Origin of the sequence: Thermus thermophilus, assembly GCF_019974155.1 — a bacterium.
In the GTDB taxonomy this organism is placed as follows: domain Bacteria; phylum Deinococcota; class Deinococci; order Deinococcales; family Thermaceae; genus Thermus; species Thermus thermophilus_C.
In genome coordinates this window covers 1,893,351-1,998,168 of record NZ_AP025158.1, presented here as the reverse complement: position 1 = coordinate 1,998,168, position 104,818 = coordinate 1,893,351, and the positions used below count along the sequence as shown (strand labels likewise).

114 protein-coding genes, 4 tRNA genes, 1 rRNA gene, 7 pseudogenes and 1 CRISPR repeat array (2 of these 127 only partly in view) are annotated in these 104,818 nt (G+C 68.3%); of the genes and pseudogenes, 69 read left to right on the top strand and 57 right to left on the bottom strand.

Annotated elements, in window-relative coordinates; genetic code table 11:
- Both TthTMY_RS10810 and mgsA read right to left on the bottom strand, forming a co-directional pair.
- Positions 1-418, bottom strand: the 5' portion of a protein-coding gene (locus TthTMY_RS10810) for an NUDIX hydrolase (protein WP_096411250.1). It extends 11 nt beyond the left edge of the window; 418 of the gene's 429 nt are visible here — the first part of the coding sequence; the start codon lies at positions 416-418; its stop codon lies beyond the left edge, outside the window.
- 47 nt (positions 419-465) lie between these two features.
- A complete protein-coding gene (gene mgsA, locus TthTMY_RS10805; RefSeq protein ID WP_096413043.1) occupies positions 466-846 on the bottom strand; it encodes a methylglyoxal synthase in 381 nt (126 codons plus the stop codon).
- 163 nt (positions 847-1,009) lie between these two features.
- Here mgsA and TthTMY_RS10800 point away from each other — a divergent pair, with 163 nt between their 5' ends.
- A complete protein-coding gene (locus TthTMY_RS10800; protein WP_008633725.1) occupies positions 1,010-1,336 on the top strand; it encodes a nucleotide pyrophosphohydrolase in 327 nt (108 codons plus the stop codon).
- Positions 1,337-1,371: 35 nt separating this feature from the next.
- On the opposite strand, the gene TthTMY_RS10795 is transcribed toward TthTMY_RS10800, so the two are convergent.
- Together TthTMY_RS10795 and TthTMY_RS10790 are read right to left on the bottom strand one after the other, a co-directional pair.
- A complete protein-coding gene (locus tag TthTMY_RS10795) occupies positions 1,372-1,692 on the bottom strand; it encodes an FUN14 domain-containing protein (protein WP_038035626.1) in 321 nt (106 codons plus the stop codon).
- A gap of 58 nt (positions 1,693-1,750) precedes the next feature.
- Positions 1,751-2,128 (bottom strand): annotated as a pseudogene (locus TthTMY_RS10790) (HAD family hydrolase); the annotation flags it as partial.
- 92 nt (positions 2,129-2,220) lie between these two features.
- Here TthTMY_RS10790 and TthTMY_RS10785 point away from each other — a divergent pair.
- Positions 2,221-3,321 carry a transposase gene (locus tag TthTMY_RS10785; protein ID WP_041444900.1) on the top strand — a complete coding sequence of 367 codons (1,101 nt, stop codon included), beginning with the start codon at positions 2,221-2,223 and terminating at the stop codon, positions 3,319-3,321.
- On the opposite strand, the pseudogene TthTMY_RS10780 reads toward TthTMY_RS10785, so the two are convergent.
- Positions 3,322-3,504: pseudogene (locus TthTMY_RS10780) on the bottom strand (HD domain-containing protein); the annotation flags it as partial.
- A 16-nt stretch (positions 3,505-3,520) separates the two neighbouring features.
- Here TthTMY_RS10780 and ispF point away from each other — a divergent pair.
- From ispF to TthTMY_RS10760, 4 genes are read left to right on the top strand one after another with little or no spacing between them, the layout of a single operon-like run.
- Positions 3,521-3,979: a 2-C-methyl-D-erythritol 2,4-cyclodiphosphate synthase gene (gene ispF / locus TthTMY_RS10775; protein WP_096411248.1), complete on the top strand. Its 459-nt coding sequence runs from the start codon at positions 3,521-3,523 to the stop codon at positions 3,977-3,979.
- The gene (locus TthTMY_RS10770; protein WP_096411247.1) at positions 3,972-4,571 is read left to right on the top strand and encodes a trimeric intracellular cation channel family protein; all 600 of its coding nucleotides are present in this window, start codon (positions 3,972-3,974) and stop codon (positions 4,569-4,571) included. The genes ispF and TthTMY_RS10770 overlap by 8 nt, the downstream gene beginning before the upstream one ends.
- Positions 4,572-4,580: 9 nt before the next feature.
- On the top strand, positions 4,581-5,054 hold the full coding sequence (gene moaC / locus TthTMY_RS10765; protein WP_096411246.1) for a cyclic pyranopterin monophosphate synthase MoaC: 474 nt from the start codon (positions 4,581-4,583) through the stop codon (positions 5,052-5,054).
- 28 nt (positions 5,055-5,082) lie between these two features.
- Complete coding sequence (locus tag TthTMY_RS10760) at positions 5,083-5,412, top strand: NifB/NifX family molybdenum-iron cluster-binding protein (protein WP_223903274.1); 330 nt, start codon at positions 5,083-5,085, stop codon at positions 5,410-5,412.
- On the opposite strand, the gene TthTMY_RS10755 is transcribed toward TthTMY_RS10760, so the two are convergent.
- Both TthTMY_RS10755 and TthTMY_RS10750 read right to left on the bottom strand, forming a co-directional pair.
- Positions 5,390-6,316 carry a hypothetical protein gene (locus tag TthTMY_RS10755; protein WP_223903273.1) on the bottom strand — a complete coding sequence of 309 codons (927 nt, stop codon included), beginning with the start codon at positions 6,314-6,316 and terminating at the stop codon, positions 5,390-5,392. The two genes, TthTMY_RS10760 and TthTMY_RS10755, sit on opposite strands and share 23 nt — an antisense overlap.
- A 29-nt stretch (positions 6,317-6,345) precedes the next feature.
- On the bottom strand, positions 6,346-6,654 hold the full coding sequence (locus TthTMY_RS10750) for a M48 family metallopeptidase (RefSeq protein ID WP_096413040.1): 309 nt from the start codon (positions 6,652-6,654) through the stop codon (positions 6,346-6,348).
- Between the two features lie 12 nt (positions 6,655-6,666).
- Between TthTMY_RS10750 and TthTMY_RS10745 the strand changes: the two genes are divergently transcribed.
- Positions 6,667-7,218, top strand: a complete 552-nt coding sequence (locus tag TthTMY_RS10745) for a helix-turn-helix domain-containing protein (RefSeq protein WP_096411245.1) — start codon at positions 6,667-6,669, stop codon at positions 7,216-7,218.
- Positions 7,219-7,383: 165 nt separating this feature from the next.
- Positions 7,384-7,455, top strand: a pseudogene (locus TthTMY_RS11975) (hypothetical protein); the annotation flags it as partial.
- A 101-nt stretch (positions 7,456-7,556) separates the two neighbouring features.
- Here the strand turns inward: TthTMY_RS11975 and TthTMY_RS10735 are convergent.
- From TthTMY_RS10735 to TthTMY_RS10715, 5 genes are all read right to left on the bottom strand, one after another.
- Positions 7,557-9,383 carry an ATP-binding protein gene (locus tag TthTMY_RS10735; RefSeq protein WP_223903272.1) on the bottom strand — a complete coding sequence of 609 codons (1,827 nt, stop codon included), beginning with the start codon at positions 9,381-9,383 and terminating at the stop codon, positions 7,557-7,559.
- 38 nt (positions 9,384-9,421) lie between these two features.
- Positions 9,422-10,567: a DNA double-strand break repair nuclease NurA gene (locus TthTMY_RS10730; RefSeq protein WP_041444412.1), complete on the bottom strand. Its 1,146-nt coding sequence runs from the start codon at positions 10,565-10,567 to the stop codon at positions 9,422-9,424.
- Positions 10,557-12,083 carry a Druantia anti-phage system protein DruA gene (locus TthTMY_RS10725; RefSeq protein WP_096411242.1) on the bottom strand — a complete coding sequence of 509 codons (1,527 nt, stop codon included), beginning with the start codon at positions 12,081-12,083 and terminating at the stop codon, positions 10,557-10,559. The genes TthTMY_RS10730 and TthTMY_RS10725 overlap by 11 nt, the downstream gene beginning before the upstream one ends.
- Before the next feature lie 52 nt (positions 12,084-12,135).
- Positions 12,136-13,599, bottom strand: a complete 1,464-nt coding sequence (locus TthTMY_RS10720) for a phosphodiester glycosidase family protein (protein ID WP_096411241.1) — start codon at positions 13,597-13,599, stop codon at positions 12,136-12,138.
- Between the two features lie 235 nt (positions 13,600-13,834).
- Positions 13,835-16,711: an RtcB family protein gene (locus TthTMY_RS10715; RefSeq protein ID WP_096411240.1), complete on the bottom strand. Its 2,877-nt coding sequence runs from the start codon at positions 16,709-16,711 to the stop codon at positions 13,835-13,837.
- A gap of 461 nt (positions 16,712-17,172) precedes the next feature.
- Between TthTMY_RS10715 and TthTMY_RS10710 the strand changes: the two genes are divergently transcribed.
- On the top strand, positions 17,173-17,700 hold the full coding sequence (locus tag TthTMY_RS10710; RefSeq protein WP_157745798.1) for a winged helix-turn-helix domain-containing protein: 528 nt from the start codon (positions 17,173-17,175) through the stop codon (positions 17,698-17,700).
- A gap of 294 nt (positions 17,701-17,994) precedes the next feature.
- A complete protein-coding gene (locus TthTMY_RS10705) occupies positions 17,995-18,150 on the top strand; it encodes a hypothetical protein (RefSeq protein ID WP_223903271.1) in 156 nt (51 codons plus the stop codon).
- Between the two features lie 22 nt (positions 18,151-18,172).
- Positions 18,173-20,281: a CRISPR direct-repeat array (repeat unit 30 nt; unit sequence GTTTCAAACCCTCATAGGTACGGTCAAAAG).
- Positions 20,282-20,468: 187 nt separating this feature from the next.
- Here TthTMY_RS10705 and cas1 read toward each other — a convergent pair.
- Complete coding sequence (gene cas1 / locus TthTMY_RS10700; protein WP_229365141.1) at positions 20,469-20,756, bottom strand: CRISPR-associated endonuclease Cas1; 288 nt, start codon at positions 20,754-20,756, stop codon at positions 20,469-20,471.
- A 96-nt stretch (positions 20,757-20,852) separates the two neighbouring features.
- On the opposite strand from cas1, the gene TthTMY_RS10695 reads away from it, so the two are divergent.
- The gene (locus tag TthTMY_RS10695) at positions 20,853-21,062 is read left to right on the top strand and encodes a type II toxin-antitoxin system HicB family antitoxin (protein WP_096411239.1); all 210 of its coding nucleotides are present in this window, start codon (positions 20,853-20,855) and stop codon (positions 21,060-21,062) included.
- Between the two features lie 76 nt (positions 21,063-21,138).
- Positions 21,139-21,273: a type II toxin-antitoxin system HicA family toxin gene (locus TthTMY_RS10690; protein WP_223903270.1), complete on the top strand. Its 135-nt coding sequence runs from the start codon at positions 21,139-21,141 to the stop codon at positions 21,271-21,273.
- A 139-nt stretch (positions 21,274-21,412) separates the two neighbouring features.
- On the opposite strand, the pseudogene TthTMY_RS10685 reads toward TthTMY_RS10690, so the two are convergent.
- Positions 21,413-22,021: pseudogene (locus TthTMY_RS10685) on the bottom strand (hypothetical protein); the annotation flags it as partial.
- A gap of 112 nt (positions 22,022-22,133) precedes the next feature.
- Positions 22,134-22,208: transfer RNA gene (locus TthTMY_RS10680), tRNA-Thr, on the bottom strand.
- 69 nt (positions 22,209-22,277) lie between these two features.
- Here TthTMY_RS10680 and secG point away from each other — a divergent pair.
- The 9 genes from secG (at position 22,278) to rsfS (ending at position 27,067) form a co-directional block, all read left to right on the top strand.
- Positions 22,278-22,505 (top strand): preprotein translocase subunit SecG, encoded by a 228-nt coding sequence (gene secG, locus TthTMY_RS10675; RefSeq protein WP_223903268.1) that lies wholly within the window; start codon positions 22,278-22,280, stop codon positions 22,503-22,505.
- Positions 22,506-22,541: 36 nt separating this feature from the next.
- Positions 22,542-22,617: transfer RNA gene (locus TthTMY_RS10670), tRNA-Ala, on the top strand.
- Positions 22,618-22,714: 97 nt separating this feature from the next.
- Positions 22,715-23,020: a 50S ribosomal protein L21 gene (gene rplU / locus TthTMY_RS10665; RefSeq protein WP_008633581.1), complete on the top strand. Its 306-nt coding sequence runs from the start codon at positions 22,715-22,717 to the stop codon at positions 23,018-23,020.
- 3 nt (positions 23,021-23,023) lie between these two features.
- On the top strand, positions 23,024-23,281 hold the full coding sequence (rpmA, locus tag TthTMY_RS10660) for a 50S ribosomal protein L27 (protein WP_008633580.1): 258 nt from the start codon (positions 23,024-23,026) through the stop codon (positions 23,279-23,281).
- A gap of 9 nt (positions 23,282-23,290) precedes the next feature.
- Positions 23,291-24,541 (top strand): GTPase ObgE, encoded by a 1,251-nt coding sequence (gene obgE, locus TthTMY_RS10655; RefSeq protein ID WP_096411238.1) that lies wholly within the window; start codon positions 23,291-23,293, stop codon positions 24,539-24,541.
- Positions 24,542-25,102: a nicotinate-nucleotide adenylyltransferase gene (nadD, locus tag TthTMY_RS10650; RefSeq protein ID WP_223903267.1), complete on the top strand. Its 561-nt coding sequence runs from the start codon at positions 24,542-24,544 to the stop codon at positions 25,100-25,102.
- Positions 25,077-25,622 carry a bis(5'-nucleosyl)-tetraphosphatase (symmetrical) YqeK gene (yqeK, locus tag TthTMY_RS10645; RefSeq protein WP_096411237.1) on the top strand — a complete coding sequence of 182 codons (546 nt, stop codon included), beginning with the start codon at positions 25,077-25,079 and terminating at the stop codon, positions 25,620-25,622. The genes nadD and yqeK overlap by 26 nt, the downstream gene beginning before the upstream one ends.
- Entirely contained in the window at positions 25,622-26,719 is a 1,098-nt protein-coding gene (locus TthTMY_RS10640) for an LCP family protein (protein WP_096411236.1), read from the top strand. The genes yqeK and TthTMY_RS10640 overlap by 1 nt, the downstream gene beginning before the upstream one ends.
- 6 nt (positions 26,720-26,725) lie before the next feature.
- Positions 26,726-27,067, top strand: a complete 342-nt coding sequence (gene rsfS / locus TthTMY_RS10635) for a ribosome silencing factor (RefSeq protein ID WP_096411235.1) — start codon at positions 26,726-26,728, stop codon at positions 27,065-27,067.
- A 57-nt stretch (positions 27,068-27,124) separates the two neighbouring features.
- On the opposite strand, the gene TthTMY_RS10630 is transcribed toward rsfS, so the two are convergent.
- A complete protein-coding gene (locus TthTMY_RS10630; RefSeq protein WP_096411234.1) occupies positions 27,125-27,403 on the bottom strand; it encodes a hypothetical protein in 279 nt (92 codons plus the stop codon).
- A 21-nt stretch (positions 27,404-27,424) separates the two neighbouring features.
- Here TthTMY_RS10630 and panC point away from each other — a divergent pair, with 21 nt between their 5' ends.
- From panC to fba, 3 genes are all read left to right on the top strand, one after another.
- Positions 27,425-28,255, top strand: coding sequence for a pantoate--beta-alanine ligase (panC, locus tag TthTMY_RS10625; RefSeq protein WP_223903266.1), 831 nt, complete (start codon positions 27,425-27,427; stop codon positions 28,253-28,255).
- Positions 28,252-29,358, top strand: coding sequence for a type IV pilus twitching motility protein PilT (locus TthTMY_RS10620; RefSeq protein WP_096411233.1), 1,107 nt, complete (start codon positions 28,252-28,254; stop codon positions 29,356-29,358). Before panC ends, TthTMY_RS10620 begins: the two co-directional genes overlap by 4 nt.
- Before the next feature lie 136 nt (positions 29,359-29,494).
- Entirely contained in the window at positions 29,495-30,412 is a 918-nt protein-coding gene (gene fba / locus TthTMY_RS10615; RefSeq protein ID WP_096411232.1) for a class II fructose-1,6-bisphosphate aldolase, read from the top strand.
- A gap of 97 nt (positions 30,413-30,509) precedes the next feature.
- On the opposite strand, the gene TthTMY_RS10610 is transcribed toward fba, so the two are convergent.
- Complete coding sequence (locus TthTMY_RS10610; protein ID WP_172844649.1) at positions 30,510-31,028, bottom strand: Uma2 family endonuclease; 519 nt, start codon at positions 31,026-31,028, stop codon at positions 30,510-30,512.
- A gap of 22 nt (positions 31,029-31,050) precedes the next feature.
- Between TthTMY_RS10610 and TthTMY_RS10605 the strand changes: the two genes are divergently transcribed.
- From TthTMY_RS10605 to TthTMY_RS10540, 14 genes are all read left to right on the top strand, one after another.
- Entirely contained in the window at positions 31,051-32,322 is a 1,272-nt protein-coding gene (locus TthTMY_RS10605; protein ID WP_223903265.1) for a thymidine phosphorylase, read from the top strand.
- Positions 32,323-32,454: 132 nt separating this feature from the next.
- On the top strand, positions 32,455-33,354 hold the full coding sequence (locus TthTMY_RS10600) for a M23 family metallopeptidase (RefSeq protein WP_096411231.1): 900 nt from the start codon (positions 32,455-32,457) through the stop codon (positions 33,352-33,354).
- A gap of 1 nt (position 33,355) precedes the next feature.
- Positions 33,356-33,727, top strand: coding sequence for a bactofilin family protein (locus tag TthTMY_RS10595; RefSeq protein WP_096411230.1), 372 nt, complete (start codon positions 33,356-33,358; stop codon positions 33,725-33,727).
- Entirely contained in the window at positions 33,727-34,584 is an 858-nt protein-coding gene (accD, locus tag TthTMY_RS10590) for an acetyl-CoA carboxylase, carboxyltransferase subunit beta (RefSeq protein ID WP_223903264.1), read from the top strand. The genes TthTMY_RS10595 and accD overlap by 1 nt, the downstream gene beginning before the upstream one ends.
- Positions 34,568-35,518, top strand: a complete 951-nt coding sequence (locus TthTMY_RS10585) for an acetyl-CoA carboxylase carboxyltransferase subunit alpha (protein WP_096411229.1) — start codon at positions 34,568-34,570, stop codon at positions 35,516-35,518. Before accD ends, TthTMY_RS10585 begins: the two co-directional genes overlap by 17 nt.
- A 68-nt stretch (positions 35,519-35,586) precedes the next feature.
- The gene (locus tag TthTMY_RS10580) at positions 35,587-37,209 is read left to right on the top strand and encodes a PEGA domain-containing protein (RefSeq protein ID WP_096411228.1); all 1,623 of its coding nucleotides are present in this window, start codon (positions 35,587-35,589) and stop codon (positions 37,207-37,209) included.
- A 157-nt stretch (positions 37,210-37,366) separates the two neighbouring features.
- On the top strand, positions 37,367-38,005 hold the full coding sequence (locus tag TthTMY_RS10575) for a cytochrome c3 family protein (RefSeq protein WP_223903263.1): 639 nt from the start codon (positions 37,367-37,369) through the stop codon (positions 38,003-38,005).
- A 9-nt stretch (positions 38,006-38,014) separates the two neighbouring features.
- Positions 38,015-40,645, top strand: coding sequence for a 4Fe-4S dicluster domain-containing protein (locus tag TthTMY_RS10570; protein ID WP_223903262.1), 2,631 nt, complete (start codon positions 38,015-38,017; stop codon positions 40,643-40,645).
- Positions 40,638-41,984, top strand: a complete 1,347-nt coding sequence (gene nrfD, locus TthTMY_RS10565; protein WP_096411227.1) for an NrfD/PsrC family molybdoenzyme membrane anchor subunit — start codon at positions 40,638-40,640, stop codon at positions 41,982-41,984. Before TthTMY_RS10570 ends, nrfD begins: the two co-directional genes overlap by 8 nt.
- A 9-nt stretch (positions 41,985-41,993) precedes the next feature.
- Positions 41,994-42,512, top strand: a complete 519-nt coding sequence (locus tag TthTMY_RS10560) for a DUF3341 domain-containing protein (protein ID WP_008633542.1) — start codon at positions 41,994-41,996, stop codon at positions 42,510-42,512.
- A complete protein-coding gene (locus TthTMY_RS10555; protein ID WP_172844648.1) occupies positions 42,505-43,017 on the top strand; it encodes a c-type cytochrome in 513 nt (170 codons plus the stop codon). Before TthTMY_RS10560 ends, TthTMY_RS10555 begins: the two co-directional genes overlap by 8 nt.
- Positions 43,001-43,999, top strand: coding sequence for a hypothetical protein (locus TthTMY_RS10550; protein WP_096411226.1), 999 nt, complete (start codon positions 43,001-43,003; stop codon positions 43,997-43,999). Before TthTMY_RS10555 ends, TthTMY_RS10550 begins: the two co-directional genes overlap by 17 nt.
- Positions 44,000-44,082: 83 nt before the next feature.
- Entirely contained in the window at positions 44,083-45,216 is a 1,134-nt protein-coding gene (locus TthTMY_RS10545; RefSeq protein WP_096411225.1) for an NAD(P)/FAD-dependent oxidoreductase, read from the top strand.
- 9 nt (positions 45,217-45,225) lie between these two features.
- The gene (locus TthTMY_RS10540; RefSeq protein ID WP_172844647.1) at positions 45,226-45,837 is read left to right on the top strand and encodes a DUF1641 domain-containing protein; all 612 of its coding nucleotides are present in this window, start codon (positions 45,226-45,228) and stop codon (positions 45,835-45,837) included.
- 143 nt (positions 45,838-45,980) lie between these two features.
- Here the strand turns inward: TthTMY_RS10540 and TthTMY_RS10535 are convergent.
- From TthTMY_RS10535 to lysJ, 5 genes and pseudogenes are all read right to left on the bottom strand, one after another.
- Positions 45,981-46,637 (bottom strand): annotated as a pseudogene (locus tag TthTMY_RS10535) (GGDEF domain-containing protein); the annotation flags it as partial.
- A 14-nt stretch (positions 46,638-46,651) separates the two neighbouring features.
- Positions 46,652-47,737, bottom strand: coding sequence for a [LysW]-lysine hydrolase (locus TthTMY_RS10530; protein WP_096411224.1), 1,086 nt, complete (start codon positions 47,735-47,737; stop codon positions 46,652-46,654).
- Positions 47,709-47,948 carry a type II toxin-antitoxin system HicA family toxin gene (locus TthTMY_RS10525; RefSeq protein ID WP_096411223.1) on the bottom strand — a complete coding sequence of 80 codons (240 nt, stop codon included), beginning with the start codon at positions 47,946-47,948 and terminating at the stop codon, positions 47,709-47,711. Before TthTMY_RS10525 ends, TthTMY_RS10530 begins: the two co-directional genes overlap by 29 nt.
- Complete coding sequence (locus TthTMY_RS10520; protein WP_008633533.1) at positions 47,945-48,148, bottom strand: type II toxin-antitoxin system HicB family antitoxin; 204 nt, start codon at positions 48,146-48,148, stop codon at positions 47,945-47,947. Before TthTMY_RS10520 ends, TthTMY_RS10525 begins: the two co-directional genes overlap by 4 nt.
- Positions 48,149-48,152: 4 nt before the next feature.
- Positions 48,153-49,340 (bottom strand): [LysW]-aminoadipate semialdehyde transaminase LysJ, encoded by a 1,188-nt coding sequence (gene lysJ / locus TthTMY_RS10515; protein ID WP_096411222.1) that lies wholly within the window; start codon positions 49,338-49,340, stop codon positions 48,153-48,155.
- 151 nt (positions 49,341-49,491) lie between these two features.
- On the opposite strand from lysJ, the gene TthTMY_RS10510 reads away from it, so the two are divergent.
- The 9 genes from TthTMY_RS10510 to plsX all read left to right on the top strand — a co-directional run bounded on the left by TthTMY_RS10510 (position 49,492) and on the right by plsX (position 56,858).
- Positions 49,492-50,202: a hypothetical protein gene (locus TthTMY_RS10510; RefSeq protein ID WP_223903261.1), complete on the top strand. Its 711-nt coding sequence runs from the start codon at positions 49,492-49,494 to the stop codon at positions 50,200-50,202.
- A 220-nt stretch (positions 50,203-50,422) separates the two neighbouring features.
- A complete protein-coding gene (locus TthTMY_RS10505) occupies positions 50,423-51,568 on the top strand; it encodes a glycosyltransferase family 4 protein (protein WP_096411221.1) in 1,146 nt (381 codons plus the stop codon).
- Positions 51,546-52,568: a mannosyltransferase gene (locus tag TthTMY_RS10500; RefSeq protein WP_096411220.1), complete on the top strand. Its 1,023-nt coding sequence runs from the start codon at positions 51,546-51,548 to the stop codon at positions 52,566-52,568. Before TthTMY_RS10505 ends, TthTMY_RS10500 begins: the two co-directional genes overlap by 23 nt.
- Positions 52,565-53,575 carry a glycosyltransferase family 4 protein gene (locus tag TthTMY_RS10495; RefSeq protein ID WP_172844646.1) on the top strand — a complete coding sequence of 337 codons (1,011 nt, stop codon included), beginning with the start codon at positions 52,565-52,567 and terminating at the stop codon, positions 53,573-53,575. The genes TthTMY_RS10500 and TthTMY_RS10495 overlap by 4 nt, the downstream gene beginning before the upstream one ends.
- Positions 53,572-54,585 carry a mannose-1-phosphate guanylyltransferase gene (locus tag TthTMY_RS10490; RefSeq protein ID WP_096411219.1) on the top strand — a complete coding sequence of 338 codons (1,014 nt, stop codon included), beginning with the start codon at positions 53,572-53,574 and terminating at the stop codon, positions 54,583-54,585. Before TthTMY_RS10495 ends, TthTMY_RS10490 begins: the two co-directional genes overlap by 4 nt.
- Positions 54,582-55,061: a 2-amino-4-hydroxy-6-hydroxymethyldihydropteridine diphosphokinase gene (gene folK, locus TthTMY_RS10485; protein WP_223903260.1), complete on the top strand. Its 480-nt coding sequence runs from the start codon at positions 54,582-54,584 to the stop codon at positions 55,059-55,061. Before TthTMY_RS10490 ends, folK begins: the two co-directional genes overlap by 4 nt.
- A gap of 40 nt (positions 55,062-55,101) precedes the next feature.
- Positions 55,102-55,479, top strand: coding sequence for a S1 RNA-binding domain-containing protein (locus TthTMY_RS10480; protein WP_223903259.1), 378 nt, complete (start codon positions 55,102-55,104; stop codon positions 55,477-55,479).
- Between the two features lie 63 nt (positions 55,480-55,542).
- A complete protein-coding gene (gene trxA, locus TthTMY_RS10475) occupies positions 55,543-55,875 on the top strand; it encodes a thioredoxin (RefSeq protein ID WP_096411218.1) in 333 nt (110 codons plus the stop codon).
- A 2-nt stretch (positions 55,876-55,877) separates the two neighbouring features.
- A complete protein-coding gene (gene plsX, locus TthTMY_RS10470) occupies positions 55,878-56,858 on the top strand; it encodes a phosphate acyltransferase PlsX (protein WP_096411217.1) in 981 nt (326 codons plus the stop codon).
- On the opposite strand, the gene TthTMY_RS10465 is transcribed toward plsX, so the two are convergent.
- Together TthTMY_RS10465 and TthTMY_RS10460 are read right to left on the bottom strand one after the other, a co-directional pair.
- Positions 56,847-57,266, bottom strand: a complete 420-nt coding sequence (locus tag TthTMY_RS10465; RefSeq protein ID WP_096411216.1) for an archease — start codon at positions 57,264-57,266, stop codon at positions 56,847-56,849. The genes plsX and TthTMY_RS10465 overlap by 12 nt on opposite strands.
- Positions 57,257-57,922: a PIG-L deacetylase family protein gene (locus tag TthTMY_RS10460; protein ID WP_223903258.1), complete on the bottom strand. Its 666-nt coding sequence runs from the start codon at positions 57,920-57,922 to the stop codon at positions 57,257-57,259. The genes TthTMY_RS10465 and TthTMY_RS10460 overlap by 10 nt, the downstream gene beginning before the upstream one ends.
- Positions 57,923-58,049: 127 nt before the next feature.
- Between TthTMY_RS10460 and TthTMY_RS10455 the strand changes: the two genes are divergently transcribed.
- The 6 genes from TthTMY_RS10455 to TthTMY_RS10430 all read left to right on the top strand — a co-directional run bounded on the left by TthTMY_RS10455 (position 58,050) and on the right by TthTMY_RS10430 (position 63,780).
- Positions 58,050-59,568 (top strand): 16S ribosomal RNA (locus tag TthTMY_RS10455).
- 260 nt (positions 59,569-59,828) lie between these two features.
- Positions 59,829-60,602: an orotidine-5'-phosphate decarboxylase gene (gene pyrF, locus TthTMY_RS10450; RefSeq protein ID WP_096413020.1), complete on the top strand. Its 774-nt coding sequence runs from the start codon at positions 59,829-59,831 to the stop codon at positions 60,600-60,602.
- 5 nt (positions 60,603-60,607) lie between these two features.
- Positions 60,608-61,159, top strand: a complete 552-nt coding sequence (pyrE, locus tag TthTMY_RS10445) for an orotate phosphoribosyltransferase (protein WP_096411215.1) — start codon at positions 60,608-60,610, stop codon at positions 61,157-61,159.
- A 1-nt stretch (position 61,160) separates the two neighbouring features.
- Positions 61,161-62,165 (top strand): hypothetical protein, encoded by a 1,005-nt coding sequence (locus TthTMY_RS10440; RefSeq protein ID WP_223903257.1) that lies wholly within the window; start codon positions 61,161-61,163, stop codon positions 62,163-62,165.
- The gene (locus tag TthTMY_RS10435; protein ID WP_096411214.1) at positions 62,162-63,130 is read left to right on the top strand and encodes an NAD(P)H-dependent glycerol-3-phosphate dehydrogenase; all 969 of its coding nucleotides are present in this window, start codon (positions 62,162-62,164) and stop codon (positions 63,128-63,130) included. The genes TthTMY_RS10440 and TthTMY_RS10435 overlap by 4 nt, the downstream gene beginning before the upstream one ends.
- A gap of 113 nt (positions 63,131-63,243) precedes the next feature.
- Positions 63,244-63,780 carry a Uma2 family endonuclease gene (locus tag TthTMY_RS10430; RefSeq protein ID WP_096411213.1) on the top strand — a complete coding sequence of 179 codons (537 nt, stop codon included), beginning with the start codon at positions 63,244-63,246 and terminating at the stop codon, positions 63,778-63,780.
- Here TthTMY_RS10430 and TthTMY_RS10425 read toward each other — a convergent pair.
- The 9 genes and pseudogenes from TthTMY_RS10425 to TthTMY_RS10385 all read right to left on the bottom strand — a co-directional run bounded on the left by TthTMY_RS10425 (position 63,777) and on the right by TthTMY_RS10385 (position 71,348).
- Positions 63,777-64,487: an alpha/beta fold hydrolase gene (locus TthTMY_RS10425; protein ID WP_096411212.1), complete on the bottom strand. Its 711-nt coding sequence runs from the start codon at positions 64,485-64,487 to the stop codon at positions 63,777-63,779. The two genes, TthTMY_RS10430 and TthTMY_RS10425, sit on opposite strands and share 4 nt — an antisense overlap.
- Positions 64,484-64,690, bottom strand: coding sequence for a hypothetical protein (locus TthTMY_RS10420; protein ID WP_096411211.1), 207 nt, complete (start codon positions 64,688-64,690; stop codon positions 64,484-64,486). Before TthTMY_RS10420 ends, TthTMY_RS10425 begins: the two co-directional genes overlap by 4 nt.
- Positions 64,687-65,103, bottom strand: a complete 417-nt coding sequence (gene sufU / locus TthTMY_RS10415; protein WP_093006710.1) for a Fe-S cluster assembly sulfur transfer protein SufU — start codon at positions 65,101-65,103, stop codon at positions 64,687-64,689. The genes TthTMY_RS10420 and sufU overlap by 4 nt, the downstream gene beginning before the upstream one ends.
- 7 nt (positions 65,104-65,110) lie before the next feature.
- Positions 65,111-66,325, bottom strand: a complete 1,215-nt coding sequence (locus TthTMY_RS10410; protein WP_096411210.1) for an aminotransferase class V-fold PLP-dependent enzyme — start codon at positions 66,323-66,325, stop codon at positions 65,111-65,113.
- A 15-nt stretch (positions 66,326-66,340) separates the two neighbouring features.
- On the bottom strand, positions 66,341-68,395 hold the full coding sequence (locus TthTMY_RS10405; RefSeq protein ID WP_096411209.1) for a heavy metal translocating P-type ATPase: 2,055 nt from the start codon (positions 68,393-68,395) through the stop codon (positions 66,341-66,343).
- 84 nt (positions 68,396-68,479) lie between these two features.
- A pseudogene (locus tag TthTMY_RS10400) lies at positions 68,480-69,873 on the bottom strand (multicopper oxidase family protein).
- Positions 69,874-69,916: 43 nt separating this feature from the next.
- Positions 69,917-70,306 (bottom strand): DUF302 domain-containing protein, encoded by a 390-nt coding sequence (locus tag TthTMY_RS10395; protein ID WP_096411208.1) that lies wholly within the window; start codon positions 70,304-70,306, stop codon positions 69,917-69,919.
- Between the two features lie 155 nt (positions 70,307-70,461).
- Positions 70,462-71,112 carry a PepSY domain-containing protein gene (locus tag TthTMY_RS10390; protein ID WP_096411207.1) on the bottom strand — a complete coding sequence of 217 codons (651 nt, stop codon included), beginning with the start codon at positions 71,110-71,112 and terminating at the stop codon, positions 70,462-70,464.
- Entirely contained in the window at positions 71,109-71,348 is a 240-nt protein-coding gene (locus TthTMY_RS10385) for a hypothetical protein (RefSeq protein ID WP_172844645.1), read from the bottom strand. Before TthTMY_RS10385 ends, TthTMY_RS10390 begins: the two co-directional genes overlap by 4 nt.
- A 77-nt stretch (positions 71,349-71,425) precedes the next feature.
- Here TthTMY_RS10385 and TthTMY_RS10380 point away from each other — a divergent pair, with 77 nt between their 5' ends.
- On the top strand, positions 71,426-72,049 hold the full coding sequence (locus TthTMY_RS10380; RefSeq protein WP_223903256.1) for a class I SAM-dependent methyltransferase: 624 nt from the start codon (positions 71,426-71,428) through the stop codon (positions 72,047-72,049).
- Positions 72,050-72,075: 26 nt separating this feature from the next.
- Here the strand turns inward: TthTMY_RS10380 and TthTMY_RS10375 are convergent, their stop codons facing one another.
- The 13 genes from TthTMY_RS10375 to TthTMY_RS10315 all read right to left on the bottom strand — a co-directional run bounded on the left by TthTMY_RS10375 (position 72,076) and on the right by TthTMY_RS10315 (position 84,514).
- Positions 72,076-72,279: a DUF2283 domain-containing protein gene (locus TthTMY_RS10375; protein WP_096411205.1), complete on the bottom strand. Its 204-nt coding sequence runs from the start codon at positions 72,277-72,279 to the stop codon at positions 72,076-72,078.
- Positions 72,276-72,635: a DUF4258 domain-containing protein gene (locus TthTMY_RS10370; RefSeq protein ID WP_223903255.1), complete on the bottom strand. Its 360-nt coding sequence runs from the start codon at positions 72,633-72,635 to the stop codon at positions 72,276-72,278. The genes TthTMY_RS10375 and TthTMY_RS10370 overlap by 4 nt, the downstream gene beginning before the upstream one ends.
- Entirely contained in the window at positions 72,632-73,384 is a 753-nt protein-coding gene (locus tag TthTMY_RS10365; protein WP_096411204.1) for a WD40/YVTN/BNR-like repeat-containing protein, read from the bottom strand. The genes TthTMY_RS10370 and TthTMY_RS10365 overlap by 4 nt, the downstream gene beginning before the upstream one ends.
- 10 nt (positions 73,385-73,394) lie before the next feature.
- Complete coding sequence (locus tag TthTMY_RS10360) at positions 73,395-73,910, bottom strand: CueP family metal-binding protein (protein ID WP_096413018.1); 516 nt, start codon at positions 73,908-73,910, stop codon at positions 73,395-73,397.
- A gap of 10 nt (positions 73,911-73,920) precedes the next feature.
- A complete protein-coding gene (locus tag TthTMY_RS10355; RefSeq protein ID WP_096411203.1) occupies positions 73,921-75,042 on the bottom strand; it encodes a sensor histidine kinase in 1,122 nt (373 codons plus the stop codon).
- Positions 75,043-75,044: 2 nt separating this feature from the next.
- A complete protein-coding gene (locus tag TthTMY_RS10350) occupies positions 75,045-75,710 on the bottom strand; it encodes a response regulator transcription factor (RefSeq protein WP_096411202.1) in 666 nt (221 codons plus the stop codon).
- Positions 75,707-75,919, bottom strand: a complete 213-nt coding sequence (locus TthTMY_RS10345) for an SHOCT domain-containing protein (protein WP_096411201.1) — start codon at positions 75,917-75,919, stop codon at positions 75,707-75,709. The genes TthTMY_RS10350 and TthTMY_RS10345 overlap by 4 nt, the downstream gene beginning before the upstream one ends.
- 37 nt (positions 75,920-75,956) lie before the next feature.
- Positions 75,957-78,335 carry a heavy metal translocating P-type ATPase gene (locus TthTMY_RS10340; RefSeq protein ID WP_096411200.1) on the bottom strand — a complete coding sequence of 793 codons (2,379 nt, stop codon included), beginning with the start codon at positions 78,333-78,335 and terminating at the stop codon, positions 75,957-75,959.
- A 4-nt stretch (positions 78,336-78,339) separates the two neighbouring features.
- Positions 78,340-78,624, bottom strand: a complete 285-nt coding sequence (csoR, locus tag TthTMY_RS10335) for a metal-sensitive transcriptional regulator CsoR (protein ID WP_096411199.1) — start codon at positions 78,622-78,624, stop codon at positions 78,340-78,342.
- Between the two features lie 2 nt (positions 78,625-78,626).
- Positions 78,627-78,827, bottom strand: a complete 201-nt coding sequence (locus tag TthTMY_RS10330) for a CopZ family metallochaperone (RefSeq protein ID WP_096411198.1) — start codon at positions 78,825-78,827, stop codon at positions 78,627-78,629.
- A gap of 203 nt (positions 78,828-79,030) precedes the next feature.
- Positions 79,031-81,214, bottom strand: a complete 2,184-nt coding sequence (locus TthTMY_RS10325) for a RelA/SpoT family protein (RefSeq protein WP_096411197.1) — start codon at positions 81,212-81,214, stop codon at positions 79,031-79,033.
- A 19-nt stretch (positions 81,215-81,233) separates the two neighbouring features.
- The gene (locus TthTMY_RS10320) at positions 81,234-83,450 is read right to left on the bottom strand and encodes a hypothetical protein (RefSeq protein ID WP_223903254.1); all 2,217 of its coding nucleotides are present in this window, start codon (positions 83,448-83,450) and stop codon (positions 81,234-81,236) included.
- Positions 83,447-84,514 carry a mechanosensitive ion channel family protein gene (locus TthTMY_RS10315; protein WP_096411196.1) on the bottom strand — a complete coding sequence of 356 codons (1,068 nt, stop codon included), beginning with the start codon at positions 84,512-84,514 and terminating at the stop codon, positions 83,447-83,449. Before TthTMY_RS10315 ends, TthTMY_RS10320 begins: the two co-directional genes overlap by 4 nt.
- Before the next feature lie 32 nt (positions 84,515-84,546).
- Between TthTMY_RS10315 and hemQ the strand changes: the two genes are divergently transcribed.
- Complete coding sequence (gene hemQ, locus TthTMY_RS10310) at positions 84,547-85,296, top strand: hydrogen peroxide-dependent heme synthase (RefSeq protein ID WP_096411195.1); 750 nt, start codon at positions 84,547-84,549, stop codon at positions 85,294-85,296.
- On the opposite strand, the gene TthTMY_RS10305 is transcribed toward hemQ, so the two are convergent.
- Positions 85,293-85,682 carry a secondary thiamine-phosphate synthase enzyme YjbQ gene (locus tag TthTMY_RS10305; protein WP_096411194.1) on the bottom strand — a complete coding sequence of 130 codons (390 nt, stop codon included), beginning with the start codon at positions 85,680-85,682 and terminating at the stop codon, positions 85,293-85,295. The two genes, hemQ and TthTMY_RS10305, sit on opposite strands and share 4 nt — an antisense overlap.
- Before the next feature lie 50 nt (positions 85,683-85,732).
- Between TthTMY_RS10305 and TthTMY_RS10300 the strand changes: the two genes are divergently transcribed.
- Positions 85,733-86,122 (top strand): hypothetical protein, encoded by a 390-nt coding sequence (locus TthTMY_RS10300; RefSeq protein WP_223903253.1) that lies wholly within the window; start codon positions 85,733-85,735, stop codon positions 86,120-86,122.
- Here the strand turns inward: TthTMY_RS10300 and TthTMY_RS10295 are convergent.
- The 3 genes from TthTMY_RS10295 to amrS are packed head-to-tail and all read right to left on the bottom strand — an operon-like array spanning position 86,119 to position 88,220.
- Entirely contained in the window at positions 86,119-86,349 is a 231-nt protein-coding gene (locus TthTMY_RS10295; RefSeq protein WP_223903252.1) for a Uma2 family endonuclease, read from the bottom strand. The two genes, TthTMY_RS10300 and TthTMY_RS10295, sit on opposite strands and share 4 nt — an antisense overlap.
- Positions 86,350-86,388: 39 nt before the next feature.
- Positions 86,389-87,180 (bottom strand): AmmeMemoRadiSam system protein B, encoded by a 792-nt coding sequence (gene amrB, locus TthTMY_RS10290; protein WP_172844644.1) that lies wholly within the window; start codon positions 87,178-87,180, stop codon positions 86,389-86,391.
- Entirely contained in the window at positions 87,168-88,220 is a 1,053-nt protein-coding gene (amrS, locus tag TthTMY_RS10285; RefSeq protein WP_096411193.1) for an AmmeMemoRadiSam system radical SAM enzyme, read from the bottom strand. Before amrS ends, amrB begins: the two co-directional genes overlap by 13 nt.
- A 55-nt stretch (positions 88,221-88,275) precedes the next feature.
- Between amrS and TthTMY_RS10280 the strand changes: the two genes are divergently transcribed.
- The 7 genes from TthTMY_RS10280 (at position 88,276) to TthTMY_RS10250 (ending at position 93,612) form a co-directional block, all read left to right on the top strand.
- Entirely contained in the window at positions 88,276-89,121 is an 846-nt protein-coding gene (locus TthTMY_RS10280) for a transposase (protein WP_096410485.1), read from the top strand.
- A 190-nt stretch (positions 89,122-89,311) separates the two neighbouring features.
- Complete coding sequence (locus TthTMY_RS10275; protein WP_223903251.1) at positions 89,312-90,736, top strand: SWIM zinc finger family protein; 1,425 nt, start codon at positions 89,312-89,314, stop codon at positions 90,734-90,736.
- Between the two features lie 7 nt (positions 90,737-90,743).
- Positions 90,744-91,760 (top strand): acyltransferase, encoded by a 1,017-nt coding sequence (locus TthTMY_RS10270; protein ID WP_223903250.1) that lies wholly within the window; start codon positions 90,744-90,746, stop codon positions 91,758-91,760.
- The gene (locus TthTMY_RS10265) at positions 91,760-92,662 is read left to right on the top strand and encodes an alpha/beta hydrolase family protein (protein ID WP_223903249.1); all 903 of its coding nucleotides are present in this window, start codon (positions 91,760-91,762) and stop codon (positions 92,660-92,662) included. The genes TthTMY_RS10270 and TthTMY_RS10265 overlap by 1 nt, the downstream gene beginning before the upstream one ends.
- Positions 92,663-92,707: 45 nt before the next feature.
- Positions 92,708-92,798 (top strand) — tRNA-Ser (locus TthTMY_RS10260).
- 7 nt (positions 92,799-92,805) lie between these two features.
- Positions 92,806-92,898, top strand: a tRNA-Ser gene (locus TthTMY_RS10255).
- 48 nt (positions 92,899-92,946) lie between these two features.
- Positions 92,947-93,612: a DNA/RNA nuclease SfsA gene (locus TthTMY_RS10250; protein ID WP_223903248.1), complete on the top strand. Its 666-nt coding sequence runs from the start codon at positions 92,947-92,949 to the stop codon at positions 93,610-93,612.
- Between the two features lie 61 nt (positions 93,613-93,673).
- On the opposite strand, the gene TthTMY_RS10245 is transcribed toward TthTMY_RS10250, so the two are convergent.
- On the bottom strand, positions 93,674-94,420 hold the full coding sequence (locus TthTMY_RS10245; protein WP_223903247.1) for a ZIP family metal transporter: 747 nt from the start codon (positions 94,418-94,420) through the stop codon (positions 93,674-93,676).
- 21 nt (positions 94,421-94,441) lie between these two features.
- Positions 94,442-95,125, bottom strand: coding sequence for an alpha/beta hydrolase (locus tag TthTMY_RS10240; protein WP_096411191.1), 684 nt, complete (start codon positions 95,123-95,125; stop codon positions 94,442-94,444).
- Positions 95,126-95,181: 56 nt separating this feature from the next.
- Here TthTMY_RS10240 and TthTMY_RS10235 point away from each other — a divergent pair, with 56 nt between their 5' ends.
- The 3 genes from TthTMY_RS10235 to TthTMY_RS10225 all read left to right on the top strand — a co-directional run bounded on the left by TthTMY_RS10235 (position 95,182) and on the right by TthTMY_RS10225 (position 97,819).
- A complete protein-coding gene (locus tag TthTMY_RS10235; protein WP_223903246.1) occupies positions 95,182-95,964 on the top strand; it encodes a DUF4388 domain-containing protein in 783 nt (260 codons plus the stop codon).
- A gap of 3 nt (positions 95,965-95,967) precedes the next feature.
- The gene (locus tag TthTMY_RS10230) at positions 95,968-97,323 is read left to right on the top strand and encodes an alanine/glycine:cation symporter family protein (RefSeq protein WP_223903245.1); all 1,356 of its coding nucleotides are present in this window, start codon (positions 95,968-95,970) and stop codon (positions 97,321-97,323) included.
- A gap of 208 nt (positions 97,324-97,531) precedes the next feature.
- The gene (locus tag TthTMY_RS10225; protein WP_157745796.1) at positions 97,532-97,819 is read left to right on the top strand and encodes a hypothetical protein; all 288 of its coding nucleotides are present in this window, start codon (positions 97,532-97,534) and stop codon (positions 97,817-97,819) included.
- A gap of 80 nt (positions 97,820-97,899) precedes the next feature.
- Here the strand turns inward: TthTMY_RS10225 and TthTMY_RS10220 are convergent, their stop codons facing one another.
- The 5 genes from TthTMY_RS10220 to TthTMY_RS10200 are packed head-to-tail and all read right to left on the bottom strand — an operon-like array spanning position 97,900 to position 100,461.
- Positions 97,900-98,298 carry a hypothetical protein gene (locus tag TthTMY_RS10220; protein ID WP_096411189.1) on the bottom strand — a complete coding sequence of 133 codons (399 nt, stop codon included), beginning with the start codon at positions 98,296-98,298 and terminating at the stop codon, positions 97,900-97,902.
- A 2-nt stretch (positions 98,299-98,300) separates the two neighbouring features.
- The gene (locus TthTMY_RS10215) at positions 98,301-98,585 is read right to left on the bottom strand and encodes a hypothetical protein (protein ID WP_096411188.1); all 285 of its coding nucleotides are present in this window, start codon (positions 98,583-98,585) and stop codon (positions 98,301-98,303) included.
- A gap of 9 nt (positions 98,586-98,594) precedes the next feature.
- A complete protein-coding gene (locus TthTMY_RS10210) occupies positions 98,595-98,870 on the bottom strand; it encodes a hypothetical protein (protein WP_096411187.1) in 276 nt (91 codons plus the stop codon).
- Between the two features lie 2 nt (positions 98,871-98,872).
- A complete protein-coding gene (locus TthTMY_RS10205; RefSeq protein ID WP_096411186.1) occupies positions 98,873-99,349 on the bottom strand; it encodes a YbaK/EbsC family protein in 477 nt (158 codons plus the stop codon).
- Positions 99,346-100,461 (bottom strand): M20 family metallopeptidase, encoded by a 1,116-nt coding sequence (locus TthTMY_RS10200; protein WP_172844643.1) that lies wholly within the window; start codon positions 100,459-100,461, stop codon positions 99,346-99,348. Before TthTMY_RS10200 ends, TthTMY_RS10205 begins: the two co-directional genes overlap by 4 nt.
- Before the next feature lie 103 nt (positions 100,462-100,564).
- Between TthTMY_RS10200 and TthTMY_RS10195 the strand changes: the two are divergent.
- From TthTMY_RS10195 to leuS, 3 genes and pseudogenes are all read left to right on the top strand, one after another.
- Positions 100,565-101,263: pseudogene (locus TthTMY_RS10195) on the top strand (IS4 family transposase); the annotation flags it as partial.
- Between the two features lie 149 nt (positions 101,264-101,412).
- Positions 101,413-103,023: a 30S ribosomal protein S1 gene (locus TthTMY_RS10190; RefSeq protein ID WP_096411184.1), complete on the top strand. Its 1,611-nt coding sequence runs from the start codon at positions 101,413-101,415 to the stop codon at positions 103,021-103,023.
- Positions 103,024-103,194: 171 nt separating this feature from the next.
- Positions 103,195-104,818, top strand: partial view of a leucine--tRNA ligase gene (leuS, locus tag TthTMY_RS10185; protein ID WP_096411183.1) — the 5' portion only. 1,013 nt of this gene lie beyond the right edge of the window; 1,624 of the gene's 2,637 nt are visible here — the first part of the coding sequence; it begins with the start codon at positions 103,195-103,197; its stop codon lies off the right edge, out of view.

The following is a 104,818-nucleotide window of genomic DNA, read 5'->3' as shown; positions in this document are numbered from 1 at the left end:
GCCCCTTGACCGCGAGGTAAAGCCGGCTGCAGAGGGAGCCTTGCCTTGCGGCCGCCTTAAGCTCCTCGGGCTGGCCGAAGCGGAAGGCTGCGTAGTAGGTCTTGCCCGGCTTGGGCTCGGGGAGGCGGGGCCTTCCCAGAAGCCTCCCCTCGTAGACCCAAAGCTCCAGGGTGTAGCCCGGCCGCTCCTCCACGCCGAAGGCCACGGGCCGGGCCTCGGCCACCTCGGCGCCGAGCTTCTCCCGAGCGACCCTTAAGGCGGCCTCCTCCAGGGCCTCCTCCCCCTGGAGGCTCACCGCGGGAAGCCCCCAGGCCCCGGCGAACTCGGGGTCGTCCTGGGGACGGAGGACCAAAACAAGCCCCTCCTCGCCCCAGGCGGCCAGGGCCACGGAGCGCTTCCTGGGCCTCCCGGCGCGCACCTTCTTAGGCTAGCAGGATTGTAGCCGAGGCGCAAATTCCGGCCGCGCTATTGGGGGGGTTCCTTGCGGATCCAGGCGATGAGGGCCTCCGCCGCCGCCAAGTTGGTGGCCAGGGGCACCCCGTGCACGTTGCAGACCCGCATCAGGGCCTGGACGTCCGGTTCGTGGGGCTTGGCGGTCAAGGGGTCCTGGAAGAAGATCACCGCCAACACCCTTCCCTCGGCCACCCGGGCCCCGATCTGCAGGTCCCCGCCCAAGGGACCGGAGAGCACCCGCTCCACGGCAAGGCCCGTGGCCTCCTGGATCCGGGCCCCCGTGGTCCCCGTGGCGAGTAGGGGGTAGCGGGCCAGGACGTCCCTGTGCCGCAGGCAAAAGGCCACCATCTCGTCTTTCTTGGCGTCGTGGGCGATGAGGGCCAGGGCCTTCATGGGCATATTGTAGGCTTAGGGCATGGGGCGCGTGCCTTGGGGTTTTGGGGGCCCGCAGGTTGGCTTCGCCACACGGGGCGCCCAGGTTGGGGCTTTGGGGAGACCCCACCGCAAAAGCCGGGGTGGAGCGCTGAGGTACGGGAACCCGGGGGGGAGGTAGGCCGTGGCCCTCACCTTCCGCGAAGCCCAGGAAGAGGTGGACGCCTGGATCTCCTCCTTCCGGGAGGGCTACTTCCCGCCCCTCCTGATGCTCGCCCGTCTGGCGGAGGAGCTCGGCGAACTCGCCCGGGTCCTGGCTCACCGCCACGGCAAGACGCCGAAGCCGGGGGAGGCGGAGGGGGACCTTGCCGAGGAGCTCGGCGACCTCCTCTTCGTCCTCATCTCCCTGGCCAACCGGGAAGGGGTGGACCTCGAGGCCGCCTTCCGCCGGGTCATGGCCAAGTACCGAGCCCGGGACCGCTCGCGCTGGACCCCCAAGGATGGCGGCTAGGGTCCTCCCCCTGCTCGCCCTGGGGGTGGCTTGGCTCAGCCGGCCCTGAGGCCCAGGACGAGGCCGCCCACGAAGCTCGCGCCGAAGGGGAGGTTGTAGGTGAGGGTGGCGAGGAGCCTGTCCCAAAGGTTTTGGAGGGCGGGCTGTTGCAAAAGGGGCTCCACGTCCCGCTGGATCCGGGTCCAGTCCACCTCCACGTAGCCCGCCTGGGCCAGGAGCTGGAGGGCCACGAAGAGGAGGCCGAGGGCGATGGCCAAAAGCCGCCCCACCTTTTTCAGGGCGTAGCCCACGGCGTAGCCGGCGAGGCCGCCGAAGGTGATCTGGCCCAGGTAGGGGGTAAGGTCGGGTAGCTCCACGGTTCCCACCCTAGCGCGGGGAGGGCGGCGGGGCAAGGGCTCTTTTGCGCCCGGGCCGTTAGGCGCCCTCCAGGCCGAGGAGGCGGGCCTCCCGCTTCATGGCCTCGAGGACGAAGGCCATGTGCTCTTCCAGGGGAACCCCGAGCTCCTCGGCCCCAAGCCGGATCTCCTCCCGGCTCACCCCCTTGGCGAAGGCCTTGTCCTTGAACTTCTTCTTGAGGCTGGGGAGCTCCAGGCCCAGGATGGACCGGTCCGGCCGCACGTACACCGCGGCGGTGATGAGGCCCGTGAGCTCGTCCACGGCGAAGAGGGCTTTGGCCATGAGGGTTCTGCGGGGGGTGCCGGTGTAGCTGGCGTGGCCCAGGATGGCCTCGAGGACCTCCTCGGGGTAGCCCAGGCGCCTAAGCTCCTCCACGGCCCTGTAGGGGTGCTCCTCAGCTCAAAACTTGCACTTATTCACCGCGGGCATGAGTATGCTTGGGGACCACTTGAAGAGGGCTACTGGTTTCCCCTCTTATGAGGGGTGCCATGAGACCAGTAGCCCTATCCCTACTTTGGACCATCCTGGCCCTCATGCCAACCCCCCACCTGCGGGAATCCTTGAAGGCCCTGTTGTTCCTTTTCCTCACCGGTCACGGCAAGGCTAGACCCCAGCACAGCAAGACCAAGTCCCCCTCCGCCCTCTCCCGCTTCCTCAACCGCTACCCCTGGCCCACCCGCGCCCTCATCCGCCTGGCCCGCGAGGAGGCCCAGAAAGCCCTGGACCGGGCCAGGCGGAGAAAGGGCCCCAAGCCCCGCCTCCTGGTGGTCCTGGACCTGGTCACCCTGGAAAAGCGGGGCCACTTCCCCCACCTCCCCCTCTCCTTCTTTCACGGCAAGTGGGGCCTCCACCTCGTGGTCCTTTACCTCGTCTACGGGGACCTCCGCGTCCCCTGGGCCTACCGTCTATGGCGGGGCAAGGGGGAGAAAGGCCTCTCCCTCCTGGCCCTGAGCCTCCTGGCCTCTCTGCCCCTCTGGATGCGCCGGACCTTCCGGATACGGGTGGCCGCGGACGCGGCCTTTGGTACGGCCTGGTTCCTCTTTGGGGTGAGGCGGTTGGGCTTGGAAACGGTGGTGGGGATGCGGCGGGACCGGAGGCTGCGGGGAGGGGGAAGGCTTTTGGACCTCAGGCGGCAGGGGAGCCGGGTCTACCTGTGGGGGCTTTCCTTCCCGGTCTGGGTGGCCTGGTACCGCTACCCCCTGCCCCAAGGGGGCTGGGAGTGGCGGTACGTGGTGGCCACCTTTCCCGCCACGCCCCGGACCATGCTCACCTGGGGAAGGAGGCGGTTCACGGTAGAGCACTTCTTCCGGGCTGCGAAGAGTGAGTTCTCCCTGGGGCAGTTCGGGCAGCGGACGGCCTTGGGGGTGCACCGCTTTCTGGTGCTCTCCCTTCTGGCCTACCTGCTGGCCCACTGGGTGGGGGTGGAGGGGAAGGGGAGCTGGCGGGAGGCCAGGGAGGGGGCAGCTCGGGTTCTCTTGCCCGAGCTGGTGGTGCAGGTCATCCTGCGGGAGCTCCACGCCCTGGGTCTGGGGCCGCCGGGGGGAGGGGGTGAAGGTTTATGCGGGGTATGCGGGAGGTGCAAGTTTTGAGTCAGGGTACTTCTCGTAGTCCATGTCGTGGAGGACGCCGGCGATGGCCCAAAGCTCCTCGTCCTCCCCATAGCGGCGGGCGTAGGCCCGCATGGCCACCTCCACCGCCCGCATGTGCCGTCTCAGGGAGGCGCTTTCCGTCCAGGCCTCCATGAGGGCGAGGGCTTCCTGGAAGCGCGGCATGCCCTAAAGTATACCCATGCGCATCGGCTACGGCGAGGACAGCCACCGCCTGGAGGAGGGGAGGCCGCTTTACCTCTGTGGCCTCCTCATTCCAAGCCCCGTGGGGGCCCTGGCCCACTCCGATGGGGACGCCGCCCTCCACGCCCTCACCGACGCCCTCCTTTCCGCCTACGGCCTTGGGGACATCGGCCTCCTCTTCCCCGACACCGACCCCCGCTGGCGGGGCGAGCGGAGCGAGGTGTTTCTCCGGGAGGCCCTTCGCCTCGTGGAAGCGCGGGGGGCGAGGCTACTTCAGGCAAGCCTCGTCCTCACCCTGGACCGGCCCAAACTGGGCCCCCACCGCAAGGCCTTGGTGGATAGCCTATCCCGCCTCCTAAGCCTCCCCCAGGACCGCATCGGCCTCACCTTCAAGACCTCGGAGGGCCTGGCGCCTTCCCACGTCCAGGCCCGGGCGGTGGTGCTTCTGGATGGTTGAGGTCCTGGTCTGGCTCGGCACCTTGGTCTTCGCCGTGACCGGGGCCCTGAAGGGGGTGGAGAAGGGGTCTGACCTCCTCGGGGTCCTGGTCCTGGCCACGGTGACGGCCGTGGGGGGCGGGTCCATCCGGGACGTCCTGGTGGGGACCCTGCCCCCCACGACCCTCCGGAACGAACCCCTCCTTTGGAGCGTGGCCCTCGCCGGCCTTCTCGTCTTCCGCTTCCACCCCCGGGTCCAGGCCCTCGGGCCCCTCATCTACTACCTGGACACCCTGGGCCTCGGCCTCTTCGCCGCCTTGGGGGCGGAGCGAGGGGTGGAGGCAGGGCTTGGGCCCTTCGGGGTGGCTTTGGCCGGGGCGCTTTCGGGGGTGGGGGGCGGGGTGCTCCGGGACGTGCTTTCCGGGGAGGTGCCCGTGATCCTCTACCGGGCGGGGGACCTCTACGCCTCGGCGGCCCTCCTCGGGGCCTGGGTGGTCTACCTGGCCTACCCCTTGGGCCCGGGCCCGGCCCTCTTCCTCGGGGCCGGGGCCACCGTGGCCCTCCGCCTCTTCGGCCGGAGGCTTGGCCTGAGGCTCCCCACCCCGAGGGGTTAGACTCAGGGCATGGACCTCACCCACTTCCAAGACGGCCGGCCCCGGATGGTGGACGTGACGGAGAAACCCCAAACCTTCCGCACCGCCACCGCCGAGGCCTTCGTGGAGCTCACCGAGGAGGCCCTTTCCGCCCTGGAGAAGGGCGGGGTGGGGAAGGGGGACCCCCTCGTCGTGGCCCAGCTTGCGGGGATCCTCGCCGCCAAGAGGACGGCGGACCTCATCCCCCTCTGCCACCCCCTTCCCCTCACCGGGGTGGAGGTCAGGGTGGAGCTCCTTAAGGAGGAAAAGCGGGTGCGCATTGAGGCCACGGTGAAGACCAAGGCGGAGACGGGGGTGGAGATGGAGGCCATGACCGCCTGCGCCGTCGCCGCCCTCACCGTCTACGACATGCTTAAGGCCGCTTCCAAGGGCCTCGTCGTCTCCCAGGTGCGCCTCCTCCACAAGGCAGGGGGAAAGAGCGGGGAGTGGCGCAGGGCGCAGTAGGCCTACCCCGGGGGTGTACGCTGAGTCCATGCGGGTCGCCATTGCCTTAGCCAAGGACGACGCCACCCGGGTCTACCCCGGCCCCTTCGGCCACGCTCCCCGGTACGCCATCTACGAGGCCGGGCCCTCCGGGGAGCTCGTCCTTCTGGAGATCCGGGAAAACCCCTACGCCAAGGCCCACGGGGAGGAGAAGCACGCCAAGATGCGGGAGCTTCTCCGGGACGTGGACCTCAAGGTGGGGGCCCGCTTCGGCCACAAGGGGTCTTTGGGGGCCTTCCCCCTGGCCGACCGGGTGGAGGTGGGGCCGGTCTCCCTGGAGGAGGCCCTGGCCCGCCTTAAGGGGCGAAGTAGCGCCTGAGGAGCTCCCGGGCCTCTGGAGGCAGGGGGGTCTTCTCCAGGTAGACCTCCACCCCCCGGCGCACCGCCTCCGGGGGCCGGCCTGCGGGCCAAGGGGAGGGAAGGGCGGCCTTTTCCCCTTCCTCCCCCTCGCCCAGGAGGCCCACCTCCGGCCCTTGGGCCTGGGTGGGGGGGAGGGCACCCTCTTTCTCCTCCGGGGCACCCCCCGCGCTGGGCCCCCGCCTCGAGGCCTGGGGCGGAGGCGTTTCCCGGCCTCCTCCGTCCTCCCTAGGGGGGGCTTCCGCAGGCCCGGCCTCTTCCCCCGGGCTTCCGGTCCGGGGGAGGGCCCGGACAGAGGAGCCCTCCTCGGGCTGGGCGGGGCTTGCGCCCTCGCCCTGGGGGGAGCCTTCCCCGGGGGCCTCTGGGGGGGGGCCTTGTTCCTTCCCCTGCGAAGGGCCGGCCTGCCCTTCGCCGTTCGCCTCGCCTTGGGCTTCCTTTTCCCCGGCGGCCCCGTCTTGGGCCTGGCCTTCCCGGGATGGGGGGGCCACCCTCTCCACCCCGGCGGGGCCTGGGAGGGAGAAGGGGACGGGCCTGGTCAGGTGGAGCCCTAAGACGAGAAGGAGGGCCAGAACGTAGGCCAGAAGTAGGCCCCAAGGGAATGGGGGAAGCCTCGCGGGGACCTTGCCCGCCTCGGCCCAAAGCCGTTCCTCCCCGTAGGCCAAGGCGGTGGCGTAGGCCAGGCTCACCCGGGAGATCTCCTTTAGGGCCCGCCCCTCCCAAAGCCGGGCAGGGAGCAGAAGCCCTAAGGGGGAAAGAAGGGCGAGAAGCGGGTGAAACACCCCGAGGAGGGCGAGGGCAAGGGCCAAGAGGAGGCGGTACCGCCAGGCCAGGCGGGCGGCGTAAAGCCGGTGGAAGCCGGGGCCCACAAGGGCATTGTAGGGCGGGGCCAGGAAGGCTACAAAGTCCCCTCCAAATAGGCCTGCACCAGCGCCCGGAAAAGCTCGCTGTGGGCCCCGTTTCGGAGCTTGAGGTGCACCAACTCGTGGACAATCACCGCCCAGCGCACCTCCGCCGGTTGGGTCAAAAGCTCTTCGTTTAAGGTCAGCCGGCCGCGGGAGGAGACGCTCGCCCACTTGCGCTGCATGGGGCGGGTCTGCACCTTGCGAAGGCGGTCTTCTACGCCGATGCGCTGCGCCCAGGCGCGTACCTCTGCCAGAAGGATCTCCCGGCTCACCGCCGCACCCTCCCATAAGTGCCCATGCATTAAGCCATCCACATGCCTGCCCCTCTTCGCATCCGCCTGACCCCCCGAACAGGAGGCCCGGCTCTGGGAGCTGGAAACCGATCCCATGGTTCCCTCCAAGGTCCGGCGCCGGGCCCGTCAGCCCGGAAGGGCTACCTTGTAGCGGTACGCCTGGCCGTCCTGGGGTGGACCGCCCCCAGAATCGCCCGCCACCTGGGCCTAGACTGCACCACCGTCCACCGCGACCTTAGGCGGTGGTTGGAGAGGGGGATAGAGGGTCTTGCGGACAGCAAGCCCCCTGGGGCCAGGCCCCGGTCTACCTCGGCCATGAGCGCCTTCCTGCGGGAGCGTCTGCAGGGGGAGGAGGCCTGGACAGCTCCCCAGCTTCTGAAGGCTTTGGAGAAGCGCTTCTTCGTCACCTTCCATCCGGGGACGGTGCGGCGGAAGCTCTTGGAGATGGGCTACTGGTGGAAGAGGATGCGGTATGTACCCACGGGGAAGCCCCGCGAAGTGGAGGGGTTCAGGGCAGCCTTGGGGGATGCTTTCCCGCCAGGGAAACACCTTGAGGCCGAAAGGGGGGGCTGAGGGTGTTCCTTCTGGACGAGAGCGGGTTTGGGCTTTCCCTTCCTCCCATCTACGCCTGGTGCCGGAGGGGGGAGGCCAAGGTGGTGCTGCGGGGGTGGGGTTCCCTGGGCCGGGTGAAGGTGGTGGGGCATCTGGTGCGGGGCCGGGAGGGGGAGCAGCTGTACGTTGGCCTTTCACCGGTCCCGGGCCTTTCGGGAGGCGGCGGAGGGATGGAGGAAGCGGGGGTTAGAGGTGGCCTACCTGCTGCGGTACAGCCCGCACTTGAACCCTGTGGAAAGCATCTGGCGACAGGTGAAGGGGTTTCTGATGCTCTTAGGGGTCCATGAGCTCATGGAGTGTCAAGAAGAGCGGCCTAAGTTGTGTTTCCCAAAGTTTGCTTCTAAAAACTCCTCAACCCTGTTAAAGACGTTGAAGAAAAGGGGTGTTCCAGAGAAGGAAAGTGGAGAGACAGGGCCAATAGTCATAAATGAGTACTCCCGCGAAGCCACATCGAAGGCCGAGTGTGGGTCTCTGAACAACTGATAAAGGTCCAGAGCCTTGCTTCGGCCGCCGACCAACTCGCTCAACGCGCGGAACTCCTGCCCCATTCCCAGGCCGAAGCCGAAGAAGAAGATGCGCAACTGCTCCACGATCCCCCGATGCAGGCTGGAGAGGGTCTGGCTGATGAACATCCAGCCCACGCCGTACTTGCGGGTCGTGCGCGCGGCATCGATGAGCAATTCCCGAATGGCCTTCTTCTCCTGATTCTCCGGATCCTCTCGGGGCGCTAGCCGATGGGCTTCGTCCATAAGAACTAGGGTGTTGAGGCTCCGGCTCTCTTTGTAAGCCGCCTCGGCCGCGCTTCGGATTCCCTCCAGCAGCCGTTTGACCACGAGGGCCTGAATCGTTTCGTTCCAGAGCATCGTGGGTTGATCCTGCACGTCGGCATTGCCTCCGAACAGGGGCAGAGAGGAAACGTCGCCCGAGGCTTTCCTCGCCTGTTCCTCGGAGAGATCGATGACCATCAGCGGCCGGGTTCCCTCTTTCTCTTTGGGTACCAACAGTTGGTAAAGCAGAGAGTCCACCTTTTGAGCATCCTTTCGATCCTCGCGGAACAACCAGGTGACTGGCCTCCAATAGGCGTTGTAAAACTGGTCGGGGTCGGCCTCTTCATACATCGACTGGAACCGCGCCCGAGAACTCTCCGAACGGTAAAACACTTTTTGGATCTGTTCCTCCCCCAGGAGTTGCCAAGCCTTATCAAAGGCGTCCCGAGTGTGCAGGTCTCGCAGATGCACCTTTGCCCGCCTGAGCCGATCGGTCAATGTCTGGCATGCCAGTTCACGGTTCTCCCCTTTGGGGACACTCAACTGCTCGAAGAAAGGCGACTCGTAGAGAATCTGAGCGAACAGTTCCCACCGATCTAGAACCAAATCCCGTACACTAAGAACCTTAGTGGGTTTACCCAGCCGGCGGAGCACGTCGTTCATCGGAAGACGAAACTCCCCCGTCGGTTCCCCGCGCAGATCCTTGGCAAACTCCCCCTGGGGGTCCAACACCAGCATGGCCATCTGCGGGTATCGGGCGTAGGCCAGGAGGATCATCTTAGCCAGCACCGACTTGCCGGATCCGGTCTTGCCGAAGATGCCCAGGTGATACGCCTCGCCGGCGCCATCGGGACCGTGGCCGAAGTGCTTGAACCAAAGGGGCAACTTGGGCGTGGAGCCGTACACCCGCCCCAGGTAGAAGAGTTGGTTCCGGTAGGGGGCCAGCAAGGCGTCCAGGACCCGGTCGTCTACCAGACAGATGGGGGTGCCGGTAGCGGGGACGGTGCCCAGGATGCTGGGGCGGTAGTTGCTGCCGTCGCGAGCGAACACGGCGCTGACCGTCATCTCCCCTTGGTGGGTGTCCTGTCGCTCGCTCACCGCGTCCACCCGTCCCCGCTGGCGGATGAGGCTGCGCATTGTCGGGTCCTCGTGCCACACGTTGCGCAACTTCACTTCGGTGATCTGCCCCAGGGCGTAGTGGTTCTTGCCGTCCTGCCGGAACCGGAAGAGACCGAACTCCCCCACCAGTTTCTTATCCGCCGCGCTGGCCAGAACATCCAGCGCCAATTCCGAGGTCGAAGAGGGCGATCCCACAACACCGATGCGTTCAGCCTCGTCGATCAGCCGATCGATGTCCACCGCTTGCTCCAACATAGCATTTCCTCCCCAAGCGTGATCTAACGGCCGCCTTCTGTACGGTAGCCGTGCAGGTTCAGGAACACATCGCCGATGTCCCCGCCGTAAGTCACGGCCAGCCGCTGGCTGGTCACCTGGCGCAGGGCAGGTACTGCCCGGCCCAGGTGTTTCACCATCCGGTCGGCCAGGTAAAGGGGGTACGGCTCCAGCATCCCCGGCGCGCTGCACTGAAAGCGCAGCGCCTGGATCACCGTTGCCAGCCGAGCCCGGTTCTCCGCCACGGTGCGGCTCATCTCCAGCCGCAGGGCCGGCAGCCAGGCCCAAGGGCGGTAATAAACAACGCGCACTTCCTCCAGCAGATGGATGATCTCATCCCGCAGCTTTTCCGCCTGCCCACGGATCTCCTCGGGAAGAAGATCCAGATTGATGTGCCAGGGCTGCCTTGGCGATTCCAGCCTTTGGGGGTCGGTAAACTCCCCAGGCTCCAGAAGGTTCGTGAGCATTGCCCGGTCGTCCATCTCCCATTTAAACCGCTCACCGATCTCCCGGCGGACTGAGTACTTGGGCACCGCTACCCATGCCCTGTCAGTGCGGCGGGCCTGGAGGACCGTGTGGTAAGCCTTGAGGTAGTTCAGGGTATGATCGCGCAAGTGGGCGGTGAGGCGAAGGTCGGGGGTCTGGATCGCTCGGTTGAGGGCCTGGTTGAAGTAGATGAGCGGGGTAGTAAGGGAGCCGTCCAGGAAGACTACATCGTGCGGGGCCTGGCTCGCCAGTTCCAGTTCCATTCCCATCATCACCGCCCGGGCCAGGGTGCCTGTCTCCTCCTCGTGCGCCTCGGCATCCACATAAACCCGGTGGCGTGGCTCCGGCCAGAAGCGGGTCTCCGAAGGTGGCGTAAGCCCCTCCACCGCGACCGCGGCGGCCGCCACCAGATCGGTCGCCACCAGCCGCTCCAGGGCGTAGGCCCCATCTACCCCGCAGGTGGTGGGGACGGAGACAGCAGGTAGTTCTCCTTCCCGGCGGAGAAGGCCGCTTTCCTCCAGCGCTTGACGGCGCTGACGGCGTTCAGCCCGCAGTCGTTCAAAATCGGCCTGCATCCGCTGACTCAATGGCTCTGTCCGGATCAGCATCTCTTCCACCAAAGCAGCGGGTAGATCAGCAAATGGACGTTCGTTTTCACCGTTCATCGGAACGCACTCCAGTTGCTTCGTTTCGCACGAGCAGGCTTTCCAGCAACTGCTCGGCTTCCCACTTATACCAGCCATCCACCCGTGCTACTCGGGGAAGTAACCATCGCTCTCGCCAATAAGCACCCAAATCCGCAAAGGGGAGATCCTTGTACTCTGGTTCGTCTGTCCTTCCTTCCATATAGTCGTCCAAGTTGTGGATCAGAGGGAAAAGGAACACCTCCCGTCGGATTGTGTGTTTCAATAGTGCACCGGAGAACCCCAGCCGCTCCAGGGCCCGAACGCAGGTCTGCCATTTGATGCGGGGACCGACATTGTATCCTCCGCGTGTGCTGATACCTTGCGCCTCCAGATACTCTCGGAAGAGAGGATAGAGTGGCTCCAGGTGGAAGGTTCCGTAGCCCTCCGTGTAGCCGATAGAAATGGCAATCGGCTCGCCATTGTATTTGAGACGATTATACAGGCTACTTCGGCCAAAGGCGCTGGTAGTGGTCAGAGCGACCAAGTGGGCTGGTAAGACTCGTCCCTCTATTTCGGTGCGTCGACCCTCATATTTCCGGCGGTAGGCCTCCCGCACCTCGTTTGAGGCAGCAGCCAGAGCGACTAGTTTTCCCCCTAGTAGGTAGCTGTACGGAGGAAGTGCCCCTAGCGTATGGATGTCCATCGTCTGGTTGACCAGTTCCGTTTTCCGCCCCGGCGGATATTGAAACCGCCTGTCACGAGGAGGGAAGGAAAGAGGCGGGGATTGGAGCGCCAGAATACCCATCAGATACGGCTGGCCTTCTGGGTTCCTGTTACCCTCGTCCAGAATCAGAAACCGCAACCGGCGCCCATATCCCTTGGAGTAAGGGAGGGACCATGTGAGCCGCGCCAGCCGGAAAAGCTCGCGTTGCCAGGGGGTAGTGGCCTCTACTAACACGGGACGGATCGCTTCTGGGTTAATATCCCGACCGTCGGCGAAGTAGGGACGGAGGCGCGGCCACAGGTTTTCCACCCATCCCTGCATCTGGTACAAGGCTAGACGACGGACAGCATCGTGCAATCGGCGTAGGAAGTGCTTATCGCTGTTACCTTCCAAGGCCAATTCCCCATTCTCAACCTTAAAGCCAAGTTCCCGGAGATGTTCAATTACGCGTTTACGCAGCTCCGCTTCGACCGACATAACCATTCTAGAAAGCTTCTTCTTCCGTACGGCATTCGTCAGGTACTGGCCTAGTCCCTTATCCTGCTTGCGGATGTTGGTCCAGCGGGCCTCCTCGGGGATGTAAAAGCGCACCAGGCCACGTCCCTGGGCGATTGCGCCCTCTTTACGCTCCTCCTCCACGAGGCTTAAGGCCACCTCCCGGTTGCTGCACTCCTCGGCCAGCCGGTATAGCTCCTCCTCCAACACGTCGGAAAGCCGTTCGAGGAAGGCGAGGGGCAGGATAGAGTCCTTGAACTTGGGTGCGCCCACGGGGCCACGGATGGCGCAGGCGGCGTCCCAAAGCCAACTCTCTAAGGTGATGTCTAGCGGCATAAACCCTCTGCAAAGGCCCAGAAGGGGCTTCCTTCGTAAAAGTCTACTCCAGTTACTCCAGATAGAGGGCCAGAGCGTTCACCACGGGCCTGGGGGAGCCCGTGTAGGGGCTCCTGAGCTGCCCCTTCACCCAGAGCTGGGCCGAACCGCCCCCGTCCATCCTGAGCGCGTTCCAGGCGCCTAAGGAGAGGAGGGCCCGGGCCAGGGCCCCGGGGGTGGTGGGTTCGGAGACGAGGAGCCAGAGCTTCCCCTCCTTCGTCCAGGCCACCGCCGCCTGGGGGGCTACGGCCTGGAGGGGTCTCGGGTCCTTGAAGTTCTCCTTGGCGGGGTCGTAGGCGTACCGGCCCTCCTTGAGGAGGAGGGGGCCTCCCTCCAGGGCGTAGCGGAAGGGGGGGGTGAGGGTGCCGTAGAGGGCGAGCCTGCCTCCCACCTCGAGGGGAAAAGGAGGGGCGTCCCTGGGGAAGGTAAGGGCCCAGTGCCCCGGGGGAAGCTCGGCCGGGGCGGGGAGGAGGTCCACCACCCGGTCCTCCCGTACCAGGGCCACCTCCTCCCCCTCCCGCCCCACGGTCCCCGGCACCGTGTGGGCGGTGTAGCGGGCGCGGGAGGCGTTCACCCCCACCCGTACCCGGCTCCCGTCCGGCCCCACCGCCTCGGCGACGAACTGGGGGAAACCCAGAAAGAAAGCGAAGCCGTCCCAGAGGAGGGCCACCCGGCCGTAGGGGTAGGAGAGGGTCACCCCGTCCTGCACCCAAAGCCCGATGGGGGTGCCCGTCTTCGGGTCAAAGTAGCCGCCGTTTAAGACGGCGAGGGCCCCCGGGGCCAGGTCCTTGGGAAGCGCCCTCTTCCCCGGGGTGCCCACGGGGAGGAGCCTTCCCCGTTCCGCCTCCACCAGGTAAAGCCTAAGGGGCTCGGGGGCGAAGCCGTAGACCTCCCGGTAGCGCACCCCGGGGGAGAGGACCTCCTCCACCTCGGGGGCGAGGAGGTAGAGGTCCAGGACCAGGCGGGGGGGGTCCTCGAGGGGAAAGAGGCGGTAGTAGAGGTGGCCCTCTTCCGCCCGCAGGGCGAGCTCGGTGGCCTCGGGGAGGAGGCGGACCCTGGCCTTTAGGCCCTTAGGCCAGGGGGCCTTGAGGAGGTCTGGGGCGAGGTAGGGCAGGTAGAGGGTGGCCCCCGCCTTACCCCGCTCTTCCCGGGGCTCGGCCGGGTAGGGGGCGGGCAGGTCCAGGACCACCCTTAGCCCCGAGGGCCTCTCCCCGAAACGCACCCCCGCCTCCGCCACCCGGAAGTACCCCAGGGCCTTCAGGGCCTCCAAGGGAAAGAGGTCTTCTTGGGGCGGGGGGAGCTCCGCCCCAAGGGGCTCGCTCCAGCCCACCCCGGGGACGTAGACGAAGCGCTTCCCGCTCCCCTGGTACACCCAGGCCCCCCCTTCCTCCCGGAAGGTGAGCCCCAGCTGTTCCACGGGAAGGAGGGTCTGGCCTAGGGCGAGGCCGAAAAAGAGGAGGAGGGCGAACCGCCTCATCCTCCCAGGAAACCAAAACTTTCTGAGAAGCGGATGGAGCCTTATACCCTTTCCCAGAGCTTCCTTCGCCTAAGTGGTTGCACGTTGATTTCGCAACACGGGTTACCCGAAATAAGGCTCGGGGAGGTTCTTTTGGGGCCCCCACCGCGGCGAAGGCCGCGGTGGGGGCCTTAGCTGGCTCGAGGAAGCCCTTTGCCAGGACCCCCATGCTGGCGCAAGCCAGCATGGGGTGGGATTACCCCTTGACCACGATGAGGGGCCTGAGGCGGGCCACCTTTTTCCCGATCCCCGCTCCCTCCACCGCCTCCACCACCAAGGAGACGTCCTTGTAGGCCTCGGGCATCTCCTCGTCCACCGTGGCCCGGGTGGCGGCCCGCACCAGGATGCCCCTTTCCGCAAGCTCCTTCACCAGGTTCCGCTCCCGGGCCACCTTTTTGGCCTGGTGGCGGCTCATCTTGCGCCCGGCCCCGTGGCAGCTACTTCCGAAGGAAACCGCCATGGCCTTTTCCGTCCCCGCGAGGACGTAGGAGTATCGGCCCATGTCCCCGGGCACCAAAACGGGCTGGCCCACCCGGCGGTAGGCCTCGGGGACCTCCGGGTGGCCGGGGCCGAAGGCCCGGGTGGCCCCCTTGCGGTGGACGAGGACCCGCCTGCCCCCGTGCTCCTCAAACTTGGCGTTGTTGTGGGCGAGGTCGTAGAGGACCCTAAGGCCGTGGTCCCTGGGGGTAAAGCCCACCTTCTCAAAGGCCTCCCGTACGAAGTGGGCGATGAGCTGGCGGTTGGCGAAGGCGAAGTTGGCGGCGGCGGCCATGGCCTGGAGGTAGTCCTGGCCCTCGGGGCTCTTTATGGGGGCGGCGGCGAGCTGCTTGTCCACGAGCTCAATGCCGTACCGGGGGGCGGCTTTGAGGAAGCGCTCCACGTAGTCCTGGCAGACCTGGTGGCCTAAGCCCCGGCTTCCCGTGTGGATGAGGACGGTGACCTGTCCCCGGAAGAGCCCGTAGGCCTCGGCCGCCTCCTCGTCGTAGACCTCGTCCACGTACTGCACCTCCAGGAAGTGGTTCCCGCTTCCCAAGGTGCCGATCTGGGGGGCCCCCCGCTCAAAGGCCCTTTCCGAGACCTTGTCGGGGTTGGCCCAGGGGAGGCGGCCTTGGGACTCAATGAAGCCCAGGTCCTCGGGGTAGCCAAAGCCCCGCTTCACGAGCCAGCCCGCCCCCTCCTTGAGGATTTCTTTGAGCTCCTTTTTGCTAAAGCGCACGTCCCGCCTTTCGCTTCCCACCCCCGAGGGGACGAGGCGATAGAGGGCGTCGGCGAGCTCCTTCTGGCGGGGGAGGAGGTCTTCCAGGGTGAGGTGGGAGGCGAGGAGGCGGACGCCGCAGTTGGAGACCACGAACCCCTCGGCCACGAAGTTGTGGTCCGGGTGGGCCATGGAAAGGTCGTACACCTTCCCCCCGTAAGGCACCCGCTCCACGGCCACCACCCGGTCAAAGAGCATCGCCCCCTGCGCCGCCACGAACTCGGGGAAGGTGGGAAGGCCCTGGGGCCGGAAAGCGCCCCGCTTCTCGTAAAGCGTCCGCTCTGCGAAGCGGCGGGGCACCCCAAGCCGGTGGGCGATGGCCGCCACCTTCTCGCCGGCCTCCCGCAGGGCCAAAACCTCCGCGGCCATAGACTCCCTCCGAGCCAGGTGGGCCTGTTTCAGGCGGAGGTAAAGGGCGGCGAGAAGGGCGAGGCGCGCCTTCTTAGGAGCGTAGGCGTAGCCCACCTCCTCGTAAAGCCGGGCGAGGTTCTCCGGCGTGGAGCGGAGGATGAGCTTGAAGCGGTGAGAGGGGTCCTCGGGTTCCTCCCAGTCGGCCTCCTCGCGAAGGTCCTGGACCTCGAGGCCCAAGGAGGCCACCAGGCGGGCGAGGTCTTCGGTGAAGGCACGCCCTTCCTCCAGGAAGCTTCGGCGCTTGGATTGGGAAAGCACCGGAGGGACCAGGTTGTACTCGTGGCCGCTTACGGCCTTGGGCGCGGAAAGCTCTGCCCCGAAAAGGCCCGCGAGGAAGTTCGCCTTAAGCCAGGGAGGAAGGGCAAAGAGCCAAGCAGGCAGCCTGAAGCCCTGCTTGGCCTTGGCCCCCTCAGGGAGGCCGAGGGCGCGGAAGAGGAGGAAGAGGGCACGGGAAGACACCTTCAGACCCGCCTCCGCCGCGTCAAAGGTCCGCCCCCGGAAGGTGGGGTTGCGGCGGCGCAAGTAGGGTCCCCCTGCCCGGAAACCCAGACGCTCCAGGTCGGCTTTGGCCTCCCGCAACCCCTCCTCCTCCCCGTAGAGGACCAGGTAGGCCCGCCCCCCCGAGCGGTAAAGGGTGCCGTCCCCGAAGGCGTAGCCCAGGAGGCGGAGGAGGGCGGGGAGGTGGGGATGGTCCGCCCGGAGGGGAAGAAGGCCCCGCGCCCGGAGTTCCCGGGGCGCCTGGGGAAAGCCGAGGGTCCGGGCCCAGGCTTCCGCTTCCTCCTCCTCGAGGAGGGATAGGGGTGGAGGGGGCTCGTAGGGAAGGCCCCGGAAGGGGTGGACCGCCACCCGGTCCCCCGGCCGCAAGGCGCCCGCAGGCCGCATCCCCTCGGGGGTGTAGAGGGGGTGGTCCGGGGTCGCCTCCAGGACGAACCCGCCCTCGGTGCGGAGCCTAAGGAGTTCTTCCGCCTCCCGGGAAAGGAGAAGCGCCGCCTGGGCCGCTTCCGGGCGCTCCCCAAGCCGCCACACCACCAGGTTGGGGGCTCTTTCCTCCGCCAGCTCCTCTATGGGGCGGGTGTACCCGTCGCGGAAGAGGATCCGGGTTCCTGGGGGCAGGCAGTTGATGTCAAACCCTACGCCGCCCGGGCTCACCACCCCGCCCTCCTCCGGGTCAAAGGCCGCCACCCCCCCGATGGGGAAGCCGTAGCCCCAGTGGATGTCGGGCATGGCCAGGGCGGGCTCCACGATGCCCGGGAGGGTGGCCACGTTCATGAGCTGCTGCAAGGAGGCGTAGTTTTCCGCCTCGAGGTCCTTTAGGATCTCCTTTGAGGCGAAGAAAACAGCGTCCACCCGCATCTTCCCCTGCCGGGGGATGCGGTAGGTGTAGGGGGCGATCTTCTCAAAGCGCATGGGGCCCTCCTCTAAAAACAACGTCCGGGCCAGACGGCCCGGGCTCATCTTTAGGCTAACCCCTTATGCGTTATGCGTCAAGGCTTGCGCTTGAGGGCAAGGAGAAGGCCCCGGGTGCACCCGGGGCCTCGGCTGGAGCCGGTGGCCGGATTTGAACCGGCGGCCTACCGCTTACGAGCTCCCCTAAAACCGGGCTTTTGGGGAAGGCGGTTGTGGCGAAAAGCGTTCAAAAGGGTACTTTAGGGGGGTTTTGGTTGCCGTTGGTTCTTGCTGTTCCCCGTTGCTTATTGGTCAAAATCTTGGTCTATCCTCAGGCCAAACCCCTGACTTTTTCCCTCAGGGACTGCGCTTTGGAGGAGTTTTGCCGCGCCCACCCCTCCAAGCGGTTTGCCATCTCCCAAAGGAAGCGGGCCAAGTCCCTCATAAGAACTCCCCCTGGGTTTTTCTCTTAGTATGGGGTCATGCGGCTGACCAAACACCAACGCCGCCCCCGGCTGGAACTCAAGCTGCGGCATCACCCGGACAACCTGCACGCCCTCTACCGGGAAAGCGAGGACCCCGTGGAACGCGCCCGCTGGCACGCCATCTGGCTCCTCGCCACAGGCCACTCCATCCCCCAGGTGGCCCAGACCCTGGGCTACTCCACCCGCTGGGTCCGCAACACCCTCCACCGCTACAACGAAGGCCAGCCCATGGCCGACCTCCGGCACCAAAACCCAGGCCAGCCCCCCTTGCTCTCCCCGGAGCTTCAGGAAGCCTTCCGCCAGGCCCTCCTCCAGCCCCATCCCCAGGAGGGGATATGGACGATAAGGAACGCCGCCCTGTGGCTCTCGGAGAGGCTGGGCCGTCCCGTGGACCCCAGGCGGGCCTGGACCTGGATGAAGCGCCTGGGCTTCGCCCCCCTCCGCCCCCGTCCCCGGCACCGGGAGAGGGACGTGGAAGAGGGGGAGGCCTTCAAAAAAAACTCTTCTTCACCGTTGTCCTCCTGAAGTGCCTCTTCCCCTGGCTTGTCCTGGAGCTTTGGGCTTTTGACGAACACAGGTTGGGCCTGAAGCCCGTGTACCGGCGGGTGTGGGCGCCCCGGGGGAAGACGCCCCTGGCCTGGGTGCGGCCGCGGTACCGGTGGCTTTACGTGTACGGCTTCGTGCGTCCGGGTACAGGGGAGAGCGAGTTTTGGCTTTTGCCCACGGTGAACGCTGTGGCCTTCTCGGAGGTCCTGGGGCGCTTTGCCCGGTTGCGTGGGGCTGGGGAGGGGAAGCTTTTGCTTTTGGTCTTGGACGCGGGTGTGGCCCCTGGTGGACGCGGTGGTGGCCAACGGGCGGGTGGAGACGGAGGAGGAGCTTTGGGCGAGGGTGGAGGCCCGGTGCGCCTACCTGCAGACCCAGCCGGGCCTGATTCGGAGCCATACCCTCTTTCACTGGTGGCCGGGAGGATGCTGAGGGAATGGATCAGGGGGATTTCTTATCAAACCCTCATAGGTACGGTCAAAACGACCGGGCCCATAATCGGAGTGGGTCTTATACCCGGGTTTCAAACCCTCATAGGTACGGTCAAAAGGTGTGGCAGCGGTGCATCATCCAGTCCGTGGACTACAAGTTTCAAACCCTCATAGGTACGGTCAAAAGGTGGGGGCCGCTCGTGACGCAATCTATTGGCAGCAAAGTTTCAAACCCTCATAGGTACGGTCAAAAGAAATCTCCCACCTCCCCCCCTATAACCCCCCCTAAAGAGTTTCAAACCCTCATAGGTACGGTCAAAAGGGGAAACGTGAAGCACCGCTGGTGGATCGAGGGAGAACTGTTTCAAACCCTCATAGGTACGGTCAAAAGCCAGGGGGAAAGGAGGAGGAGATGAAGGAAAAAAAGTTTCAAACCCTCATAGGTACGGTCAAAAGCTTCTGGGGGGGACCCCCCCTCCGGGGGGAACTCTGCGGTTTCAAACCCTCATAGGTACGGTCAAAAGCAAGGTTTATAGCATCGCCCCGGAGATTGCCTTTGAGGGTTTCAAACCCTCATAGGTACGGTCAAAAGCAAAGTGCATTGGAGGAGACGGAGAATCTCTACTAAGTTTCAAACCCTCATAGGTACGGTCAAAAGCCAGGGCGCGGGCCATAAGGCTTTCCACTTGTGGGGCGTTTCAAACCCTCATAGGTACGGTCAAAAGGGGCCGCGGTGAGAGCCTTGAGCACCCCCACCAGTTCCTGTTTCAAACCCTCATAGGTACGGTCAAAAGACGAGTTCGCCCGGGAGGCCACTCCGGGGAACCGCAAGTTTCAAACCCTCATAGGTACGGTCAAAAGGCCCGGTTTCTGGCGCCGCTCGGTTGAGGTCTACCAGGTTTCAAACCCTCATAGGTACGGTCAAAAGGGGCGCTTAAGCCCCTCGGCGAGGCCGAGGGGTAGGCGGTTTCAAACCCTCATAGGTACGGTCAAAAGAAGCCGCTCAGCCTCTTGCCAAGTTGCCGAATTGATGTTTCAAACCCTCATAGGTACGGTCAAAAGCGGAGCTGGTCCGCCGCGTCCTTGCGGGCGTAAAGGGGTTTCAAACCCTCATAGGTACGGTCAAAAGCGATGCTTAAGTTGCTGGCGGAAGATAGGCTCCTCAAGTTTCAAACCCTCATAGGTACGGTCAAAAGGAAGCCTCCCAGTCCTCGGGATGAGCCCAGGGCGGCGTTTCAAACCCTCATAGGTACGGTCAAAAGGGTGGCTACAGAAGAGAAAGCCGCTATGGCTATTCGGTTTCAAACCCTCATAGGTACGGTCAAAAGGGCGGCCACGCGGCGCACCCACCCCCTCCCGAAGACCTGTTTCAAACCCTCATAGGTACGGTCAAAAGAAGGTCCAGCCAGGTGGCATGGAGCGCCCAGGCCTTGTTTCAAACCCTCATAGGTACGGTCAAAAGGAGCTCGCGAGGACCACATGAAAGGGTGGGAGCTATTCACGGTTTCAAACCCTCATAGGTACGGTCAAAAGCGGACCTCCTCCAACCTCGTGACCGTGACGCTGTTTCAAACCCTCATAGGTACGGTCAAAAGCGCCTAGAAACCACGCTCGCCGAAACTCCACTCCCCATGTTTCAAACCCTCATAGGTACGGTCAAAAGGGCCCTGGGGGTGCCCCCCTGGGCCTTCGCGGGGCTGTTTCAAACCCTCATAGGTACGGTCAAAAGAAGAGGGGTGGGACTTTGCAAAACCGACTGGTAATGCTAGTTTCAAACCCTCATAGGTACGGTCAAAAGCCCCCCGATGAAGAGGGTGGGCAGGACATTTGGCTGTTTCAAACCCTCATAGGTACGGTCAAAAGCAGCCTCGGAATGGTGAACCAGCCATCCGACTTGAAGTTTCAAACCCTCATAGGTACGGTCAAAAGCCCACTCTTCCAGCTCCTCGTCGGACCAGGTGGGCAGGGTTTCAAACCCTCATAGGTACGGTCAAAAGGTTCCTGTGGCGGAGATACTTCGGGCAGTCCCGTACCAGTTTCAAACCCTCATAGGTACGGTCAAAAGGTGCGCACCCCTAGGCCCTCCCAGGCCAGGGCGTATTGTTTCAAACCCTCATAGGTACGGTCAAAAGAGCCAAAATGCTGTCCTGCACGCTAGGCTCTCACGGAACTCTAATCTTCGTTTTCAAGAACCCCTGCGGCCGAGGTGGAAAAGGCCCAGCCGCCTAGGGTCAATGTAGCAGGTCGGGGGGTGTGCGTCAACCCCCCCGGGTTTTGGGGGGGATTGGGGGTTGGCGCCAACTTGGACTTGGTCAAAGTTCAGCGCAGGCGGTAGGGGGTGTAGGGCTGTTCCCCAATCAGGTGCTTTTCCAGCTTGTAGAGCTCCAGGCGCAAGGTGGTCCTGTAGGAGACGGCCCGCCTCAAGGCGCGGTGCTGGTAGGTGGTCTGGAGGGTCTTCTCCCACTCCTCCACTACAAGCCTCCTTCCCGCCTCGGAGAGGAAGACCCCTTCCCCCTCTCGGAGGAAGTGCCCCGGCTTCACCTGCCCCCTGCGCACGAGGCGGAAGACCAACCGGTCGGCGAGGACGGGCCTGAACACCTCGGCCACGTCCAGGTTGACTCAAAACTTGCAGAAACGCCCCGCCCCCTCCTTCCCGCCGCCGCGTGAGCCTCCCGCCGGTGTAGAGGGCGCTATCATGAGGTCATGACCCGGCGCTTTACGGCCCACCTCTGGCGGGAAGGGGACCTCTGGGTGGCCCAGTGCCTCGAGGTAGACGTGGCCTCTCAGGGGGAAACCGAGGAGGAGGCCTTGAAGAACCTTAAGGAGGCCCTGGAGCTCTACTTCGAGCCTCCCACCCCGGAGCGCGCCCCCGTGGTGCGCACGGTAGAGGTGGAGCTTGGCCCCGCCGCTTAGGCCGCTTCCCTACCGGGAGGTGAAGCGCCGCCTCGAGGCGGCGGGGTTTGTCGTCCACTCCTAGAAGGGAAGTCACGTGAAGTTCGTCAGGGAAGACCCGCACGGGCTTCACGTGGCCATCGTCCCCGCCCACCGGGAAATCGCCGTGGGCACCCTGAGGAGCATCCTACGCCAGGCAGGGCTCACCCCCGAGGAGTTCGAGGCGCTTTAAAACGCCCGCCCCCTTCCCTCTGCCCCCCGCGTCATCACCGCCCGGACCACGGCCTCGAGGGCGTCGTGGACCACCCGTCCCTTCTTGGTCAGGGCGCGGCAGGGCCTCCGCCCCCGGGGGCACCACCCCTTCCTGCCACGAGGATAGCCCAACGGGTCAGCCCCGAAGGGGCTAGGTTCCAAAAGAGGCCGCGCTCGTTCATCACCGGCATGAGAACGTAGCCCGCGAAAGCCCCCAGGGGGCCCACCCCCACAGCGGCCTCAGGGAGGTCCAAGCCGTGAATCCGGTGGCCGTGGGCCAGGGGGATGGGTTTGGTCACGGGCGAGGCCCGTAGCTTGGGGGCCACCACCTGCAGAAGACCTTGCCCTCCGGAGAGCCTTATGGCCAGGTGAGCCAACAACCCCTGAGCCTTCTGAAGGACCCGATAGAAGCGGGAGAGGTGGGGGAGGGAGGGGAAGTAGGCCTTGAGGGTGGTCTTGGCGGCCAGGTAGCCTTTGGCGAGGTCCTGGCCTTGCAACAGGAGGGTCACGGCCGAAGGCCGTATCTTGCAGATGGCGAGGGTCAGGAGCTCGGCCAGGGTAGCTTTCTGGTGCTTTTGCTTTGGGGGGAGCTTGAATCCTTGGGCCTGCAGGGCTTTCGGTTCGTCAGCAAGGTACGGGCTAAGCCCGTGACCTACCCAGATGTAGGTAGCCACGAGGAGGGTTTCTGCGTCAAGATGGTAAAGGGGGTGCTCACGATTTTGCTGCATAGCACCCCCTCTTTTTTCACACCCCGAGGGTCCAGATCAAGTAGCACACGAAGGTATTGGTCAAAAGCAACCCCCGCCCTGAGAGTAAGGCGGGGGTTTTTGCGTTCTGGTGTGGAGCCGGTGGCCGGATTTGAACCGGCGGCCTACCGCTTACGAGGCGGTTGCTCTACCGCTGAGCTACACCGGCCCGCCCCTTGAGAGTGTAAACCAAGGGGCCACTTCCCGCAACCGGTCCCCCTCTGGTAGAGTGGGGGGCATGGACCTGCTCTACACCTTGGTCATCCTCATCTACCTCGGCGTGGCCGGGCTACTGGTCTACCTCGTGCTGGTGCAGGAGCCCAAGCAGGGGGCCGGGGACCTCATGGGGGGCTCGGCCGACCTCTTCTCCGCCCGGGGCGTGACGGGAGGGCTCTACCGCCTCACGGTGATCCTGGGGGTGGTTTTCGCGGCCCTGGCCTTGGTCATCGGCCTCTGGCCCCGTTGACAAAGCGGGCCCTCCTCGGTACCATGGGCGTTGCCTGGGGCCGTGGCGCAGTTGGGAGCGCGCCTCAATGGCATTGAGGAGGTCAGGGGTTCGAATCCCCTCGGCTCCACCAAAACACCCCCCGAAAGGGGGGTTTTAGCTTGCGGTTACGCCCCCGCTGGTCTATAGTGGAAGACCGGTAGGGCCCGGGGGCCCGGCAGAGGTGTGGCATGTTCGCGATCGTGAAGACAGGCGGCAAACAGTACCGGGTAGAGCCCGGCCTTAAGCTTCGGGTGGAGAAGCTGGACGCGGAGCCCGGGGCCACCGTGGAGCTTCCCGTCCTCCTCCTGGGCGGGGAGAAGACCGTGGTGGGCACCCCGGTGGTGGAGGGGGCCAGCGTGGTGGCCGAGGTGCTGGGCCATGGCCGGGGCAAGAAGATCCTGGTTTCCAAGTTCAAGGCCAAGGTCCAGTACCGCAGGAAGAAGGGCCACCGCCAGCCCTATACCGAGCTCCTCATCAAGGAGATCCGGGGGTGAGGTATGGCGCATAAAAAGGGTCTAGGTTCCACGAAGAACGGCCGCGACTCCCAGGCCAAGCGCCTCGGGGTCAAGCGGTACGAAGGCCAGGTGGTCCGGGCGGGCAACATCCTGGTGCGCCAGCGGGGCACCAGGTTCAAGCCCGGCAAGAACGTGGGCATGGGCCGGGACTTCACCCTCTTTGCCCTGGTGGACGGGGTGGTGGAGTTTCAGGACCGGGGCCGTCTCGGCCGGTACGTTCACGTGCGCCCCTTGGCTTAAGCGGGCGTAATGTTCCAAGACGTCCTGGTGATCACCGTCGCCGCCGGTAGGGGTGGCGACGGCGCCGTTTCCTTCCGCCGGGAGAAGTTCGTTCCCAAAGGGGGGCCCGACGGGGGGGACGGGGGACGGGGAGGGTCCGTCTACCTCCGGGCCCGGGGGAGCGTGGACTCCCTTTCCCGCCTCTCCAAACGCATCTACAAGGCGGAGGACGGGGAGCACGGCCGGGGAAGCCAGCAGCACGGCCGCGGGGGGGCGGACCTCGTCATCGAGGTTCCTCGGGGGACCCGGGTCTTTGACGCCGACACTGGGGAGCTCCTCGCCGACCTCACCGAGGAGGGGCAGACGGTTCTGGTGGCCCGGGGCGGCGCGGGCGGCCGGGGCAACATGCACTTCGTCACCCCTACCCGCCAGGCTCCCCGCTTCGCCGAGGCGGGGGAAGAAGGGGAGAAGCGCAGGCTCCGGCTGGAGCTCATGCTCATCGCCGACGTGGGCCTCGTGGGCTACCCCAACGCGGGGAAGTCCAGCCTCCTCGCCGCCATGACGCGGGCCCACCCGAAGATCGCCCCCTACCCTTTCACCACCCTGAGCCCCAACCTCGGGGTGGTGGAGGTTTCCGAGGAGGAGCGCTTCACCCTGGCGGACATTCCCGGGATCATTGAGGGGGCGAGCGAGGGGAAGGGTTTGGGCCTCGAGTTCCTGCGCCACATCGCCCGCACCCGGGTCCTGCTCTACGTGCTGGACGCCGCAGACGAACCCCTTAAGACCCTGGAGACCCTCAGGAAGGAGGTCGGGGCCTACGACCCCGCCCTCCTGCGCCGGCCGAGCCTCGTGGCCCTCAACAAGGTGGACCTCCTCGAGGAGGAGGCGGTGAAGGCCCTGGCGGACGCCCTGGCCCGGGAGGGGCTCGCCGTGCTTCCCGTAAGCGCCCTCACGGGGACGGGGCTTCCTGCCCTTAAAGAGGCGCTCCACGCCCTGGTCCGTTCCACCCCCCCGCCGGAGATGCCCAAGCCCGTGCCCCGGAAGGAGGTCCAGGCCGGGGTGGAGGTGGTGCCCGTGGCCGAGGGGGTCTACGAGGTCCGGGCCCCCGAGGTGGAGCGGTACCTCGCCCGGATCAAGGGGGATTTGATGGAGGCGGCCGGATACCTGCAGGAGGTCTTCCGGCGCCAGGGGGTGGAGGCCGCCCTCCGGGCCAAGGGCGTGCGGGCGGGGGACCTGGTGCGCATCGGGGGGCTGGAGTTTGAGTACATCCCGGAGGTCTGAGTGCGGATCGGGCTCTTCGGGGGGAGTTTTGACCCCATCCACCTGGGTCACCTCCTGGCGGCAAGCCAAGCCCAGGAGGTTTTGCGCCTGGACCGGGTGCTCTTCGTGGTGGCGGCCCGCCCGCCCCACAAGGTCCCCGTGGCCTCTGCCGAGGCCCGCTACGAGATGACCCTCCTGGCCGTGGCGGAGGACCCGCGGTTTACGGTCTCCCGGCTGGAGCTGGACCGCCCGGGCCCGAGCTACACGGTGGACACCCTGCGCGAGGCGCGGCGCCTTTTCCCCGAGGACGAGCTCTTCTTCATTACCGGGGCCGACGCCTACCGGGACGTTCTCACCTGGAAGGAAGGGGAGCGGCTTCCCGAGTACGCCACCCTGGTGGCCGTGGCCCGGCCCGGCTACCCTTTGGAGGAGGCGCCCCTCCCGGTGGTGCCCCTCTTCGTGCCCGAGGTGGGCATCTCCAGCACCGAGATCCGCCGCCGGCTAAGGGAGGGAAGGAGCGTGCGCTACTGGGTTCCGCGCGCGGTGGAGGTGTACATTGAAAAGCACGGTCTCTATCGCTGATCTGGAGGCCAAGGTCCAAAGCCTCGTCCGTCCCGAGCGCATGGAGCACATCCGCCGGGTGGCGGAGCTCGCCCGGGAGATCGCCCGCAACAACGGGCTGGACCCCGAGCGGGCTTACCTGGCGGGCCTGCTCCACGATGCCGCCCGGGACCTCCCGGAGGAGGAGCTGAGGCGCCTCGCCCCCCCGGAGAACGAGGTGGAGGAGGCCCACCCCCTCGCCCTCCACGGGCGGGCGGCCCGGGCCTTGGCCGCCTCCTGGGGGGTGCGGGACGAGGAGGTCCTCGAGGCCATCGAGGGCCACGTCTACGGCGTGGACCCCGAAAACGGGATCGGCATGGCCCTCTACGTGGCGGACGTCTCCGAGCCCGGCCGGGGGGTGAACGGGGAGATCCGAGAGCTCGCCCTGGCGGGCCGGCTTAAGGAGGCGTACCGCCTGGCGGTGCGGAACAAGGTCCACTACCTCAAGGCCAAGAAGATCCCCATCCACCCCAGGACCCTGGAGGTCTACCACAGCCTCTGATGCGTCCCCGCCTCTCCTTCTTCCTCCTCGCCTTGGCCCTTTTCGCCCTTGGGGGGGTCCTCTCCTGGCCGAGGCCCGCCGCCCTTTCCACCTCCGCCCCCAAGCGGACGGGCCCGGTGCCGGAGATGGGGGTGGTGGTGGCCGCCCGGGACATCGACTACTGCGCCCCCCGCACCCCTTGCGGCCCGGGAAGCCGGACGGACACCATCTTCTACGTCCGCGTCCGCGGGGGGGAGGCCGTGGGCGTGGCCGTTCCCCGGGACCTCTACAGCCCCCTTGTGGGCGGGAAGATCAACGCCGCCTACGGCCGGGGAGGCCCTGAGCTCTTGAAACGAGCGGTGGAGGAGGCCACGGGCCTCGTGGCGGAGCGGCACCTCGTCTTCACCCTGGAGGGGGTGGCCCGCGTGGTGGACGCCGTGGGGGGGGTGGAGGTGTACCTGGACCGCCCCATGCGCTACGTGGACCGGGCGGCGAACCTCTACATTGACTTCCCCGCCGGCAGGCTCCACCTCTCCGGGGAAGAGGCGGTGAAGTACATGCGCTTCCGCCACGATGCCCTGGGGGACTACGCTCGCCTGGACCGGATCAAGGCTGTGGCCACCCAGGTGGCCCGAAAGGCCCAGGACCCCCGGGTCTGGCCCGCCCTGGCGGCCGCCCTGCGGGAGGTGTGGCGCGAGCTGGACACCGACCTCAGCCTGGAGGAGGTTCTGGATTACCTTCCCTACGCCCGGGATTTCCAGGTGGCCCTGGCCACCCTGCCCACGCGGGAGGGGGCGGGCACCTACCTCTACGTGGACGAGGCGCGCAGGGGGGAGCTTCTTTCCGCCCTTTTCGGGGGGCCGCCCCTCACCCCGCCCCCCGGCCTCCCGGTGCGCTTGAGGGGGGACGCCGGGCTCATCGCCTGGGGCCGGGCTTTCCTGGAGCGGGAGGGGGTGGAGGTGTGGACGGAGGAGGCCGAGGTGGCCCGGAGCGCCGTTTACGCCACCGACCCGGCGGTGGGCCGTTACTACGCGGGCCTGTTCCACCTTCCCGTCATCGCCCCCCACCAGCCCTTGGCCGAGGTGGTGGTGGAGCTCGGGCCGGACCTGCTACACTAGGGGCAGATGGTCAAGACCAAGGAGGCGGTAGCGCTGATCCAGCGGATCAAGGAACTCCTCGCGGAAAAGAAGGCGGAAAACGTGGTGGCCCTGGACCTGCGCCGGGTCTCGGAGACCCTGGACTACTTCGTGGTCGCCAGCGCCACCAGCACCCCCCACTTGCAGGCCCTGGAGCGGCACCTCCTGGAAAAGCTGGAGGAGGAGGACCTCCGCCCCCGGCCCACCGCGGGCCAGAGCCCCCGTTGGGTGGTCCTGGACTACGGGGAGGTGGTCGTCCACCTCATGACCCCCGAGGCCCGGGAGTACTACGACCTCGAGGGCTTCTGGGCCGACGCCGAGCGGCTTTAAGTACCCCGGCCCCCTGGGGACCGCCCCGTGCGGGCGCAGGCCGACGTGGGGGTAGGCCTAGACCTTGGGCGGGGCCAGGGGCCCCATGATGAACCGCTGAAAGGCCAGGTAGAAGGCCAAGTAGACGGCGAACTGGAACCAGAAGTGGGCGGCCCAAGGGAGGCCCAGGGCCCCGAGGACCACGATCACCGTCACGGCCGCCGTCATGACCAGGGTGGTCCGGAGGAAGATCCCGGGAAGGTAGGGGAGGAACTGCCGGAAGGTCTTGGGCCTGCGGGCCTCCCACTCCTTCAGGGCCTTCTTCTTGAGCTTCTCCTGCCGCTTCTTCTTGCCCACGGGGAAAGTATACTGGGGACCGTGAGAACCGTGAGCACCGTGGCCGAGCTGCGCCGGGCCCTGCCCCGGGAGGGCGTGGGCTTCGTCCCCACCATGGGCTACCTCCACCGGGGGCACCTCGCCCTGGTGGAACGGGCCCGGCGGGAGAACCCCTTCGTGGCGGTCTCCGTCTTCGTCAACCCCCTCCAGTTCGGCCCCGGGGAGGACTACCACCGCTACCCTCGGGACCTGGAGCGGGACCGGGCCCTTTTGGAGGAGGCGGGGGTGGACCTCCTCTTCGCCCCCGGCGTGGAGGAGATGTACCCCGAGGGCTTCGCCACCCGGGTCCAGGTGGAGGGTCCCCTCACCGCCCTTTGGGAGGGGGCGGTGCGCCCCGGCCACTTCCAGGGGGTGGCCACGGTGGTGGCGCGGCTTTTCCTTTTGGTCCAGCCCCAAAGGGCCTACTTCGGGGAGAAGGACTACCAGCAGCTCCTCGTGGTGCGGCGGATGGTCCGGGACCTGGGCTTCCCCGTGGAGGTGGTGGGGGTGCCCACGGTGCGGGAGGAGGACGGCCTCGCCCTTTCCAGCCGCAACGTCTACCTCTCCCCCGAGACCCGCAGGAAGGCCCCCGTGCTCTACCGGGCCCTTTTGGCCATGCGGGAGGTGGCGGGGCGGGGGGGAAGCGTGGCCGAGGCGCTCCGGGCGGGGGAGGAGGTCTTGGCGGGGGTGCCCGAGTTCCGCAAGGACTACCTCGCCATCGTCCACCCCGAGACCCTCCTGCCCCTTTCCGACTGGGTCGCAGGGGCCAGGGGGATCGTGGCCGGGAGGTTCCCCGAGGCGCGGCTTATTGACAACTTGGAGGTCTACCCATGAGCGAGGCCCAAGGCCAGGGCAAGCAGAGCCTCGTGGAGATGCTGAAGGCCATGGTCCAGGCCCGGGCCTCGGACATCCACCTGCAGGCCGGAGCCCCCCCCACCGTCCGGATAGACGGCAAGCTCCGCCCCTTCGGTAGCCGCCCCCTCACCCCCAAGGACACCGAGGCCATCGCCCGGGCCCTCCTCACCCCGGAACAGCTGGAGGAGCTGGAGTACCGCAAGGAGATGGACTTCGCCTACACCATTCCCGGGGTGGCCCGCTTCCGCTGCAACCTCCTGAGGCAACGGGGGAGCTTAGGCCTGGTGATGCGGGTGGTCTCCGAGGTGATCCCGAGCTTTGAGGCCCTGGGCCTCCCCCGGGAGGTGATGGAGGGCCTCGCCGCCAAGGAGCGGGGCCTCATCCTGGTCACGGGGCCCACGGGGAGCGGCAAGAGCACCACCCTGGCGGCCCTCATTGACCACATCAACCTCCACTACGCCAAGAACATCATCACCATTGAGGACCCCATTGAGTTCCTGCACAAGCACAAGAAGAGCCTCGTGGTCCAGCGGGAGGTGGGGCTGGACACGGACAGCTTCTACACCGGCCTCAAGTACGCCCTCCGCCAGGACCCCGACGTGATCATGGTGGGGGAGATGCGGGATAAGGAGACGGTGGAGGCCGCCCTCATGGCGGCGCAGACGGGCCACCTGGTCCTCTCCACCCTCCACACCCTGGACGCCTGGCGGACCATCAACCGGATCATTGACTTCTTCCCCCTGCACGAGCACCGTCAGGTGCGCATCCTCCTCGCCGAGTCCCTCCTCGGCATCCTCTCCCAGCGCCTCCTCCCCAAGGCCGACGGCCAGGGCCGGGTCCTCGCCTTGGAGATCCTCATCGCCACCCCCTACGTGCGGGAGCTTCTCAAGGACGAGGAGAAGACGCCCCAGATCAAGGAGGCCATGATGGAGGGGTCCCTCTACGGGATGCGCACCTTTGACCAGCACCTGGTGGAGCTCTACACCGAGGGGCTCATCTCCCTGGAGGACGCCCTTTCCGCCGCCACCGGCCCCCACGAGTTCCGGCTCCTCCTCACCAAGGCCACGGGGCAGACTTACTGACGCTCTTCCCCTCGCCTGCCTGGCCCAAAAGAAGCCCCCTGGAAACCCTTTTCCGGGCCCCCACGCTGGCCCGAGTCCATATGGGATGGGGCCGTTCCACGCTTCCAGAGGGGGTATAATCGGGCGGGAGGCGTTTATGCTGGTAACGGGTCTAGAGATCTTGCGCAAGGCGCGGGCGGAAGGCTACGGGGTCGGGGCCTTCAACACCAACAACATGGAGTTCACCCAGGCCATCCTCGAGGCCGCCGAGGAAATGCGGAGCCCCGTGATCCTCGCCCTCTCCGAGGGGGCGATGAAGTACGGGGGCCGGGCCCTCACCCGCATGGTGGTGGCCTTGGCCCAGGAGGCCCGGGTGCCCGTGGCCGTGCACCTGGACCACGGCTCTAGCTACGAGAGCGTCCTCAAGGCCCTCAGGGAGGGCTTCACCAGCGTCATGATTGACAAGTCCCACGAGGACTTTGAGACGAACGTCCGGGAGACCAAGCGGGTGGTGGAGGCGGCCCACGCCGTGGGGGTCACGGTGGAGGCGGAGCTTGGGCGGCTTGCGGGGATTGAGGAGCACGTGGCCGTGGACGAGAAGGACGCCCTCCTCACCAACCCCGAGGAGGCCCGGATCTTCATGGAGCGCACGGGGGCCGACTACCTGGCGGTGGCCATCGGCACGAGCCACGGGGCCTACAAGGGGAAGGGGAGGCCCTTCATTGACCACCCCCGGCTTGCCCGCATCGCCGAGCTCGTCCCGGCCCCCCTCGTCCTCCACGGGGCAAGCGCCGTGCCCCAAGAGCTCGTGGAGCGCTTCCGGGCCGCAGGGGGCGAGATCGGGGAGGCCGCGGGCATCCACCCCGAGGACATCAAGAAGGCCATCTCCTTGGGCGTCGCCAAGATCAACACCGACACCGACCTGCGCCTCGCCTTCACCGCCCTCATCCGGGAGGCCCTGGGGAAAAACCCCAAGGAGTTTGACCCCAGGAAGTACCTGGGCCCCGCCCGGGAGGCGGTGAAGGAGGTGGTGAAAAGCCGCATGGAGCTCTTCGGCTCCGTGGGGCGGGCTTAAGTACCCCACCGCGGCTTTCGCCGCGGTGGGGGCCCCAAAAGGACCTTCCCAAGCCTTATTTCGGGCAACCCGTGTTGCGAAATCAACGTGCAGCCACTTAGCTCCAGGGAATCCGCACCCCGGGAAAGGCCAGAGGCTCCGCCTCCTCCCCGGGGAGGAGAATGCGGTGCTCCGTGTAGACCCCGGCCTTGGGGGTGCGGTAGACGTGGAGGCGGTTTTCCTTGAGGTCCAGGATCCACACCTCGGGGATGCCCGCCTGGGCGTAGAGGGAAAGCTTAAGACCCTGGTCGTGCTCTAGGCTCGTTTCGGCCACCTCCACCAGGAGGAGTACGTCCTCGGGGGTGGGAAGCCCCTCCCCATAGCTTTTGGGCCGGAGGAGGGCCAGGTCGGGCTGGGGTTCGGAGTGGGGGGGGATGCGGATGGGGTTTTGCGGCCAGACCACGGCCCGATCCCCCAGGGCCTCCGTGAAAAGCCGGGTTAGCCGGGCCACGCTCCAGGCGTGCTTGGGGCCGATGGGGCTCATCCGGTAGACCTCCCCTCCCAAAAGCTCCACGCCCCGTACCCCCCGGAAGAGCCTCTCGTACTCCTCCAGGCCGAACCGGTACCGGGTGGCCATGGCTATAGCGTAGCATGGGCCCATGAACCCCGTGGCCTTCATCCGGGAGAAGCGGGAAGGAGGCAAGCACCGCCGGGAGGACCTCGAGGCCTTCCTCCTCGGCTACCTGCGGGACGAGGTGCCGGACTACCAGGTTTCCGCCTGGCTCATGGCGGCCTTTCTGCGGGGCCTGGACGCCGAGGAGACCCTCTGGCTCACCGAGATCATGGCCCGCTCGGGGAAGGTCCTGGACCTCTCCGGCCTTCCCCACCCCGTGGACAAGCACTCCTCGGGGGGCGTGGGGGACAAGGTGAGCCTGGTGGTGGGGCCGATCCTCGCCGCAAGCGGGTGCACCTTCGCCAAGATGTCGGGCCGGGGCCTGGCCCACACCGGGGGGACCATAGACAAGCTGGAATCCGTCCCGGGCTGGCGGGGGGAGATGACGGAGGCGGAGTTTTTGGAGAGGGCCCGGAGGGTGGGCCTCGTCATCGCCGCCCAAAGCCCGGACCTCGCCCCCCTGGACGGGAAGCTTTACGCCCTCCGCGACGTGACCGCCACGGTGGAGAGCGTGCCCTTGATCGCGAGCTCCATCATGAGCAAAAAGCTCGCCGCCGGGGCGCGGAGCCTCGTCTTGGACGTGAAGGTGGGCCGGGGGGCCTTCATGAAGACCCTGGAGGAGGCGAGGCTTCTCGCTAAGACCATGGTGGCCATCGGCCAGGGGGCGGGAAGGCGGGTGAGGGCCCTCCTCACCTCCATGGAGGCCCCCCTGGGGCGGGCGGTGGGAAACGCCCTGGAGGTGCGGGAGGCCATACGGGCCCTCAAGGGGGAAGGCCCCGGGGACCTTTTGGAGGTGGCCCTGGCCCTGGCGGAGGAGGCCCTAAAGCTTGAGGGCCTGGACCCCGCCCTCGCCCGGAAGGCCCTGGAGAGCGGGGCGGCCTTGGAGAAGTTCCGGGCCTTCCTCGAGGCCCAGGGGGGAGACCCTAGGGTGGTGGAGGACTTCTCCCTTCTTCCCCTCGCCGAAGAGCACCCCCTACTCGCCGAGGAGGAGGGCGTGGTGCGGGAGGTGGACGCCTACAAGGTGGGCCTCGCCGTCCTCGCCCTGGGCGGGGGGCGGAGGCGGAAGGGGGAGGCCATTGACCACGGGGTGGGGGTCTACCTGCTCAAGAAGCCCGGGGACCGGGTGGAACGGGGGGAGGCCTTGGCCCTGGTCTACCACCGGAGGCGGGGCCTGGAGGAGGCCCTTGGGCACCTGCGCGAGGCCTACGCCCTGGGGGAGGAGGCGCACCCCGCCCCCTTGGTCTTGGAGGCCATCTAGGTACCCCAACCGGTGGCGCAACCAAGGGGTGAAATGCCCAAAAAGCGGGTCCCCGGGCCCAAACCGGGGCCGCCCCGCGCCGACCCCAGGCGCGGGGGCTTGGGCCCCCGGGGGGATGGTATACTTCCGGGGATGAAAAGGCGGCCTGTCCGGTACACCCTCCTCCTTGCCCGAAGCGGTGGGGGGAGCCGGGCCCTCACCTTTCCCGGCTGGGCCTTTGGCCTCTTCCTGGCCTTCCTCGCCCTCTGGACGGGGGTGAACCTCTACCTCTGGCACCGGGCCCGGGAGGTGCGGGCCCTCGAGGCCAGGCTCTACGCCCTCTCCCAAGAGGCGAGGCGGCTTTCCCTGGCCCTGGAGGCGGAGAAGGCCAAAAACGGGGTCCTCTCCCAGGAGGCGGAGCGCACCAAGAAGGAGCTTGAGGCCCTCAAGGAGGCCATCAACGAGCTCCGCCGCCGCGCCGGGCTTTCCCCCATCAACGCCCTCCCCGTCCGCTACCAGGAGGGCGGGCAAGGGGGCGGGGCCATGGAGGGGTGGAGGGCGGTGCGGGTGGAGGTTTTGGACCTGAAGGCCCAGCTCGCCGAGCTCGCCCCCGCCTTGGAGCGGACCCTGGAGGTGGAGCGAAGCCTCCCCGCCGGCCTTCCCCTCCGGGGGCACGGGGGGGTCACCTCCTACTTCGGCTACCGCAAAAACCCCTTCGGCCCCGGTGTGGAGTTCCACGACGGCCTGGACTTTTCCGCCCCCTACGGGGCCCCCGTCTACGCCACGGGGAGTGGGGTGGTGGTCCAGGCAGGGTGGATGGGGGCCTATGGCCTCGCCGTGGTGGTGGACCACGCCCGGGGCTACCAGACCCTCTACGGCCACCTCTCCCGCTTGGCCGTCCGCCCAGGCCAGCGGGTGGCCCGGGGCGAGCTATTGGGCTTTGTGGGCTCCACGGGCCGGTCCACGGGTCCCCACCTCCACTACGGCGTCTACCGCTACGGGACGCCGGTGGACCCCAGGGCCTACCTGGACCCCACCTGGTACACCCGGTAGAATGGGGCGGATGCTGGGAAGAAGGGAGCGCACCCTCACCTACCTCGGCCCCGACACCGAGGTCCTGGGCGACATGAGGGCCAAGGGCCAGGTGCGCATTGACGGCCTGGTGCGGGGTTCCGTCCTGGTGGAAGGGGAGCTGGAGTTCGGCCCCACGGGCCGGGTGGAAGGGGAGAGGGTGGAGGCCAGGTCCGTGGTCATCCACGGCGAGGTCAAGGCGGAGCTCACCGCCGAGAAGGTGGTCCTCTCCAAGACGGCCCGCTTCACCGGCCAGCTCAAGGCCCAGGCCCTCGAGGTGGAGGCGGGGGCGGTCTTCGTGGGACAGAGCGTGACCGGGGAGCACAAGGCCCTCGAGGCCCCCAAGGAGGCCTGATGGCCCTGGAAAGGCTCTTCCGCAGAAAGCGCCCGAGCGGGGGCAACCGGGACGTTCCCGAGCTTTGGACCAAGTGCGAGGCCTGCGGGGCCCAGATTTACAAGAAGGAGTTCCAGGAAAACCTCCACGTCTGCCCCAAGTGCGGCCACCACCACCGCCTCCCCGCCCAGGAGCGGGTGGCCATGCTGGCCGACCCTGGGACCTTCCGGGAGACCACGAGGCTTCGGCCCCTGGACCCCTTGGGCTTCGTGGACACCAAGCCCTACACCGAGCGCCTCAAGGCCTACCAGGAGGAGACGGGTAGGCCCGATGCCGTCCTCGGGGGCACCTGCCAGATCGGCGGGGTGCCCGCGGTCCTCCTCGTCATGGACTACGCCTTCGCCGGGGGCTCCATGGGGAGCGTGGTGGGGGAGGAGATCGCCCGCGGGGCGGAGAGGGCGGCGGAGGAGGGGAGGGCCCTCGTCATCGTGGCCGCCTCGGGGGGGGCGAGGATGCAGGAAGCCGCCCTTTCCCTCATGCAGATGGCCAAGACGGTGATGAGCCTGGACCGGGTCTGGGCCCGGCGCCTGCCCTACGTCTCCGTCCTCACCGACCCCACCACGGGAGGGGTCACGGCGAGCTTCGCCGCCCTGGCCGACGTGATCTTCGCCGAGCCCGGGGCCCTGATCGGCTTCGCCGGGCCTAGGGTCATCCGCCAGACCATCCGCCAGGAGCTTCCCGAGGGCTTCCAGCGCTCCGAGTTCCTCTTGAAGCACGGCATGGTGGACCGGGTCACGGACCGGCGCCGCCTCAAGGCGGAGCTCGTGCGGGTCCTCCGCCACCTGCACCCGGGAGTAGCCTATGCCCCTGGAGTTTGAAAAGCCCATTCTGGAGCTGGAACGGCGCATTCAGGAGCTCAAGGAGACGGCCAAGGCCACGGGGGTGGACCTGGAGGCCGAGATCCGCCTCCTGGAGGAGCGCCTGGCCCGGCTCAAGAAGGAGACCTACGAGAACCTCACCCCCTGGCAACGGGTCCAGCTCGCCCGCGCCCAAGGGCGGCCCACCACCTTAGACGTCCTGGAGAAGGCCTTCCAGGACTTCATAGAGCTCCACGGGGACCGGGCCTTCGCCGACGACCCCGCCATCGTGGGGGGGCTCGCCTACCTCGAGGGGGAGAAGGTGGTGGTGGTGGGGCACCAGAAGGGCCGGGACACCAAGGAGAACCTCCAGCGCAACTTCGGCATGCCCCACCCCGAGGGGTACCGCAAGGCCATGCGCCTCATGGACCTGGCAGACCGTTTCGGCTACCCCTTTCTCACCTTCGTGGACACCCCCGGGGCCTATCCCGGGGTCTCCGCCGAGGAGCGGGGCCAGGCCTGGGTCATCGCCCAGAGCATCCAGCGGATGAGCCGCCTCCGGGTCCCCGCCGTGACGGTGATCCTGGGGGAGGGGGGAAGCGGGGGGGCCTTGGCCATCGCCGTGGCCAACCGGGTCCTCATCCTGGAGAACGCCTGGTACTCCGTGATCAGCCCCGAGTCCTGCGCCGCCATCCTCTGGCGGGACGCCAAGGAGGCCCCCAAGGCCGCCGAGGCCTTGAAGCTCACGGCGAAGGACCTCCTCCAGCTCAAGGTGGTGGACGCCATCGTCCCCGAGCCCGAGGGCGGGGCCCATAAGGACCCCGAGAAGGCCATCCAGAACATCAAGGAGGCCCTCCTAAAGGCCCTGGAGGAGCTTAGGGGCCTCTCCCCGGAGGCCCTCTACGAGGACCGCTACCGCCGCTTCCGCTCCCTGGGCGTCTTTGCCGAGCCTTAAGGGACGTTGGGCCAGGTCCCTCAGGGTTTTCACAGGGAAGGCGTACCCTGGGGGTGGAGGTGAGGCCTATGCGGAAGCTTTGGCTGGCGGTCTTAGGGCTTGGGGCCGCGTTGGCCCAGGAGATCAACCCCCAGGGGATCATCGTCAACCCGGTGCCCACGGACCTCGAGGTCCGGGTCTGGGTGGACAAGGATCCGGCCAAGCGGGGGAACGCCGTCTACCAGATCGGCGAGTCCATTTACATCTACGTGCGCGTCAACCAGGACGCCTACGTCTACCTCTTCAACATCAACGCCGACGGCCGCATTGACCCCATCCTGCCCAACCCCTACGAGAGGGAGAACCTCCTCCGGGCGGGGGAGACCCGGCGTTTTCCCCCGGAGGGGGCCCGCTACCGCTACACCATCACCGGCCCCGAGGGGGAGGACAGGATCTTGGCGGTGGCGAGCCGCCGCCCCCTCTCCGTGGCGGAGATCCTGGACGTGGAGCGGGGCGAGGCGCGGGTCCAGGGCTGGGAGGGCTTGGCCCGCGCCCTCTCCATTGTCGTTAGGCCGGTTCCCGCCAAGGACTGGGTGACGGACGTGGCCCGCTACTACGTGGGCCGGACCTCCGCCCCGCCCCCCACCCCGGCCACGGCCACCCTGGCGGTGGACTCCAGGCCCCAGGGGGCCGAGGTCTACCTGGACGGCCGCCTCCAGGGCCGCACCCCCCTCGTCCTCTCCGTGAACCCCGGGCGGCACGAGGTGGAGCTTCGGCTTGCGGGCTACCAGCCCTACCGGGTGACGGTGAACCCCAAGCCGGGGGAGCGGGTGCAGGTCTTCGCCCCCCTCTCCCCCGAGCCCCGGCAGGGGACCTTGAGCGTGAGCTCTACCCCTCCGGGGGCCGAGGTCTACGTGGACGGGGCGTTGCGGGGCCGCACGCCCCTCACCCTGAGCCTGCCCGAGGGGCGGTACGGGGTGGAGCTTAGGCTTGCGGACCACGAGCCTTACCGGGCCCAGGTGTCGGTGCGCCGGGGGGAGACCACCCGGCTGGACGTGCGCCTCACCCCCATCCCCCGCACCGGCACCCTTTTCCTGGAGTCTAGCCCCCAAGGGGCCGAGGTCTACCTGGACGGCCGCCTCCAGGGCCGCACCCCTCTGCGCCTCACCCTGAACGAGGGCACCTACCGGGTGGAGCTCCGCCTCCCGGGGTACGAGCCCTATGGGGCCACGGTGCGGGTGGAAAGGGGCCGGGAGACCAGGCTTGTTGCGAGCCTCAGGCCCCTGCGCACCGGGGAGCTCTTCCTGGAGGCCAGGCCCGAGGGGGCCGAGGTCTACCTGGACGGCCGCTTCGCGGGGCGGGCTCCCCTTAGGGTGAGCCTCGAGGCCGGGCTCCACGAGGTCCGGGTCCTGGCCCCGGGGCACGCGGAGTACCGGGCCCAGGTGGAGGTGCGCCCCGGGGAGAGCCTGCGCCTCTTCGTGGAGCTCCTTCCCGTGCGGGCGGTCCTGGAGCTTTACCTCAACGTGGAGGCCCGGGTCTTCCTGGACGGGGAGGAGGTGGGCGTGGCCAAGGGGGGCTACCTCCGCCTGGAGGCGCCTTTCGGCGAGCACGAGCTCACCCTGGTGGCCCCGGGCTACCGCACCTTGGTCCAGACGCTCCAGGTGAGCGGGGACCGGGTCCTCCGCTTCCAGATGGTGCCCCTAGGGCGCTGAGGCGTTCCCCAGAGAGCGAAGGCGAAGAGGCCGCTTTCGGGTCTTCCCGGGCGGCCCTTTTGCGTTAGGGACAAATGTCCCGAGGCCCCTGGTGTAGTGTACCCCTGAGCAAGCCTTAGGAGCGGGTATCGGGTGGACCTCTTTGACGGGGTGGCCTATGAGACGGAGAAACCGCTGGCTCAAGACCCTCTTCTGGGGGTCGGTGTTGGGGGTCTTTCTCGCCTTGGTCCTGGTCTTCTCCGGGGTGGCGGTGGGGGCCTTGGAGCAGCGGGAAGGGCGGCCCGTGCCCCAGCCCGTCCCCTTCAACCACGCCTTCCACGCCGGGGGGCTCGGCCTTTCCTGCCGCTATTGCCATTCCGCCGTGGAGTACGCCCCTTACGCCGGGCTTCCCCCCACGGAGACCTGCATGACCTGCCACCTCTACGTGAAGCCGGATAGCCCCAACCTGGCCCTCGTGCGGGAGAGCTGGGAGAAAGGGGAGCCCCTCCGCTGGAACCGGGTGATCAACCTCCCCGACTTCGTCTACTTCCACCACGCCCCTCACGTGGCCAAGGGGGTGGGTTGCGCCGAGTGCCACGGCCGGGTGGACCAGATGCCCGTGGTCTACCAGCCCCAAGCCTTCACCATGAAGTTCTGCCTGGACTGCCACCGGAACCCCGCACCGCACCTGAGGCCTCGGGAGCAGGTCTTCAACATGGCCTACGTTCCGGACCCCGAGTTGGGACGGGAGCTCCTCAAGCTCTACCACGTCCGGCCCCCCGAGGAGCTCACGAGCTGCAACACCTGCCACCGCTAGGGAGGAGGTATGCGCAGAGGACCCCAGGAGGCGTTGGAGCGAGCGCTTTTCCGGGAGGAGTTTCCCTTCGGTCCCGTGACCCGGAGGGGGTTTTTGGCCTTGGGCCTCGTCTCCTTGGCGGCCTGCACCCCGGTGGTGCGGCGCAAGGGGGTGCCCTACGTGCGCCAGCCCGAGGGGGTGGTGGAGGGCGGGCGCAGGGAGTTCTTCACCGCCCTGCCCCACGCGGGCTTCGCTGAGCCCGTGCGGGTGCGCACCTACCAGGGAAGGCCCCTCTTCCTCGTCCCCCAAGGGGAGGCCATGGGGCCCTACCCCCTTGCGGGGCTTTACAGCCTTTACGACCCGGCCCGCAAGGGCAAAGCCCCGGACTGGGAGGGGTTTTACGCCGCCTGGCGGAAGGCCTTGGGGGAAGGGGAGACCCTCCTCGTCCTCCCCCGCACCACCTCGCCCCGCCTCGAGGCCCTCCTCCAGCGGGCCCAGGCCCGCTTTCCCAACCTCAAGGTGGCCCGGTTTGAGGCCTGGAGCCTGGAGAACGTCTACCGGGGGGCGGAACTCGCCTTCGGGCAGAGGGCCTGGCCCGTCTATAGCCCCGAGAAGGCGGAGACGGTCCTCCTCTTGGACGTGGACCTCCACGAGCACCCCGCGGGCTACGGTTGGTGGGCCGCCCTAAGCCAGAGGCGCCTTCCCCCCATGAACCGCATCTACGCCGTGGAGAGCGGGGCGGGGCTCCTTGGCGCCGTGGCCGACCACCGCCTGGCCCTAAAGCCCAGCGCCCTCGAGGCCTTCCTCCTGGACCTGGCGAAGGCCCTCGGGGTCCTCCCGGGAAGCCCCGCCTCGGACTACGGGGGCTTCCTCCCCGCCTTGGTGGAGGACCTCGGGCGGGGAGGGCTCCTCCTCCCCGGGGTCCACCTCACCCCCGCGGCCCAGGCCCTGGCCATGGCGGTGAACGCGAGGCTTGGGGCCCCCGTGGCCTACGTATCGCCCCCCGAGGCCGAGCCCGCCACCCCCCGGGCCTTCCTCGAGGCGGAAGAGGCTTCCCGCCTCGTCTGGGCGGCGGAAGGCCCCTTGCCGGGCCTTCGGGGAAAGGCCTTCGCCGCGGTCCTCTCCCTCTACCCGAAGGAGGCCCCCTATAGCCTCCCCTTGGCCCACCCCCTGGAGGCGGCAAGCCCTGCCCGGGACGCCTGGGGCCGCCTCTGGCCCGCCCAAGCCCTCCTCAAGCCCCTCTACGGCGGGAAGGGCCTGGAGGAGGTGCTGGCGGGGCTTCTTGGGGAGGAACTTCCCGCCCTCTCCCCGGAGGAGAAGCGGGCCCTGGCCGAGGGCCGCCCCCTGGAGGAAGCGGAGCCTTTGGCCCTGGAGCCCCTCCCCGGCCTGGAGGGCCGCCTTCCCGCCTTGCGCCGGGAGGCCCCCCTGGAGCTCACCCTCCGCCCGGACGCGCGCCTTTTTGACGGCCGCTACCGGGAAAACCCCTACCTCCAAGAGCTTCCCCGGCCCCTCTCCCTCTTGGTCTGGGACGGGGCCCTCCTCGCCGGGGAGAGGGAGGCGGAGGCCTGGGGGCTTCTTGAGGGGATCCGCGCCCGGGAGCGGCGCGCCGACCCCAGGAGGCCCCTCCTTCGGGTGCGGGCCGGGGAGCGGGAGGCCCTCCTCCCCCTCTGGCCCCTCCCCCTCCTTCCCGAGGGAAGCCTCGTGGCCCCCCTCTCCCATTTCTTCCACCCTGAAGGGACGGTCTTCCCCGCGGAGGTCCTGCCCACGGGCCGGGACTACCCCCTCGTCTCCACCCAATACCACGGCGAGTTGGGGGAGGTGGAGGCGGTGAAGGTCCTCACCGAGGAGGAGGCGCGCAAGGCCCAGCCCAAGGAGGAGAAGCGCGTCTCCTTCTACCCCCCCTGGCCCCAGGGGGAGCACGCCTGGGCCATGACCGTGGACCTCGCCCGCTGCGTGGGGTGTGGGCTTTGCGTCCTTGCCTGCCAGGTGGAGAACAACATCCCCGTGGTGGGGAAGGAGGAGGTGGGGAAGGGCCGGGAGATGCACTGGATCCGCCTGGACCGCTACTTCGCCGAGGAGGGCGTCTTCCACCAGCCCGTGATGTGCCAGCACTGCGAGAAGGCCCCTTGCGAGGCGGTCTGCCCCGTGGCCGCCACGGAGCACTCCCCCGAGGGGCTCAACCTCATGGTCTACAACCGCTGCGTGGGCACGAAGTACTGCTCCGCCAACTGTCCCTACAAGGCGCGGCGCTTCAACTTCTTCCCCTACGCCGAGGCCTTCATCGGCCAAGGGGACCCGAGGCGGGCCAAGGAAAGCCCCCTCGCCCTCCTCATGAACCCCGAGGTGACGGTGAGAAGCCGGGGCGTCATGGAGAAGTGCACCTACTGCGTGCAGCGGATTGAGCTCGCCCGGGCCGAGGCCGCGAGGGAGGGGCGGAGGATCCGCACCGGGGAGGTGGTGACCGCCTGCCAGGAGGTCTGCCCCGGTCAGGCCATCCACTTCGGGGACCTCCTGGACCCCGAGGACCCCATCCACGCCCACCGGAGGGAGGGCCGCCACTACGTCCTCTTGGAGGAAGCGAACACCTGGCCCCGGACCACCTACCTCGCCCACCTGAAGAACCCCAACCCCAGGCTTAGGAAGGAGGGAGGCCATGCCTGAACGGCACCCGGACCACGACCTCATCCAGGGGGAGTGGACGGAAAAGACCCTGGTGGAGAAGCTCTTAGAGCCCGTGGAGAAGCCCCCGCCCAGGCCCTGGAAGGTGGTGGTGGCCGTGGGCTTCGTCCTGACCCTGGCCTGGCTCTACGCCATCTTCGTCACCTTCACCAAGGGCCTCGGCACCTGGGGGATCAACCAGCCCGTCCTCTGGGGGTTTGACATCGTCCACTTCGTATGGTGGATCGGCATCGGCCACGCCGGGACCCTGATCAGCGCCATCCTCGTCCTCATGCGCCAAAACTGGCGGGACTCCTTAAACCGGATCACCGAGGCCATGACCCTCTTCGCCGTCCTCTGCGCCGCCACTTACCCCCTGATCCACATGGGCCGGCCCCAGAACTTTTACTGGATCCTGCCCTACCCCACCCACCTGGCCCTCTGGCCCCAGTACAAAAGCCCCCTCTCCTGGGACGTCTTGGCCATCATGACCTACCTCACCATCTCCACCCTCTTCCTCTACCTGGGCCTCATCCCCGACCTCGCCCTCCTCAGGGAGAGGAGCCAGGGCTGGCGGAAGAAGCTTTACGGTTGGCTTTCCTTAGGCTGGACGGGGAGCGCCCTCCACTGGCGGCGCTACCGGGCGGCCTACGTCCTCTTGGCGGGCCTCGCCACCCCCGTGGTCATCTCCGTGCACTCCGTGGTGAGCATGGACTTCGCCTACGGGGTGGTGCCGGGCTGGCACCTCACCCTCTTCCCCCCCTTCTTCGCCGCCGGGGCCATCTACTCGGGCTTCGCCATGGCCCTCACCCTCCTCATCCCCTTGAGGAAGTGGTACCGCCTCGAGGGGGTCATCACCGAGCGCCACCTGGACTGGATGGGCAAGGTGACCCTGGCCAGCGGCCTCGGGGTGGCCTACACCTACCTCTTGGAGATCTTCATCGCCTGGTACTCGGCGGAACCCGCGGAGTGGGCCCAGCAACTTTGGCGCATGACCGGGCCCTACGCCCCCTACTACTGGGCCATGATGCTCATCAACGTGGTCCTCCTCCAGACCCTCTGGTTCCCCAGGTTCCGCAGGAACGTGGCCTGGCTTTTTGTCTTCTCCATTTTGGCCAACGTGGGCATGTGGCTTGAGCGTTTCGTCATCGTGATCATCAGCCTCTCCCACGACTTCCTCCCCGGGAACTTCCACCTCTACTCCCCCACCTGGGTGGACTGGACCCTCTTCCTGGGCACCCTGGGCTTCTTCCTCTTCGGCCTTGCGGTCCTCATCCGCCTCTTCCCCCCCATCGCCGTGGCGGAGATGCTGCACCTCTACCACAAGCTTAGGAAGCACTAGGGAGGCGCCATGCTGTACGGGTACATGGCCTACTTTGACGCGCAGGAGAAGCTTCTTGAGGCCCTGAAGGCCCTCAAGAAGGCGGGGTACCGCCACCTGGAGGCCATCACCCCGACCCCGTTGGAGGGCCTCGAGGCGGTGTACGGCCACGACGAGCGCATTCCCTGGATGGCCTTCTTCCTGGGGGTCTTGGGGGCAGGCCTCGGCCTCTTCCTCCAGGTCTACACCACCCTGGACTACCCCCACAACGCCGGGGGGAAGCCCCTTTTGGGCTGGCCCGCCTTCATCCCCGTCACCTTTGAGATCACCATCCTCACCATCACCGTGGGGATCTTCCTCTACCTCCTCTACCTGAACGGCCTCCCCCTGGCCGCCCACCCCGCCGTTCTCGCCCCCCGCTACCGGGAGGCCCTCGTGGACCGGCCCGCCCTCTTCGTCTACGCCACCGACCCCCGGTTTGACCCGGAGGCCACCCGGGACCTCCTTCGGGCCTTAGGGGCGGAGGTGGAGGAGGTGCGGCGTGCGTAGCCTTCTCCTGCTCGCCCTTCTCCTTTCCGGATGCGGCTGGATGTGGGACCAGCCCAAGGTCAAGGCCTTCCGGGAAAGCCCCCTCCCCCTCGCCTTCCCCGAGGACCGGGTCGCCCTGGGGGAGAACCTGGACCAGGCGGTGCGGCTTGGGCTCAAGCCCGAGGGGGGTTTTGCGGAAAGCCCCTACGCCTTCACCGAGGCGGACCTCCTCCGGGGAAAGGCGCTCTACCAGAGCTTCTGCGCCATCTGCCACGGGGTAAGGGGGGAAGGGGACGGGAGGGCCATCCCCTTGGGCGTGCCCAAGCCCCGCTCCTTCCACGACCCCGCCGTGCGGGACCAGCCCGAGGGCTACTTCTACTTCGCCGCCACCAACGGCTTCGGCCGCATGCTCCCCTACAAGAGCCGCATCCCCGAGAGGGAGCGCTGGCTCATCGCCCACTACATCAAGCGGTGCCTCCTCTTGGAGGCCTGCCCTGAGGAGGTGGTGCATGCAGAGGTCCATTGAGGCAAGCCGCCTGGCCCCGGGGGCCCTGGGGCTTTTGCTCTACGCCTCGGCCTTCCTCTTCGGCGCGCCCGCCGCCTACTTCCCCTTCGCCTTCTTCCTCCTCCTCTCCTTGGGGGCCCTCCTCGTCCTCCTCCTGCACAACGCCCTAAGGAGCCACTGGGGCCTGCCTTTGGAGCCCTACCTCTACCCCTTGGCCCGGCTCCTTCCCCTGATGGGGCTTCTGGGCCTCCCCTTCTTCCTCTTTCTCCCGGAGCTTTTCCCCTGGGCGAGGCCCGAGGCCCGCCTGGACCCCGTTTTGCTCCACCGGGCCCCCTACCTGAACGCGCCCTTCATGTTCCTCCGCTACGCCCTCGCTTTCGCCCTCTTCGCCTTCGTCCTCTCCCGGCTCCGCCCCGGGGAGCACCGGGCGGAGGTGGGGGCCTGGGGGCTGCCCTTGGTCTTCGTGGCGGGCACCTTCCTCTCCTTTGACCTCTTCAAGAGCCTCGAGGCCCACTTCTACTCCGCCTCCTTCGGGGCCATCCTCCTCCTCTCCGCCGCCCTCCTGGCCCTCGCCGTGGCCGTGGGCCTTGCGGCGAGGCAGGGCACGGCCGCCCTCCGCGGCCAGGCCCAGAACCACACCAACCTCCTCCTCGCCCTCTCCATCGTCTGGATCTACCTGGAGGCCACCACCCTCATCATCGTCTGGGGGGCGGACTTCCCCCACGAGGTGGAGTTCTACCTGAAGCGCTTACAAGGTTATTGGGACGAGGTGGCCGCCTTCTGGGTGGTGGGGGGGTTCTTCCTTCCCTTCCTCTACCTCCTCACCAACCTGCCCAAGCGGGAGGCCCGCTACCTCCTCCCCGCCGCCCTTTGGGTGGCCTTCTTCCGCCTGGTGCACCTCGCCTGGTACCTCCTCCCCGCCCTGGGGCGGGGGTTTGGAGTGGGGGAGGCCTTGGGCCTTTTGGGCCTCGGCCTCCTCTTCGCCGCCCGCCTGCGGGGGTAGGGGCATTTGCACCTACCCTCACAAGCCTCCCGGGCGCACCCTGGGGATAGGAGTACGCGGTACGCGTATCCGGGAGGTGAAGGATGACGAGGGTTCTGGTTTTGGGCGGTGGCTCCGGCGGCCTGGTGGCGGCGAACAAGGTGAAGCGGCTTCTGGGGAAGGAGGTGGAGGTCACCCTGGTGGACCGGAACACCCACCACGAGTTCATGCCCGCCTACCCCTGGGTGGCCTTCGGCATGCGGGAGCCCGAGGACATCCGCCGCCCTCTGGCCAACCTGGAGAAGCGGGGCATCCAGTACCTGCAGGCCACGGTGGAGGCCCTGGACCCGGCCCACAACAAGGTGAAGACCACCGCCGGGGAGCTCGCCTACGACTACCTCATCGTTTCCTTGGGGGCCGAGGCCTTGCCCTCTCCGGCCCCCGACGGCCATGCTCCCTGGAGCCTGGAGGGGGCCTTGAAACTCCGGGAGGCCTTGCGGGCCTTCAAGGGCGGGAAAGTGGTGGTGGGGGTCTCCTCCCCCTACTACCCCTGCCCCCCGGCGCCCTACGAGGTGGCAGGGCAGGTGGAGTTCGCCCTTAAGGTCAAGGGGGTGCGGGGAAAGAGCACCGTGGAGGTCTTCCACATCAACCCCGCGCCCCTGGCGGGCATGGGGCCGGTGATCTCGGGGAAGGTCTTGGAGATCCTGAAGTCCAAGGGCATCGCCTTCCACGGGGGATTTGAGCCGGTGGAGTTCGCGGGGGGAAAGGTCAAGGCCAAGGACGGCCGGGAGCTTTCCTACGACCTCCTCATCCTCACTCCCCCCTTCGCCCCCAACCGGGTGGTGCGGGAAAGCCCCCTCGCCGGGCCCCAGGGCTTCCCCGAGGTGGACCGCATGACCTTCCGCTCCCCCAGGTTCCCCAACGTCTTCGTCATCGGGGACACGGTGAACCCCGCCCTCATGCTTCCCCCGGCCGGGGTGGTGGCCCACTTCCAGGGGGAGTACGTGGCCGGGGTGATCGCCTCCGACCTCAAGGGGGCCTACATCGGCGAGCCCTTCAACCCCGTGGCCATGTGCATCATGGACTTCGGCGACAACGCCCTCCTGCCCCAGTGCGCCTTTGACCGGGTGCTGGCGGGTACGGGCATGCCCTCCTGCGGGGTCATGGCCGTGGGCAAGTGGGTGCGGGTGACCAAGATGCTCTTTGAAGGCTTCTGGTTCGCCACGCTGATTGAGTAGGAGGCGGCCATGGAGAAGACCTTGACGGTGGAAGAACGCCTAGACCGCATTGAGGAGGTCCTGGAAAAAAGCGGCCTCGCCCTCCTCGCTCGGATGGAGGTGGGGGAGACCCTTGCCGAGAACCTGGGCCTCCTCATGGACCCCAAGAACCTCCAGCTCGTCTCCCTCCTGGCCCGCTTCCTGGACCAGGCGGAGGCCCTGGAGAAGCTGGCCGAGACCCTGGAGAAGCTGGACAAGTCCGGGGCCCTCGCCTTCCTCGGGCACCTCTCGGAGAACTTCGGGGAGGGCCTGGGGATGCTCATGGAGCCCCAGCTCCTCCGCCTTGTCTCCCACGGGGCCAACGTCTTGGACCTCCTTTCCCGCATTGAGCCCGCCGCGGTGGGCATGATGGCGGGGGCCCTGCAAAAGGGCCTGGCGGAGACCTTCACCCCTGAGGTGATGCAAGACCCGCCCCGGGTGGGCCTCGCCGGGCTCTTCAAGCAGCTTTCCGACCCCGAGGTGCAGCAGGCCCTGGGGGTGCTCTTCCTCCTCCTTAAGGCCCTGGGCAAGGCCTTCGGCCACATGAGCGAGGAGCGGAAGGCCCTCGAGGCCATGATGGCCAAGATGATGCCCAAGAAGTAGCCCTTCCTGGGGCCCCCACCGCGGCTTTCGCTGCGGTGGGGTGCTTAGGCCAGGGTCACCCGGTCCCGCCCCGTTTCCTTAACCCGGAGGAGGGCGTAGTCGGCCTTGAGGATCCACGCCTCCAGGGCTTCCCTTTCCTCCGGCCCCCCGAGGCCCAGGACCAGGGCGGGAAAGGTGGGGACGTTCTGGACCTCCACCCCCAAGGCGAGGAGGAGGTAGCCCAGGGGGTAAAGAAGGTGGAGGGGGTGGCCCGTGGGGTAGCCCCCCATCGCCTCCAGGTAGCCGTGGGCCAGGTCCGCCACCAGCACGAGGAGAACCCCCACCCCAAGGAGGGCCCGGCCCGGCTGGAAGCGCTCCTGGAAAAGCCCCTCAAGCCTGGGGAGGAGAAGAAGGAGGAGAAGGGCGTCCCAGGCCACGTAGAGCCGGTCCATCCCCAGCTCGGGGTGGAGGAGGGCCAAAAGCCCCAGAAGCCCTAGGGGAAGGAGGCCCAGGGTGAGCCTTGGGGGTCTAGGGGGCAGGCGCCACAGGGCGTAGGTCAGGGCCAGGTAGCCCGCGAGGTGGGGGGACTCCCAGAGGAAGCCCCGGGGGGAGGCGGCCAGGTCCTCGAGGGCCCACACCAGGTCCCCTAACCCCCAGAGGAGAAGGCCCAGGCCCCAGGGGAGGTTCTCCCGCCGCCTCAGGAGGTAGAGGCCGCATCCCACCGCGACCAGGGGGGTGAGGAAGCGCTCGCTCCAGGGGGCGGTGGGGGGGTAGAGGGCGAGGAGGACCAGGAGGGGCAGGGCCAGCGAGGGGAGGATCACGCGTTTAGCTTAGCCTACCCCTCTTTCTCCCCCGCGTGCGTTTGCGCCAGGGCCTCGAGGGCCCCCCTCAGCACCTCAATCCCTTTAAGGAACTCCGCCACCTCCACGTGCTCGTAGGGGGTGTGGTCCAGGGTGGAGTCCCCGGGGCCGTAGGCCACCATGGGCACCTTCCAGTGCGGGGCCAGGACGTTCATGTCGCTGGTGCCGGTCTTCAGCTTGAAGACGGGCCTTCCCCCGGCCTTGCGGATGGCCTGGCGAAAGGCCCGGGTGAGGGGGGTGTCCTTAGGCCCCTGGTAGGGGACCTCACGGCCGAAGAACTCCAGCTCAATCGTGGGGGGAGCGTAGGCCGTGAGGTGGCGGATGGCCTCCTCGGGGGGAAGCCTCGGGGGAAGGCGCAGGTCAAAGAACATCTCCGCCACCTGTCTGAGCTCCGCAGGGTGGACCTTGAAGTCGCGGAGGGTGTACTGCACCTGGTCAAAGGGCCGTTGGCCCACATTCATGGCCTCGGCCCAGGCCTTGATGGCCACGAAGTAGCTGATGAGCTCCTCGGCGGCGTTGGGCTCGTGATGGGCCGAGTGGAAGTGGTCCTTCTCCCGCCGGGCCTTCACCAGAAGCCTTCCCTTGTACCCCAGGGTGATCCCCTCCCAGCCCGAGGGCTCCCCGATCACCGCGTAGTCGGGCCTGAGGCGGGGGGCCACGAACCTTGCTCCCTTGGAGCTTGGGGCCTCCTCCTCCGTGGCCCCCACGAGGTGGACGGTGAGGCGCCTTCTGGCCTCCTCGGAAAGCCCCGCCGCGGCGAAGATCATGGCCACGAAAGGCCCCTTGGCGTCCACCGCTCCCCGGCCGAAGAGCCGGCCTCCTTCCAGGCGCACGGGGATCTGGCCGGGTACGGTGTCAATGTGCCCCAGGAGGACCACCTGGACGGGGCCTTCCCCCACCTGGCCCCGGGCGTTGTCCGCCTCGTCCACGAAGCCCTTGAGGCCCAGCTTTTGCATCCCCTCCGCCAGGTACTCGGCCACGGGCCGCTCCTGTCCGGATGGGGAGGGGATCTCCAGGGCCCCCTTTAGGAACTCAACGGGATCCAAGGCACTTTTGCTCATAGGTTTCCTTGCTCCAGCCCACGTCCTTGAGGATGGCGAGGAGGGTTCCCGGCCTTAGGGTCTCCCCCGGGTGCACGGGTACCGTGGTGGCCCGGCCGTCGGGGTGCCGAAGGCGCACGTGGCTTCCCCGGACCCGCACCACCTGGAACCCCTCCTCCTGCAGGAGGCGGACAAGCTCCTGGCCGGTGATGGGGATGAGGCGGGGGCTCACGCCGCTTCAATTTCCAGCGCGCCCTCCAGGCCTACGACTTCCGCCCTCTCCTCCTCCAGGGATACGGCGATGGCCTCCTGCAGGCGCCGGAGGAGCTCCTCAAAGCTTTGGGCCTGGGTGTGGGCGTGGAGCTCAGGCACGTGGGCCACGAAGTAGCCCTCCTCGTCCCGCTCCACCACCACGCGGTAACGCCGCCTCATCTCCCTATGCTAGCACCGCCCGCACCGCCTCCACCACCCGCTCCAGGTCTTCCTTTTCAATGACCAAGGGCGGCAGGAAGCGGATCACCGTGGGGCCCGCCTGGAGGGCGAGGACGCGGTGCTCCTTCTCCAGCCTGGCGATATAGGGGGCCACCTTCTCCTTGAGCTCCAGCCCCACCATGAGGCCCATGCCCCGCACCTCCCGGATCTTGGGGGAGGGGATTTCCCTGAGCCTTTCCATGAACCATGGGCCAAGCTCCGCGGCCCTCTCCCAAAGCCGCGTCCGCTCCAGGTAGCGGATGGCGGCCACCCCGGCGGCCATGGCCAGGGGGTTCCCCCCGAAGGTGGTCCCGTGCCCCCCCTTGGGCATGCTCCTCGCCACCTCCTCCCGCATGACCGCGGCCCCCAGGGGCACCCCGCCCCCTAGGGCCTTGGCCAGGGTGAGGATGTCGGGGACGATGCCGAAGTGTTCAAAGGCGAAGCGCTTCCCCGTGCGGCCCATGCCGGTCTGGATCTCGTCCAAGATGAGGAGGGCCCCCTTCTCCTGGGTGATCTCCCGGGCGGCCTTCAGGAACTCCGGCGTGGCCGGGCGCACGCCCCCTTCCCCCTGCACGGGCTCCAGGATCACCGCCGCCGTCTCCTCGTCCACGGCCCGCCTAAGGGCCTCCACGTCGTTGTAGGGGATGAACTCCACGGGCTCCACCAGGGGCAAAAAGGGCTCCCGGTACTTGGGCTCCCAGGTGACGGAGAGGCTTCCCATGGTCCTTCCCGAGAAGCCCCGCATGGCGGCCACGAACTTCTTCCTGCCCGTGTGGGCCCGGGCGAACTTGAGGGCGGCCTCGTTGGCCTCGGTGCCGGAGTTCACCGGGAAGACCCGGTTGAGCTCCGGGGGGAGGATGGCGGTGAGGGTGCGGTAGAACTCCCCCCGCATGGGGGTGGGGAGGGTCTGGGGCATGGCCATGAGGGTTTCCGCCTGCCGCTTCACCGCCTCCACCACCTCGGGGTTGCCGTGGCCCAGGTTGGCCACCCCGTAGCCCCCCACGCAGTCTATGTACTCGTTCCCCTCGGCGTCCCACACCTTCGCGCCTTGGCCCCGGACGAGGAGGAGGTCGTGCTTGGTGTAGACCCCGGTGTCCAGGGTCTTCTCCGCCTCCAGAAGGGCCCGCCAGTCTTCCAGGGTTCTCGTCTCCACGCCCGCACCTCCATAAAGAAAAGCCCCGGGGGGCCGCCCGGGAAGCCAGGCTTCCCAGGCGGGCTCAGCTTTTGCCCCGGGCGCGCATCTCCCCTTAAGCCTAGGGGGAGGGTGGGTGGGGTGTCAACCGCGGCCCCGGTAACATGGACGCATGCGAAGGTGGTCGGCGTTTTTCCTCTTCCTGGCCCTGGCCCAGGCCCAGAGCTTTTTCGGCCTTAGTGCGGTGGACAGGAACGTCTTCGGCTTCGGTCAGGCCTTTCCCGCTGGGTTTTGGTGGCGGGTGGGGGTGGACCACAACCTGGAGGCGAGCGCCCACCTCCACCTGCGCCGGGAAGGGCTTACCAATCCCCTCTTTTCCCCTTTGGGCTTTATGGGGCTCGGCCTCCCCGGGGCCTACTACCTGGGGCTTGGAGTGGAGGTGGGGCATGGCGGGAGGCGCGTTTCCGGCCTCGTGGGCCTCGAGGCCTTCTTGGGCGAGGGTTTTGCGGTCTTCCTGGAGGGCATGGGCCCGGTCCTAGACGTCGGCGGGCCCCACTTCGGGATTGGCCTTCGCTACTACCCCTCCGGGCGGGAGGCCTTCACGCCTGCCCTTGACCCCGAGCGCCGCTTCCGCCTGTACGTGCCCATCCCTGTCGGCACGCCTGTGGTCGCGGCCCTGGCCTACGAGGAGGAAGGCTACGCCCTCTGGCTTGGCGGCTGGGCCTTCTTGGGCTTTGGGGCCCTCTGGCCCGCTTTGGGCGCCCACGCCTACCTGGGGGACGCCTTCTTCGGCCTGGGGACGGGCTACGGTTTGGGGGACACCTGGATGGCCTTCCCCTACCTGGGCTACCGCTTCCGTCTGGGAGAAAGGATGGAGGGCTAGCTCCGCTTGCAGGCCCCCTTCCGGGTTTCGGCGGAGCGGAGCTTGGGAGACTTCTATGGCCTCGTGTATAACCTCCTGGACCTCACCCTGGTCTTTCCCCTGTAGGGGTGGGGCGGCTGCAGGGTCTGTTTGGCGCATGTTGATTGAGCACATCATTAGCATATGTGCTATACTTAGTTGATAAGGGGGCGTATCCCCTTAAACGGACCGGAGGTCGGGCATGCTGACCCTGGTGGGCACCTATCCTCCCATCCGTTGCGGCATCGCCACCTTTAACCGCGACCTGCGGGAGGCCCTCTTGCGGGAAGGGGTGCCTTCCCAGGTGGCGGTGGTGGCCCACCCCGAGGAGGTGGCCCTGCCCTTCCCTGAGGAGGTGGTCCGGGTGGTGGCCAGGGAGGACCGGGAGGGGTACAGGGCCTTGGCGCGCCTCCTCCGGGGGCCGGTGATCCTCCAGCACGAGTACGGGCTTTACGGCGGGAAGTGGGGCGACTACGTCCTGGACCTCCTCGAGGCCCGGGGTCCCAAGCTGGTGGTCCTCCACACCCTTCTCCAGGCCCCGCCCCCCGGGCTCGGCGAGGAGGACCTCCGCTACATGCAGGGCCTTCTCCGGGGCATGGCCGAGAGGGCCCAGGCCTTCGTCGCCCTCCACCCGGAAGGGGAAGGTTTCCTGCGGAACTTGGGGGTGCGGATCCCCGTGGCCCACATTCCGCACGGGGTCCCCGATCTTCCGCGGCCCCCTAAGGAGGCCCTGAAGCGGGCCTTGGGGCTGGAGGGCGCCTTCCTCCTCTTCACCTATGGCCTCCTTGGGCCCGGTAAGGGGCTGGAGTTCGCCTTGAGGGTGCTCGCCCGCGTCCTGCCCCACAACCCCAGGGTCCGCTACCTGGTGGCGGGAAGGCTCCACCCGAACCTGGAGCGGCGCGAGGGGCGGCAGTATCTGGAGCGTGTGCTGGAAATGGCCGAGGCCCTGGGGGTGGGGGAGGCCTTCGTCCTGAGGGAGGGGTACCTCTCCGAGGAAGCGCTCTACCGCCTGGCGGGGGCAGCGGACCTCTTCCTCCTGCCCTACCCCAACCTGGGGCAGGTTTCCTCCGGGACCCTCTCCTACGCCCTGGCCCTGGGCAAGGCCGTCCTCTCCACCCCCTTCTGGCACGCCCGCGCCGCCCTCGCTGCGGGCCGAGGGGTCTTGCTTCCCCTGGAAGAGGAGGCCTGGGCCCAGGCGGTTTTGGCCCTCGCGGAAAGCCCCGAGCGCCTGAGGGAGATGGAGGAGCGGGCCTACGCCTACGCCCGGGACTTCACCTGGCCCCGGGTGGCCCGGGCCTACCGGCGGCTTTTGGAGGAGGTGGCGGATGTTCGGCCTCGGGTGGCTTAGGGGCCTGACCGACGCCCGCGGGCTTCTGGAGCACGCCCACCACGGGGTGCCCAGGCTCGGCGAGGGGTACACCACGGACGACAACGCCCGGGCCCTCCTCTACCTCAGCCTCCTCCCCGAGGGGGCCCGGGACGAGGGGCTTGTGCGGACCTACCTCGCCTTCCTCCTCCACATGCAGAAGGAGGACGGCCGCTTCCGGAACGGCCTCACCCTGGACGGCCGCTTTGAGGACGAGGGGGAGGCGGAGGACCCCACGGGCCGGGCCGTCCTCGCCCTCGCCGCTGCCCAGAGGCTTCCTCCCCCCTACGCGGGCCCCGCCCGGGAGGCCCTTCTCCGGGCCCTTCCCGCCCTCGAGGGCTTCACCTCCCTGAGGGGGCGGGCCTACGCCCTCCTCGGGCTTCTCGCCCTGCCCAAGGAGCCCTTCCTCGAGGCGGCCGAGGCCTTAGGGGAGGGGCTCCTTCGCGCCTTCCGGGAGGCCGAGCCCGCCTGGCCCTACCCCGGCCCCCTCACCTACGCCAACCACCGCCCTGTGGAGGCCCTGTACGCCTACGGCCTCGCCTTCCGCCGCCAAGAGGCGGTGGCCCTGGCCCGGAGGGCCCTCGCCTTCCTCAAGGAGCACTACTTCACCCCGGGGGAGGAGGGCCTCTTCTTTGACCCCGTGGGCAACCGCTTCATGGCCCGGGGCCGGGATAAGCCCCTCTTTGACCAGCAGCCCATTGAGGCCAAGTGCGCCCTCCTCGCCCACCTGCGCTTCGGGGAGCGGGTCCTCGCCGAGGTGGCCTTCCTCTGGTTCCACGGGCGGAACCGCCTCCGTGCCCCCCTGGTGGACGCCTTCGGCCCCATGGACGGCCTCACCCCCCACGGCCCCAACCAAAACCGCGGGGCGGAGGCCCTCCTCGCCTACCTCCTCGCCTGGCAGGCCCTGGTCCAGGGGGTCTTCCCCCAGGTGGACGAGGGCGTGGCCCTGGGGCGGGTCTTCGCCTTGGGAGGGCGGCCGTGAGGGTGGCCATGCTGGCCCCCATCGCCTGGCGGGTTCCCCCCAGGCGGTACGGACCCTGGGAACAGGTGGTCTACGACCTCACCGAGGCCCTTCTGGACCTCGGGGTGGAGGTGGTCCTCTACGCCACCTGCGACGCCGAGACCCGGGCGCCTCTGCGGTGCACCGCGGCGAAGCCCCTCTGGGAGGACAGGGAGGCCGACTGGAAGGTGGAGGAGTTCCTCCACATCGCCCGCGCCATGGAGGAGGCGGGGGAGTTTGACCTGGTCCACAACCACTACGACTTCATGCCCCTCTACTTCGCCCCCTTTGTGAAGGTCCCGGTCCTCACCACCATCCACGGTTTCTCCAGCGAGAAGATCAAGAAGGTCTACCGCCGCTACGCCGCCCTTCCCCACGTCCACTACGTGGCCATCTCCGAGGCGGACAAGGACCCGGGCCTTCCCTACCTGGGGGTGGTCCACCACGGGGTGGACCCGCGGCGCTTCCGGGTGGGGGAGGGGGGGAGGCACCTCCTCGTCCTCTCCCGCATCCACCCGGACAAGGGCATCCGGGAGGCCATCCTCTTCGCCCGAAAGTCGCGCCTTCCCCTGAAGATCGCCGGGCCCATCCAGGACGAGGCCTACTTCCAAAACGAGGTGGCCCCCCTGCTCGGGGAAGGGGTGGAGTTCCTGGGCCCCGTGGACCCCGAGACCCGAAGGGCCCTCTTGGATGGGGCCATCGCCCTCCTCCACTTTGTAAACTTTAAGGAGCCCTTCGGCCTTGCTCCGGTGGAGGCCATGATGAGCGGCGTCCCCGTCCTGGCAAGGCCCCTAGGGGCCCTCCCCGAGACGGTGCGCCACGGGGAGACGGGGTTTCTGGTGAGGGACTGGGAGGAGGCCTTGGAGTACCTGGAGGCCGTGAGGCGCCTGGACCGCTGGGCCATCCGTCGCTACGCGGAGGCCCGCTTCTCCCGGGAACGCATGGCCCGGGACTACCTGGAGCTTTACCGAAAGGTGGTGGGAGCGTGAAGACCTACGCCCTGGTGATGGCGGGCGGACGCGGGGAGAGGCTTTGGCCCCTCTCCCGGGAGGACCGCCCCAAGCCCTTTCTGCCCATCTTTGAGGGGAAGACCCTCCTCGAGGCCACCCTGGAGCGCCTCGTCCCCCTCGTTCCCCCCGAGCGCACCCTCCTCGCCGTGCGCCGGGACCAGGAGGCGGCGGCCCGTCCCTATGCGGACGGGGTCCGGCTCCTCCTGGAGCCCTTGGGCCGGGACACCGCGGGGGCGGTGCTCTTGGGGGTGGCCGAGGCCCTGAAGGAGGGGGCCGAGCGGCTCCTCGTCCTCCCCGCCGACCACTACGTGGGGGACGACGAGGCCTACCGGGAGGCCTTGGCCACCATGCTGGAGGCGGCGGAGGAGGGTTTTGTGGTGGCCCTGGGCCTGAGGCCCACCCGCCCGGAGACGGAGTACGGCTACATCCGCCTGGGTCCCAGGGAGGGGGCCTGGTACCGGGGAGAGGGGTTCGTGGAGAAGCCCTCCTACGCCAAGGCCCTGGAGTACATCCGCAAGGGCTACGTTTGGAACGGCGGGGTCTTCGCCTTCGCCCCCGCCACCATGGCCGAGCTCTTCCGGCGCCACCTCCCGAGCCACCACGAGGCCCTGGAGCGCCTCCTCGCCGGGGCTTCTCTGGAGGAGGTCTACGCCGGCCTCCCCAAGATCTCCATTGACTACGGGGTGATGGAGAAGGCGGAGAAGGTGCGGGTGGTCCTCGGCCGCTTCCCCTGGGACGATGTGGGGAACTGGCGGGCGCTGGAGCGGGTCTTCTCCCAGGACCCCCACGAGAACGTGGTCCTGGGGGAGGGGCGGCACGTGGCCCTGGACACCTTTGGGTGCGTGGTCTACGCCGACCGGGGCGTGGTGGCCACCCTGGGGGTTTCCGGGCTGGTGGTGGCCAAGGTGGGGGACGAGGTCCTGGTGGTCCCCAAGGACCGGGCCCGGGAGGTGCGGGAAGTGGTGAAACGCCTCGAGGCCCAGGAATGACGGCCTACGTGGCCTTGGGCTCCAACCTCGGGGACCGCGCGGCCTACCTCTTGGAGGGGCTTTCCCGGCTCTCCCGCCTCCCGGAAACCCGCCTCCTCCGCCTCTCCTCCCTCTATGAGACCGAGCCTTTAGGCCCGCCCCAGCCCCCCTACCTGAACCTGGTGGCCGAGGTGGAGACGGCCCTCCCCCCTAGGGGCCTCCTCGAGGCCATGCTCGCCATAGAGCGGGCTTTGGGGCGGGAGCGCAGGGAGCGCTACGGCCCCAGGACCCTGGACCTGGACCTCCTCCTCTACGGGGACCTCGTCTTGGAGGAGGAGGACCTGGTGCTGCCCCACCCGAGGCTTCACGAGCGGGCCTTCGTCCTCGTGCCCCTTTGCGACCTCGTTCCCCAAGGGCGGCACCCCCTCTTGGGCCGGACCTTCGCCGAGCTTCTCGCGGGGCTGGACCCTTCTGGGGTCCGGCCCCATGTGGTATAGTGGGGGCACCGCGGGGGAACTCCGCGCGAGGAGAAGGAACGTGGAACTAGAAGCAGGAACCGTTGTGGAAGGCCGCGTGGTGCGGGTAGTAAGCTTTGGCGCGTTCGTGGAGCTTGCAGGGGGGGAGCAGGGCCTGGTCCACATCTCCCAGATCGCCCACGAGTACGTGACGAACGTCCGGGACTACCTCAACGAGGGGGACATCGTCCAGGTCCTCATTAAAGGGCGGGACGCCAAGGGGCGGCTGGACCTCTCCATCAAGGACCTGATCCCGGTCCCCGAAAGGGGCGCGCCCCCGCCTAGGCCCAGGCGGCTTCCCAAGCAATCCCCCGAGTTTGAGAACAAGCTCAAGAGCTTTCTCCGGGGCACCGGAGGGTTTGGGGGCAAGGGCAAAAAGGGCGGCCGGAAGAAGCGCTGAAGGCTGAGGAAGGCTCCCCCGGGGCGTTGTCCTCCCAGGGGGTTTGCCGTAGAGTAGGGGGGTATGGCGAAGCCCATTGAGGTGACCGACCAGAACTTTGACGAGACCCTCGGCCAACACCCCTTGGTCCTGGTGGACTTCTGGGCGGAGTGGTGCGCCCCCTGCCGGATGATCGCCCCCGTCCTGGAGGAGATCGCCAAAGAGTACGAGGGGAAGCTCTTGGTGGCCAAGCTGGACGTGGACGAGAACCCCAAGACCGCCATGCGCTACCGGGTGATGAGCATCCCCACGGTGATCCTCTTCAAGGACGGCCAACCGGTGGAGGTCCTGGTGGGGGCCCAGCCCAAGCGCAACTACCAGGCCAAGATCGAGAAGCACCTGCCCGCCACCGCCTGAGGATGCGCATCGCCCTGGACGCCATGGGGGGCGACCGGGCCCCCCAGGTGGTGGTGGCCGGGGCGGTGGCCGCGGCCCGGGAGGGGGTGGAGGTCCTCCTGGTGGGCGACGAGGCCCAGGTGCGGGCGGAGCTTGCCCGCTTGGGGGCCGACCTTCCCGTTTGGCACGCCCCGGACCACATCCGCATGGAGGAGGCGGCCACGGAGGTCCGCCGCCGCCCCCGGGCCTCCGTGAGGGTAGCCATGGAGCTCCTCAAGCGGGGCGAGGTCCAGGCGGTGGTCTCCATGGGGCACAGCGGCGCCACCCTGGCCGCCGCCCTCTTCGTCCTCGGGCGGGTGAAGGGGGTGGAGCGGCCCGCCCTCCTCGTGGAGTTCCCCAGCCTCAGGGGTCGCACCTTCCTCCTGGACGGAGGGGCCAACGCCGACTGCCGCCCTTCCTTCCTCGTCCAGTTCGCCGCCATGGGCTTGGCCTACGCCGAGGCGGGCGGGGCTTTGGCCCCAAGGGTGGGCCTCCTCTCCATCGGGGAGGAGGAGGGGAAGGGGAACGCCCTCGTCCAGGAGGCCTACCCCCTGCTCCGGGCCGCCTTGGGCGAGCGGTTCTACGGCAACGTGGAGGGGCGGGACATCTTCCTCGGGACCACGGAGGTGGTGGTCACCGATGGGTTTACGGGCAACGTGGCCCTGAAGCTCGCCGAGGGGGAGGCCCGGGTCCTCCTCACCTGGATCAAGGAGGCCTTGACCTCCTCCTTCCGGGCGCGCCTTGGGGCCCTCCTGGTCCGGGAGGCCCTCGCCCGGGTGAAGGCCCGGGTGGACCCGGCCGAGTACGGGGCCATGCCCCTCCTCGGCGTGGAGGGAGCGGTCTTCATCGGGCACGGCTCCGCCGACGCCCTGGCGGTGAAAAGCGCCCTTCTGCGGGCCAAGGCCATGGTGGAGGCGGGCCTCCTAGAGCGGGTGCGGCAGAGGCTTTCCGCCCTACACGTCTAGGATGACCTGAGCCTTCCAGCGGCCGTCCTCCTTGCGGACGGAGAGGCCGTGGAAGGTGGCGCTCTTCACCTCCCCCTGGAAGCCGAAACCCTCCTGGAAGGGCTCGCCGAAGAGGGTGGCGGTGAGGCGGTACCCGCCCTCTTCCTCCTCCACCCGGATGCGGGCCCTTCCCGGGACGAAGCCCTTGGTCTGGATCAGGTAGATCAGCTCGTTGAGGAAGCGGACGAGGAGGGTTTCCAGGTCCTCGGCGAAAAGCCTGAGGCGCCGCCGCCTCCTGCCCCCTTGGGGAGGGGTGGTGAACATCACGTCTAGAAGGCCCTTCAGGGCCGCCTGAAAGAGCTCCTCCAGGCCTGGGGCCTCGAGGGCAAACCCCACGTCGGCGGTGTGGTCCAGGGGCTTCACCACCACGGTCCCTCCCGGAGACCGGAGGTGCCCGGCAGGTGGAAGGTCTCGGTCCAGAGGCGCTCGGGGAACATCTCCAGGAACTTCAGCACGGAGAGGGCCTGGGTCTTGTGTTGGGCGATGGCCTGGAGCTTCCGCGCCAAGACCCTCTCGGGGAGGCGGAGGCGGTGGGTCACGGGCCAGGGCCCGTCGGGGCGGACCAGGTAGACCACCTGGGCGAGGCCTTGGGCGGCCTCGCGGGCGTAGCGGCTCGCCGCGACGTGGTCGGGGTGGCCGTTGATGCCGTCCGGGGGGAAGGTGAGGACGAAGCGGGGACGGAGGCGGAGGAGCCGCCCTCGGATCGCCTCCACCGCCTCGGGGTGGTCGGCGAGCCCCCGGCCCGTGGCGGGCCCCCGCTCCCCCTGGGCGCCCTCGGGGAGGGCGTTGGGGTAGTCCAGCACCTCGAGGTAGTCCACTTGGAGGACGGCCGCAGCCCGCCTTAACTCCTCCACGCGCACCCGGGGCAGCTCCTCCGGGGGACAGAGGCCAAGGGTTCTCCCGGCTTCCCCCCGGGTCAGGGTGAGGACCCCGGTCTTAAGCCCCGCCTCCTTGGCGAGGAGGAGGGCTCCGCCCGCGCCGAAGCTCTCGTCGTCCGGGTGGGGCACCACCACGAGGAGGTCCATGCCCCCATCTTGACAGAAGGAGGGGGGCTTGGTAGATTCATAGTTGCGCCGGCAGGGCCGGCGGGGGATCTTGAAAGCGCGGGAACAGGCCAAGCATCTGCGTCCTACGCCCTTTTAGGGCGTTGATTTGTTGGAGAGTTTGATCCTGGCTCAGGGTGAACGCTGGCGGCGTGCCTAAGACATGCAAGTCGTGCGGGCCGCGGGGTTTTACTCTGCGGTCAGCGGCGGACGGGTGAGTAACGCGTGGGTGACCTACCCGGAAGAGGGGGACAACCCGGGGAAACTCGGGCTAATCCCCCATGTGGACCCGCCCCTTGGGGCGTGTCCAAAGGGCTTTGCCCGCTTCCGGATGGGCCCGCGTCCCATCAGCTAGTTGGTGGGGTAATGGCCCACCAAGGCGACGACGGGTAGCCGGCCTGAGAGGGTGGCCGGCCACAGGGGCACTGAGACACGGGCCCCACTCCTACGGGAGGCAGCAGTTAGGAATCTTCCGCAATGGGCGCAAGCCTGACGGAGCGACGCCGCTTGGAGGAAGAAGCCCTTCGGGGTGTAAACTCCTGAACCCGGGACGAAACCCCCGATGAGGGGACTGACGGTACCGGGGTAATAGCGCCGGCCAACTCCGTGCCAGCAGCCGCGGTAATACGGAGGGCGCGAGCGTTACCCGGATTCACTGGGCGTAAAGGGCGTGTAGGCGGCCTGGGGCGTCCCATGTGAAAGACCACGGCTCAACCGTGGGGGAGCGTGGGATACGCTCAGGCTAGACGGTGGGAGAGGGTGGTGGAATTCCCGGAGTAGCGGTGAAATGCGCAGATACCGGGAGGAACGCCGATGGCGAAGGCAGCCACCTGGTCCACCCGTGACGCTGAGGCGCGAAAGCGTGGGGAGCAAACCGGATTAGATACCCGGGTAGTCCACGCCCTAAACGATGCGCGCTAGGTCTCTGGGTCTCCTGGGGGCCGAAGCTAACGCGTTAAGCGCGCCGCCTGGGGAGTACGGCCGCAAGGCTGAAACTCAAAGGAATTGACGGGGGCCCGCACAAGCGGTGGAGCATGTGGTTTAATTCGAAGCAACGCGAAGAACCTTACCAGGCCTTGACATGCTAGGGAACCCGGGTGAAAGCCTGGGGTGCCCCGCGAGGGGAGCCCTAGCACAGGTGCTGCATGGCCGTCGTCAGCTCGTGCCGTGAGGTGTTGGGTTAAGTCCCGCAACGAGCGCAACCCCCGCCGTTAGTTGCCAGCGGTTCGGCCGGGCACTCTAACGGGACTGCCCGCGAAAGCGGGAGGAAGGAGGGGACGACGTCTGGTCAGCATGGCCCTTAAGGCCTGGGCGACACACGTGCTACAATGCCCACTACAAAGCGAAGCCACCCGGCAACGGGGAGCTAATCGCAAAAAGGTGGGCCCAGTTCGGATTGGGGTCTGCAACCCGACCCCATGAAGCCGGAATCGCTAGTAATCGCGGATCAGCCATGCCGCGGTGAATACGTTCCCGGGCCTTGTACACACCGCCCGTCACGCCATGGGAGCGGGCTCTACCCGAAGTCGCCGGGAGCCTGCGGGCAGGCGCCGAGGGTAGGGCCCGTGACTGGGGCGAAGTCGTAACAAGGTAGCTGTACCGGAAGGTGCGGCTGGATCACCTCCTTTCTAAGGAGCAAACAAAAGCCTGTTCCCGCGCTTTCAAGCCGCCCCGCTCCGCTGGCAGCGCACCCCCCTTGGGGGGGTGCTTTTTTTCCCCGCCGAGGCCAGGCCCCGGCGGGGCTTTTTTTAAAGGCCGTGCACGTTGGGTAAGGGCTCGGGGTGGGGGTGGCCCGAGGTGCTGGTCCAGCCCGCGGTGCTTTCAGCGTTTTGCAGAAGGGCCTGGGTCCTCTTGGGCGTTCGGGGCGTCAACCCCTATAGTGAAGCCCATGGACTTCCTGGAGGCCCTTTCCCGGCCGCCCCTCGTTCTCGGGGTGGACCCGAGGCCCAAGCTCCACGGCCCCGAGCCCTTGGCCCACATCCGCCGCTACACCCTGGAGCTCCTCGAGGCCCTGGCCCCGCGCCTTGCGGCGGCCAAGTTCCAGCTCGCCTTCTTTGAGGCCTTGGGCCCTGAGGGGATGGCCCTCCTATGGGAGCTCGCCAGCGCCTCCCGGGTCATGGGGCTTCCCGTGATTTTTGACGGGAAGCGGGGGGACATCGGCTCCACCGCCGAGGCCTACGCCCGGGCCTACCTGGAGGCCTTCCCGGGAAGCGCCCTCACCGTGAACCCGTACCTGGGCCTAGACGCCCTCAAGCCCTTCTTCCAGGCGGCCTCCCGCACGGGGGGCGGGGTCTTCGTCCTAGCGAAGACCTCTAACCCCGGCTCCGGCTTTCTCCAGGACCTCCCCGTGGAGGGGAGGCCCCTCTACCTCCACTTGGCCGAGGCCCTGGAGCGGGAGGGGGAAGGGTACCGGGAGGGCCCCTGGAGCCGGGTGGGGATGGTGGTGGGGGCCACCTACCCGGAGGCCGTGGCCGGGGTGCGGGAAAGGGCGCCCCACGCCCCCCTCCTCCTCCCCGGGGTGGGGGCCCAGGGGGGAAGGCCCCTCAAGGGGGCGGGGCTTCTCCTCGCCGCGAGCCGGGCCCTCTACTACCCCGAAGGAAGGCCGGACCTAAAGGCCGCCCTGGAGGCGGCGGAGGCCCTCTTGAAGGCTCTGGTAGAGTAGGGGGGATGGACGTCCTGGAGCTTTACCGGAGGACGGGGGCTCTTTTGGAGGGCCACTTCCTCCTGAGGTCGGGCCTCCACTCCCCCCTCTTTTTGCAGTCGGCGGCCCTCCTCCAGCACCCCCTCTACGCCGAGGCGGTGGGGGAGGCCCTGGCCAAGCTCTTTGAGGAGGAGAGGGTGGACTTCGTCATCGCCCCCGCCATCGGGGGCGTGGTCCTCTCCTTCGTGGTGGCGAAGGCCCTCGGGGCCCGGGCCCTCTTCGCCGAGAAGGACGGGAGGGGGGGGATGCTCATCCGCAAGGGGCTCACCGTGAACCCCGGGGACCGCTTCCTGGCGGTGGAGGACGTGGTGACCACCGGGGAAAGCGTCCGCAAGGCCATCCGGGCGGCGGAGGCCTTGGGCGGGGTGCTGGTGGGCGTGGGGGCCATCGTGGACCGAAGCGGGGGGAGGGTGGACTTCGGGGTGCCCTTCCGCGCCCTCCTCGCCTTGGAGTTCCCCCAGTACCCCGAGGAGGCCTGCCCCCTCTGCCGGGAGGGGGTGCCCTTGGAGGAGGTCTAGGATGCGCTTGCTTAGCCCCCTTCTCCTCGCCCTCTTTTCCCTTGCCCTGGCGGGCCCGGAGGAAGCGGCCAAAGAGGCCGTGGCCCGCTGGCTTAGGGGGGAGCTCTCCCCGAGCCTCGAGGAGGTCCTTAGGGCCCCTCCGGAGGAGGCCCCGAGGCTCCTTGAGCGCTTCGCCCTCTTTCCTCCCCCTCCCGAGGGGCTTTCCGTGAACCTCCAGGCCCCGAAGGTGGAGGGAAACCGGGTCTTCTTCCCGGCGGCCCTGGGGGAGGAGGTGGGGGAGGTGGTGGTGGTCCTGGAAGGGGGGGAGGCCAGGCGGGTCTACTTCCGCCCCGAGGGGCTTGGGGTGCCCGCCTACCTCCTTACCCCCCTTGCGGGGTGGGGCTTTCTCCTCCTCTCCCTCTTCTGGGCCCTCCTCCTCCTCAGGCCCTCCCCCTTCCGGGCGTGGCTTCTTGAGGCCTGGGCCTTGGTCCTTTCCCACAGGGGCCTTTACCTCTTCACCAACCTCTTCCTCTACGGCCTCTTCGCCCTGGGGAGCCTTCTCGCCTACGCCATGCCCGAGCTCGCCCGGGCGGTGCAGGTCCTCTTCGGGGGCGCTTTGGAGGCCATCGGCCTCCGGGAGGCGGTGGGGAAGGGCGTTTTGGTCCTCGCTGGGGTCATCTTTCACTGGAATTTCAGCCAGGGGCTTTTCCTCACGGGGTTCCTCCCTGCCCTGCTTTTCGGGGTTCCCGTGCTCCTCCTCAATGCTCTCCGCTACTTCGCCTTTGGCTTCGCCCTCTCCCCGGCCCTTCTCGGGAACGCCTTCCTCTTCCACCTGCCCACCCTGGTCCTGGAGCTTCAGGCCTACATCTTGGTGACCTTTGGGGGGCTCGTGCTCCTGGCGAAGACCCTCCGGAGGGAGGGGTACAGGTCGGGGCTCAGGGGGCTTCTCCTCGCCTTCTACCTGGGGGCGCTTTTCCTCCTCGCCGCCGCCTGGTACGAGGCCTGGGAGGTGGTCTTCCTCCTATGAGGGTGGCGGTCCTGGGGGCGGGGGCCTGGGGGACGGCCTTGGCCGTGCTCCTCTCCAGCAAAGGGGTTCCCACGGCCCTCTGGGCCCGGCGGAGGGAGCAGGCGGAGGCCCTGAAGGTCATGCGGGAGAACCGGGACTACCTCCCGGGGGTGGCCCTTCCCGCCTACCTCTACCCCACCCACGACCCCGAGGAGGCCCTGGAGGGGGCGGAGCTCGCCGTGGTGGCGGTGCCCTCCAAGGCCCTCCGGGAGACCTTGGCCGGCCTTCCCCCGGCCCCCTGGTACGTCTCCGCCACCAAGGGCCTCTTTTACGAGGAGGAGGGGGTCCGGACGCCCTCGGAGGTGGTGGAGGCCCTGACCCAAAGGCCCGCCGTGGCCCTCTCTGGCCCCAACCACGCCGAGGAGGTGGCCCGCTTCCTCCCCACGGCGAGCGTGGCCGCGGGGCCGGAGGACCTCGCCCGGCGGGTCCAGGCCCTCTTCTCCGGGCCCACCTTCCGGGTCTACACCGGCCGGGACCGGCGGGGGGTGGAGCTCGGGGGGGCGGTGAAGAACGTCCTGGCCCTGGCGGCGGGGATGGTGGACGGGCTTAGGCTTGGGGACAACGCCAAGGCCGCCCTCCTCACCCGGGGCCTTAAGGAGATGGTCCGCTTCGGCACCGCCCTTGGGGGAGAGGAGGCCACCTTCTACGGGCTTGCGGGCCTTGGGGACCTCCTGGCCACGGCCTACAGCCCCCTTTCGCGAAACCGCGGGGCGGGGGAGCGGCTCGTGCGGGGGGAGGCCCGGGAGCGTCTGGAGGACCGGGGGGTGGTGGAGGGGCTCTACGCGGTGAAGGCCATGGTGGCCTGGGGGAAGGCCCGGGGCGTGGAGCTTCCCATCGCCGAGGCGGTCCACGGGGTGGCCTACGAGGGCCTGGACCCTCTGGCGGCCCTCAGGGCCCTCATGGCCCGGGAGCCCAAGGAGGAGTGAGGCCACCCCATGCCGGCTTGCGCCGGCATGGGGGCCCCGGCAAAGGGTTTTCAAGGGGCTTCCTCGGACCAGCCGGGCGAAGGAAGCGAAAGGGGAGGGGGTCCGGAGGTAGCATGGAGAAAATGCTCGCCCGAAAGCCCCTTTCCCTGGAGCGCTACCTGGAGGAGGAAGCGAAAAGCCCCGTGAAGCGGGAGTTCTACCGGGGCTTTCCCTACGCCATGGCCGGGGCCAGCGCCCTCCACAACCGCGTGGCCCTGAACGTGGCCGCCCGCTTCCTGGAGGCGGCCAGGCCCCGGGGGTGCCGGGTCTACATGAGCGACATGAAGCTTCGCATCCGGGACGAGGCGGTCTACTACCCGGACGTGATGGTGGTCTGCGGGGAAGGCCCGCCCCACCCGTACTACGAGGAAGCCCCCTGTGCCGTGGTGGAGGTCCTCTCCCCCGCCACCGAGGCCTTGGACCGCAGGGAAAAACGGGCCATGTACCTGAGTCTGGATAGCCTCCAGGTCTACCTCCTGGTGGACCCGGAGAGGTGCCGCTTCACCGCCTACCACCTCACCCCGGAGGGGTTTGTGGAGGAGGAGGCCGAGGAGGTGTACGTGCCCTGTTTGGACCTTCGCCTCTCCCTCGAGGACGCCTTCCGGCTTTAAAAGAACTCGGCGAGGAAGCCCAGAAGCGCGGTGCGGAAGGCCTTGGGGTTTTCCAGGTTGGCCAGGTGGCCCGTCTCCGGGAGGATGAGCATGCGGGCGTCGGGGAGGGCCTTCCACATGCGCCTGGCTTCCTCCGGGGGGGTGAGGGTGTCCTCTTCCCCCACGAGGACCAGGGCGGGCACCCCCATCCGGGGAAGGAGGGGGGTGGAGTCGGGCCTTTCCGCCAGGGCGGCGAGGGTTTCCGCCACGGCCTCGGGGGAGGCCTCCAGGATGAGGGCTCTCGCCTTCCCCACCACCTCGGGCTTGGCGGCCTGGGTGGTTCGGCCCAGGTGGCTTGGGAGGAGGGCTTCGGGCAGGAAGCCCACCCCTTCCTTCAGGACCCGCTCCCTTAGGGCGTAGCGGTTCCGCTTGGCCTCCTCGCTGTCGGGCCCCGCCCGGGTGCTGGAGAGGACCATCCCCAAGAAGCGCTCCGGGGCCTTCCGGAAGAGCTCAAAGACGAGGTACCCCCCCATGGAGAGCCCCACGAAGACCGCCTGCTCCAGCCCCGCCTCGTCCATCTCCCCTAGCACCTTCTCGGCGGCCTTCCCCAGGGAAAGGCCCAGGTAGTGGGGGGCGAGGACGGGGAGACGGGTCTTGAGGAGGGCCACCTCGCCCTCCCACATCCTGGGGCTATAGGGGAAGGCGTGCAGGAAGACCACGCCCCTCATGCTTCCTCCACCACGGGCTCGCCCTTGAGGCCCAAGGCCTCGAGGCGGGCGATGAGGCCTGGGTCCTCCACGATGACCACGTTCTCCCGCCCCAGGGTCTTGGCCCGGATCCGGCCCTCCTTGGCCGCCTCCTTCCAGGCCTCCATGAGGTCGGGGTGGGCCACCAGGAGGGGCGTCACCTTGTGGGCCGGGTAGCGCTTCACCTTAAGGCCTCCTCCAGGGCGTGCCAGGCCAGGGTGGCGCACTTCACCCGGGCGGGGAGCTTGGCCACCCCCTGGAGGGCGAGGAGGTCGCCCAAGGCGGGGTCCGGGGGGGCCCCTTCCACCACCATGGCCTGGAACTTGCGGGATAGCTCCAGAGCCTCCGCCACCTTCTTGCCCTTTACCGCCTCGGTCATGAGGGAGGCGCTCGCCGTGCTGATGGCGCACCCCTGGCCCTGGAAGCGGATGTCGGCGATGGTGTCCCCCTCCAGGAGCACCATCACCTCCACCTGGTCCCCGCAGGAGGGGTTCATCCCCCCGGCCCGCTTGGTGGCCTGGGGCAGAACCCCGAAGTTCCTGGGGCTCTGGTAGTGGTCCAGGAGGATCTCCCGGTAAAGCTCGTCAAGGACGCTCATTGGTCCATTATAGCCAGGCCCGGTACTTGGCCTCTATCCTTAGGAGGGCTTCCACGAAGCGGTCTACCTCTTCCTTCGTGTTGTAGAGGTAAAAGCTCGCCCGGGCGGTGGCCGCAAGGCCGAGCTTCCGGTGGAGGGGTTGGGCGCAGTGGTGGCCCGCCCTCACGGCGATCCCCTCCTGGTCCAGGAAGGTGGCGAGGTCGTGGGCGTGGAGGCGGCCTAAGGTGAAGGGGATGACCCCGCCCCGGTCCTCGCCCCTGGGCCCGTAGACCCGGAGGCGCGGCACCTCCTCCAGGCGCTCTAGGGCGTACGCCAGAAGGGCCCGGTCGTGGGCGAAGACCTTTTCCATCCCGACTTCCATGAGGTAGGCCGCGGCCTCGCCCAGGGCGATGGCCTCGGCGATGGGGGGGGTGCCCGCCTCAAAGCGCTGGGGCGGGGGGGCGTAGGTGGAGCGGTCCACGTGGACCTCCCGGATCATCTCCCCGCCCCCCAAGAAGGGCATCATCCCCTCCAGGACCTCGTACCGCCCCCAAAGGACCCCGGCCCCCGTGGGCCCGAGCATCTTGTGCCCGGAAAGGGCGAAGAAGTCGGCGCCAAGGGCCTGGACGTCCACGGGGAGGTGGGGGGCGGACTGGGCCCCGTCCACCACCACGAGGGCCCCCACTTCCTTGGCCTTCTTGGCGATCTCGGCCACGGGGTTGATGGTGCCGAGGACGTTGGACATGTGGACCAGGGAGACCACCTTGGTCCTTTCCGTGAGGAGGTCGTCCAAGGCGCTTAGGTCCAGGCGGCCTTCCTCGGTGAGGGGGATGGCCTTCACCTTGGCCCCCTTGAGGCCCGCCACCAGGTGCCAGGGGACGAGGCCCGCATGGTGCTCCATCTCCGTGACCAGGACCTCGTCCCCCTCCTTAAGGTTCCTAAGGCCCCAGGCGTAGGCCACCAGGTTCATGGCCTCCGTGGTGTTGCGCACGAAGACGATCTCCCGGGGCTCGGCGTGGAGGAAGCGGGCCAGGCGGCGCCGCGCCTCCTCGTAGGCCTCCGTGGCCTCCACGGAGAGGCGGTAGGCCCCCCGGTGGACGTTGGCGTTTTGCTCCTCGTAGTAGCGCTTCAGGGCCTCTATGACCCGCCTCGGCTTCTGGCTCGTGGCGGCGGAGTCCAGGTAGACGAGCTCGGGGCGCTTGGCGAGGAGGGGGAAGTCCTCCCTCAGGGAGCTTAGGTCCATGCCTTAAGTTTAGCCTTAAAGCCGCACCCGTCTTAGGAGCATGGCGTTTAGGGCCACGATGACGGTGGAAAGGCTCATGAAAAGCGCCCCCACCGCTGGGGAGAGGACGATCCCCCAAGGGTAGGCCACCCCGGCGGCGAGGGGGAGGGCGATGGCGTTGTAGCCCGTGGCCCAGAAGAGGTTCTGCACCATTTTGGCGTAGGTGGCCCGGGCGAGCGTCAGGGCGCGGACCACGTCCAGGGGGTCGCTCTCCACCAGCACCAGGTCCGCCGCCTCTATGGCCACGTGGGTCCCCGCCCCGATGGCGATGCCGAGGTCGGCCTCGAGGAGGGCGGGGGCGTCGTTGATGCCGTCCCCCACGAAGGCGGTGGGGCCCTCCCGCTTGAGCTCCCGCACCCGCCGGGCCTTCTCCTCCGGGAGGACCCGGGCGTGGTAGCGTTCTATCCCCAGCTCCTGGGCCACGGTTTTGGCCACGGCCTCGGCGTCCCCGGTGATCATGACCGGGGTGAGCCCCATGGCCTTAAGGCGCTGGATGGCCTCCTTGGCGGAGGGGCGGATGCGGTCGGCCAAGGCGAGGAAGGCCAGGACCTGCGCCTCGTCCATCAGGGCCACCACGCTTTCCCCGCGGGCCTCGGCCTCCTTAAGCCCCCGCTTCAAGGGCTCGGAGACCTTTAGGCCGAGCTCCTCCGCCCACTCGGGCCGGCCCACTCGGTACCTCTTGCCTTCCAGGACGCCTTCCACCCCTTTTCCGGGAATGGCCTGGAAGTCCGCGGCCTGGGGGAGGGGAACACCCCGTGCCTGGGCGGCCTCGAGGATGGCCTGGGCCAGGGGGTGCTCCGAGAGGGCCTCGAGGGCCGCCGCCAGGGAGAGCGCCTCCTCCTCCGAGGCCTCCTGGGCGTAGACCGCCCGAACGGCGAAGCGCCCCTCGGTGAGGGTCCCGGTCTTGTCCAAGGCCACGAAGCGGATCTCCCGGGCGCGTTCAAAGGCTTCCCGGTTCCGGACCAGGATGCCGTGCCGGGCAGCCAGGGCCGTGGCGTTCACCATGACCAGGGGGATGGCGAGGCCTAGGGCGTGGGGGCAGGCGATGACCACCACGGTTACTGCCAGGGAGAGGGCGAAGTTGAAGTCCTGTCCCAGGGCGAGCCAGGCGAGGAAGGTGAGGGTGCCGAGGGTAAGGGCGATGTAGAAGAGCCACCCCGCAACCCGGTCTGCCAGGACCTGGAAGCGGCTCCGGGAGGCTTGGGCTTCCTGTACCAGTCGCAGGATCTGGCTTAGGGTGGTGGCCTCCCCGGTGCGGGTGACCCGGACCTTGAGGGCGCCCTCCCCGTTCACCGCCCCGGCTATCACCTCGTCTCCCGGTTCTTTGGGCACGGGCCGGGACTCCCCGGTGAGGAAGGCCTCGTTCATCGTGGAAGCGCCCTCCACCACCACCCCGTCCGCCGGCACCTGCTCCCCGGGGCGGATAAGGATCAGGTCCCCCTCTTTGAGGGCGGAGACGGGTATGTCTTCTATGCGGTCGCCCAAGATCCGGTGGGCGGTGGTGGGCGTGAGCTTGGAGAGTTCCTCCAGGGCCCGGCTTGCTGCCTGCACCGAGGCCATCTCCAGCCAGTGCCCGAGGAGCATCACGTCAATGAGCGTGGCCAGCTCCCAGTAAAAGGGCTTTCCCGGAAGGCCCAAGGAGACGGCCAGGCTGTAGCCGTAGGCCGCGGTGATCCCCAGGGCGATGAGGGTCATCATCCCGGGGGTGCGCGCCCGAAGCTCGCGAAGCGCCCCCTTTAGGAAGACCAGGCCGCCGTAGAAGTAGAGGATCGTCCCCAAGACGGGGTTCACCCAGGCGCTTCCCGGGAACTGGGCTGCCCGGTAGCCGAACCAATCTTGGAGGTGTTCGGAGAAGTAGAGGATGGGGAGGGTGAGGAGGAGGCTTACGAAAAAGCGGTCCCGGAACATCTCCGGGGTGTGCCCGGCGTGCTTGTCGTGGCCCGTGTGGGCAGCGTGCCCCCCAGAGGGGTGCGCGTGCTGGGGTTCGGAATGGGGGTGGGAGTGCTTGTGGTGAGGGTTCTCGTGCTTCATCCGAGCGCCTCCTTATTTCCAAGCATATACCCTTCCCCAGGAGGGGGGGGGTGGAAGGTCCGGCCTCGTGCCGGGAAGGAAGCCCTAACCCACCTCGAGGACTCCCATCATCCCCCGGTCCTCGTGCTCCACGATGTGGCAGTGAAAAACGGTCCGGCCCTTTTCCCTCAAGGGAACCAGAAGCCTGGCCACCTCGCCCGCCTTCAGGTTGACCACATCCTTCCAGGCCCGGTAGGGGAAAGGCCTCCCGCCCACGGAGAGGACCTGGAAGGGGTGGACGTGGAGGTGGAAGGGGTGGTCCATGTCCCCCTGGTTTTCCACCTCCCAGACCTCCACCGTCTGGGCTTTCCCCTTCAGGTCCACCCGCCTGGGGTCAAAGGCCTGGCCGTTGATGAAGAAGCGGGCGGCCATCATGTCCTCGGTGAGGACCAGGCGGCGGGTGACCACGGGGGCGGGCAGGGTGGGGAAGGGGCTTAGGGCCTTGGGCAGGGGTAAGGGCTTGGGGTTCTTGGGGGCGATGAGGTAAAGAAGGGTTTCGGGCCGGCTTGGCCCTTGGGGCATGGCGTGGGCCATGCCCCCCATGTCCATCATGCCCATGGCCCCGCGGTCGTAGGGCAGGGCCTGGAGGAGGAAGCGGCCCTCTTTCCGCAAGCGCACCAGGACCTCGGCCCGCTCTCCTGGGGCCAGGAGGAGCTCGGACACCTCCAGGGGCTCTTCCAGGAAGCCCCCATCGGCGGCGATGAGGTAAAAGGGGTGGTCCTGCAGGGCCAGGCGGTAGTAGCGGGCGTTGGAGGCGTTGAGGAGGCGAAGCCTCAGGGTGGCCTTCTGGGCCACCAGGGTGGGCCGCAGGGCCCCGTTCACCAGGACCAGGTCGCCCTCCTTCCCGTTCATCCAGTCCATGGGGGTGTGCGGCGCCGGGCGCCCGCCCTGGAGGGCCAGGTCCTTCAGGACGAGGAGGTGCTCCTCCGCCTCCCTGAGCTCGGGGATGGCGTCCAGGGAGCTTTCCACCACGAGGGCTCCCAGGAGGCCGGCAAAGAGCTGGGGGGCTACCCGGCCGTGCAGGTGGGGGTGGTACCAGAAGGTACCTGCCAGCTCCTTGGGAACGGCGAACTCGTAGGTCCAGCTCTCCCCCGGGGGGATCTCCAGGACAGGAAGGGGTCGTCCACCTTAGGGGAGATGGGCAGGCCGTGCCAGTGGAGGTTGGTGGGCTCGGGAAGGCGGTTTTCCAGGGTGAGGCGCACCGTGTCCCTGGGGCGGACCCGGAGGGTGGGCCCGGGAAAGCTCCCCCCGTAGGTGAGGAGGGTGGCCCTTTGCCCCGCCAGGGCAAGCGGGGTGGGGGTGGCAGAAAGCTTCAGGGAGAGGAGGCCGCCCTGGCTCCGCACCACCTTGGGCTCGGGGAAGGAAGGGCCTTGGGCCCGGGCCAGGCCCAGGACCAGACTGCCCGCCGCCGCTTGGAGAAAGCTCCTGCGCTCCAGCATGCTCTTTAGGCTAGAGGGGAAGTGTTAAGGGCGCGTAAAGCCCCTAGAGCCGGGCGAGGGCCCGAGAGAGCCTGGTGCGGGCCTCCTCGGCCACGGGGGCGAGGGTTTTCTGAGCCGCCTCGGGGAGGACCCGGAACATCTCCCCGGGGTCCTGCACCAGGACCTCTACCCCCTCTTCGGCCTCCCGGAGCACCACGTTGCAGGGGAGGAGGAGGCCGATCTCCGGAAGGGCCTCGAGGGCTTGGGCCGCCAGGTGGGGGTTGCAGGCCCCCAGGATCAGGTAGGGGGGCTTCTCCAGGCCCAGCCGGGCCTTCAAGGTGGCGGCCACGTCGATTTCCGTGAGGATGCCGAACCCTTCCTCCTTGAGGGCCGCTTCCAGCCGGGAACGCACCTCCGGGATGGAGCCTTTCAGGGTCTTGCGCAGCTCCGTCATAATACCCTCTTGTCCCAGTCTACCGAATCCGCGAGGGTGGGCCTAGAGTAGCAGCTTTTTTCACAAGCGGGATTTCCTTCGGCCGGGGGTATTGCCGCTTCGGGCGAAGGAAGCCCCAGACGGGTCCAAGGTTCTGCCGTCTGGGGCTTCGGGGCTCACTCGCCCAGGAAGAAGCCGTGCCAGGTGTGGATCCAGACCTCCCCCGTGTAGGCGTTTACCGAGAGCATGCCCTCCACCTTTCCCCGGCCAAAGTCAAAGGTGTAATACCCTGGGAAGGTTCCTTCCTCCAGGATCCGGGCCCCTGGGAGATAGGCAGCTAAGAACCCCTCGGCCAGCTTCCTGGCCGCCTCCAAGGGGTAACGGGGTGGGGCTGGCGTGGGGTAGGCCATCATGCCCAGGCGGGTGTTCCACATCATGTTGGGGCCCGGTTCCGGGGAGACCACCCCGGTGTAGCGGTCTGCGATGAGTTCAAAGAGCCCTTGCCCTTTCTCATCCACCACCTGGGCGTAGTAGTTCTGGCTGAAGGCCATGAAATCCTTGAGGCGGGCCCCCGGATACAGCCGCTGGGCGTAGGCTTCCATGCGAGCCTTGGCGGCTTCCTTGGAGATGGGCCTGGCCTCGGGCGGGTAAACCGCCATCATGCCCATCATCCCATGGCCCCCCATCATGCCGTAGCCCATCATCCCCGGGCCGTACTGGGGGCCATAGCCCATCGTTCCCGGCCCAAAGCCCCCCATCATGCCCTGGGTGAGGGCGAGCCCTAAGAGCAGAAGGGCCGCGATACCTAAAAAACCGATCCGTTTCATGCTTCCCCTCCTTCAAGTTCCTTCTTGAGCTTTCTAAAGGTTGCCTCGTCTAACTCTCCCTTGGCGTAGCGGAGCCTTAAGGCCTCCAGGGCGTCGTCCTTGCCCTTTCGGCCTTCCCGCCCTTCCAGGGCCTTAAAGCCCAGGTAGGCCAGGAGGATGAGAAGGCCCAGAAAAAGGAGCATGCCGAAAAGCCCAGAGAAGCCTCCGAATCCGCCCATTCCGCCCCAACCCATCATGCCCATCGTGCACCTCCACCTATACCCTAGGCCTGTATTGTTAAGCTCCTATAAAGCGGGGCGGGTAGACTGGTAGGGTGGTCCGCAAGCGCCTCTTCGCCCGCATCTATCCGTGGCTTTCCGCCCAGCACGAGGCCCTGGTGGCGGAGAGGAAGCGGGTCCTCTTTCAGGAGGCCCTTGGGCGGGTGAGGCCGGGGGAGGTTCTGGAGATCGGCCCTGGGCCTGGGACCAACCTGGCCTACCTGCCCCCGGGGGTCCGGTACCTGGCTCTCGAGCCCAACCCCTTCTTCCACCCCCGGCTCAGGGCCCGGGCGGGGGCCTTGGGGATAGACCTCACCCTCCTTTCCGGGCGGGCGGAGGCCATCCCCTTGCCTGGGGAGAGCGTGGACCTGGTGGTGGGCACCCTGGTCCTCTGCTCCGTGGCGAACCCCGAAAAGGCCATAGAAGAGGTCCACCGGGTCTTGCGGCCGGGCGGGGCCTACCTCTTCCTGGAGCACGTGGCCGCCCCCAGGAGAACCCCTTTGCGCTTTCTCCAGGAGGCGGCCACGCCGTTTTTCTCCCTCCTTGGGGACGGGTGCCACCCCAACCGGGAGACCCTCTCTCTGGTCCAGGCCCGCTTTTCTCGGGTAGAGGCGGAGGCCTTCTTCCTGCCCTTTCCCGTGGTGGCCCCCCACGTGGCGGGGCTCGCCTTCAAGGGGTAGGGGATATGGGCCCCCCTTCAGCGTTCCTAGGGTACGGTTTCAAACAAAAGCCTTTGCAGCTCCGCTTCAGGGGCCCGCTGGCTGAGGTAGAGCACCTCCACCCCCACGATCCGGCCCTGCTCGTCGTAGTCCACGATGATCCCGGGGGCTACTTCCTCCGAGCGGCTGGCCGGACCTTCGGTTAGCGTCAAGTAGAGCGCATCCGCTTCACGGTCTATCTTTAGCCTCATAAGACTACCCTCCGGTCCAAAAACGCCGTTACCACCCGCATGGGGTGGGACTTAGGGTTCACGACAACTCGGAGCACTTTCCCCCTCTCCGGAATCCGGACGAGGCGGTGCTCCAATGAGGGGTCTACCCGGTCCTTTTCCACGGCTTCTGGAAAGGCCAGCGCCCGCTCTATCCACTCTAGGGGGATGCCCCTCTTCTCCAGAACCTCCCGTGCGTGCTGGGTGAGGACGTACTCCGGGCTCCCCATGCCGGGCCTAAAGCTAGGGTAGCCTCCCTTGGGTTTCCCTTCAAGCAGTATGGAGATCTGGAGGCAGCCTTCGGGATCCTTGGGCTTTGGACAGAGACGCGCCCTCACGGGAACTTCCAGACCCGCCCCCGGCCGTCTATGAAGACGAGCCTTCCCGCCTCCTGGGGATGGGCGGCGAGGGCCAGGACCGTGCCCTGCCAGAGCCTTTTCCAGCCCGCCGGGGTCCTCTGCCAGAGGCCCGTCTTCCCTCCGAGATAAAGGGTCCCCGCCCCTGCCGCGAGGGCGTAGATCTCCCGCTCCGGGGTCGGTACCTGGGTGAAGGTCTGGCCGCCGTCTGGGCTTTGGTAGAGGCCCTGGCCCATGGGGGCCACGTAAAGGGTCTTCCCCTGGAAGACCATGGCCGCCATGCCCGCCTTGGGAAGCCCTTTAGGGGCGGTGGACTTGAAGGTTTTCCCGCCGTCTTCGCTGACGAAGTAGCCGTGGGTGGCCTCGAGGGCGAAGTGGAGGCCCCCTGAGGCGGCGTAGCCGTGGAGGTCCAGGGCGGGAAGCCCCCTGGGGCGGAGGTTCCGCCAGGTCCTGCCCCCGTTTCGGCTTTCCGAAAGCACCCAGTGTCCGGCGGCGAGGATGCGGTCCCTCTCCAGAACGAGGCCCATGGCGTCAAAGCCCGTTTTGCGCACCAGGTCCCGCCAGGTCCGGCCTTCGTCCTCGGAGGCCTGGATGCCGTCGTGGTGGCCGAAGAGGAGCGAGCCCTTGGGAAGCCAGAGGAGGGCGTGGATGTCCCGGGTGGCCACCTGGCCCACAGGGGTTTGGGCCAAGGCCCCAAGGCTTAGGAGGAAAAGGCCTACAAGGCGCCGCATCCCCCACCTCCTATCGGGAAAGCCTGAGCCCTGTGAGGCAGGTGGGGCTATCCCGAAAGGTGGCCACGGGGGCTTGGGCCACCCAGTCCCCCTGGCGGACCTCGAGGGTGTAGCGGCGGTTTCGCGGGAGCCAAAGCTCAAAGAAGCCGTCCTTGCCCGTCTGCACCTGGGCCTTGAGGACCTCTTTTCCCCCTTCTAGCACCCGCACCGCAAACACCTCCCCTTGGAGTTCCCCTGTGCAGCTGGAGAAGTAGTGGACCTGGCAGGGGTGGGTGCGGTGGCGGTAGGGGGCCACCGCCAGGAGGAAGCGGTCCTTCAGGGCCACCTGGGCCTTGCGGCCATCGGGAAACTCAAAGAAGAGGGCCTCGGAGGTCGCGTAGCTCACGACCCTTTGCCCTTCCTCCCTCCACCGCTTGGCGAGGGCCAGGGCTTCCTCCGGGCTGGCCCCCTTGAGCGCCTCGGGCGTGGGGGCCTGGGCCAGGCCTAGGGCCGCGCCCACCAGGAAAAGGGCGAGGAGCTTCCTCATGGCCCCCACGCTATTCCCCCTTCGTTAAGCCCGTGTAAAGGGGAAGGGTGAAGCGGAAAGCACTGCCTTGGCCTGGCTCGCTTTCCGCCCAGATTCTCCCCCCCATGGCCTCCACCAGGCCCTTGGCGATGGTGAGGCCCACGCCCGTGCCTCCGTCCTTGCGGCTGCGGGAGGGGTCGATGCGGTAAAAGCGCTCAAAGATGCGGGGGAGGTGCGCTTCCGGGATGCCGGGCCCGGTATCCTCCACGCTGAAGAGGACCTCTTTGCCCCGATCCTCCGCCTTCAGGCGGACCTCCCCTCCTTCCGGGGTGTGGCGCAGGGCGTTGGAAAGCAGGTTGGCGAAAACCTGCAAAGCCCGCTCCTCGTCCGCCAGGACCAGGGGCAAGGTGGGGGTGGAGAACACCCGGAGGGCTACCCCCTTGGCCTGGAAGGCGGGGAGGAAGCGCTCCACCGCCTCTTCCAGGAGGGCCTTGGGGTCCAGGGGCTTGGGGTGGAGGACCACCGCCTTGGCCTCCACCTGGGAGACCAGGGCCAGGTCCTGGACCAGGCGGGCCATGGCCCGGACCTCCCGCTCTATGCTCCGGGCCACCTTCTCTGGGGCCATAACGCCGTCGGCCAAGGCCTCCGCGTAAGCCTGGAGGGCGGAGAGGGGGGTCCTGAGCTCGTGGGCCACGGTGCCGATGAGCTCTACCCTGGTCTTTTCCACCTGCTCCAGGGCCTCGGCCAGGCGGTTGAAGTGAAGGGCGAGCTCCCCGAGTTCGTCCCTCTCCAAGACGGGCAGGCGCACCCGGTACTCTCCTTGGGCCATGCGGCGGCTTCCTTCCATGAGGAGCCGGGCGGTGCGGGCAACCCGGAGGCTGGCGAAGGAGGCGATGATGGCGGCTCCCAGGGCGGCGAGGGGCAGGGCCGCAAGGAGGGCGGCGGTGAGGGTGGAGCGAAGCCCCTCCTCCAGGTCCCGCCGCAGGGCTTCGCCCATCATCAGGCCTCCCATCATGGAGAGGGCATGGTACATGCGCTCCACGTGCCCCCGGTAGAAGGGGGGAGCGAGGGCCTCGGCCAGGAGAAAGAGGAGGACAAGCGCTAAGAAGGCCACCAGCAGGTGGCTCAAGAAAAGCTTGAGGAAAAGGCGCATGCTCAGGGGCCTTCCCGGAAGCGGTAGCCTACTCCCCGCACCGTCTCTATGAAGCGGGGATGGTCCGGGTCGTCTCCGAGCTTTTTTCTAAGCCCGGCAATGTGGACGTCCACCACCCGGTCCACCCCGGGGAAGTCGGGGCCCCAGACCTTTTCCAAAAGCCTTTCCCGGCTAAAGACCATGCCCGGGTGCTGGGCCAGGGTGAGGAGCAGATCAAACTCCAGCGGGGAGAGGGGGAGGGGCTTTCCCTCCAGGTAGGCCTGGCGCTCCCGGGGGAGGAGGCGGAGAGGGCCGTAACAGAGCTCTTCCCTAAGCCCCGCCCGCCTGAGGAGGGCCTTGACCCGGGCCACCACCTCCTTGGGACTAAAGGGCTTCACCACGTAGTCGTCGGCCCCTAGTTCCAAGCCCCGCACCCGCTCCTCCTCCTCCCCCCTGGCGGTCAGCATCAGCACGGGAAGCTCCGGCCGTTCCCGGCGGATTTCCGCCAGCACGTGGAATCCATCTAGTTTGGGTAGCATGAGATCCAGGATGACCAGGTCGGCCCGGGGGAAGAGCTCCAGGGCGTTTTCGCCGTTTTCCGCCTCCAGGACTTCAAACCCGGCCCCCCGGAGGTAAGCCCCCAGGACCTCGAGGATGGCCGGGTCGTCGTCCACCAGGAGGACCTTCATGCGAGGTCCCGCTTCATCCGCTCAAAGGTCTCCTTGTCAATCTCCCCCCGGGCGTACCGCTCCCTCAGCACCTCCAAGGCCCGGTCCCGCCTCTCCGGGGCGAGGGCACGGACCAGCCAGTAGACAAAAAGCCCCAGAAGCACGAACCAGAGGAGGCCAAGGATGGGCCCCCACCAACCCAGGTACCAGCCGCTTCCGCACCACCACATGTTCTTCACCTCCCAGTTGCAGCCTAGCCCCGTCCGGTTAAGCCACGGTAAAGCCGCGCGGTTGGAAGCCCCTCAGCCTGAGGGAGTTGGTGAGGACGAAGAGGCTACTTAGGCTCATGGCCGCCGCGGCCAGCATGGGGTTGAGGAGGAGGCCGGTGAAGGGGTAGAGGGCCCCCGCGGCCACGGGGATGAGGAGAACGTTGTAGGCGTAGGCCCAGAAGAAGTTGAGGTGGATGGTGCGCAAGGCGCGCCGCGAGAGGAGGACGGCGTTCACCACCCCCCGGAGGTCGGGGGTGAGGAGGACCACGTCCCCGGCCTCGAGGGCGATGTCCGTGCCGCTTCCCATGGCGAGGCCCACGTCCGCCTGGGCCAAGGCGGCGGCGTCGTTGATCCCGTCCCCCACGAAGACCACCTTCCGCCCCTCGGCCTGGAGCCTGCGGATGGCCTCCACCTTCCCCTCAGGCCTCACCCCGGCGAGGACCTCGGGGATGCCTAAGGCCTCGGCCACCCGCCTGGCCGGGGCGGGGTGGTCCCCGGTGAGGAGGACGGGCTTCAGGCCGAGGGCCTTCAGGGCCGCCACCGCTTCCTCGGCCTCGGGCCTTGGGGGGTCAAAGACGGCGAAGGCGGCGAGGAGCCGCGTTCCCTCCGCCAGGTAGAGGGGGGTGTACCCCTCCTCGGGGAGGGCCTTGGCCTCCTCGGGAAGGTGCACGCCGAGGCGCTCCATGAGGGCGGGGCCTCCCAGGTGGAGGCGCCTTCCTTCCACCCGGCCCTCCACCCCCTCCCCGGGAAGGGCCCGCACCTCCTCCGCCTGGGCCTGGGGTAGGCCCTTTGCCGCCTCCAGCACCGCCTTGGCCAGGGGGTGCTCGCTTCCCCGCTCCAGGGCGGCGGCAAGCCTTAGGGCCTCCTCTTGGGAGAGGCCGAAGGGGAGGACCCGGACCAGGGTGGGCCTTCCCAGGGTGAGGGTCCCGGTCTTGTCCAGGACGGCGGTGTCCGCCCGGGCCAGGGCCTCGAGGGCCGTCCCCTTGCGGAAGAGGAGGCCCATCTGGGCCGCCCGCCCCGTGGCCACGGCGATGGCCGCCGGGGTGGCGAGGCCCATGGCGCAGGGGCAGGCGATGAGGAGCACGGCGAGGGCGGCCACGAAGGCGTGGGCGAGGCCGGGGCCTAAGAGGAGCCAAAGGGTAAAGGTGAGGAGGGCGATCCCCACGACCACCGGCACGAAGACCCCCGCGATGCGGTCGGCGAGCTCCTGGACCTTGGGCTTGTGGCCCTGGGCCTCCTCCACCATCCGGGCCATCTGGGCGAGGAAGGTGGCCTCGCCCACCCGGCTCACCCGCACGAGGAGGGCCCCCTCGCCGTTCACTGTCCCCCCCACCACCTCGTCCCCCGGGCCCTTGGCCTTGGGGATGGGCTCCCCGGTGAGCATGGACTCGTCCACGTGGCTTTGCCCTTCCAGGACCACCCCGTCCGCGGGGATGCGCTCCCCCGGCAGCACCCGCACCACGTCCCCGGGGATCAGGGCCAGGGCGGGGACCTCCTTCTCCTCCCCGTCCTGAACCACCCGGGCGGTCTTGGGCCGTAGGGCGAGGAGCTTCCTTATGGCCTCCGAGGCCTTGCCCTTGGCCCTTTCCTCCAGGTGCTTGCCGAGGAGGACGAGGGCGAGGATCACCGCCCCGGCCTCAAAGTAAAAGTGGCGGGCCTCCTCGGGGAAAAGCCCCGGGAAGAGAAGGACCAGGAAGGAGTAGAGGTAGGCGCTTCCCGCCCCCAGGGCCACCAGGGTGCTCATGCCGAAGGCGAGGTGGCGGGCCTCGGCCAGGGCCTGCCGGAAAAAGCGCCTTCCCGCGTAGAGGACGGGGAGGGCGGCGAGGGCCTGGAGGAAGCCGGGGAAGCGGGGCAGGGGGAGGAGCATGGGCCCCATGGCGAGGAGGAGGGTGAGGAGGGCGAAGGGGAGGGCGAGGAGGAGGTCCTTGCGGTAGGTGGGCGCCTTTTCTTGCGCCTCCTCCGCGCCCTCCATGGGCTCGTAGCCCGCCTCCCGGATGGCCTGGTGCAGGCGGGGCAGGCTCACCGTGTCCGGTAGGTACTCCACGAAGGCCTTTTCCGTGGCCAGGTTCACGCTCACCGCGAGTACCCCGGGAAGCTTGGCCAGGGCCCTTTCCACCCGGGCCACGCAGGCGGCGCAGGTCATCCCCTTCACGGGGATCTCGGCCCGGGCCACCACGGGCTCGTACCCGGCCTCCTCCACCCGCCTGAGGATTTCCCGGAGGTCCACGCCCTCCTGCAGGCGCAAGAAAGCCTCCTCGGTGGTGAGGTTGACCCGGGCCTCCTCCACCCCCTCCGCCCGCTTCAAGGCCCTTTCCACCCGGGCCACGCAGGCGGCGCAGGTCATGCCCCTGACGCCTACCTTGATCTCCTGGGCCATGGCTTCACCGGTACTTGAGGGCCTCCATCAGCTCCTCTACGATCTCCTCCACGTCCCCCCGCTCGTGGGCGGTGGCCACGTGGTCCCTGAGGTGGGCCCTTAAGACCATCTCCCCCACGCGGTCCAGAGCCCCCTCCACCGCCTTGAGCTGTTTGAGGACGTCCACGCAGTAGACCTTCTCGTCCTCCAGCATGCGGAGGATGCCTTCCAGGTGCCCCTTGGCGGAGAGGAGGCGCCTCCTCGCCTCCTCCCTCACCTTGGGGTCCAGGTGCAGATGGGCATGGGGCATGGCTAGGCCAGGACCTGGGCCCTGTACCCCTCCTCTTCCACCGCCTGGACGAGGGCCTTGGGGTCGGCTGTTCCCTCCACCAGGGCCTCCCCCTTTTCTAGGGAGACCTCTACCTTCTCCACGCCGGGGACCTTCTTAAGGGCCTTGGTCACCGCCATCACGCAGTGGTTGCAGGTCATGCCTTCCACCTTGAGCTTCAGCATCCTTCCACCTCCTATCCCACCCCAGGTGGGGTGGGGTACGCCTTTACCCTAACCCTTTTTTCCCTCGCGCGCAAGGGGCTCGCGCCCTCAGGGCGTTGGGCCCGTGAGGAGGCCTTTCCGCCAGGGCGGTGTCTCCGCTCGGCTAGCCCGAGGAAGCCCCTTGAGGACCCTTTACCGGGGCCGCAAGCCAGCATGGGGTGGCCTCAGGCCCAGCGTGCCTCTTTGACCCCGGACACCTTCTGCACCGCCTGGAGAATCCGCTCCTCCTCCCCGTCCTGGACCGCCAGGCGGAGCCGGATCCGGGCCAGGGGGCCCAAAACCCGGGTTTCGGAGCCGAGGGCGCTCTTGCCCGCCTCGGCCACCACCTGCATCACGTCCCGGAGGAGGCCGGCCCGGTCTTGGGCCAGGACCTCGAGGACCACCACCTTCCCCCCCACCCCTTCCCAGTAGGCCCCGATCACCCGGTCCGCCTCCGGCCCCTGGAGGAGGCGGCGGAGGTTGGGGCAGTCGGCCCGGTGGACCGTGACCCCGCGGCCCCGGGTCACGAACCCGAGGATGGGGTCGCCCTTCATGGGCTCGCAGCAGGAGGCGAGGCGGATGGGGGCCTGCAGGTCCTGCTCCAGCCGGATGCCCCACTCGTTGCGGACCTGGGGCTTGGGCTTCTCCGGCTTGAGGAGGGCCTTGGGGTAGAGCTTTTCCGCCACCTGCCGGGGGGTGAGGCGGTTCAGGGCCAGGGCCAGGTAGAGCTCCTCCGGGGAAGGGGGGAGGGAAAGGCGTTTGGCCGCCTCCTCCAGCTGGCTGTCCGTGGGCTTGGGCAGGCCACGGCGCTTGAGGTACCGCTCCAGGAGGTGCTGGCCCCTTTCCAGGGTCTCCTGGCGCTCCTGGGCGCGGAAGTACTGGCGGATCTTGCTCTTGGCGCTGCGGGTCTTGGCGAACTCCAGCCAGCCCTTGGAGGGGTGGGCGTTCTTGCTGGTGAGGATCTCCACGATCTCCCCGTTTTGGAGCTCGTAGGAGAGGGGGACGATGCGGCCGTTGACCTTGGCCCCCACCATGTGGTGGCCCACCTCGGTGTGGATGTGGTAGGCGAAGTCCACGGGGGTTGCCCCCTTGGGCAGGTTGATGATGCGGCCCTTGGGGGTGAAGACGAAGACCCGGCCGCCGAGGAGGTCCTTGGTCACCGCCTCCACGAACTCCCGGGAGCTGGAGAACTCCTTCTGCCACTCCTGGATGCTCTTCAGCCAGGAGACCCGCCGCTTGACCTCCTCGGGGTCGGTGAGCCCCTCCTTGTAGAGCCAGTGGGCGGCGATGCCGTACTCGGCCACGCGGTGCATCTCCCGGGTGCGGATCTGCACCTCCAGGGGTAGGCCCTCGAGGGCGATCACCGTGGTGTGGAGGCTCTGGTAGCCGTTGGGCTTGGGCACGGCGATGTAGTCCTTGACCCGGCCGGGGATGGGCTGCCAGAGGGCGTGGACCAGACCGAGGACGTGGTAGCAGACCTGCTTCTCCCTCAGGGCCTGGCTTTCCCGGGTGGGCGCGGGCTTGGGGTCAAGGATGACCCGGACCGCCAGGAGATCGTAGATCTGCTCCAGGGTTTTCCCCTCCCGTTCCATCTTCTTCCAGATGGAGTAGAGGTGCTTGGGGCGCCCGGTCACCTCAAAGCCCTGGAGCTGGCTCTGGAGGAGCTCGTCCCGGGCCAGGGTTTCCTGGAGGAGGTGGATGGCCTTCTGGATGAGGCGCTCCCTGGCCTCCTGGGTGGCCTGGATCCGGGCGGACAGGCTGGCGAAGGCCTCGGGGTGGAGGTAGCGGAAGGAGAGGTCCTCCAGCTCCCACTTGAGCTGGCCCATCCCCAGGCGGTGGGCGAGGGGGGCGTAGATCTCCAGGGTTTCCTGGGCGATCCGCTTCTGCTTCTCGGGGGGCATGTGCTCCAGGGTGCGGAGGTTGTGCAGGCGGTCCGCCAGCTTGACGATGATGATGCGCACGTCCTCCGCCATGGCGATGAACATCTGGCGGAGGTCCTCCGCCCGCCTCTCCTCCCCCTCGAGGTTCGCCAGCTTGTAGAGCTTGCTGACCTTGGTCTCCCCCTCCACGATGCGGCGCACCGTGGGGCCGAAGCGGCGCTCCAGCTCCTCGGGCGCTACCCCGCAGTCCTCCACGGTGTCGTGGAGGAGGCCCGCGGCCACCGTGTCGGCGTCCATCTGCAGGCCGGCCAGGATCTCGGCCACGGCCACGGGGTGGGTGATGTAGGGCTCCCCGCTTCGCCGTAGCTGCCCCCGGTGGGCTTCCTCGGCGAAGCGGTAGGCCTCCCGCACCTTGGCCCGTTCCTCGGGGGCGAGGTAGGCCAGGGCGGGTTCCAGGCGGTTCCAGAGGCCGAGATCCGCGCCGACCACTACTTTTAGTGTAGCACCCCTACCCGGAGAGGGCCTTCAAGAAGGGGTCCAAGGCCTCGGGTTCCACCAGGGCCACGGCCTCGTACCCCCTCCAGGGGGCGAGGACCAGATAGCCCCCGCCCAGGCGGACGAGAGCAGGGCCCAAGGCCTCTCCCGTGGCGGCTTCCAGGGCCTTGAGGGCCTGGTGGAGGGCCTTGAGCTGGGGCCGGGGGAGGGGGAGGGGGTCGTCCAGAAGCCCCAGGGCCTTTACCCCGGGGAGGCGGAGGGGGGAGAGGTCCGGCCTTCCGCCCCCCGGGGCTTCCAAGGCGCTTAGGAGGGCCTCCAGATCCTCCTGGCCCAGCTCCTTGAGGAGGCGGTCCGCGGCCTCCTTCTCCTTCTCCAACTCTTTGAGGGCCTCCTCCGCCTGGGCCAGGGCGCGTTCCACCTCCAGGACCCCACGGGGGCCCAGCCGTTCCAGGGCCTTCTGGGCGGGGCGGAGGAACTCCACCAAGGGGCGGATGCGGCGCTGGGTGTCGCTTTTGAGCCCCTCCAGGGGGGCGTAGCGGCGGAAAAAGGCGGCGAGGCGGGTGCCGAGCTCCTGGCGCTTGGCCTCGAGGCGGCGCTTCAGGGCCTGGAGGGCCCGGGCGATGGGGGCGGGGTCGGGGAGGGGCTTTTGGCGCTCCGCCTCTATGGCCTTGAGGACCGCCTCGCCCCCCAGGGGGCGGAAGCGCTCCGCCAGGACCTGGAGCCGGGCGAGCTCCTCCAGGGCGAGCCTCCGCCGGAGGGCCCGGCCCTCTTCCAGGCGGCGCCTCAGGGCCTCCAGGTCGGGAAGCTCCCCCCGGGCCAGGGCCTTTTCCGCCTCGGCCACCTCCTCGCCGAGCCCCAGGGCCTCCGCCTCCTCCTTGAGGGCCTTAAGGGCCGCCCTCCTCTCCTCTAGCCGCGCCCGCCGCGCCTCCTCCCCCGCGCCCTTCAGGAGCTCGGCGTAACGGGCCCGGATCCCGGGCAGGGCCTGGGCGAGGGCCTCCCCCTCGAGGCGGGCAAGCTCCTCGGCGAGGGGCTTCGCCGCCTCGCCGAGGGCGGAAAGCTCCTCTAAGAGCCGCGCCTTCTCCTCCTTAAGGCGCCTTGCCTCCTCCTCCAGGGCCGAAAGCTCCGCCTCCAAAGCGGCGAGGTCGGGAAGCCCCCCTTCCCTCAGGGTCTCCTCGGCCAGGCGGAGGGCCTCCTCCAGGGGGGCCTTGGCCTCCTGGGGAAGGGGAAGGCGGCGGAGGGCCTCCTCCAGCTGGATGAGGCGCGCCCGCCTTGCGGCCTTGGCCTCCGCCTCCGCCTCCTTCAGGGCCGCTTCCAGCTCCTTGAGCTTCTCCTGGGCGGGCTGCTCCGTCTCCAGGAGGGCCTCCACCTCCGCCCGCAAGGCGGCCGCCCGGGGGTGGTCCAAAAAGGGGGCGTAACGGAGGACGAGCTCCTCCAGGCGCCGCTTCTCCTCCGCCACCTCCAGGGCCCGGATCTCCTGGGCTTGGGGTTCGGCGAGGCTTTCCAGGTCTATGACCAGCTCCTCCTCGAGGGCCGGGGCCTCCTCCACGGTGACGAGCACGTCCTCTTCCTGGGTTTCAAAGACCATCTCGGGGAGGGTGGCGGGCTGGACGGCGCTGGAGGCCAGGTACTTGCGGAGCTCCAGGGCAAGGGCCCTGGCCCGCTCCACCTCCCCCTGGGCCAAGGTCCCCTCCCGGTGGGCCTCGCGGACGATCTGGATGAGGCTTTCCAGCCGCCGCACCTTGGGGCCGCCCAGGGGACGGACCCGCTCCAGGGCCTCCTCCAGGTGGGCGAGGTCCTGGGCCTGGCGCAGGAGGGCCTCCTCCAGCTTCTCCTCCAGGTGGTCCAGGAGGGCGAGCCCCTCCTGGAGGAGCCTGGGGTCGGGCTCCCGGCGCAGGCGGTTCACCAGGGCCCGTAGCCTTCCCACCTCGGGCCAGTCCACGTAGAGGCCGAAGCGGGCCAGGCCCCGCTCCAGGGCCTCCAGGCCCCCTTCCGGGGCCGGGGCGAGGCGGGCCAGGGCCTCCTCCACCGCCCGCCGGGCCTGGGCGGCGGGGAGGCGGGCCTGGAGCTCCCGGAAGACCAGGCCCTTGAGGAGGGTCTCGGCGTCTTTCTCGCTCAGCTCCTCCGGCCGCTTGCCCAGCCGCTTGAGCCCCTCCTCCAACACCACTTGGGCCCGGGCCCCCAGGTGGGGCCTGAGGGTTTCCTCCAGGATCCGGTAAGGGCTTTCCCTCATGGCGTTTCCTTAACCACCCGCAGGGGCTCCCCGAAGTAGAGGGTCCGGTGGGGGAAGGGGATCTCCACGCCCTCCTGGTCCAGCCGCTTCTTGATCCGCCGGCGGAACTCCCGGGCCACGGCCCACTGCTGGGCGGGTTTGGTGCTGAAGAGGGTGCGGATGACCACGGCGGAGTCGGCCAGGTCCTGGACGCCGAGGACCTCTGGGGGGTTCGTGAACTTGTCCTGCCACTCCGGGTCCTGGAAGAAGCGCTCCGCCTCGTCCCGGAAGATGGCGAGGACGCGGTCCACGTCCTCCTTGTAGGCCACCCCCACGTCCACCACCGCCCGGCTCCACTCCTGGGTGAAGACGGTGACCTGCTGGATCTGGGAGTTGGGGATGAAGTGGGCCTTGCCCTCGAGGTCGCGGAGAACGGTGAGGCGCAGGTTGAACTTCTCCACCACGCCGGCGAGGTCCCCCACCTTCACGATGTCCCCCACGCCGTACTGGTCCTCCAGGAGGATGAAAAAGCCGTTGATGAAGTCGCGGATGAGGTTCTGAGCGGCGAAGCTTAAGGCAAGCCCCGCCACCCCGGCCCCGGCGAGGAGGGCGGTGACGTTGAGGCCGAGGTTGGAGAGGAAGAAGAGGCCGCCCACGGTGACCACCGCGACCTTCAGGGCCGACTCGGAGACGTTCCTCAGGGTCTTGGCCCGCACCGCCTGCCGGGTGAGTTCTCCCTCCGTTTCCGGCAAGGGGAGGCTTTGGAGGAGGAGGGGCACCAGGCGGTAGGCCGTCCAGGTGGCGAGGAGGACGGCCCCGCCGGCCACCCCCTTCCCCCCGAGCCAGGCCACCAGGCTCCGCCCCCAGGTGGCCAAGGGCTCGTAGGGAAGGCTTAGGGCGTGGCTCAGGTAGCTTGCCCCGGCCACGGCCACCATCCCCCACCAGGCGTAGCCCAGGAGGCGGAAGAAGGCGTCGTCCCGGGTGCTCGGGGTGAGGGCGGCGAGCCTCCCCAAAAGCCTCGCGCCGAGCCTTCCCAAAAGGACCACCGCCACCAGGGTGAGGGCGATGTGCAACGCGGCCAGCATGGGCCAAGTATACCGGAGCTATAGTGGGGAGGATGGAGCGGCACGTTCCCGAACCCACCCATACCCTCGAGGGCTGGCACATCCTCCACGACTTCCGCCTCTTGGACTTCCCCCGCTGGTTCTCCGCCCCCTTGGAGGCCCGGGAGGACGCCTGGGAGGAGCTTAAAGGCCTGGTGCGGGAGTGGCGGGAGCTGGAGGAGGCGGGCCAGGGTTCCTACGGCATCTACCAGGTGGTGGGCCACAAGGCCGACCTCCTCTTCCTCAACCTCCGCCCCGGGCTTGACCCCCTTCTGGAGGCGGAGGCCCGCCTTTCCCGCTCCGCCTTCGCCCGGTACCTGGGGCGGAGCTACAGCTTCTACTCCGTGGTGGAGCTGGGAAGCCAGGAGAAGCCTCTAGACCCCGAGTCCCCCTACGTCAAGCCCCGCCTCACCCCGAGGGTTCCCAAGTCGGGGTACGTCTGCTTCTACCCCATGAACAAGCGGCGCCAGGGCCAGGACAACTGGTACATGCTTCCGGCCAAGGAGCGGGCGAGCCTCATGAAGGCCCACGGGGAGACGGGGAGAAAGTACCAGGGAAAGGTGATGCAGGTCATCAGCGGGGCCCAGGGCCTGGACGACTGGGAGTGGGGAGTGGACCTTTTCAGCGAGGACCCCGTCCAGTTCAAGAAGATCGTCTACGAGATGCGCTTTGACGAGGTCTCCGCCCGCTACGGGGAGTTCGGCCCCTTCTTCGTGGGCAAGTACCTGGACGAGGAGGCCCTGCGGGCCTTCCTTGGGCTTTAGAGGGGGCGCACCCAAACCTCCCGCACCCGGGGGCCGTCAAACTCCACCAGGAAGACCTGCTGCCAGCGCCCAAGCCTCAGCCGCCCCTTCTCCGCCAGGAGGAGGAGGTGGACCCCGGTGAGGAGGCTCTTGAGGTGGGCGTGGGAGTTCCCCTCCAGGTGCCGGTCCTGGGGGCGGTGCCTAGGGGCGAGCTCGGCGAGCCGGCCTAAGAGGTCCTGGGCCACCGTGGGGTCGGCCCCTTCCTGGACCGTGAGGCCGCAGGTGGTGTGGGGGACGAAGAGGTAGACCAAACCCGTGTGGCCCGAGAGGGCCGCCTCCACCTTGCGGGTGATGTTCACGAACCCCTCCTCGGGGGTGGGGACCTCGAGGCGCACCACGCCTTCCATATGGGCATGATGCCACACTGGGCGCCCCGGGAGCGGGGTACACTTCCCCCATGTACGAGGCGGTTCTCGCCCTGCACAACCTGGTGCGCTGGCTCGTCCTCCTCCTGGGCCTCTGGGCCCTTTTCCGCCCCGAGCCCAGGCCCGGCGCCTTCTTTGCCCACGCCCTCACCCTGCAGGTGGTCCTGGGGGTGGTCCTGGCCTTCGTGAGCCCCTATTTCCAGGGGCTCCTCGCCGCCTTCGGGGAGGCCATGCGGGCCGGGGGGGAGGCCCGCTTCTTCGCGGCGGAGCACTGGGTGGGGGGGCTCGTGGCCCTGGGCCTGGCCCACGCGGGGCTTGCCCGGGCGCGGAAGGGGAGGCCCGGGGCCAGGCTCCTCTTCGCCCTGGCCCTAGGGGTGGTTCTCCTTTCCATCCCCTGGTTCCGGCCCCTGGTGCGGCTTTAGAGGAGGGAGGCCACCGGCACGAGAAGCTCGGGAAAGGCCCTGGGGGAGAGGGCGTCCTCGGGGCCCAGGACGTGGTGTTCCCGGTAGCCCCCAGGGGAAGGGTCCAGGAAGCGGTGGACCCTTCCCTCCGCGAGGTCCACCACCCAGACCTCCTGGACCCCGTGCCGGGCGTAGAGGGGGGCTTTTACCTCCCGGTCGTAGGCCCCCGAGGCGTCGGCCACCTCCATCCTCCACGCTGAAGCGCCGACGCGCCGGGGTCATCCCCTTCATCCTACATAGGCCAAGGCCCCATACCCCACCACCCGCTCCTCGCCTCCCCCGGCCTCGGCGCTGGTGGCGTAGGCGAGGAGCCGGGGTTCCCACCCAAGGGCCCGGGCCAAGGCGGTGAGGGTGGCCCAGGGGAGCCGGCCGCAGGCCTCCCCTTGGGCCACCCCCTCGGCGTCCAAGGCCAGGGCCCGCCTTAGGGTCTTGGCGTCCAGCTCCCGGGCCACGGAGTCGGGGTGGTAGTGGGAGAGGTCGCTGGAGGCCACCACCAGGTCCTTTTGGCCCAGTTCGCCTAGTAGGGCCTCCGCCACCTCCCCGGGGTCCACCTCCCCGAAGAGGAGGGGGAGGATGGGGGTCTGGGGAAGGGCCACCTGGAGGAAGGGGAGGAGGACCTCGAGGCTATGCTCCTCCAGGAAGGGCTCCCGGTAGGCGCGAAAGGGCGCTCCCCGGCCGAGGAGCCTCCTTCCCCCCTCCAGGTCCACCGCCACCTCCCCCAAGGGGGTGCGCCAGGCCCGGTAGGGGAAGAAGGCCACCCCGGAGAAGGGCACGAAGTGGCTCGGCCCCAGGAGGAAAACCCGCCTTGCCCTTCCCCGCCAGGCGGAGAGGGCTCGGAAGGCCTCGGCCATCACCTTGCCCGCGTAGCGGTAGCCCGCGTGAGGGGAGAGAACCCCCCGGGCCTGGGGCTTGGGGGGCGTCTGGGCCCCCCGTAGGAGGCCTTCCACCAAGCTGAGGAGGGCTTCCCCCCTTTCCGGGTAAAAGAGCCCGGCCACGGCGGGGGGCCTCACCAGGTCCATACGCCGGGGATGCGCTGGCCGCACCCGGGGCAGACCCCGGGGGTCTCCCACAGGGCCTCCACCCGAAAGCCCCGCCGGCGCAAGAGGAGCCTGCCGCAGTCCGGGCAGTAGGTGGAGCTCCTTTCCTCGTCCAGGACGTTGCCCACGTACACGAACCTCAGGCCCTCCTCCTTGGCGATGGCGTGGGCCCGGACCAGGGTGGCGTGCCGGGTGGGCCTCAGGTGGAGCATCCGGTAGTCGGGGTGGGCGGCGGTGAGGTGCCAGGGGATGTCCGGGGAGAGGCCCTTGAGGAAGCGGGCCATGGCCCGGACCTCCTCGTCCGAGTCGTTGTAGCCCTCCAGGAGAAGCGTGGTGACCTCCACCCAGACCCCGCTCGCCAAGAGGTGCTCCAGGCTCTCCAGCACGGGCTTGAGCCGGGCCCCGCAGACCTCCCGGTAGAACCTCTCGGTGAAGCCCTTCAGGTCCACGTTGGCCGCGTCCAGGTGGGGCCTTATGTAGTCCCAGGCCTCTTTGGTTTCAAAGCCGCTCGTCACGAAGACGTTCTTCATCCCCCGCGCCTTGGCCAGGCGGGCGGTGTCGTGGGCGTACTCTATCCAGACGGCGGGCTCGTTGTAGGTGTAGGCGAGAAGCCTCACGCCCAAGGCCTCGGCCTCCGCCACGAGGCGCTTTGGGGGCCAGTCCTCGCCGATGGGGCGGTCCAGGTGCCCTTCTGGAGAGACCCGGAACTCCCGGAACTGGGAGATCGGCCAGTTCTGGCAGAAGGCGCAGAAGAGGTTGCACCCCACGGTGCCCACGGAGAGGATGCCCTCCCCGGGGTGGAAGTGGTAGAGGGGCTTCTTCTCCACCGGGTCCAGGTGGAGGGCGGCGGCCTTGCCGTAGGTGACCAGGTAGAGCCTCCCCCCCAGGTTCCGGCGCACCCCGCACTTGCCCGAGCCCCCTTCGGGGATGGCGCAGTAGTGGGCGCAGGCCCGGCACTGCACGTACCCTTTGGGCAGGGGCCGGACCAGGTCGGCCTCCCTTAGGGTAGCGGTAAGCGTCATTCCTTCGTGTGCTACTTGATCTGGACCCCCGGGGTGTGAAAAAAGAGGGGGTGCCATGCGGCAAGATCGTGAGCACCCCCTTTACCATCTTGACGCAGAGACCCTTCTCGTGGCTATCTACGTCTGGGTAGATGACGAACTGAAAGCCCTGCAGGCCCAAGGATTCAAGCTCCCCCCAAAGCAAAAGCACCAGAAGGCCACCCTGGCCGAGCTCTTGACCCTCGCCATCTTCGTCCTGTTGCAAGGCCAGGACCTCGCCAAAGGCTACCTGGCCGCCAAGACCACCCTCAAGGCCTACTTCCCCTCCCTCCCCCACCTCTCCCGCTTCTACCGGGTCCTTCAGAAGGCTCAGGGGTTGTTGGCTCACCTGGCCATAAGGCTCTCCGGAGGGCAAGGTCTTCTGCAGGTGGTGGACCTCAAACCCATCCCCCTGGCCCACGGCCACCGGATTCACGGCTTGGACCTTCCTGAGGCCGCTGTGGGGGTGGGCCCCCTGGGGGCTTTCGCGGGCTACGTTCTCATGCCGGTGATGAACGAGCGCGGCCTCTTTTTTCGTTGGGCTATCCTCCCCGGGAATGCCCGGGAGACCTGGGGGAGGGACCTGCTGGACGGTCTGCCCGCGGTCTTGGGGGACCGGGGCTTTCGCTGGGTCCAGGGGGTCAAGACGCCACCCTATCGGGTCAGGGGAGGAACGGTGGTGGAGACGGGATGGAAAGAGTGGATGGGGAGGGTACGGAACTGGATTGAGACGCGGTTTAGCGTGATGGTGCGGTCTTTGGGGCTTCATCGGATAGAAGCGCGGTCCTACTGGGGGCTGGTGGCCCGGGTGAATCTCATCCTGCTCGTTCACAACCTCATACGTAGCCGGGTGCTTCTCAGGATGGCCGGGGTGGAGCTATGAGGTAGCACACGAAGGCATTTCATAGGGCCCGTTTTCATCTTAAGTGGCTGCACGTTGATCTCGCAACACGGGTTGCCCGAAATAAGTCTTGGAAAGGTCCTTTTGGGGCCCCCACCGCGGCGAAAGCCGCGGTGGGGTACTTAGACGGGGCCCTCGTGGGGGTGGCCGGAGGGGCGCGTAGACTGGAAGCGTGGCCGCTTTTCCCCCCGAACGCGAGGAGGACTTCGCCCCCCTTTTGCCCGAGGAGGTGGCGCGCCGCGGCCTGGCCTACGCCAGGGAGGGCCGGGTGAGGCGGGTCTTCCGGGTGGGGGAGAGGCTTTTGGGGGAGGTCCAGGGCTCGGAGCCCACGCCCTACCGGGTGGAGGTGGGGCCGGGGCTTGTGGGGCGTTGCACCTGCCCCTACCCCTTCTTTCCCTGCAAGCACGCCGCCGCCCTCCTCTACGCCTACCTGGAGAGGCGGCCCGAGGACCTTTGGCCCCGCCTGAAGGCCCTCTCTCCCGAGGAGGCCAAGGGGCTTCTCCTGCGGCTTTCTGCCCTCCCCGAGGTGGCCTTCCTCCTCAAAGAGGCCCTTTTCCCCGAGGAGGCCTTTGCCGAGGGGGTGCGGCGCCTCAGGCAGGCCTTCCGCCTGGGCGGGGGAGAGGAGGAGGCCAAGGCGCTTCTCCTTAGGCTTTCCCAGGCGGGGAAGGAGGAGGTGGCGGCCCTTTTGCGGGCCCTCCTCGAGGCCCCCTTTGACCCCGGGCCCTACCTCGGGCCCGTCCTCCGCCGCCACCTGGAGCTTGGGGGGGACCTCCCCTTCCTCCTCGGGCTTTACCTCCGCCACCCCTTTGAGGCCCTGGGGGAGGCCTTCTTGGAGCTCGCCCTGAAGGCGCCGGAAAAGGCCCTGGCCCTCCTTGCGGGGAGGGAGCCTCTAAAGCGCGCCCTTAAGGCGGAGCTCCTCTTCCGCCTGGGGCGGGAGGAGGAGGCTTTGGGGGTCTTGCGGGAGGGGCTTGAGGGGGTGGAGGACTACCTGGCCTTCGTGGAGCGCCTCCTCGCCCTGGGGAGGCGGGAGGAGGCCCTCCGGTACGCCGAGGAGGCCGTGGCTTGGTTCGGCAAGGACCCGAGGCTCCTTCCCCTCCTGGACCTCCTCGTGGCCCACCGGGGGCTTCCCGAGGACCACCTGGCCCGCTTCCGCTTGAGGCCTAGCCTCGAGGACTACCTGGCCCTCAAGGTCAAGCTGGGCCGGGCCTTCGCCGAGGAGAGGCCCCGCCTCCTCCGGCAGGTGCAAGACCCCGCCCTCCTCGCCCAAATCCACCTCCTGGAGGAGGACTGGAAGGCCTTGGACCGCCTCCTCAAGCGGGCTTCCCCGGAGGCCTACCCCGCCCTCGCCGCGGTCCTGGAGGAAAGGCTTCCCGAGGAGGCGGCCCGGCTTTACCTGGAGGCGGCCAAGGCCCGGGTGGAGGCGGGGGGGCGGGCGGCCTACCGGGAGGCGGCGGGGCTTCTTGGGCGGCTTGCCCGCCTGGACCCCAGGAGGGCCCGGGAGGCCGCTTGGAGCCTGGTTCGGGCCTATCCCCGGCGGTGGGCCCTGCGGGAGGAGCTCGCCCCCCTCTTGGGGAGCCCTCATGAACCTCACCCATAATGAGCCCGTGGAGCGCTTTCCCTGGGTGGAGGTTTTCCGGGGGCTCGCCATCCTCGAGGTGGTCCTGCACCACGTGACGGGCCGCTTCCTGCGGGAGCTCTCCCCGGGGAGCCCGGAGTGGCTCCTCCTGGCGGGGGTGAACCGCACCCTGCACTTCGCGGTGCCCGCCTTCCTCTTCATGACCGCCCTGGTCCTGGGGGCCTCCTTCCACCGGGAGTTCCGCCTGGGCCGCTACCTGAAAAGCCGCGCCTTGCGCCTTCTTTGGCCCTACCTCCTCTGGAGCGGGATCTACCTTCTTTTCCGCTACTGGGACACGGGGGTCTTCCAGCCCGAGCGCCTGCTCCACCAGCTCCTCTTCGGCAAGGCCTACTTCCACCTCTACTTTTTGGTGGTGGCCCTGGAGCTCGCCCTCCTCCTCCCCCTCTTCCGCCCCATCCTCCTCAGGCGGCCCCACGGGGTCTGGTTCCTCCTTCTCGGGGCGGGGGGGACGCTGGCCCTCTACTTCCTGAACCGGGCCTACCGCTTCCTGCCCTACCCGGGGAGCTTCGTCCTATGGTACCTCCCGGCCATCGCCCTCGGGCTTTACCTGGCAAGCCGCCTCGAGGCCCTCCCCCGCCTCCTGCGGTACTGGCCACTGGGGCTTCTGGCCGCGGGCCTTGGGCTTTGGGGCTACCTGCCCCTGGCCCTGGACGTCCTGCAACGGGTTCCCGTGAACACCTTCCACTACCAGGCCTTCCACTGGATTTTCACCACGGGGATGGCCTTCCTGCTCCTGGCCCTGGCCCACGCCCTGGCTCGCACCCCCCTGCGGGGCCCCTTGGCCTTCTTGGGCCGCTACTCCCTGCAGATCTACCTGGTGCACCCCATGGTGATGCGCCTTCTGGAAAAGTACCCGGGCTTCCCCGAGCCTTTGGGGCTGAAGCCTGCCTTCGCCGTCTACCTGGCCCTGGCCCTCCTTCTCCCCCTCCTCCTCGCCCGCCTCCTGGCCCGCGCCCGGGTCTCGCCGGTGGTGTTCGGCCGCTGATGGGAAGGGCTTGGCTTTTCCTCCTCCTTCCCCTCCTGGTCTTGGGGGCGGAGGAGGGGCCCGCCCCCTTGGAGAGGGTGCCCGGGGGGGTCTTCTACCGCCGGGAAGGGGTGCGGCTTTTCGCGGAGGCGTGCTTCCCCTCAGGCCCCCCCATGGGCGCCCTCCTTCTCGTGCCGGGGGGGTTCGGCCCCCCCACGGAGACCCTGCGGGCGCGGTGCCGCCTGTGGGCAGAAAGGGGTTTCCTGGCCCTCGTGCCCCACCTCCGGGGCCGGGGAAAGAGCGGCGGGCGCATCACGGGGTGCCTGGAGGAGGCGGAGGACCTGGCCCTCCTGGCCCGGCTCCTTCCCCGCCTGGGGGTGGGGCGCCACGCCTACGCGGGCTACTCCCTGGGGGCCTGCGTGGCCCTGAAGGCCGCCGCCCTGGAGGGGGGGGCCCAGGGGGTGGCCTTCGTCATCGGGCCCGTGGACTTCGCCGAACAGGTGGCCCTCCTCCGCCGCACCCGCCCCGAGGCCCTCACGCGGTGGCGCGAGATCTTCGGTGCGCTACCCGAGGAGTGCCCGGCCTGCTACGCCCGGCAGAGCCCCCTGCCCCACGCGGCCAGGCTCCAGGCCCCCCTTCTGGTCCTGCAGGGGGGAAACGACCCCCTCATTCCCCCCACCCAGGCCTGCCGCTTGCGGGACGTCCGGGAGGGGATGGGGCGGCGGGTCCACCAGGTGGCCCTTACCCGGGAGGGAACGCCCTGGACCCTCCCCCTCACCAAGGGGCGGGCCTGCCTCCGCCCCACGGGCTTTGGCCCCCCGGGGGAGGACCACCTTGTCCTCTTCCCCGACCTCCACCACGCGGTAATACCGGCCATGGAGGCCCTGCTGGAGCGGTTTCTTTTGGCCTGGTTCCGCCCTTGACAAGCGGGGGGCTTTGCCGCATAGTAGGGGGTGCGGCCATACCTTGGAGGGTTGGCCGAGCGGTTGAAGGCGGCGGTCTTGAAAACCGCTGTGGGCCTTGGGCCCACCGGGGGTTCGAATCCCTCACCCTCCGCCAAAGGCTTGGAGAGGTGGCCGAGTGGTCTAAGGCGGCACCCTGCTAAGGTGTTGCACCGGGATAACCGGTGCCGCGGGTTCGAATCCCGCCCTCTCCGCCAAAGGGCCCGGGGGACGCCCCGGGCCTTTCCTTTTGTACCCTTGGGAGGATGGAGCTTCCCCTTCCTCCCCTCCTTCCCTGCCGGGTGCTCCGGCGGGTGAACCGCTTCCTGGTGGAGGCGGACGTGGGGCCCCTTCACCTCGCCAACACGGGCCGCCTGAGGGAGCTCCTCCTCCCCGGAACCCGGGGCCACTACCACCCGAGGCCCACGGCCAAGACCCGGGGGCGGCTTTACCTGGTGGAGCAGGAAGGCGTCCTCGTGGGGGTGGACGCCACCCTGGCGGGGCCCCTTCTGGAAAGGCTCCTTCGCGCCGGGCGCTACGGTCCCCTGGAGGCCTTGCGGCGGGAGGTGGGGCTACGGGGGGAAAGGCTGGACTTCTGGGCCCGGGTGGGGGGAAAGGAGGCCTTCTTTGAGGCCAAGAACGCGAACCGGCTGGAGGGGGCCCTCGCCCTCTTCCCCGACGCCCCCACCTCGAGGGGGGCCCGCCACCTCCGCCTCCTCGCCGCCTTGGCCCGGGAGGGGTACGGGGCCTTCGCCGTCTGGCTCGTCCAGCACCCCCTGGCCGAGGCCTTCGCCCTGGACCCCGCGGACCGGGCCCTCCTCGAGGCCGCCCAGGAGGCCCGGGAGGCCGGGGTGGTCCTGGAGGCCTATAGGGTCCGGCCGAGCCTGAAGGCCCTCCGCCTCGAGGCCCCCCTCCCCTGGGTCTGGCGCTAAGGACCCCACCGCGGCTTTCGCCGCGGTGGGGGCCCCAAAAGGAGCTTCCCAGCGCGGGCGCTTAGCCCCCGATCAGGATCTGGAAGGCCACCATGAGGGCCACGGAGAGGGTAAGGACCGTGGCCACCCCTTCGGCCTCGGCCTCCTTCAGGGCGTCGGGGAGGAGCTCGGCCACGGCCATCCAGATCATGGCCCCGGCGGCGAGGCCAAGCCCCACCGGCAGGAAGGGTTGGAAGGCCTCCACGAAGAGGTAGGCGGGCACGGCCATGAGGGGCTGGGGCAGGCTGGAGAAGACGCTCCACAAGGCGGCCCCGAGCGCGCTCACCCCCCGGGGGACGAGGACGAGGCTGATGGCGAGTCCCTCGGGGATGTTGTGCACGGCGATGGCCAGGGTGATGAAGACCCCCAGGGCCTCTCCCCCCCCGAAGGCCACCCCCACCCCTACCCCTTCGGCGAAGGAGTGGAGGGTCATGATGCCCACCATCATCAGGGCCTTGCGGGCGTCCAGGCCCTTGAGGTCGCCGAGGTTCACCTCCCGGCCCTCGAGGTAGCGGTGGGCGAGGAGGATGAAGAGGAGGCCGAGGCCCACGCCCACCAGGGTCCGCCCCAGGCTGTAGTTCACCCCCTCGTAGATGAGGCCGAAACTCGCCGCCACCATGAGCCCGGCGGCGGCGGCGTTGGCCAGGCCGAGGTGCCGCCGCGTGATCCCGCGGGTGAAGAGGAAGGGGAGGGCGCCGAGGCCTGTGGCGACGGCGGTGAGGAGGGCGTAGAGGAACACCGTCCAAGGAGAGATGGGCAGGCCTTCCATACCGGGCCTATTTTATTGCAATTAGTTATCACTTGCAATAAGCCAGTCGCGCACCGCCCGGGCCACCGCCTCCCGGTCCCGGTCCAAGAGGAGGTCGTGGCCGCTTTCCGGGAAGACGAGGTAGTCCTTCCTCGGGCTTCCCAGGAGGGCGAAGTACCGGTCCACCCCCTTTACCACCCGGTCTTTCCCCGCCGCCACCACCAGGGCCCGGGCCTTCACCCGGGGGAGGACTTCCGGGGTCTTGCGCATGAGGGCGAGGAGCTCCAGGACAGCCCGGGTGGGGAAGTAGGGGTAGTTGGGGTTGTGCTTCCTGAGCTCCGGGTCCTCTATGGAGGGTGGGCCGGGAAAGCGGGGGATGAGCCGGTGGAGGTAGGGCGCCAAGGGCGCCAAGGGGTTTTTCAGGGCGAAGGCGGGGGCCAGGGCCACGAGGGCCTTTGTGGGGTGGCGGGCGGCGAGGTGGGCGGCGAGAAGCCCCCCCATGGAAAGCCCCACCACCCCCCGGGGCTCGGGAAGCTCCAGGTAGGCCTCTTCCGCCGCCAGGAGCCAGTCCTCAAAGCGCACCTTTAGGAGGTCCTCGGGCCGCGTGCCGTGGCCCGGCAGGGCGGGCTGGCGCACCTGGAACCCTGCCTCCTTGAGCCTTTCTGGCAGGGGGCCGAGGGTGAGGACGGGGTGGGAGGTGAAGCCGTGGAGGAGGAGAAGGTGCATGCCTAAGCATACCCCGTCTGGACGGGAGGGTGTGCCCGTGGTAAAACGTGGGGCGAATGCTTTCGGGGGACCTGGCCGAGTTTCCGTTTCCCTCCCTGGTGGGGGCGCTGATGAGCGCGGGGCGCACGGGGAGGCTGCGCCTGCACCCTCCTTTTTTGGAGGCCGAGGTCTACCTTCGGGGCGGGCAGGTGGTCCACGCCAAGGCCCAGTCGGGGGAAAGGGTCTTGGAAGGGGAGGAGGCCCTAGACCTCTTGGTAGGGCTTAGGCGGGCCCCCTTTGTCTTTGAGCCCGAGGCCCTTCCGCCCCACACCACCCTGCTTGGGGGCCTCGAGGTCCCGGCCCGGCTCGCCCAGGCCCAAGCCGCCTGGGAGAAGGTCAAGCTGCCCGCCAACTGGGGCCTCCGCCTCCGCCTGCCCCGGGAGGGGAGCGCGGTGGAGCTTCCCTCAGAGGCCCTGGGACTCCTCGCCCGGGTAGAGGGGAAGCGGATCGCCGAGGTCCTCCTCGCCCCCGGGGTGTTGCGGCAGGCCCGGGTCCTCAGCACCCTCCTGGAGGTGGGGGCCCTGGAGGCCTACCCCGAGGTGGACCTTCCCCCCGAGCCCCTCGTGGTCCTCCCCATCTACGGGCCGGGCTCGGGGGTGGCCTACGTGGACGAGGCCCTCTACGCCCGGTGGGCCCGGGCCATCCGCCGAGGGTTTAGGGTGCGGCTTCTGCCCCCGGGGGCGGTCCTCGAGGTCCGTCCCCGGCCGAACCTCCAAGGGAGGGTGAGGCTTATGGAGGAGGACCTAAAGCGCCTGCGCCTCCGCCGGGGGGACAAGGTGGAGGCCGTGCCGGAGGTGTAGCCCATGGACATCCTGGCCTGGAACGAAACCCTGAACCGCATCGTTTTCGGCTTTCCCATGAAGCTGGTCTACCTCCTGGTGGGGGCCTACCTGGTGATCTTCCAGATCCGCTGGTTCAGCGCCCCCTTCAGGATGGCGCGGGTGGCCTTCAGCGAGACCCTTGGGGCGATCCGGGAGCGGGCCTACGGCTTCGGCGGCCAGATCACCCCCTACCAGGCCACCATGGTGGCCCTCTCCGCCACCCTGGGCACGGGCCACCTCCTCGGCATGCTGGCGGCGGTGCTCGTGGGGGGGCCGGGGGCGGTGTTCTGGATGTGGGTGGGCTACTTCTTCGGCACCGGCACGAAGTTCGCCGAGGCCACCCTGGCGGTCCACTACCGCCGCCGCTTCGCCGACGGCTCCGTTTCCGGCGGGCCCATGTACTACCTCTTTCGGGGCCTCCCCAGGCTACGCTTCCTGGGCCACCTCTTCGCCTTCTTCGCCGCGGTGGCCGCTTTCGGCATCGGCAACCTCTTCCAGGCGGGGGCGGTGGGGGGGGCCCTGGTTCCCTTGGGGGCGCCGCCCGCCCTGGTGGGCCTCTTCCTGGCCCTCCTGGTGGGGGTGGTCCTGGGCGGGGGGATCGTGCGGGTGGCCCGCTTCGCCCAGGTGGTGGTGCCCCTGAAGCTCCTCCTCTTCCTGGCGGCGGTGGGGCCCCTCCTCGTCCTCTACGCCGGGCGGATCCCCGAGGCCCTGGCCCTGGTCTTCCAGGCCGCCTTCAGCCCGGAGGCCGCTTTGGGGGGGGCTGCGGGCTACAGCCTCTTCGCCGCCATCAACGCGGGGCTTGGCCGGGGCATCTTCGCCAATGAAGCGGGGCTGGGTTCGGCGGCCATCGCCCACGCCCAGGCCCAGGTGGACCACCCCGTGCGCCAGGGGTTCTGGGGGGTCACGGAGATGCTCGTGAGCTTCCTGGTGACCTCCCTCACCGCCCTCACCTTCGTCGCCTCCGGGCTTTGGCAAAGGGGGGGAAGCGCCGCCGAGGCGGCCCAGGCCCTCTTCCAGGCCCACCCCTTGGGGGGCGTGGTCCTCGCCCTCACCGTGGCGGTCTTCGCCCTGGGGACCATGGTCTCCTGGGGGTTTTACGGGGAGGAGGCCGCGGCCTTCCTCCTCGGGGAGGGCGTCCGCTGGCCCTACCGCCTCGCCTTCGCCACCTTGGCCTTCGTGGGGCCTCTGGGGGGCCTCGAGGCCTTTTTGGCCGTTTCCGACACCCTAAACGGCCTCATGGCCCTTCCCAACCTCCTAGGCCTGGTCCTTCTGGGCGGGGTGGTGGGACGCCTGGTCTACGGCTTCTTCCGCGGGGAGCCCTGGGTGCCGCCCCGCTAAAGGGCCCCACGGGATGCCCGAACGAGGGCGGGGTTTTGGAGGCCCCCACCGCGGCGAAAGCCCCGGTGGGGGAAGTCGTTACCTATCCCTGGCCTGAAAACATAGTGGCCGCCATGCTTAGCGGCCTGCAAGCTGCCTGGTGCTGGTCTGGGTGGGGCGCGGGGCTGGGTGGCGGGGCTTTGCCCTGGTCTCCACCCTGGCGGGGGGTGTGCAGGAGGTGCTGGAGGCGTGGTTTTGCCGTTGGAAGGCGGAGGTGGTGCATAGGCTCTACAAGCAGAACCTGGGGCAGGGAAGGAGCCAGGCGCGTTCGTTTGCGGCGCAGCTCATGCATGCGGAGCTGGTGGTACGGGCCTTTCACGCGATGAGGGAGGTGCGGCTGGCCTTTCCGGGGATGGCGTGGCGCCACGCCCAGAGGGTAGCTGGGGAGAGGCTACTGACCGAGATAAAAGCCGCCTCGCCCCCAAGGAGGAGGCTCGGGAAGGGGGGTGAGAGGTAGGGTGAAAACTCCTGATAACACCACCCCATGCTGGCTTACGCCGGCATGGGGCCCCGGCGGGCGTTCTTCCCTGGGGGAGGCTAGCGGAAAAGGGCCTTCACCGCCTTTTCCAGCTCCTCCCCGGCCCTCCGGTCCAAGGTGAGCTTGACCTTCAGGGCCACCCTAAGGGCTTCTTCTTCCAGGCGCTCCCGGGTTTCGCACCCCTGGAGCTGCCTAAGGAAGGGCTCCGCCCGGGGGCCAAGCCGGGCCTTGAGGAGCTCCGAAAGCTTAGCGCAAAGCTCCTTGGGGCTTTCCACGGGGAGGATGAGGCCCCGCTTGAGAAGGCCCGCCAGAATCCGGTAGGCTTCCTCCCCCAGGCCGCTTTCCCGCACCACCTCCTCCTCCGTGCGCCGCCCGTCGCAGAGGACGTAGACCCGCCACTCCTCCGGGGTGGGTTTCCACTCGCTCTCGGGAGGGGAGGGGTTGCGGCGGAAGACCATGGCTACAAGGAGGCCAGGATGGCGTCCACCAGGCGGAGCACCAGGTGGACGAAGACCGCTCCCAGAAAGAGAATCAGGGAGAGGAGGAGAAGGAGGAGGCTACTGGGCTCGCTCCAGGTGAGGAGCAGGACCCCCAGGTAGGCGAGGGCGAAGAAGGCGATGAGGAAGAGCATCTGCCCGCTCCTTTCCCCGATGACCCCGCCGGGGGCGGCCCGCTTGAGCCGAAGGCCATAGAGGACGTTGTAGACCATGACCAGAAGGCCGAGGCCGAAGAGGACCTTTTCCATGTCCCCATTCTAGTCCGCCCATTCCCGAATAGGTATGAGTTCACCCCCCTCAACGACCTTGCGCACGGGCCGGTAGCCGCGGTCAAACCAGATCTCCAGCACCGCCCGGTCCAGGCTCTTTGGGGCCACGATCTCCTTGCGCACGTAGTAGCCCCCTTCCGTGGGGGAGATCTCCATGCTCTTGGAGAGCCTGAGCTCCACCACTTCCCCGCTTTTCGTGCGCACCCGCACCCGGAAGGCCAGGGGGCCTTCCGGCTTCACGTGGGGGTCCTTGCGGAAGAACATCGCTAGGCCTCCTTGAGGTCCGCCACCTGGGCCCCGGTGAGGGCGAGGAGCTCCTCGGGGGTGGCCCGGAAGAGGGCCCTCGGGGTGCCTCCGGCCGCCCAGACCTCGGGGTAGCCCAGGAGGTCCTCGTCCAGGTAGGCGGGCAAGGGCGTGTTGTGCCCCACCGGGGGGACACCCCCGATGGCGAAGCCGGTGAGTTCCCGCACCTCCTCCGGCGTGGCCTGGCGCAGGGGGCCGCCCACCAGACGCGTGGCCTTTCCCAGGTCCAGCCGGTTCTTCCCGCTCACCAGGAAGAGGTAGGCTCCCCTTTCCCCAACGAAGACCAGGCTCTTCACGATCTGCCCCACCTCCGCCCCCACGGCCTGGGCGGCTTCTTTGGCGGTGCGGGTGGAGGCGGGAAGCTCCACCACCTTCAGGTGGCCGAAGCCCCGGGCCTCGAGGGCGCCTTGGACCCGCCGGGCGGAGGGGGAGAGGCTCATAGGGCGGCGAGGAGCTCGGCGAGGAGGGCGGCGCGGCGGGGGATCTCCGGCACCACCACGTACTCCGTCTTCTGGTGGGCATCGCCCCCGAAAAGCCCCAGGCCGTCCAGGGTGGGCACCCCTAGGGCGGCGGTGAAGTTCCCGTCCGAGCCCCCGCCCACCCGGCCGGGCTCGAGCCTCAGGCCCAGGGCCTCCCCGATGGTCCGGGCCTTGGCGAAGAGGGCGAGGCTTTCCTCCGTGGGCTCCATGGGGGGGCGGTTGAGGCCGCCCGAGAGCACGAGCCTGGCCCCGGGCAGGACGGGCTTGAGGGCCTTAAGCCCTTCCTCCACCCGCCGCACCTCCTCCAGGGTCCAGGCCCTGAGGTCAATCTCCACCTCCGCCTCCTCGGCCACCACGTTGGTGGCCGTGCCGCCCCGGATGCGGTTCGGCCCCAGGGTGGTCCCCTTCTCCCGGTCCTCCAGGGCCGCCGCCTTGAGGACCTGGTGGGCGAGCTCCAGGATGGCGTTCACCCCCTTCTCCGGCTCTACCCCCTGGTGGGCGGCCTTGCCGATGGCCCTAAGCCGGTAGAGCCCCACCCCCTTGCGGGCCACCTTCAGGTGGCCTTCCGCGGTGGGGGGTTCCAGGACCAGCACCGCCCGGGCCTTCTTGGCGGCGGCCTCAATGAGGGGGCGGCTTTCCGGGGAGCCCACCTCCTCGTCGGGGGTGAAGAGGACCTCGAGGGCGGGAAGCCTCCGCCCCGTGGCCTCGGCGTAGCGCAGGGCGTAGAGGAGGGCGATGATCCCCCCCTTCATGTCGTAGACCCCGGGACCGATGGCCTTCTCCCGCTCCAGGCGGAAGGGCTCGGGGAAGCTCCCCTTGGGGTGGACGGTGTCGTAGTGGCAGAGGACGAGCACGGGGGCGCCCTCGCCTTCCCGCTTGAGGAGGAGGACGGGGCCCGCGGGGGTGTCCTTGCGGGAGAGGCGGCCCTCGAGGGGCCCGAAGGCCTCTTCCAGGAAGGCCGCGGCTTCCTTAAGGCCCGCGAGGTCCCCCGAGGGGGACTCCCGGCGGACGAAGGCCTCCAGGTCCTTGAGGATCTCGGGAAGGCGGGCTTCCATCCAGCGAAGGCTTTCCATGGCCCCCATTATGGCAGGGCCTCGCCTTGGAAGCTGAGCTCTCCTCACTTTGAGGGCCGGGGCTTGACGAGGGAAGGGAAGAGGGGGGCAAGTAAGGCGGGCCGCCTGCCACCCCCCTCTTCCCAGTCAAAACCGGGTGGAGGAGGAGTTCCTCCACCGCCTGGGCCGCGCCGTCCAGGATCTGGGGTATACCCCCCTCTTCCCGGACCGCGGCTTTGACCGGGCTTCCCTGAGGCAAAAGCTCCAGGGGTGGGGCATGGGCTTCCTCCTCCGCCTCTAGTAGAACCGGGAGGTGGAACCCCAAGGGGGGAAGCGCCTTCCCCTGAAGGAGGGCTACCAGCGTGTGGTCCACCCCCTGCGGGAGGAGGTCCGCCTTTTCGGACACGGTGGGGAGGGGGTAGAAGTCACCCTCCTGGTGTACCCAGGGGGTCGGGATCCCTGGTATCTGGCCTATTCGGGCCCTTTTGGGGGGGAGCCGCCCTATGGGTGGCGGATGTGGATTGAAGAGGGGTTTAGGGACCTGAAGGGGCAGGGGTTTGGGCTGGACCGCCATCGGCTGCGGACGGGGGCGAGCCTCAGGGGGTGGTTATGGCTTCTGGCCTTGGGGATGGCGCTCTTGGTCCTTCTGGGGGCGCGCTTGCAGGGCAGGGAATGGCTTCCCCGGCTCCTGGCCCATCCCGAGCGGCAGAGCCTCTTCCGTCTGGGCCGGATCGCCCTGGCCCAGGGACCCCTGCCTTGGAGGGAAGCCGTGCGGGCAGCGCTGGTCCGGTTGCCTCAGGAACTGGGAGGAGGAAAGGGATGAGCGTTCAGCTGGACAGGTCTTGGCAAACGGGAGGAGGGGTGGTATAAAAGGGGAGTATGCCCTTCGGGGCTTGTGCACACGAGAGCGGGGAGTAGTGGCTCTCCCCCTCCTTTTCGTGTGGCAGAAGGCTAGAGGAGGATAGAGGCGGCATGGAAGACAAGGCGACCCAGACCCCGGAACAGACCTTCAGCATGGAAGAGGCCCTTCAGGAGACGGAGGCCCGGCTGGAGAAGCGCGTGCGCCCCGGGCAGATCCTGACGGGCAAGGTGGTTCTGGTGGGCTCGGAAGGCGTGGCGGTGGACATCGGCGCCAAGACCGAGGGCATCATCCCCTTCAACCAGCTCACCACCAAGCCCCTCTCCGAGGAGGAACTCAGGAACCTTCTGAGCCCTGGGGACGAGGTGAAGGTCCAGGTGCTCCGGGTGGACCCCGAGACGGGCCAGATCCTGCTCTCCCGGAAGAAGATCGAGGCCCAGGAGAAGTGGGACCGGGTCCAGGAGCTTTACGAGAAGGGCGAGCCCGTCACCGTGACCATCAAGGAGCGGGTGAAGGGGGGCGTGGTCGCCGAGCTGGACGGTGTCCAGGGCTTCATGCCCGCCTCCCAGCTGGACCTTAGGCGCGTCCCGAACCTGGACGAGTTCGTGGGCCAGCAGGTCCTGGCCAAGATCATTGAGTTCCACCGCCGTAAAGGCCGGGTCATCCTCTCCCGCCGGGCGGTGCTGGAGGAGGAGCAGAAGCGGGCCCGGGAGGCCTTCCTCAAGAGCCTCGAGCCCGGCCAGGTGGTGGAGGGCACCGTGGTGGAGGTGACCGACTTCGGGGTCTTCGTCAACCTGGGCCCCGTGGACGGCTTGGTCCACCGCTCCGAGATCACCTGGGGGCGGTTCAACCACCCCCGCGAGGTGATCCAGAAGGGCCAGAAGGTGAAGGCCCAGGTCCTCTCCGTGGACCCCGAGAAGGAGCGGGTCAACCTCTCCATCAAGGCCCTCATCCCCGACCCCTGGACCACGGTGGCGGAGAAGTACCCCGTGGGCACCCGGGTCCGGGGCAAGGTGGTGGGCCTCACCCAGTTCGGGGCCTTCGTGGAGGTGGAGCCGGGCCTCGAGGGCCTGATCCACATCTCCGAGCTCTCCTGGACCAAGCGGCCCAAGCACCCCTCCGAGGTGGTGAAGGAGGGGGACGAGGTGGAGGCCGTGGTCCTGCGCCTGGACCCCGAGGAGCGCCGCCTCTCCCTGGGCCTCAAGCAGACCCAGCCCGATCCCTGGCAGCAGCTCACGGAGAAGTACCCGCCCGGCACCGTGCTGAAGGGCAAGGTTACCGGGGTCACGGACTTCGGGGTCTTCGTGGAGATTGAGCCCGGCATTGAGGGGCTCGTCCACGTCTCCGAGCTGGACCACAAGCGGGTGGAGAACCCGGCCGCCCTCTTCAAGAAGGGGGACGAGATGGAGGTCGTGGTCCTCAACATTGACCCGGTGGAGCAGCGGGTCTCCCTCTCCCGCAAGCGCCTCCTTCCGCCCCCCCTGCCCCAGGAGGAGGAGCGGCCCCGCCGCGCCCGCTCGGGCAAGGAGCGCGCCCGCCGCAAGGGGGCGCCCCGCCGGGAGGACCGGAGGGAGTACGAGTACGGCGCCGTGGCGGAGTACAACCTCTACGACGCCTCCAGCGTGCCCACCACCACGGCCACGGTGAAGCTCGGCGACCTCTACGGCGACCTCTTGGCGAGCCTGGGCTTCGAGGAGGAGGCTGAGGAGAAGAGCCGAGGCTAAGACCCTTTCCCAGGCCCCGCGCTGGAAAAGTCCGGCGCGGGGCTTTCGTGTGGAAGCGCCCCGGCGCAAAGGCGTATCATGGGGGCGTGCGCGCGTCCCTACGTCCCTAGCGGGGGGAAGGGTTTTTGCGGCCCCTTCCCTCCTAGGGAGGGGCTTTTTTGAGGAGGAGCCATGGAGAAGTACAACCCGCACGCCATTGAGGCCAAGTGGCAGCGCTTCTGGGAGGAGAAGGGGTTCATGAAGGCCAAGGACCTCCCGGGGGGCCGGGGGAAGCAGTACGTCCTCGTCATGTTCCCCTACCCCTCGGGGGACCTGCACATGGGCCACCTGAAGAACTACACCATGGGGGACGTCCTGGCCCGCTTCCGCCGGATGCAGGGCTACGAGGTCCTCCACCCCATGGGCTGGGACGCTTTTGGCCTTCCGGCGGAGAACGCCGCCCTGAAGTTCGGCGTCCACCCTAAGGACTGGACCTACGCCAACATCCGCCAGGCCAAGGAGAGCCTCCGGCTCATGGGCATCCTCTACGACTGGGACCGGGAGGTCACCACCTGCGAGCCCGAGTACTACCGCTGGAACCAGTGGATCTTCCTCAAGATGTGGGAAAAGGGCCTGGCCTACCGGGCGAAGGGCCTCGTCAACTGGTGCCCCAAGTGCCAGACGGTCCTCGCCAACGAGCAGGTGGTGGAGGGGCGGTGCTGGCGGCACGAGGACACCCCCGTGGAGAAGCGGGAGCTGGAGCAGTGGTACCTGCGCATCACCGCCTACGCCGAGAGGCTCCTTAAGGACCTCGAGGGCCTGGACTGGCCCGAGAAGGTCAAGGCCATGCAAAGGGCCTGGATCGGCCGCTCCGAGGGGGCGGAGATCCTCTTCCCCGTGGAGGGGAAGGAGGTGAAGATCCCCGTCTTCACCACCCGGCCCGACACCCTCTTCGGGGCCACCTTCCTCGTGCTCGCCCCGGAGCACCCCCTCACCCTGGAGCTCGCCGCCCCCGAGAGGCGGGAGGAGGTCCTGGCCTACGTGGAGGCCGCCAAGCGCAAGACGGAGATTGAGCGCCAGGCGGAAGGCAGGGAGAAGACCGGGGTCTTCCTCGGGGCCTACGCCCTAAACCCCGCCACGGGGGAGAGGGTCCCCATCTGGACCGCGGACTACGTGCTCTATGGCTACGGCACCGGGGCCATCATGGCCGTCCCCGCCCACGACCAGAGGGACTACGAGTTCGCCAGGAAGTTCGGCCTTCCCATCAAGAAGGTGATTGAGCGGCCTGAAGACCCCCTCCCCGAGCCCCTGGAAAGGGCCTACGAGGAGCCCGGGATCATGGTGAACTCCGGGCCCTTTGACGGCACGCCAAGCGAGGAGGGGAAGAAGAGGGTCATCGCCTGGCTGGAGGAGAAGGGCCTGGGTAAGGGCCGGGTCACCTACCGCCTCCGGGACTGGCTCATCAGCCGCCAGCGCTACTGGGGAACCCCCATCCCCATGGTCCACTGCGAGGCCTGCGGGGTGGTCCCCGTCCCCGAGGAGGAGCTTCCCGTGCTCCTTCCCGACCTCAAGGACGTGGAGGACATCCGCCCCAAGGGGAAAAGCCCCCTGGAGGCCCACCCCGAGTTCTACGAGACCACCTGCCCCAGGTGCGGCGGCCCCGCCAAGCGGGACACGGACACCATGGACACCTTCTTTGACAGCAGCTGGTACTACCTGCGCTACACCGACCCCCACAACGACCGCCTCCCCTTTGACCCCGAGAAGGCGAACGCCTGGATGCCCGTGGACCAGTACATCGGCGGGGTGGAGCACG

What these genes read in the sequence shown, in the direction of transcription:
- mgsA (WP_096413043.1), bottom strand. Translation starts at nt 846, where the DNA reads ATGAAGGCCCTGGCCCTCATCGCCCACGACGCCAAGAAAGACGAGATG.
- TthTMY_RS10785 (WP_041444900.1), top strand. Translation starts at nt 2,221, where the DNA reads ATGAGACCAGTAGCCCTATCCCTACTTTGGACCATCCTGGCCCTCATG.
- ispF (WP_096411248.1), top strand. Translation starts at nt 3,521, where the DNA reads ATGCGCATCGGCTACGGCGAGGACAGCCACCGCCTGGAGGAGGGGAGG.
- TthTMY_RS10770 (WP_096411247.1), top strand. Translation starts at nt 3,972, where the DNA reads ATGGTTGAGGTCCTGGTCTGGCTCGGCACCTTGGTCTTCGCCGTGACC.
- moaC (WP_096411246.1), top strand. Translation starts at nt 4,581, where the DNA reads ATGGACCTCACCCACTTCCAAGACGGCCGGCCCCGGATGGTGGACGTG.
- TthTMY_RS10760 (WP_223903274.1), top strand. Translation starts at nt 5,083, where the DNA reads ATGCGGGTCGCCATTGCCTTAGCCAAGGACGACGCCACCCGGGTCTAC.
- TthTMY_RS10750 (WP_096413040.1), bottom strand. Translation starts at nt 6,654, where the DNA reads ATGCATGGGCACTTATGGGAGGGTGCGGCGGTGAGCCGGGAGATCCTT.
- TthTMY_RS10745 (WP_096411245.1), top strand. Translation starts at nt 6,667, where the DNA reads ATGCCTGCCCCTCTTCGCATCCGCCTGACCCCCCGAACAGGAGGCCCG.
- TthTMY_RS10730 (WP_041444412.1), bottom strand. Translation starts at nt 10,567, where the DNA reads ATGAACGGTGAAAACGAACGTCCATTTGCTGATCTACCCGCTGCTTTG.
- TthTMY_RS10725 (WP_096411242.1), bottom strand. Translation starts at nt 12,083, where the DNA reads ATGCCGCTAGACATCACCTTAGAGAGTTGGCTTTGGGACGCCGCCTGC.
- TthTMY_RS10720 (WP_096411241.1), bottom strand. Translation starts at nt 13,599, where the DNA reads ATGAGGCGGTTCGCCCTCCTCCTCTTTTTCGGCCTCGCCCTAGGCCAG.
- TthTMY_RS10715 (WP_096411240.1), bottom strand. Translation starts at nt 16,711, where the DNA reads ATGCGCTTTGAGAAGATCGCCCCCTACACCTACCGCATCCCCCGGCAG.
- TthTMY_RS10710 (WP_157745798.1), top strand. Translation starts at nt 17,173, where the DNA reads ATGCGGCTGACCAAACACCAACGCCGCCCCCGGCTGGAACTCAAGCTG.
- TthTMY_RS10695 (WP_096411239.1), top strand. Translation starts at nt 20,853, where the DNA reads ATGACCCGGCGCTTTACGGCCCACCTCTGGCGGGAAGGGGACCTCTGG.
- secG (WP_223903268.1), top strand. Translation starts at nt 22,278, where the DNA reads ATGGACCTGCTCTACACCTTGGTCATCCTCATCTACCTCGGCGTGGCC.
- rplU (WP_008633581.1), top strand. Translation starts at nt 22,715, where the DNA reads ATGTTCGCGATCGTGAAGACAGGCGGCAAACAGTACCGGGTAGAGCCC.
- rpmA (WP_008633580.1), top strand. Translation starts at nt 23,024, where the DNA reads ATGGCGCATAAAAAGGGTCTAGGTTCCACGAAGAACGGCCGCGACTCC.
- obgE (WP_096411238.1), top strand. Translation starts at nt 23,291, where the DNA reads ATGTTCCAAGACGTCCTGGTGATCACCGTCGCCGCCGGTAGGGGTGGC.
- TthTMY_RS10640 (WP_096411236.1), top strand. Translation starts at nt 25,622, where the DNA reads ATGCGTCCCCGCCTCTCCTTCTTCCTCCTCGCCTTGGCCCTTTTCGCC.
- rsfS (WP_096411235.1), top strand. Translation starts at nt 26,726, where the DNA reads ATGGTCAAGACCAAGGAGGCGGTAGCGCTGATCCAGCGGATCAAGGAA.
- TthTMY_RS10620 (WP_096411233.1), top strand. Translation starts at nt 28,252, where the DNA reads ATGAGCGAGGCCCAAGGCCAGGGCAAGCAGAGCCTCGTGGAGATGCTG.
- fba (WP_096411232.1), top strand. Translation starts at nt 29,495, where the DNA reads ATGCTGGTAACGGGTCTAGAGATCTTGCGCAAGGCGCGGGCGGAAGGC.
- TthTMY_RS10610 (WP_172844649.1), bottom strand. Translation starts at nt 31,028, where the DNA reads ATGGCCACCCGGTACCGGTTCGGCCTGGAGGAGTACGAGAGGCTCTTC.
- TthTMY_RS10605 (WP_223903265.1), top strand. Translation starts at nt 31,051, where the DNA reads ATGAACCCCGTGGCCTTCATCCGGGAGAAGCGGGAAGGAGGCAAGCAC.
- TthTMY_RS10600 (WP_096411231.1), top strand. Translation starts at nt 32,455, where the DNA reads ATGAAAAGGCGGCCTGTCCGGTACACCCTCCTCCTTGCCCGAAGCGGT.
- TthTMY_RS10595 (WP_096411230.1), top strand. Translation starts at nt 33,356, where the DNA reads ATGGGGCGGATGCTGGGAAGAAGGGAGCGCACCCTCACCTACCTCGGC.
- accD (WP_223903264.1), top strand. Translation starts at nt 33,727, where the DNA reads ATGGCCCTGGAAAGGCTCTTCCGCAGAAAGCGCCCGAGCGGGGGCAAC.
- TthTMY_RS10585 (WP_096411229.1), top strand. Translation starts at nt 34,568, where the DNA reads ATGCCCCTGGAGTTTGAAAAGCCCATTCTGGAGCTGGAACGGCGCATT.
- TthTMY_RS10580 (WP_096411228.1), top strand. Translation starts at nt 35,587, where the DNA reads ATGCGGAAGCTTTGGCTGGCGGTCTTAGGGCTTGGGGCCGCGTTGGCC.
- TthTMY_RS10575 (WP_223903263.1), top strand. Translation starts at nt 37,367, where the DNA reads ATGAGACGGAGAAACCGCTGGCTCAAGACCCTCTTCTGGGGGTCGGTG.
- TthTMY_RS10570 (WP_223903262.1), top strand. Translation starts at nt 38,015, where the DNA reads ATGCGCAGAGGACCCCAGGAGGCGTTGGAGCGAGCGCTTTTCCGGGAG.
- nrfD (WP_096411227.1), top strand. Translation starts at nt 40,638, where the DNA reads ATGCCTGAACGGCACCCGGACCACGACCTCATCCAGGGGGAGTGGACG.
- TthTMY_RS10560 (WP_008633542.1), top strand. Translation starts at nt 41,994, where the DNA reads ATGCTGTACGGGTACATGGCCTACTTTGACGCGCAGGAGAAGCTTCTT.
- TthTMY_RS10550 (WP_096411226.1), top strand. Translation starts at nt 43,001, where the DNA reads ATGCAGAGGTCCATTGAGGCAAGCCGCCTGGCCCCGGGGGCCCTGGGG.
- TthTMY_RS10545 (WP_096411225.1), top strand. Translation starts at nt 44,083, where the DNA reads ATGACGAGGGTTCTGGTTTTGGGCGGTGGCTCCGGCGGCCTGGTGGCG.
- TthTMY_RS10540 (WP_172844647.1), top strand. Translation starts at nt 45,226, where the DNA reads ATGGAGAAGACCTTGACGGTGGAAGAACGCCTAGACCGCATTGAGGAG.
- TthTMY_RS10530 (WP_096411224.1), bottom strand. Translation starts at nt 47,737, where the DNA reads ATGAGCAAAAGTGCCTTGGATCCCGTTGAGTTCCTAAAGGGGGCCCTG.
- TthTMY_RS10520 (WP_008633533.1), bottom strand. Translation starts at nt 48,148, where the DNA reads ATGAGGCGGCGTTACCGCGTGGTGGTGGAGCGGGACGAGGAGGGCTAC.
- TthTMY_RS10510 (WP_223903261.1), top strand. Translation starts at nt 49,492, where the DNA reads ATGCGAAGGTGGTCGGCGTTTTTCCTCTTCCTGGCCCTGGCCCAGGCC.
- TthTMY_RS10505 (WP_096411221.1), top strand. Translation starts at nt 50,423, where the DNA reads ATGCTGACCCTGGTGGGCACCTATCCTCCCATCCGTTGCGGCATCGCC.
- TthTMY_RS10500 (WP_096411220.1), top strand. Translation starts at nt 51,546, where the DNA reads ATGTTCGGCCTCGGGTGGCTTAGGGGCCTGACCGACGCCCGCGGGCTT.
- folK (WP_223903260.1), top strand. Translation starts at nt 54,582, where the DNA reads ATGACGGCCTACGTGGCCTTGGGCTCCAACCTCGGGGACCGCGCGGCC.
- trxA (WP_096411218.1), top strand. Translation starts at nt 55,543, where the DNA reads ATGGCGAAGCCCATTGAGGTGACCGACCAGAACTTTGACGAGACCCTC.
- plsX (WP_096411217.1), top strand. Translation starts at nt 55,878, where the DNA reads ATGCGCATCGCCCTGGACGCCATGGGGGGCGACCGGGCCCCCCAGGTG.
- TthTMY_RS10460 (WP_223903258.1), bottom strand. Translation starts at nt 57,922, where the DNA reads ATGGACCTCCTCGTGGTGGTGCCCCACCCGGACGACGAGAGCTTCGGC.
- pyrF (WP_096413020.1), top strand. Translation starts at nt 59,829, where the DNA reads ATGGACTTCCTGGAGGCCCTTTCCCGGCCGCCCCTCGTTCTCGGGGTG.
- pyrE (WP_096411215.1), top strand. Translation starts at nt 60,608, where the DNA reads ATGGACGTCCTGGAGCTTTACCGGAGGACGGGGGCTCTTTTGGAGGGC.
- TthTMY_RS10440 (WP_223903257.1), top strand. Translation starts at nt 61,161, where the DNA reads ATGCGCTTGCTTAGCCCCCTTCTCCTCGCCCTCTTTTCCCTTGCCCTG.
- TthTMY_RS10435 (WP_096411214.1), top strand. Translation starts at nt 62,162, where the DNA reads ATGAGGGTGGCGGTCCTGGGGGCGGGGGCCTGGGGGACGGCCTTGGCC.
- TthTMY_RS10430 (WP_096411213.1), top strand. Translation starts at nt 63,244, where the DNA reads ATGGAGAAAATGCTCGCCCGAAAGCCCCTTTCCCTGGAGCGCTACCTG.
- TthTMY_RS10425 (WP_096411212.1), bottom strand. Translation starts at nt 64,487, where the DNA reads ATGAGGGGCGTGGTCTTCCTGCACGCCTTCCCCTATAGCCCCAGGATG.
- sufU (WP_093006710.1), bottom strand. Translation starts at nt 65,103, where the DNA reads ATGAGCGTCCTTGACGAGCTTTACCGGGAGATCCTCCTGGACCACTAC.
- TthTMY_RS10410 (WP_096411210.1), bottom strand. Translation starts at nt 66,325, where the DNA reads ATGGACCTAAGCTCCCTGAGGGAGGACTTCCCCCTCCTCGCCAAGCGC.
- TthTMY_RS10405 (WP_096411209.1), bottom strand. Translation starts at nt 68,395, where the DNA reads ATGAAGCACGAGAACCCTCACCACAAGCACTCCCACCCCCATTCCGAA.
- TthTMY_RS10395 (WP_096411208.1), bottom strand. Translation starts at nt 70,306, where the DNA reads ATGACGGAGCTGCGCAAGACCCTGAAAGGCTCCATCCCGGAGGTGCGT.
- TthTMY_RS10390 (WP_096411207.1), bottom strand. Translation starts at nt 71,112, where the DNA reads ATGAAACGGATCGGTTTTTTAGGTATCGCGGCCCTTCTGCTCTTAGGG.
- TthTMY_RS10385 (WP_172844645.1), bottom strand. Translation starts at nt 71,348, where the DNA reads ATGATGGGTTGGGGCGGAATGGGCGGATTCGGAGGCTTCTCTGGGCTT.
- TthTMY_RS10375 (WP_096411205.1), bottom strand. Translation starts at nt 72,279, where the DNA reads ATGAGGCTAAAGATAGACCGTGAAGCGGATGCGCTCTACTTGACGCTA.
- TthTMY_RS10365 (WP_096411204.1), bottom strand. Translation starts at nt 73,384, where the DNA reads ATGCGGCGCCTTGTAGGCCTTTTCCTCCTAAGCCTTGGGGCCTTGGCC.
- TthTMY_RS10360 (WP_096413018.1), bottom strand. Translation starts at nt 73,910, where the DNA reads ATGAGGAAGCTCCTCGCCCTTTTCCTGGTGGGCGCGGCCCTAGGCCTG.
- TthTMY_RS10355 (WP_096411203.1), bottom strand. Translation starts at nt 75,042, where the DNA reads ATGCGCCTTTTCCTCAAGCTTTTCTTGAGCCACCTGCTGGTGGCCTTC.
- TthTMY_RS10350 (WP_096411202.1), bottom strand. Translation starts at nt 75,710, where the DNA reads ATGAAGGTCCTCCTGGTGGACGACGACCCGGCCATCCTCGAGGTCCTG.
- TthTMY_RS10345 (WP_096411201.1), bottom strand. Translation starts at nt 75,919, where the DNA reads ATGTGGTGGTGCGGAAGCGGCTGGTACCTGGGTTGGTGGGGGCCCATC.
- TthTMY_RS10340 (WP_096411200.1), bottom strand. Translation starts at nt 78,335, where the DNA reads ATGGCCCAGGAGATCAAGGTAGGCGTCAGGGGCATGACCTGCGCCGCC.
- csoR (WP_096411199.1), bottom strand. Translation starts at nt 78,624, where the DNA reads ATGCCCCATGCCCATCTGCACCTGGACCCCAAGGTGAGGGAGGAGGCG.
- TthTMY_RS10330 (WP_096411198.1), bottom strand. Translation starts at nt 78,827, where the DNA reads ATGCTGAAGCTCAAGGTGGAAGGCATGACCTGCAACCACTGCGTGATG.
- TthTMY_RS10320 (WP_223903254.1), bottom strand. Translation starts at nt 83,450, where the DNA reads ATGAGGGAAAGCCCTTACCGGATCCTGGAGGAAACCCTCAGGCCCCAC.
- TthTMY_RS10315 (WP_096411196.1), bottom strand. Translation starts at nt 84,514, where the DNA reads ATGCTGGCCGCGTTGCACATCGCCCTCACCCTGGTGGCGGTGGTCCTT.
- hemQ (WP_096411195.1), top strand. Translation starts at nt 84,547, where the DNA reads ATGGAGCGGCACGTTCCCGAACCCACCCATACCCTCGAGGGCTGGCAC.
- TthTMY_RS10305 (WP_096411194.1), bottom strand. Translation starts at nt 85,682, where the DNA reads ATGGAAGGCGTGGTGCGCCTCGAGGTCCCCACCCCCGAGGAGGGGTTC.
- TthTMY_RS10300 (WP_223903253.1), top strand. Translation starts at nt 85,733, where the DNA reads ATGTACGAGGCGGTTCTCGCCCTGCACAACCTGGTGCGCTGGCTCGTC.
- TthTMY_RS10295 (WP_223903252.1), bottom strand. Translation starts at nt 86,349, where the DNA reads ATGGAGGTGGCCGACGCCTCGGGGGCCTACGACCGGGAGGTAAAAGCC.
- amrB (WP_172844644.1), bottom strand. Translation starts at nt 87,180, where the DNA reads ATGGACCTGGTGAGGCCCCCCGCCGTGGCCGGGCTCTTTTACCCGGAA.
- amrS (WP_096411193.1), bottom strand. Translation starts at nt 88,220, where the DNA reads ATGACGCTTACCGCTACCCTAAGGGAGGCCGACCTGGTCCGGCCCCTG.
- TthTMY_RS10280 (WP_096410485.1), top strand. Translation starts at nt 88,276, where the DNA reads ATGCGGCAAGATCGTGAGCACCCCCTTTACCATCTTGACGCAGAGACC.
- TthTMY_RS10265 (WP_223903249.1), top strand. Translation starts at nt 91,760, where the DNA reads ATGGGAAGGGCTTGGCTTTTCCTCCTCCTTCCCCTCCTGGTCTTGGGG.
- TthTMY_RS10250 (WP_223903248.1), top strand. Translation starts at nt 92,947, where the DNA reads ATGGAGCTTCCCCTTCCTCCCCTCCTTCCCTGCCGGGTGCTCCGGCGG.
- TthTMY_RS10245 (WP_223903247.1), bottom strand. Translation starts at nt 94,420, where the DNA reads ATGGAAGGCCTGCCCATCTCTCCTTGGACGGTGTTCCTCTACGCCCTC.
- TthTMY_RS10240 (WP_096411191.1), bottom strand. Translation starts at nt 95,125, where the DNA reads ATGCACCTTCTCCTCCTCCACGGCTTCACCTCCCACCCCGTCCTCACC.
- TthTMY_RS10235 (WP_223903246.1), top strand. Translation starts at nt 95,182, where the DNA reads ATGCTTTCGGGGGACCTGGCCGAGTTTCCGTTTCCCTCCCTGGTGGGG.
- TthTMY_RS10230 (WP_223903245.1), top strand. Translation starts at nt 95,968, where the DNA reads ATGGACATCCTGGCCTGGAACGAAACCCTGAACCGCATCGTTTTCGGC.
- TthTMY_RS10220 (WP_096411189.1), bottom strand. Translation starts at nt 98,298, where the DNA reads ATGGTCTTCCGCCGCAACCCCTCCCCTCCCGAGAGCGAGTGGAAACCC.
- TthTMY_RS10215 (WP_096411188.1), bottom strand. Translation starts at nt 98,585, where the DNA reads ATGGAAAAGGTCCTCTTCGGCCTCGGCCTTCTGGTCATGGTCTACAAC.
- TthTMY_RS10210 (WP_096411187.1), bottom strand. Translation starts at nt 98,870, where the DNA reads ATGTTCTTCCGCAAGGACCCCCACGTGAAGCCGGAAGGCCCCCTGGCC.
- TthTMY_RS10205 (WP_096411186.1), bottom strand. Translation starts at nt 99,349, where the DNA reads ATGAGCCTCTCCCCCTCCGCCCGGCGGGTCCAAGGCGCCCTCGAGGCC.
- TthTMY_RS10200 (WP_172844643.1), bottom strand. Translation starts at nt 100,461, where the DNA reads ATGGAAAGCCTTCGCTGGATGGAAGCCCGCCTTCCCGAGATCCTCAAG.
- TthTMY_RS10190 (WP_096411184.1), top strand. Translation starts at nt 101,413, where the DNA reads ATGGAAGACAAGGCGACCCAGACCCCGGAACAGACCTTCAGCATGGAA.